This window comes from Streptomyces sp. Xyl84 (assembly GCF_059731885.1).
On record NZ_AP029182.1, the window covers coordinates 1,770,893 to 1,885,404 of the forward strand.

A 114,512-nucleotide genomic window follows, 5' to 3' on the forward strand; every position below is an offset into this window, starting at 1 on the left:
CAGAAGGAGGCGGATGGCACGGGCGACCTCCTCCCGTTCGGCGGAGGCCAGTTGGTTGGCGAGGGTGCTCATCCTGCGGCCTCCTGCCCCGTGGCGGCGCGGACTGCCGGGAAGGAGATCGCCCCGCCCACGGCCGTGACGTGGATGACGTAGTCCGGTCCTGCCATCGTCCCCTGCACGGTACGCAGTACGGCGGTGCGCCCGTCGGAGGGCGGCAACAGCACCACCTCCACCCGGCCGTCGCCGGTCGTGGCCCGTCGCCGGCCACCCGCGTCCGGCCGGGCGGCCAGCGCCCGACCCAGCAGATCGAGGAGACGGTCGAAGGCCGCGGGGTCGAGGGTGCTGAAAGAGGAGAGCCGTACCGGGCCGTCCGTCTCCAGCGCCTGCCAGGCGCGTGCCAGCTCCGCTCGCTCCGCCCGGGCCCGCTCGGCGCGTTCCGCCCTGACCGCCGCAACGTCCCGCACCGTGGCCGTACGAGTGAAGCGTTCGGTCCGTCCGCTGGTCCTCAGCAGGGCCGACACCTGTACCGGCGGCGCCTCGGACCAGGAGTGGGACGAGGGGATCAGCTCCGGGTCCGGGTGGGCGAGGTGGGCATGGCGGGCCGGGCCGAGGCCGAAGGCGGCCGACCACAGCCGGTGCAGGTCCTCCTCGTCGGGAGCCGCAGCGAACCAGCGCGCGAGCTCGCGGAAGTCCTGTACGGCGCTGGAGGGGCGGCGCCGGGACTCGTTGATCCGCTCCAGCACCTGCAGGAGGGAGACGATGGCGCGCCGGGCGATGTCGTGCAGCTGCTCGATCCGGGGGCGCGCCCCGTCGCCCGGCAGGAACCAGGCCCTCAGCCCCGCCCAGCGCGCCCGCCGGCTCTCCAGCCAGCCGGCTGCCGGGTCCTCTCCCGGGGTCGGAGGCAGCTCGGCACCGCGCAGGGCCCGCTCACGCAGCACCGCGATGCCCCGCTCCTCCACGCGGGCCACGGCGGCGGCCACCGTCTCGCCGCGCCGGTCGAGATTGACCAGGAACTCCTGGAGATACGCGACGGTGGCGGCCTTCACCTCACGGAACACGTCCAGATCCACTCCTTCGGTGCGAAGGAGCCTCTGCAACTGGCCGTTGAAGGCCTTGGTGTTCTCCACCAGGCCCTCCAGATGACCCTCCAGCTCCCGCAGGGTGCTGAAGATCCGTCGGTCGGCCGCGGCAGGTTCGCCTGACAGGAGGGTCAGTTCGTCGAGCCGGTCGGCGATCGCCTCCAGCACCGCGGTCTGCAGCGCCCCCGTGGAGGCCAGCACCTCCAGGGCGTGTCGCACCCCGGCGAGCGCGGCCTCGCCCCGGCGGGTCAGCGAGTAGTGCAGGTTGCGCCGCTCGTACTCCTCGGCCGTGCGGTAGTTCTGGGCGTGGTTGTGGACCACGTCGAGGAGTTCCCACTTCACCAGCCGTTTCAGCGTCTCGTGCAGTTCCTCGTCCTCGAGGTCCGAGACCCAGCCGACCGCACGCAGCCGCTCCCGTACGCCGTCGAGCCCGAGCGCGGTCTCCAGGTGCTCGCCGGCCACCCCGAAAGCCTCGAGCACGGCCCCGTTCAAGTCGGCCGTCTCCCCCGTGGTGAACCGGAACATCTCCGGCGGAACCCTGCGCATGCTGGTACGTCCCCTCCGCCGCCACCCCTGCGGCACTTCGATCTCCACGGTAGGGGGCTGCCCCGGGTCCCGGCCTCGGTTTGCTGTCATCGTTGTGATAGCTGTCATGACGAGGCCTGCTCCGTGCTTTCGAACGGGTAGGCAAGGCTCTGCGCACTTCGGATGCCGGAGACCAGCACGTTGCCACTTGTCCGGTAGGACAGGTGCTTCAGTGGCTCCAGGATGATCCGCACGGTGCCCGGCACCGTTCTGGCAAGGAGATCCCTGTCCCTGGTGAGCAGGCGTACTCCGGAATCTCCGAGGTCCTCAGCGTTCTGCACGATCTCAGAGAGGCCTTGGAGCGGACCGCTGGATAGATTGCCGTCGTAGTCCCGGGTCCGGTCGAAGGCGTGACGGATCACCCCGGACAGGCCCTCGAACAGCCCGCCCAGATGTGCGACGGCCACTGCCGTCGCCGCGCCTCCCTTCGGTTCCGGTACGCTGACCGCTTCCCGCATCTCCTCCTGGGCGTGGAGGAGTTCGGCGGACTGAACGGCCTGTTCCACCGCCTCCGTACTACACGTCGCCATGTGCCTGGTCCTCACTGTCCTCGTCCGTGTCGAAGTCAAAGGTGAGCTGCCCGGACCCGTCTCCGGGGACGGGCGCCGCGATCGGCCCCGCCGTCGGGTCCACTGCCTCCTCCTCGTCCTGCGGCAGCGCGTACTCGTCCGCGAGCCGTGCGAGGTGGAGAGCGAGCGGCAGGCCGAGCACGTCCCGGTAGTCGTCCTTACAGATGCGCTGTTGGTGGACGAACGCAGCCCATGCCTCGGGGTCGTCGCCGGGCTGAAGGCAGGCCAGGGTGAGCTCCAGTAGCTCGGGGTTCCACGCGTTCACCGTCGGCCGGTGGGCGCTCCGACCGGTGGGGTTGACGTGAGGGGTCAGCTTCGCGTCGTCGTTCGTCAACTTCGTCTGCGTGCTCGCCTTGTCCGCCGTGCTGTAGAAGACGCGGCCGGGGGCTCCGGGCTCGTCGGGCACCCACAGTCCCATGCCGAAGCCGCCCCGCTGTTGCCCGGCCAGCTCTTCCTCGCGCTCCTCCCGTTCCGCCCACCACTGGGGCGTCTCGTCACGGCCGCTGTCAGCGACCCTGACGACCCGGAGGTGCTTGCCGTAGAGACCGATCCGCTGCGCGGGGCCCCCGTCGAGGCCGATCCGATCCACCTCGAGCCCGCCGTTGGTGAGCCACGGCCAGCGCTTGCGCACGTCTTGTGCGTGGGCCAGGACCAGGGTCGGCGTGCCGCGCAGACTCGCCAGGGTCCTCCTGATGAAGGCCGCCGTGACTGCCGACTGCTGCGCCGAGGTCCTCAGGTCATTCCCCCGCACTCGTCCGGTCAGGATCCGGAGCAGGTCCGGGTAGGGCATCCACTCGGAGGCGTCCGCGGTCCGTCCGAGAACACACGGTGCGTCCGGCCGGAGCAGCACGGCGATCGGGGTGAACTGTGCCCTGCCCGTGGGACCGTCGACCCGGCGCTCGACCAGATGGAAGGCCACCTGGTTCAGTCCGGAAGGGATGCGATCGCCGAGAGTGTGCTGGGGCACCAGGCGCATCCCGGTCTGACGAAGGCCGTCCGCCCAGGCCGCTTCGGCCCGCAGGGCGGCGTCCTTCTCGGCGTCAGCCGTGTCCATCGCGGTGTCCAGGGGGCGGATGAACTGGGTGACCAAACCTGCGTCCGCGCACCCGAGCCGGATCGCGTACTTGGGGTCGGTACGCCTCGCGGGACCTTGGAACGCTTCGCTTCCCTCCAGCTCGACAAGGGCGATCCGAGCCCCGGGGACCTGCTCCCTCAGGCGGGTCATCGCCTCGGCGACCCGTCCGCGCCGCTCACGGATGGCCTGGTCGTGTTCCTGTCCCGCGCGCGGCGGCCGGTCCTCCGCTCCGAGAGGGGATCCCAGCTCGCCCAGCGGGTGGGCGTGGAGCCGCACGGTGAGCTCCTCGGCCTCCCACACCCATGTCTCCGGTCCTTGTTCCCGCCGAAACCCAGTGAGCCCGAGCGCGCTCTCGGCGGTGGCGGCGAGCCGGTCTCGCTGATCGTCGGTCTGGTGAACCAGGAAGCCGACGAGGTCGGTACCGTCCAGCGTCGCGGCGAGCGCCGCACGCCGCACCCGTGCGTTGTCCGCCGCGGTCCGTTCCGTCCGTTCCAGGAGGGCGGCGAGCTCTTCGGTGGTGGCGTTCTTTGGCATGGAGGGCCGCTTCGTGAGCTGTCTGACAGGCGGGCGACCGTACCGGCTGCGCTGGAGCTTCGGGGCGGGGACGAACTCGGGGGCCAGCGCTTGCTCGGCCCACTCGATGAGACGGCGGCGTTCGCTGGGCATGAGTCCGGTCCCGATGGGGTGTCTGCCCATGGCGGCCTGGTGGCCGACCGCCAGCCTGATGCCGTCCTTCCCGTCCCCGATCCAGTGGTCGGCCTCCTTGACCAGTCGATCCACCGACGGGAGCCCGTCGAGCGCGGCGACGGCGGCGAGCATGCCACTGGGGCCGCCCTGCCTCCAATCCGTGGTCCCGTTGCGCCACTGCAGCATGGCAACCGAGAGTCGCCGGGACACCGGTGCGTCCGGCACGAGCGAGATCTCTGGCAGTAGGTAGACCGAGACCCCCTTGCGGAAGGGCATCCAGACCTTTCCGGTGACGAACCGGCGGATTCCCGCGCTGAGGTGAATCCGAGGAACCGGCGAGAACGGGACGGTGCGCACGCCGACGCGGAGGGTGGCCGCGTAGTACGACGGCTTGCGCTCGCTGCCCCTACCCGCGGGTCGGTATTCGATCGGCGGCCACGACATCAGTTCCGCGCTGCTGCTTCCGGCGTCGTACCCGCCGCCGGCGCCGGCGACCTGGTGGAAGGTGAGTTGCCGGCCTCCGTGCTCGTAGGCACCCTGACGTGCGATGCGTGCGGCCAGTTCGTCGGGGAGCAGTCGGTACACCAGACGGGTGGGCTTGGCGGTGCCACCGGGAGAAGGCTGTTGTTCGAGCAGGTCGATGGTGTCTGCGCGCCAGGTCAGGCTTCCGGTGTCCAGCTCGCGGAAGCACTCCGCGAGCAGACGCCGTGCGTCCGGATCATCGGGATGGCGGGGGAGGTTTCTGAGCCAGGTGGCGGCGTAGAGGTTGGTCACCGGGGTGGGAAACGGCTCGGTGCAGTAGAGCCAGGGGGAGTCCGTTCCGAAGGTGGCGTTGGACGCCACGGTGACGACGTCCGGGGCGGTGGTGCGGATCAGCTGGTTGATCTCCCGGGTGGGGATGCGGCGTGGGCCGTGCCACCGGCCTTCCGGCCAGCCATGGTCACGCAGCTGACCGAGCGGCTCCTCCCAGTGAGCGGGCAGCGAGAGGGTGTGCCGTAGGACGGGGAAAGGCCCCTGTGCCGGGTCAGGCATGTACGAGGCGGTCCGTACGTGCTGGTACGCCATCTTGTGAGTCTCCTGATCGGAGGAAGGTGCGTGAACAGGTTCGGGGTGCGGATGGGCAGCCGCGGTCTCAGCCCATGTCGACGAGGGCGCGGTAGAGCGGCTCGTACAGCTCGCGGACGAGCGACTTGTCGATTGGAGAGGGTTCCGGCGGAGCTTCGGCACCTTGAGCGACGATGCCGGGCTCGTCGAAGTAGGGGGCCAGCACGGCGCGCATGCTCGCCAGCAGGCTGGTGTCCGGGGTGTCGACAGCCTCGAATCCCGCCTCGCGGGGTGAGAAGGCGGCGTCCACGAAGGCCACCCTGGCAGGCACACCGCCACGTACGAGGCGGCCGATCACCTGCCACATCACGACCAGCTGGTCCCAGGTGAAGGCGACCTTCTCATCGTCCCGGAGGCTGGACCAGGCCATTCGGCGGGTGAGGTACCGGTTCCACTGGCGGCGGGCGCGACTACGGAACCCGATGGCGGCCTGGTGCGGCGTGGCAGCCGCGAGCGTCGCCTGTGTGAAGACTCTTCCGGTGTCCCGGAGCTGGCGTACCGCCCAATCGTTGATCGACTGGATGGCGAGGGCGATGTCGTCGGGCCGCGGGTGGGGCCGGGCGAGGAAGTAGACGCTGCCGATCGCCGCCTTGCCCGTGCTCAGCACGATGTTGTGCCCTCGTTCCACCGCAAGCAGCGGCGCGATCAGGAGTTCGCCGCCGATCTTCGCGAAGGAGTGCACGTCACCTCGGGTGAGGGTGCGCACCGCGGGGTCCTCCGGCAGCCGGGCCCAGGCGGTGTCGGCGTCCGCGTCGTCCGAGACGAGCTGGACGACACGGCCGTTCCACTCAGGGATCCCGTTGAGGTACTCGGCCGCGCGCCGCGCCTCGTCGTAGCTGCCGACGAGGAGCAGGATGCGGCGCCGATCCTGGTCGGGGATCTCGTCCAGCTCGGTGTCGAGCATGCTGGACGCGCCGGGCAGGCTGCGGTCAGGAACCGCGAGCTGCCGGAGCATCTCGACGAGCGCCTGGGGCCGCTCCTTCGGGGGGCAGCCCGACAGCCGCAGGGGCCGCGGCCCTTCGCTGCCCGGCCAGTGGAGGAACTCCTTGCGGAACTCGGTGCCGAGGACGGCCTCGACCTCCTCGTCCCGCGGGCGAAGCACGGCTCCCACATCGGCGTGCAGGTGGTACCGGCTGGAAGTGCCGGCCCAGCTGGTCGCGGACATGAGCAGAACGTGGGGGGCAGGTCGACTGTCCACCCGACACAGGTCGCCCATTCGCATGAGGAGTTCGCGCCCCACACCGTTGCAGTGGAAGAAGCGCAGCTCACCGCTGCGGTCACCGTCGCGCTCCGAGTCCGTGAGGCGAAACTGGAAGCCGAGGACGTTGCCCATCGGTGATTCGGGGATGACCGCCTCGTAGTCCTTCGGAGGTCTGCGGGAGAGGACGTTCGACGCGTTCTCCAGGTGGAGTGCGGCCTCGACGCGCGGCCACAGGATGGTCATGAAGTCGAGTCGGCTGTGGAGCGCGGCGAGGAGCAGGGTGAACTCGAAGCGTCGGGCCTGTACGTCGATCCGGTCGAGGACTCCGGAGTCGTGGCCCACGACAGCAGTGAGGGTGGAGCGGAGCCGTTCCCGGGTGCGGGCGCCCTGGGGGGCGTGGAGCAGTTCGAGGGCCAGGTGGACGAAGGTGTTGACCAGGGGGGTCACCTGGTCGCCGTCACCAGTGCTCTCGTGCTCGTGCAGGGGGTCGTCCCGGAACCGCAGCAACGCCTCGTCCAGCAGCCGTGCCGCGGGCGGTGGTTGGTCGCCCGCGTCCCGTCCGGGGAACCAGCTGTCGATCAGCAGGTTGTGCAGGGTGAACGCGCTGAAGTAGTCGACGCTGATCCACTGCCGCAGCTCCCCGTCCTTGACCAGGAGCGAATAGAGCCGGTCGGTGGCGGCGCTCACGGTGTTGACGGCGTTCGTCCAGTCGTCGACGTCGCGTTCGGACAGCTGGAGCCGCCCGTCTCGGGCCATCTGCTGGAACTTGTGGACGGCGACCTCGTCGAACCATGAGTTCGGGTAGGTGCCGACGAGGGTGCTGGCCGGGGCGAACACGGTGTCGAGCTGCATCTGCACGCGGTCCGCCTCGTCGACGATGATCAGGTCGCTGAGTCGGCAGGCGAGTTCCAGGTAACGGATCTGCTCGTCGTGCTGGTGCTGGGGCACGGAGCTGTGCACCAGCCCGGCGGGGGTCGCAACCCAGACGCGGGCATCGACGAGGTCCCGGGCGCCGCGATGTCTCGGACAGCGGTTCCACAGCGGGCACAGCTTCCGCTGGGGCTTGGGGCGCGACCTTCGGCCGGCCGGGTTCTCCGCTTCGACCAGTGGATCGTCCGGGGTCTCTTCCTGGTCCACAGCGGGGTACAGCCCGAGGCACGGGGCTTCCCTGATGCCGAGGGGCCTGCGTGCCTCCATGCCGCGCAGCACGTCCACGGGGCAGGCACTGCTCAGGTATGCGAAGCCGGGGTGGTCGTGTCCCAGCATGGTGTCGGCGCCCGCCACCGCGGTGCGGCGGTGCAGGCGTCCGATGTTCCGCTCTCGCGTGGAGTGGCCGAGGATGGGTGCCGCCGCTACCCCGAGTCGCTTGAACAGCTCCACGACGGCCAGGGTTTCGGCGACGTCGCCGACGACCAGGGTGACACGGCGCGACGTCCGAGTGACCAGGTGGTAGGTGAGGATGTCGCGGAGGGTCGACTTGCCCGCACCGACCATGCCGACCAGGTGGAGCAGCTGGTCGATCCTGAGGCGCTCGCCCCGCGTGAACCGACCGAGGGCCTCGTCCCGGACGAGTAACCGGACACGGCTCAGTCGACCGCGCCATCCGCTTCGGAAGCCGCCGATGACCTCCTCCTTCGCGTCCATGGCTGCGGCCGCCGACTCGAGTTCTTCCCAGGTCACGTCCACGGGTTCCCCGCGCCCGGCGGGTGCCGCGTCGAGGGCGTGCGACCTGGGAAGGGCGCCGAGCAGCAGGTCGTCGGTGATCTCGACCGAGTGGAGCCGGTCCTGGGCCCGGAAGGTGTGCTCGCCCGACCCAGCGAGCGGAACACGGCGGGTCGCGAACTCGGGTCCTGTGGTGAGCAACTCTTCGAACACCTCGAAACGACGCGCTGCCCGGGCGGGTACGCGTCGACGCGGGACCGCGTCGACGCTTTCGAGGTCGTATCCGCGCAGCTGCTGCGGCACGCGTAGGTACGACTCCAGCGCCTCAGACCAAGCGTGTCCGCGTCTGAGGACCCACAGGTGGTGGCGGGCGCGCAGGATGCGCAGCCGCTGTTCGTCGGAGCGGACGTCCCCGAGCGCTTCGCTGTGGGGGTATCCGCCGAGGAGGGGCCACACGTCGAGTGCGGCGCGCGTGGGCGCCACGCTCTGCAGCAGATAGAGGCCCAGTTCGACGTCGAGGAGATCGGCGACCCGGAACGCACCGAGGTCATCCGGCCATACATCGGTGAGCTGGCGGGAGCAACGACGGTGCCAGCTGCTGCGATCACGCATGGTGGTCTCCTTGGCGGCGAGGGGATCCGGCGGCTTCCGTCCGGTCGGCGATCTGCTCGGCCACGAGACGCAGGAAGGTCCGGTCGTCGAGCAGGGTGATGTTCCCTGCCAGATCTTCGGGAAGATTTCGGCGGAACTGTCGTCCGTACGCCTCGTTCTCGCGGAATCGATAGCGGGGCACGACCAGGAAGGCTCGGTCGAAGGGCGGGTCGGCCCGGAAGCGGGTGAGTGTGCGTGCGAGCAGAACCGGGTTCACCCGGTCCTTGACGTCCACGGCCCAGTACCGGCCTCCCGGCAGCGGGACGCGCAAGTCGTACGCGTCGAACTGGGGCCACATCTCGGCGTCGATGCCGAAGCGTCTCTTGAGGGTTGACCCGATGTCGTTCTCTGCCAGGCCCGGACTGGTGACGAACATCCGCAGGGGGCGGCTGAGCTGGTGGAGCCCGCTGCGGTCGGGACGTACCGGAACGGGGACAGCCGCGGTGGCGTCACGGCGGCAGCGGTCCAGCTCGCAGCGGTGACCTCCGCCGGGCAGTGGCACCATCAGGCAGCGGCAGCGTCCGCACTGCTGGTACCCGCCGTCGCGTCGATAGGTCGCAGGGACGGGTTCGTAGCACTGTCTGATGACGTGGTGGAGCAGGAGTCCGCACTCCGGGTCCCCGCCGAGCAGGGCGAGCTCCGCGCCGGTGAGTACGGGCCGGGTGGTCAGCAGGGACCGGAAGGCGGTGTACGCCGCAGGATCGCCTGCTGCCCGGCATACGGTGAGTGCCTCCAGCATGCGCTGGTTCTCGAAGATCTCTGCGGCGGGGTCCGCCGCATCCACCTCCCACTCGAGGCAGAGCTGGTGCGGCAGTCTCGTCTGGGGATCCACGAGCGTGCCGGCGGCCCCACGGGCTTCGGGAGGCAGGTCCAGCGGCCAGCCCGTCAGCGGTCGTTCGCAGGCCCAGCGCACCATCTCGGGAATGCTGCCCGGCGGTTCGACTCCGTGCCGCAGGCAGTGCAGGACGAGTCGGTTGTAGGCGTTCTGGACCTGGGCCGGATAGATCGGGTGGGGCACGCCGCGCTGCCGGGACAGACGGACCAGCGCACTGGCGATCTCCCGGAGCAGGGGTTCGTCCGAGCCCGCGGACGGTCGGGAGACCAGGCCGGATCGGGCTGCCCCGGAGTTCGGTGGGGTCTGGGTGATCATGCCTTCTCCTCCGCGTCGGCAGGGGCTTGGGCGCTCGGGCACCACCTCGAGACCGGGCACTGGTGGCAGTGCCCGCCCGGCCGTGCCTCCCACGCACGGTCCTCGCGCCAGGGGCCGGCGTACCGCCGGAGCACCGCTCGCGCCTTGGCCAGGCGCTCCGCGTCCATCGGGTCGATGACGTGGGGGTCGGATCCATCGGGACGGAGGACCTCCAGTTCCACCCTCGATCCGGAGGGGTCACCGCCCAGCTCCCCCTGGGCAAGCAGGACGACGGCCAGGGCGAGCTGCGGATACGCGTCCAACGGATCCTTGCCGATGCGGGCAGGAGTGCGGGTGGTCTTGAGCTCCCGCCATACCCAGGAACCGTCCTCCCTGTAGAGCAGGTCGGGTTTGGCCACGACCAGCGCCTGGGCCGCCGTGTCGTGAAACACCCGGGTCGGTTCGCATTCGACCCGCTCGATGGCCTCGGGGAGCTGGAAGGGGCACGAGTCCACATGCTGCAGGAGCATGGCGCGGCCTGTCTCCGCCTCCTCGTCCGGGACCCTCCACCGGTCGGCGGTCCAGTTCTCCCCCGGCGGGGGCATGTCGCCGCGCGTGCAGGGAATGGGGCCGGTGCGGCGGTGGAGCGCCTCGACCCAACCGTGCACGGCCTGGCCGAGCTTGGCCGCGTCGCTGTACTCGCCTGTTTTCGGCAGGTGCAGGGAGCGCAGCAGGGACTGCGCAGGGCAGGCGGCGTGGTACCTGAGGTCGCTGATGGACACCTTCCGCAGCGGTAACCGGCGGGAGGGCAGTGCCAGTACCCCCGGAGACCGGGGCACCGCCTCACACCCGGTGAACTGCTTGCAGTCGAAGCAGGCCGCCCCGGGGCGCTCCGGACCGCCCCTGACCACATTCCTCACGTGGGGGCCGCCGTGCGCCTCGTAGTACGCCTTGGCCTCCTCCGCAGTTCCGTCGAACTGAACGGTCCGCGATCCGTCGCCCAGGCCGATCTCGATGATCCTGACCCTCGCGACGGGCCCGGGAGAGCCGTGGATCACAAACTCCTGGTTCCAGCGGCGCGGCCACGCCGCGTCGGCTCCGAACGCCGCGGTGTACGCGGCGACCGCGATCTCACCCCGGCTCGACGCACGGGCGTCCCCGTGTCTCAGCCGCCGGTACTCGCGCACCGTGCCGTCGGCCGACTGGTAGCGGCGCCACCATGCGTAGAGCTCCCAGCGCCGACCATTGTCCTTGCGCACCGCCCAGTACGGCTGGACGGGCACGAAGGCGTCCGGCCCCTGGCTCGTGTACTGCCGCACCGCGTGCTCCACGTAGGTCCGGTGCCCCTCGTGCAGAGCAGGCCGGTGGCCGGACAGGGCTCCGAGCGCCTCGTCCACCGTGGCGCCGCCGAACTCGATCCGGTCCAGTGCCGCGCACACGGGACCGAGCGTGAAGGTCTCGTGCTCTTCCCGGGGAAGCTGCGACGGCACCCGCGCCCGAAGTCCTGGCCGGGCCTTCGCCGCGTCGCGGGCCGGGCAGACGTGCGGCTCGTCCGCTCCCCCTCCTGTGCCCGGCCCGATCCGGACCGGCCCCTCGTCCCCCGTCATCCACTGCGGCACACGCCACGGCACGTCGCACGTCATGTCGTTCCCCCTCCCGGCCGAAGCACGGAGTTAGGCCGGCCGTCGTGAACCCCGAGGCCGTGCCGCCGAGCGTAGCGCACAACTTTGGAACTCTTTGGAGAACCTTGGAAATCAAAGGGATCGGCGATACAGTGCGCCCATGACCGCATCGCTGGAGGAGCTCGAGGAACGCCTGTCGCGCCTGCGCGCCCTCCTGCGAGAGGCTCGACGCGCCCGCGACAACGCGGCCACCGCCCGCATCCGCGCCGAACTGCGCGAGGCGGAGGCCGCGTGGGAGCGAGCCCTCGACGCCGAGGAGGCGGAGGGGGCCGCGCCACCTGCCGCGGCTCCTTCCTCACCCGCCGGGTCCCCGGCACCTGCCACCACCGCCGGGACCGCATCCTCGTTCCGGCTCCAGGCCCACGGGAAGCAGTCCACCCACGGCGCCGTCCCGGTCCGCGAGCAGGTGCACCAGGCGCTCACCCTGCTCGGCGCTCCCGCGTCGCCCAAGCTGATCTCATCCGTATACCAGGCCTTCTTCACCGAGCCGCTGGTCGCGACGAAACTCGCCTCCCTCCGCCGGGACGAGGAAAGGTCCTTCACCGCACAGGGCTACGCCCGCCCCTACTACATCTGTGCCGCCCTCACCCACGACCGGCTCACACCCGCCCGCGGTCTCCTCGCCGTATCCGTCTGGCCCCTGGAGCAGCGCATCGTCGGCCCACTGAGCCCGCGTGCCGACTTCCTTGTCCACGCCATCGGCACCGCCGAGCAGATCCTGCGGCTCGACGTCGCCGGACACGCGCCCTCCGGCGCAGCCCGCCAACTGCTGCGCCGTTTCGCGCTCAACATCCCCGGCGCGTACGACGACGAGGAAACCGACCCCGAACGCGTGATCTCCGCAGCACGCACGGAGGCCGCAGTGCACCAGGAGGCGGACTACTCCCTGCGTCGCACGACCGCCGACCGCGCACGCGGCCAACTCACAGAAGTACAGCAGCTCTTCGGGGCCCCGCCCCTGCACGATGCCCTGCGCGGTTCAGCCGGCTTCACCATCTGACCGACTACCGGATTCCTCCGGTGCCGCCACAGAATTCCGCGTAAGAAGAGAAGATGCCTCCGCAGCACCCTTCTGCCCCCTCTCCGGGAAGACTCGCCGTCCTGCGCGGACCGCGACCTCCGCAGGAGTACACGGCACGCAAGATCACCGCCCTCACGGCCAACCCGGCCTGCTCCCGCCGCGCCGTACTCGACGCAGCGGGCGTGGACAAGGCGTTGCTCGCCCAACGCCTGGGCCATGAGCCGCGTTTCGGCCAGTCCCCCTTCGCGATCCGGCGCGAGCAGAGCTTCGAGGCCCTGGTCAAATGGGGCGGCTACGCGGAGCTCATTCGCCTGCTCCGGGAGCAACTCGACGTCCCCGTCGAGGAAGCCGCGGTAGCCGATCTGACCGAGGTGGGCGGCGACGCTTCGCTCGCGGTGCGGGCGGGCGAGAGTCGGCGGCTTCTGAACCGCCTGGCGGCCGGCGCCGACGAGCGGCTGATCCTGGACCGCCCCGTCCTGACCCTGGAGGTCGCCGGTCAGACCGCCCACGTGATACCGCAAGCCCTCAGCCACCGCACCGGCGGACAGTTCTACGTGGTGGAGATCCGCTCCTTCCCGGCCATCGACGGCCAGGCGAACCCCTCGGCGGTCGCCCAGACCACGAAACAGGCGGCGGTCAGCGTCCTCGCCCTGCGGCAGACCTTCACCGAACTCGGCCTCGATCCCAAGGCGATCGCCCACAGGTTCCTTCTCATCTGCCCGAAGGACTTCTCCAACCGGCCCTACGGGAAGCTGATCGACCTCCGCCAGGAACTCGACGCCCTGCGGTTCCAGTTATCGCGCCTGCGCCGGGCCGAAGACCTGGCCCACGCCCTCTCTCCCGATGCGACGCTCGACACCGAACGGCCGAAGGCCGAGATCGACGCCACGATGCGGGAGCTGGACGCCAGCTTCACCCCCGACTGCCTCTCGTTCTGCGAGATGTCCCGCTACTGCCGGGACGAGGCCACTGACTGCGCCTCCCCGGCCCGACTGGGTGGAGTGGTACGCAACAGTCTTCCCGGCATCGACTCCACCCGGACCGCCCTCCGCCTCCTCGACGGCACCAGCACCCCGGGCCCCGCCGAGGAGGCGGTCATCATCCGGCTGCGGGCCGCCGAACGACTCCGTCGACTGCGTGGAGGTTCGACCGCGTGAGCATCATCGCCACGGTGGCCGCCCTGCGGGCATCCACGTCGGAATACGCCGAGCGGCTGACGACCGTGCGCCACGAGCATGTGGACGACACCCCGTTCGTCCTCATCCCGCTCACCCTCGCCGGCGAGGCCTGCGCGCCACTCGCAGCTCTCGCCGGGACGGATCCCGACCACCCGGTGCTTCTGACGGTTCGCCGCCCCCACGACCGAACCGAGCGCTTCGGCTTCGTCGAGAGCCTCGCGGACCTCCTCCTGCCCTACTTCGAGGAATGCCGCGCCGCGCCGAAAGAGCCGTACACGGTCGGGCGCGGCAAGGACAAGGAGGAGCGGGAGCGGCCCCTGCGCGCACCCCAGCTCCTCGTCCCGAACGCTGGGGGGATCACGTACGTCCGGCTGCTGGGCCGTCTGACCCGGCTGCGCGCGACAGACGGTCCGCATGCCGTCTCCCCATCCGTACCCCTGCTCGGAAAGTGGCTGACCTGGTTCGCCGACCGGGCCGAGTTCCCGGATTCCGCCCTGCTCCAGGCCATGACGCGGTCCCTCTCTGCCCACTGGGCCACCGGGCAGAGCCCCACCGAGAACGCGAACCTGGCGTCCCTGCTCGGCTGGATCGATCCCCCCGCCGGACGCACCGGGGCCGAGACCGCCCGGGAGCGCGAAGACCCCGCGGCGTGGCCGCCCGCCGGGCCGGCGACCGACCCGGTCTTCGACCGCACGCTCGACGAACTGATCACGAAGTACGACGGCGCAACCGGAGAGCGGGGGCGGGACGCCGCCGCTCGCACCATCGACCGCGAGCTGCACGCCCAGATGCTGCCGACCTGGCAGCTGATGTGGCACGGCGTCCGCCTGTTGCGCGAGCTTCCCGCCGGGGGCCACGTCGCCGAACGGCGGGCATACGACCGGCGTCTGTTCGGTGAGTACGCGACCTATCTGGACGACGACGGGCGCCCACAGGCCCGCCGCGACCACGCGGTGGGGGCGGCCCGCCGCCTCGCCCGTATGGAGGAGGCCCAGGAGCGGTACGACGCCGAGCGCGCGTATGACGATCCGCTGGTGATGGCGGAGTACGAACTGACGGGCGAGGCGTTCACGGGCGTGGTCACGGCCCGGGAGGAAGAGCGCACCATCCCCGGGGCGCGGCCCGGATCCCCGCTGTGGCGCCCGACAATCACCGTGCACTGCGAAATTCCCGTATCCATGGCGGTGGGGACGGCGGTCAAGTCCCCGGCAAGACCGAGGCAGAGGGCCGAGATTCTAGACGTCCTTCCCGACGGAGCCGGGTCCGCCGTGCTGATCCAGCTGAACGGCGGCTTCGGCAACAAGCGCAAGCCGCCCGCGCCTGAGGGGACCATGGCCGACCTCGGCGAGACGATCACCTTCACGTCGATCGATCCCAAGAACATGCCGTCCTCGCTCCCGGCTGAGGAGGACACCCCCTGGACCCACGGCGGTCCGCCACAGCCGTACGAACCCACCGACGAGGACGCGGAAGAGGTCTGGGAATGACAGCCACTCCGGAACCCGACAGCGGCACGTCACCCGGCGCCCTCGCCGACCGGGCGGTCGCCGACGTGCTGTCCGGCCTGGACTCGACCACCGGACGCGGCATCGTGGTGGACTCTCCACCAGGCGCGGGAAAGTCCACGCTGGTCAAGCGCGCCACCGGCCACCTGACATCGGCCGGCCATCAGGTGATGATCGTCGCGCAGACCAACGAACAGGTCGACGACCTGGTCGACAACATCGCCCGGGAGTACCCTGCTCTTCCCCTCGGGCGCCTGCACGCGAACGGCTTCCGTCTTCCCGAGCGCGTGAGCCGACACGCGAATGTACGGGGCAGTAATGAGGCAGACGCCCTCCGCGAGCTGGCGGTCGTGGTCTCCACCGCCAAAAAATGGTCGTACGTCAAACCTGAGAAGTGTGCTCCATGGCGCTGGGCCATCGTGGACGAGGCCTACCAGATGCGGTCGGACGCGCTGCTGGCGACGGCACCGCTGTTCTCCGAAAAGGACTCACAAGTCCTCTTCGTCGGCGATCCCGGGCAGCTGGATCCCTTCGCCACAGTGGACACCGACCGCTGGCAGGGACTGACCTGGGACCCGCTGCGCAACGCCGTCGACGTGGCGCTGGCGCACAACTCGGACCTGCTGCGACACGAGCTCCCGGTCTCCTGGCGGCTGCCGGAGATGGCAGCCCCTCTCGTGCAGAAGGCGTTCTATCCCTTCTACTCCTTCATCTCCGGTACCAAGGCGGCTGACCGCGTCCTCACCTACGGCACCGCACCTCACCGTGCAACACCGTCGGACGCCGTCCTCGCCTGCGCGGCCGGGTCGGGCTGGGGTCTGCTGGAGCTTCCCGCTCGGCACACTCTCGACGATGACCCCGAGGTGGCCGAAGCACTGGCAGAAACGGCGGCCCGGTTGCTGGAGCGAGGGGCGCTGGTGAACGGAGAGCCGCTCATCGAGTCCCGCATCGCGATCGGAGCCGCCCGTACGATCCAGGCGGACTCGGTACGGTCGCGACTGGAGAAGCGGGGTCTCACGGGCATCACCGTGGACACCGCCAACCGTCTCCAGGGCCGCGAGTTCGACGTCACACTGGTCTGGCACCCGCTCTCCGGCCGTCAGGATGCCTCCGCCTTCCATCTGGAGACGGGTCGCCTGTGCGTCCTGCTCTCCCGCCACCGCTTCGCCTGCATCGTCGTGGCCCGCGCCGGCATCACCGACCTCCTGGACCGGCATCCCCGCAGCAGCCTGGTCTACCTCGACGTACCACCGAAGTTCCCGGACGGGTGGCGGGCGCACCAAGTGGTCATGGACTACCTGGAGAAACAAGCTCGTCCATAGCTGTAGGCCGCCCTTCAGCTCGCCCTGTACGTAGGCGCAGCGCGCATCCGACGCACGCCAGTGGACAGGACGAGTTGTCTACGCTGCAAAGGTCAGCGGGACGTCCAAACGCTCCCAAGCTGCCAGCACTGCCTTGTGCGCGTCCGGCTGCAGGTGGGCGTAGCGCTGGGTGGTCTGGAAGCTCTCGTGGCCGAGGAGGTGCTGGACCTCGTAGAGCGAGACTCCCTTCTGGACGAGCCACGAAGCGCAGGTGTGACGCATGGAGTGGGGCGGATAGTGCGGAACGGGGAGCTGCTCCCCGTCGGTGCCGAAGTAGTGGGCATTCTCAATGGCAGGCCACCAGGTCTGGCGGCGCCAGTTGCCGTCGTCGAGGCGACGGCCAGCGCGGCCCTTGGTGACGGTGGTGAAGACCAGGGCGTCACGGTCGAGCGGGTGGATGTGACGTTCGAGCACGTCCAGGACGTGCGGCGGGAGCGGGACCTCCCGGCGGCTCCTCGAACTCTTGGGGTACTCCTTGATGCCGCTCTTGGTGTTGACCTCCACCACGAACAAGCGGGAACGGCGCTGGTCGATCCGATGGCGATGCAGGCCGGCGAGTTCGCCCCAGCGCAGGCCCGTGTAGAAGCCGAGCAGGCACATGGTGCGCCATGGCGCCGGGAGCTCGTCGACGATGCTCTGCGCCTGGTCGAGGGTGAACCATTGCGGGGGCTTGATCGCGATCTGCGGCAGGTCGATGTTCCTGCAGGGGCTGACCGCGATGACATCGTCGTCGACGGCCGCACGCATGATGGACGACAGCAGGTTGTACGCCCTCTTGATCGCCGAGGCGCCGACCCCCTTCTCGACCAGTCCACGGATCCAGCTCTGGACCTCCATGCGGGTGACGGCCCGCATCTCCCGGTCGGCCCAATGGGGCAGCACGTGGTTCTTGATGCTGGAGGCGTCGCCGCGCAGCGTGTGGGGCTCGACGACACGGGCCTGCCACCAGCGGGCGTGCCACTCGTGAAACGCCATCTCGCCGGCTCGGGGGTCCCGCATGCTTCCGCGGGCGAACTGGGTCTCCATCTCGGCGCCCCAGGCACGGGCCTGTGCCTTGAGGGGAAACGACTCGCTGAACCGGTCTCCAGCCCGGTTGCGGACGGTCGCCTGCCATTTGCCGGAGTTCAGCTTCCGGAGGTACGTGGTTCCGTTCCTTCCTGTTTCGCGTACGGAGGGACTTGGTCCTGGTCAGCGGCGGCGCGCGGGCGAGGAGACCGCCCGGCTGTTGATGAAGTCGTCCAGGCTCGCGGCGGGGACGCGAACGCGAGAGCGAGCCGGTCCTGTGCGCAGGTCGACGACGGGCAGCTCGCCGACGGCGATGAAGCGGTAGACCGTGCGGCGGTCAACGTCCAGGGCGGCGGCGACAGCGGGTATGGACAGCAGGCGCGGGGCCATAGGCGGTTCCTTTGCGTGAGAAAGAGCGACGGGAATGGAGAGATCTAACTGGGACGGGAGGCAACAAGCCCAGCCGATTCCGCGAGATCGTCGAATAGGGCTTCTACGTACGGCCGGGATCTCCGAGCGGAGCAGAAGAGGAAGCGAGCGGGGCTACGTGTGCGCGGAGGGGAATATGAAATCGGCGCGTAGGCAAATCGAGCAAGGCATCCTCTGGGGAGGTGGGCAGACTTCTGGCAGGAACCGGCACGACGAGCGTTCCGGGACCTCCAATCATCCGGAGAATCCCCGGTTTCGCTAACCGGGGATCGTCGGCTATATTTCGCCCACCCCGGCCGCCCCTGGGGGCATGAGGGGGCCGGCGAGGAGGGTCTGCGGGGCGATTCCGAGGGCTGTGGCGATGGCGACGAGGTCGTCGATGTCGCAGCGGCGGACGGTGCGTTCGATGCGGGAGAGCGCGGTGAAGGTCATGGGCCGGCCCAGTGCGGTGACCCGGGCGGCGAGCTGACGCTGGGAGTAGCCGCAGGCGGTGCGGGTGCGTTCGATGGCGTGGGCGGCGGCGTGTCCGGCGGGTCCGATGACGAGAGGGCGTGGCGGCATGGGTGGTGTTGTAGCTTGCGCGCCGACCGGTCCGGAAGGGCATTCCTGTCTGCCGTGAGCGATGCAAATCACCCGGCGATTTCCCGCAGCGATTTCGGTGACCGGGAATTCGGCCCTACAGTTGCGGGACTCGCCGACGCGACATGCCGCCGGGCTGTACGGAATTCCAGTGCAAAGTCTGGACTTCTGCGCCCCAGGTGTGGCTGTGTTGGCCATGCACCCCGCACCGCCGGATTCCCCAGCCCTCTCCCTGAAAGGTGGTCGATCGCCATCGCCCGTATCCGCACCATCAAGCCCGAGGCGTTCTCGTCCGAGTCCCTCGCGGCGGTGTCGCTGTCCGCCGAGCGGACCTTCTTCGGGCTGCTCACCCAGGCCGACGACCAGGGCCGGTTTCGCGACCAGGCCGCCGTCATCGCCGGCCAGCTGTGGTCGCTGCGCCGCGAGCACGGCCCGGAGGCGGTCGAGGACGACTTGATCCAGCTCCACGGTGCCGGGCTGATCTGCCGGTACGAGGGCGGGGACGGCAAGCGGTACCTGCACATCGTCACCTTCGCCCAGCACCAGAAGATCAACCGGCCCAGCGGTGTCCGGACGCCCCCGTGCCCGCACCACGATCTCGGGATTCCGCGTGAGCCCTCACCGCAGGCGCAGGGAGCTCTCGTGGAGACTTCCGCGAGTCGTCAGGGAGGACTCACGGAGCCCTCCGTGAACAACGAATCCGCAGGTCAGAGGCAATTCCGTGAGCACTCACCGCAGCCGCAGGGAGGGCTCACCGAGCCCTCCGTGAGCCCTCACCGTCCGGATCTAGGACCTAGGAACAGGGATCTAGGATCTACCCCGTTGGGGGCGCAAGCGCCCCCCGCGCCCGACTCGGTCTCGACGAAGGACCTGATCGGCGAGTACGCCGCCGGATGCGCTTACCGCCCGCCGCAGGACGTGCTCAGCCACCTCGGCCAGGAGGTGAAGAAGCTCCTCAACGAGGGCATCGCCCCGGACCACATCCGCGCCGGCCTCAACCGCCACCGCGCCAAGGGCCTGCACCCCAGCACCCTGCCCAGCCTCGTCCACGAGGCCATGAACGCCACCCCCGCCGCCGCTGCCCACCAGCCGTGGACCAACCCCACCAACACCGCCGCTGCCTACGGAGGCGACCTCTGACCACCGCCGCCCTCACCCACGCTCCCCAGCAGCCCGCCCGTATCACCGGCCGACTCGGCGACATCCTGGCCCAGCGCGGCATCGCCCCCGACGCCGCCGCCCAGGAGCCGACGCCCGAACCCGTCACCGCACTGCAACAGGCGGAAGCCCGCATCCCCGCCCGCTTCCGCCACGCCCTCGCCGACCACCCCCAGGTCACCGCCTGGGCGGACGAGATCACCCGCGCCGGACGCCCCGGCCCCGCCGGCGCACCGGGCATCGCGGAGGGACCCTCGCTGCGAATCGTCGGACCGACCGGCACCGGCAAGACCCACCAGGCATACGGCGCCATCCGCACCCTGCTGGCCGCCGGGGTCCGCCTGCGCTGGGAAGCCGTCACCGCCGCCGACCTCTACGCCCGCCTGCGCCCGCGCCCCGGCTTCGACAGCGAGCGCGACCTGCAGAGCCTGATGCGCTGCCCGCTGCTGCTCCTGGACGACCTCGGCGCGGCGAAGACCAGCGAGTGGACCGAGGAACTCACCTACCGGCTGATCAACCACCGGTACGAGCACCTGCGCCCCACCCTGATCACCAGCAACCTCACAACCGACACCCTGCGGGCAGCCCTCGGCGACCGCGTCGCCTCCCGCCTGGCCCAGATGACCGAACGCGTCACCCTCGAAGGCGACGACCGCCGCCGTCAGAAGCCCGTCGCCTGACCCCGACAGCGCCCATCCCGCCCCCTTGCACCACACCGGAGATTCCTGCTCTTGCCCTCCCCTGCCCCGAGACGCCCCGCCTTCGAACGGCGAGGCCGTCCCCTCCTCATGGGGATCACCCTGATCGCCGCCGTCGGCTTCGTCCTCTCCTACGACGCCCTGCGGCAAATGGCCGTCGCCGCCCACATCAGTGGACCGCTGACCTACCTCTTCCCCCTCGTCATCGACGGCTTCATCGCGCTGGACGTCACCGCCCTGCTCATCCTGCGCACCGCCCCTCTCCGCTCCCGCCTGTACGTGTGGACGCTCGTCACCCTGGCGACCGGCGCCAGCATCTGGGCCAACGCCCTGCACGCCATCCGCCTGAACGAACAGGCCCGCCTCCACCTCAACAACGCCACCGTCGGCGCCCTGTCCGCCATCGCCCCACTCGCCCTCGCCGGCGCCGTCCACCTCTACCTCGTCATCAACCGCCACCTCGCCGCCAACAAGGCGATGGCGGCCGAACCGCCAACCGCCAAGGCACCCAGTGGCGGACCGCCACCGCCCGCTGCCAAGTCCGCCGCCACCGCCATACCCGCTAAGCAGCGCCTGGTGCAGCCGACCGCCACGCCAGAGCCGAAGCCGCCCGCCGCACCGGCTTCCCCCGCCACGACCGCCACGGCGCCGCCTCCCGCCACCGCCACACCGCCGAGGAAAGCGACGCCAAAACCTGGCGGGCGCAAGGCCAGCGCCCCTGACGCCTACCTCCTGGAGCTCGCCCGCCAGATGCGCTACGAGACCGGCACCGTCCGCCGGACCGCCCTGGAGCGCACCGCCCGTGCCCAGGGCTACACCGTCGACAGGGCCCGGGCCCAGAAGGCCGCCGACACCGTCCTGGACGAAGCGGCCACCGCCAAGAATCTGGCGGCCACCGCCTGACGTCCCCGTCACCCCAGGCCCACACGGGCGCCCCTCCACCACTCGCTCCAAAGGAACACTCCGATGCACGACAGCCACACCGAGGCCCTCACCAACCAGCCGTTGGTGCCCACCGGCGCTGCCCCGGGCGGAGCAAGTTGGAGGTTCGGACACTCCCCCGTCGGGGGTGCGTCCGAACCGGTGCCCGCCCCGGGGGTGGCGGGCACCCTCCCGCGCCAGGGGGCGCGGGAGGGTGGGGCTGCGGCCGAGGGCGGACCGCAGCCGGTGCCGCGTCGCCGTGGCAAGTCCCGCGTACGCGCCCGTACGCAGCGCCGCGCGCACAGCGTCCGCCTCAGCGACGCCGAGCACGCGACCATCGCCGCCGGCGCCGAAGCGGTCGGCATGAGCATCGCCGGCTTCCTCGCCCACAGCGGACTCACCGCTGCCCGCGACCTCGACCGCACCGCATCCGCCATCGCCACCCGCCAGGACACCCTGACCACCCTCTTCACAATCCGGCGCCAGCTCGGGCACGCGAACAACAACCTCAACCAGGCCGCCCACGCGCTCAACAGCGGCACCTACCCCGACGGCCTGGAGGACACCATCGCCGCCGTCCGCCACGCCGTCGACGCCGTCCGCCACGTCACCGCCCGCCTCACCGACCCGAACTCCGAAGGCAACGCCGCTTGATCCCTCGCATCCACAAGCAGGGCCGCAACACCGTCCGCCTGCTCGCCTACCTCTACGGCCCCGGCCGCCGCGAGGAGCACACCGACCCCCACCTCGTCGCCTCCTTCGACGGCCTCGCCCCCGACCCCGGCCGCGACCCGAACACCACCCTCGCCGACCTCGCCCAGCTCCTGGACGAACCCCTACACCTCCTCGACGAAGACGCCCGCCCCACCACCCACGTGTGGCACGCCTCCGTCCGTGCCGCCCCCGGCGACCGCACCCTCACCGACGCCGAATGGGCGGACATCGCCCGCCGCGTCATCGCCGCCACGGGCATCGACCCCGGCGACGGCGCGGGCTGCCGCTGGGCAGCCGTCCGCCACGCCGACGACCACATCCACCTCATCGCCACGCTCGTCCGTGAAGACGGCCGCCGCCCCGACCACCACCGCTCCGCCAAGCGCGCCCAGACCGAATGCCGCCAGATCGAAGTCGACTACGGCCTCCACCGCGTGGCGGCGGGGGACGGGTCCGCCGCCACGCGGCCCACCAGCTCCGAACGCCACAAAGCCGACCGCCTCGGCCGACAGCGCACCCCACGCGAGGAGCTGCGCGAGGAAGTCCGCCGCTCGGTGGCCGGCGCAGCCAGTGAGGAGGAGTTCTTCGACCGTCTCGCCTCGGCCGGTCTGCTCGTCCGGCGGCGCATCGCACCCTCGGGCGACACCCTCGGCTACACCGTCGCCCTCCCTGATGACCGCAACGGCAAGGGCGAGCCGGTCTTCTACTCCGGTTCCAAGCTCGCCCCAGACCTCTCGCTGCCCCGGATCCGTGAACGCTGGACCACATCCGCGGAAGCCCTCTCCTCGGAGCCCTCCCAGCCGTGGGTGACCGGGCCCGCGTCCGCACGCCGACGCGCCGCCACAGCCACCTGGCAGGCCCTGCTCGTCATCGACCACGGCGACGATGGCGTCATCGCCGCACAGATATCCGCCACAGGGGAGGTCCTCGACGCCCTCGCCAAAACCTCCGCCGCCCACACCCGCCACGAACTCCAAGCCGCAGCAGCCGCCTTCGAACGTGCCTCCCGCTCCCACGTCCGCGCCGCACGCGGTCACGATCACGCCTTGCGCCGAGCCGCCCACGACCTCGTCCACAGCGGCCCGGCCCTCGGCCGGGGCGAGGACGGCGCCACCACCGCAATGGTCATCGACATGCTGTTCTTCCTGATCACCGCCGCCGCCCACTGGCACGCCAGGAAGCAGCACTTCCAGCAGGCCGAAGCCGCCCACCGGGCCGCCGCACACCTCCGCGCCGCCTATCCCGCCGCTGCCGCCCACCCCATGGCCTTCCTCCACCAGCGGGGCAGCCGCCTGGCCCCTGCCTGGCAACGCCATCACGCCGCCACCCTGCGCCAAGCCCTGCCCCAGCTGGCCGACCAGGTCCTCGCCGAACGCGGATGGCCCGCCCTCGCAGCCACCCTCGACGAAGCCCGGACCGCCGGCCACAACCCCACCGCTCTGCTGGTGCAGGCAGCCACCCAGAGGGATTTGGACACGGCGGAGCGCATGAGTGACGTGCTCGTGTGGCGGCTACGACGGATGGCCGACCTCCCCGCCGATCCCCAGAACTCCCGCAGCACGCATGGACGAGGCAGCGCTGCCGCCTCCTCGCAGCAACGTGCGGCACACCTCGACGCCAGGACCTCGAACGACACCCGAAGGCAGCGCTGACCCGCGAAACGAGGCGGAAAGATAGCCCAGAATCGCCGGTTAGCCTAACCGGCGATTCTCCCAACAATTGACCTTCCGACCAACCCCCGGAAGGAATCCCGCATGCCCCCGTCCGAAGCCCGCCCCGAGATCGTCGCCCTGCTCTGCGACGCGAACTTCCAGCACTTCCGCGAAACCGGCTCCTGGTCCCATCGAGACGGCCGCTCCTTCACCCAGGAGGAACGCACGCTGATCTTCCAGGCCACGCGCGCCGACCTCGAAGAGCTGAAGATCCAGCATTCGCGCTACATGGAGTACCTCCAGACGCACGAGGAAGCACCCGAAGCCATCCAGCTTTTTCTCGCCCCGTTCATGGAACAGCTCGACGAGAAGAACCTCGGCAACGCCCACGCCCTCATGGCGGAGGACGAGCGAGCCGAGTTCGACCGGCTGCTCAAGCTCATGATCGAACCCGCTCTCCCCTTCACCCCGTACACCTTCTGAACAGGCACAAGGAAACCTCCATGCCCACCCCTTCCCCCGCACCCCGCCCCCACGTCATGGCCCTGCTGTTCGACACGGACTTCGACCGGCCATGGGGCACCCGCACCTTCCGCCACCTCGACGGCCGCCCCTTCGCCGACGAAGAACGGGCACTCGCCGATGACGCCACTCTCGAAGAATTCCAGGCCGCCGGCGTCCACATCCACAACCCCGAAGCAGAAACCGAAGCCAAAGCAGCCGTCACCGAACTCGCCAAGCTGATCTATTCCTACGCCCTGGACCATCACATGACCCTCGTCCAATTCATGACCCACGATGACATGCTCGAATACGACCGCCTGTGCGGAATCGTCGCCGCAGGCGCTGATTCATGACCCGAGAGAAATAGCAGGAACGGGCCAGATCCTCCATGCAAACAACCAGCCGGTGGCGGGGGTCTTCCCTGCCACCGGCTGCACACTGTCCGCCGCCGTGCCGAAGTCCAGACCACGCGCCCTGCGCACTTGCGTGCGCCGCTCCTCCCTTCCGTACGGTCCAGCTGATGGCGAACCGCCCTCGCACACCGTGAAGGAGAGCTGTTGAAGCCGACCGAGGAAGTGCTCCAGGACCTGACCCAGCCGTCGAACATCTCCATCCACTCCGACGACGCACTCGTCGGCAAGGTGGAAGCCGCCATCACGGCGGACGACAAGAAGCGGAAGGAGAACGAGGACGAGCCGCTTCGCCGAAAGCCCGCCCTCGTCCCGATCCCGTCGACGGAGCTGCCCCGGCAGTTCGAAGTGACCCTCTGGGACGTCCTCCACACCCTCGCCCGGGCCACCGCCCTCTCGTGGCGTGGTGCGGGCCGGGGGCTGGCGGAGCACTGGGGCGCGCTGAAGTACACCCAGGCGCTGGCCGGCGGCAGGGACTCCTTCCTCGGTCTCACCGACGAGGGCCACCGCATCGCGGACCACTACAAGTCGCTGCAGTCCGGCGAGCTCGGCATCGGCTTCGCGCTGACCCTCGCGGAGCACGTGCTGCGCAGCCGCTTCCCCGACCATTCGGTGACGATCGTCCCCGCCGACACGGTGTTACGCGCGGGCTGGGCCCTCACGAGCAGGGACAAGGGCGAGAAGGTGAAGTACCGCTACCGCCCGCAGTACTTCGCCGAGGTCTGGCGTCCTGGCGAGCCGTCTCTCGTCATCCCCCTCGCCTGCAAGGGCAACCACGGCGACGCCGTCACCTCCGCCGACCAGCTGGCCTCCGCCTCCGTCCACGCCGAGGCGGTCCACGTCGGCGCGTGGAACGAGACCCCCGGCCTGCTGTTCAGCACGCAGCTCCCGACGGACGGCGGCACGATGACCGTCCACACCCTCCAGGCACCCGGCAGCGGCGGACAGCTGTCCCCCGCGGAAGGTCGTGAGCCGAACCTGAACGCACCGCCGTTCCAGGCGAACGTGATGCCGGACATCCACCCGCCGACCGAGGGCCTGGTGACGCCGGAGCCCGTACGGGGCTGCCACGTACAGCCGAAGGACTACGCCTGGTTCCAGGAGTCCCTGGCCCACACCACCGCAGCGGGTCTCATGACGTTTACCGGCTCCGGCCACGCCACCGCCCGCCACCTGACCGACCGGCAGGGCCGCAAACGCTTCACCGGCCTCGAACACGCAGCCGGCATGAGCGTCCAGGACGCCGCCCACGTCCTCTTCGGCACCGCGTACGTCGGCACCGACCACGTCTTCCGCCTCAACGGCCCCCGCGTCGAGGCGTTCTCCGGTGTGGACGAGGAAATCTTCCGACTCCTCGCCAGGGGCGATGTCGAGGAGTACCGGGCCCTCGTCCACGCCGGCCGCCACGCCCGCCCCCACCTCAGCTACGACAAGGACTGGGGAGGCCCGGTCTCCGTCCACGCCGACGGCTCGGTCCTCGCCCTGCGACTACTGCCAGGGCAGGACGAGGAGCCGCGTCCAGGCTCCGCCCACTGACGAAAGATTCGCCCGGTCCTCTCCGACCGACGACAGGCGCGCGGGCCTCGATCCGGATCACCGTCCGAAGAGACCTGCGCCTCTGCCGTCCAGGAGCTCCAGCGCCTCCTCCCACCGAAAGCGGTCCGCTCCCCCACCCGCCTTCGGCCGGTGCGGCTCGTACGACCCGACTAGGGCACGTATCGAGTCGTGATCAATCTGCGGGATGTGCCTTCGTGGCACGGTCTGGTCCGGTAGACCGTCGTACGTGACACGAGTGCAACTGACTGACCCGGAGTGGGAGTTCATCGAGCCGTACCTGCCGATTGGCGAGTACGGCCCGTACCCCGAGCGGCTGCGGCAGCAGTTCGAGGGAGTGATCTGGCGGTTCAAGACGGGCGGCCAGTGGCGGGAGATGCCGACAGAATTCGGTGCATGGTCGACCGTCCACAACCGCTTCCAGCAGTGGCGTGACGCCGGGGTCTTCGAGGCACTGCTGGAGGGCCTGATCGCGGAAGCCGCGAAGCGCGGTGAGGTGGACCTGTCCTTGGTCAGCATCGACTCCACCACCACCCGTGCCCACCACGACGCGGCCGGGATGCACCTCGGTGAGGACGTTGTCACTGCCCTGGAGAAAGCCGCCGCCGAGGAGGAGAAGGCCAGGTCAAAGGGGGCGGCCTCGAAGAACAAACAGGGCAGGAGACCGAAAGCGATCCCGCGCGGGAAGAACGACGACGCGTCCGGCGTCGGCACAAACTCCGGCTGAAGGCCGCCCTCCTCGGACGCTCCAGGGGCGGACAGACCAGCAAGGTCCACCTCGCCGCCGACCGCAAGTGCCGCCCGCTGGCGTTCATCCTGACCGCGGGCCAGGCAGCCGACAGCCCACAGTTCATCCCCGTCCTGAAGAAGGTGCGGGTGCGCGGGCCCGTCGGCCGCCCCCGCACCCGGCCGGACGCAGTCGCCGGAGACAAGGCTTACTCGTCTCGCGGCAACCGCGCCTACCTGCGCAAACGCCGTATCAAGGCAGTCATCCCGGAAAAGAAGGACCAGGCCGCCAACCGGAAGAAGAAGGGCAGTGGAGGCGGTAGGCCCGTCAGTCACGACACCGGGCTCTACAAGGAACGGAACACCGTCGAGCGGGCGATCAACAGGATGAAAGCATGGCGAGGCATCGCCACCCGCTACGACAAGACCCCGGCGAGCTACCTCGCCGGACTCCACCTCCGGGCCTCCGTGATCTGGATCAAGGACCTCACACGAGCAGCCCCTTGATCACAACCGAATACGCTCCCTAGCACGCCCATCTCCCGCAGCTGGTCCAAGCTCCGGCCGTACGCCGGGTGGGCAGCCATGGCCGCGTTCAAGTACGGCAGGACGACCGTCGGAACGCCCACCCCGTACGCCTCGCACAGGATGCCCAGCGCGAGGGTGTCGGCGATGCCAGCGGCCCACTTGTTGATCGTGTTGAACGTGGCGGGCGCGACGGCGATGGCGTCAGCGGGAGGGAGGGGGCGCGGGTCGCCGGGACTGCGCCACGCCGAGCGGATCGGGTAGCCCGTCTGGGCCTCGACCGCCTCGGTATCAAGGAAGCCGAGGCCCTGGGGTGTAGCTACGACGCCGACGCCCCAGCCCTGCTCATTCGCGGCGGTGATCAGCCGGTGCGCGTCGCCCGCGATGCCGGCGGCGCAGACGACGACGTACAGGAACGGCTTCTCCGACCGATCGTTCATGGCTTTGCCCCCTCGTTGACGCGCTCCCCCGCGGTCACGATTCAGACCCTAGCCGTCGGCATCCGCGGACGGGGCTGGGTAGGAGAAGCCGCCTGCCACCTGCACGAAGGGCACGGTGTCTGAGTACAAGCGTCGGTCGGACCACGGATGCCCGGTGCCGCGCGGTGATCCTTGTGCGCCCGGGTGCCCGGCTCACGTATCGTCGCCAAGGTGACCAACGCGCATGTGGCGAGCAGGCACCGCATTCCCTCCGATGATCTTGCGGAACTGATCAAGGAGTTCGGCCTCGGGGACGTCGTCGACTGGCGTCATCTGGCTGACGGCCTCATGAACGTGAACTGGCAGTTGGCCACGCCGCGAGGGACCTTCGCTCTCAAGCGGGTCACGGATGTGCCACTCGACAAATTGCGCCGCAATCTTGCCGTGTTGCCGGCCCTGGCTGAGGCCAGCATTCCGGTGATCGTCCCTGTGGTGGGCTCGTCGGGTGGGGTCGTAGTCGAGGTCGGTGGGAGCGGGTACTGCCTGTTCCCCTGGGCACGAGGAGCGCACGTTCGTGGCGTGGACCTCCTCCACGCGCAGGTGCGGCGGCTCGGCGCCGTCCTCGCCAAGCTCCACCTGGCGCTCGGGCACGCCGCCGAATCCGGGGTCCTCTCCGCTGTTCCCGTCAGCCTTACCGCGGACGTCGTCACTCCGGAACAGGCGTCGGAGAAGGCCGATCGGCTCGCCGCTGCTGCGCGGGCCCACGGTTCGGGCGACGCCTTCGACGCGGCGGCTCTCGACGCCCTCGCCAAGCGTCGGGTGTTGCTCGCCGAGTCCGCGGCCCTGCGCCCTGCGGGGAACGTTCCCGCAGGGCCGTACGGCTGGACGCACGGCGACTTCCAGTACCGGAACCTCCTCTGGGCCGACGGCGAGCTGACGGCCGTCCTGGACTGGGACCGGCTGGGCGTCCGCCCGTACGCCGAGGAGGTCGTCCGTACGGCACAGGTGCAGTTCGGGGTGGAGGGCGTCTTCGACCTGGAGCGGGTGGCGGCCTTCGTGAGCGGCTACCGGTCGGTGGTCCTGTTGGAGCCGGCCGCGCTGCTCGACGGCGCACGCCGTCTGTGGTGGAAGCGGATGACGGACTTCTGGCAGCTCGAATTCCATTACGACCGGGGCGACCACTCCTGCGACGACCTGTTCATCGCCGACGAGGCGCTCCTCCGCTGGTGGACGGAGCGGCTCGACGAGGTGGAGCGGGCGTTCGGCGGCGCTTTCTAGATCCCCAGTTCCCGGAGCTCTGGGAGGCACGGGCGGGTGAAACGTGCCGCTCTGGTCCGTGCCCGCTCCCCCAGCGCTTCGCGGTCCACGTCGCGGATCGCTCGCGCCCACGCCTCGGGGCCGGCGGTGGCGTGCAGGACAATCCCGGTGTCGCCGATGGCTTCAGGGATCCCGCCCCGGTTGGTACCGATGGTCGGGATGCCGTGGAGGGCGGCCTCGACGATCACGCGGGGGAAGGCGTCTTCCACGGTGGACGGGGCCAGCAGAAGGCGGTGGCTACGGTACAGCGGCTCCATGTCGTAGACACGGGGCACATACGTGACGTTCGGATAGGCCGCGAAGTCGGCAGACGTGTCCCACCAGCCCTCGACCAGGGTGAAGAGCTGCTCCGGCATGAGGCGGATGAGCTGGTGCAGCAGCTCGGCGCCTTTGGCGGGGATGGGGTTGACCATCAGTACGGCTGGGGTGCGCTCCGTGTCCGTAGCCGGTCGTGGGTGGGCGAACGGCGGGTACACCACGTCGATGCGGGTGCCGGGCGTGTGGGGTGCCCGGTCTCGGACGAACTTCGACACAGCAAGCCCATAGTGGGGACGGCCGGCGAGGACGCCCAGTCCGGTGGCGGAGACGGAGTGGAGCAGGCCGGCGACGAGGGTGGTCGGCTTCGCCAGTTCGGCCAGCCTCGCTGATCCTTCCTGGGCAGTGAACACGACGTCGGGGCGGAGTTCCCCCAGGAGGCTGCCCAGGGCGTGCTCCACGTTGTTCTGCGTCAGCGCCACGCACTCGACCCCGTTCCACCGGTAGCGCAGGGTGCCGTTCGCTTCGTCGTACGGGACGCGATGCCTGTGGAGATGGGCGCGCATGTCTGGGATTTGGGTGACTCCGTCCCACGGCGCCTCGTGTGAGCCGAGGTAGGTGACGCGCCAGCCGGCGGCGGCGAGTTCTTCGGCGAGGAGTTGCTGGGTGACCTCGGCGCCGCCGATGAGGAAGGGGGGCGGGGTGCGGCGCCAGGCGAAGAGGGCGGTGGGCACCGGCGGTCACCTCGTCCAGAAACCGACGAGAGCTTCCACGGCCCGGGCGACTTCGTCCGGGTCGGCGTCGGCGGCGAGGACCGTGATCTCTCGCGTCATGGACCGGCGGGCCGTGTGGACGAAGTAGTCGCGTGCGTGGTGAAGGAAGCCCGGCTCGTGGAGGAAGTACTCGGACTCGGCGGCGGTGTGGCCGGCGGTCTTCCGGCGGAGGTGGAGCGTCTCGGCCGGTACGTCGAGGTAGAGGGTGTGGTCGGGGCGAAGGAACGGGAGCGTCTTGAGCCGGTGGTGGAGCTGGTGGTGGACGCCGTACCCGAACAGGGCGTCCAGGGCGTACGCGTGGGCGAGGAGGGTGTCCACGGAGCGGTCGAGGACGACGAGCTGCTTGCCGCTCGCGGCGGCCTCGGCCACTCGGGTCGCCTCGATCTCCATGAACCGCTCGAAGGCTGCCAACTGGACGGCCGCGGAGTCGGTTCGGGCCGGAGGGATGTCATCGCGGTGGGCGATGTGCTTGACGTAGCAGTCGGAGACGAACGCGCGCGAGCCGAGGGCGGTGTGGCGGAGGTGGCGTATCGCCGTGGACTTGCCGGCGTAGGAGGGCCCCTCCAGGGCGATGATCAGCACGTCGGCGACTCCGTCCGGTAGAAGCGTTCGGCGTACGGGCCGGGCCCGTCGGCGAGGTCGGCCGCCGTGGTGAAGGCGTGCCGGATCGGCCGGTACATCTTCCGGGCCGGGTGCATCTGCGAGCCGTGCATCCGCAGGACGGTGACCTTGTCCAGGACGACGTCGGTGATGTCGACCAGCTCGGGCCGCATGGCCGCCCCCGTACGCGTACGGAACAGGTGCTGGTCGCAGCCGACGAGCGCGTACGTCGCCCAGAAGGCGAGGTCCTCCCAGAACCAGGTACAGCCGAGACGGACGGCCGCTTCGTGGACGAGGAGGTGGTCGGGGTGACGGGTGACGGCGGCGGGGGCGAGGAGCTCGGCGTCGGGGTGGAGCGCGGCGATCCGGCGCAGCTCCTCGGTGACCCGGTCGAGCCGTTCGGGGTCGTAGGGCCTGTACGGCGGCTCGGCGTCCTTGTATCCCAGAAGGAGTCGGCGGGCAGCGAACGGTGCGAGCGCGGCGGCGCCCTCGCGGTCGCGCAGCTCGGACACCGTGTCGACGTCGGCGTACGTGGCCTCGAGGGTGGGGTGCACGCTCCTGGACCGGGTGAAGACGGTGACCACGGTCAGCGGTCGGGGGCGGGCGAGGAAGGCGCCCGAGGCGGAGAGGGCGAAGTCGTCGTGGTGGGGTTCGATGACGAGGACCGGGCGGCCGGCAGGGGTGCGGGCCTCGACGTAGTAGGGGACGCGGGTGTGGGGCGCCGTCACCTCCAGGACGCGGTGGTCCGTGGCCCGGTAGCGGGTGGCGAGCTGCTGGGTGTGCGTCCGGTGGGCGCGGTGGAGGTCGTTGGGGAAGGTGTAGATGCCGCTGCCGTCCGGAACCGGCAGGCCGACGGCGGGCAGGGTCTTGGGCTGGGGCCGCACGGGGGTCTCCTTCGTCATCGCACGGTGGTCTCGTACCAGTGGCGCCACATGCGGGGCGACCGGAGCCGCAGGCGGGCGGTGACGGGGTTCTGCCACCAGAGCATCCGCAGGCTCGACCACTGGTCGTAGCGGCGGGTCGACGGGCGTACGCGCAGGTCGTCGAGGATCGCCACGGGCCGTCCGGTGGCCTGGCCGTGGGCGCTGAGCCGGGCGAAGAACTCCACGTCTTCGCTCATGAACAGGTCGTCCCGGTACCCGCCGACGTGGTGGAAGGCGTCGGCGGTGCAGAACTGGTTGACGCCCTGGGCTCCGCCGCGCCGGGTGCGGTAGTGGTCCCAGTAGGCGCACAGCAGGCGGGCTCCGAGCCGCTCGGGTGTGTAGAGCGGCGGGATGGCGCCGCCGACGGCGCCGGCGTCCATGGCGGCAGCGGCGGCCGTGACCGCTTCCAGGGGTAGGGCCACGTCGGCGTCGGTGAAGAAGAGACGGCCGCTGCGGGCGGCGCTCGCGCCGGTGTTGCGTACCCGGCCGATGTTGCGGACGGACTCGGTGACGACGCGGGCGCCGAAGGAGGCGGCCATGTCGGCGGGGGCGTCGGTGCTGGCGTTGTCGACGACGATCACCTCCCCTGTGCGGCCGGTGACCTCCTCCCAGCGGGCGAGGGAGGCGAGGACGGAGGGCAGGTAGCGGGGCAGGTAGGCGACCTCGTTGAAGGCCGGGATCACCACCGACAAGGCAGGGGTGGTCATCGGTACGTCCTTTCGGGACGGGGTACGCGGAAGAGGTGCGGGGTCCGGCGGCTCAGCTCGTCCAGGCGGCCGGCCCACCGGGCGCGGTCGTCGCCGGGTTCGGAGTGGGCCCAGCAGCGCAGCGTATGGAAGACGGCCCAGGCCGTCAGCTGGTGGTGGTCCAAGGCGAGCGGATAGGCGTCGGTGACCGTGCGGGCCCGGTCGGAGGCGATGGCGCCGGACATGACCAGGGTCTGGGCCACGTCGGACTCGCGGGGGCCGGCTGCGGCGTCGGTGAAGTCGACGAGGTGGCGGACGGCTCGGGGCCCGGCGAGCACGACGTTGTCGCCGTGCAGGTCGCCGTGGCACCACACCGGGGCAGCCGCGGGGGCGTCGGCGATCGCGGCCAGGGCGGGCGCGATGCGATCCAGAGCGCTCGGCGGACAGCGCCGACCGATCGAGGTGACCTGCTCATGGAGCGGCCGGCGCGGGGCCCACGGCTGGACCGGGGCCCGGTGCAGGCGGCCGAGCAGACCGCCGAGGTCCCTCAGGGCTCGCTCGTCGCCCACCCGGCCGGACCGCACGGCGCTTCCCAGGGTGAGCGGGCCAAGGTCCGCAGTGATCAGAGCGGTCACCTCGTGGCCGGGCACGTGTCCGTGCGCGAGGACGGCGGGCACGGAGACGTGCTTCGCGACGGCCCGGACCGCCACCGCCTCAGTCTCCGCGTTACGACGGGCGGTGACCGCGTACAGCTTGATGACCACGCTCCGGCCGTCGGTCAGAAAGGCCCGGTACACAACCGTCCTCGACCGCGCCGACAGGCGGTGTGCGGCACGAACCGGAACCCCCACGAGACCGAAGGCGGCCCGCGCGACGGCCGCGGGTACGTTCGTCGTGCTCACCACGCACCCGCCGGTTCTGCCCCGAAGGCACCCAGGCGGCGGACGTGCCGAAGGGCGACCGCCAGGTGCCGCCGGTACTCGGCCACGTCCTCGGTGACGGGACAGTCGGCCTGCCAGGGCTTCTCGGGGCCGACGAAGTGCACGAGGGCCGCGGCCGGGTCCGGCCTGAGCGACCGGGTGACGACCCGCCGCACCCAGTTGCCCCGCTCCAGGAACCGACCGGTCTCGAACCTGTTGAGCCCGGCGGCGGCCGGCCGCACACGGCCGGAGTGCAGGAGCCACAGGTTCAGGGCGTCCTGGTCGTTGTGGAGGATGTGACGGCGGCCGTGGATGAGCGCGTGCTCGACGCCCTTGCGGACGTCGGGCATGTGGCCGGTGCGGGTCCAGAGAACGCCAGCGTTGAAGTAGGGACGGCCGCGCAGGTGGGGCCAGCGTTCGGCGGCCCCAGGCAGCGCCGGGCACTCCCCTACGGCCGGGTTGAACTCGTCGCGTACAGCACCGACCTCGTCCTCCACGAGGGAGTCGAGCGGATTGGTGATGTCTCCGCGTACGAGCACGTCCGCGTCCACGTAGATCAGGTAGGGCCGGCGGACGAAGTCCGGCGTGAACTCGAACCGCAGGTAGGTGGTGACGGTGATGTACAAGGCGTCCGCCATGCGCGAGGCGCGCAGCGGGGCGCAGCGGCGGAGGTCGAAGGAGCCGAAGCCGGTCCGCTTGGCGAAGTCGGAGAGGAGCAGGGCCTGCGCCGGGGTGAGGTCGAGGGTGAGCACCCGTACCGCTGCGTTGCGGCGGGCGACGGGGGTGAGGCCGTCGGCCAGGCCCGCGATCGCGGCGAGGCCGGGTACGAGGTACTGCTGGTCGATGCAGAGACCGAACGCGTACACAGGGCGTCGCCTTTCAGGCGTGGTGCACGGAAGGGAGTGAGGGACGGGACGGTGAGCGCGGAAACTCACCGGTTGTCCTCGCCGCCGGAGGGAGCGAGGACCTTGAGGCTGTCGGGGTCGTCGGTCTCCCAGTAGGGCCCGCCCCCGGTCGGCGGCCGCAGCACCCACACGGTGCCGCCGGCACGGACGTCGGTGACGATCGCCCGCCGTCCGTTTCCGTCCCTGACGAGGTCGCCGACCCATGCGCGCCGGGCGGTCACGAGGTGCCCTCCTCGGGTGCTTCGGTCTGGGTGAACCAGCCCGACGCCGCGTCCGCGAGGCCGCGGCGTCGGGCCTGAGCCGGCGTACGGCGGGCCGGGGTGCCGCTCGACGCGTCCGCGAGGAACCCTCCCCGATCGCGGAGAAGCACGCTGAGGGCCGCGAACTGAGCCGCGTCGGAGGCGACATGGGCCGCCGCGCTGACGACGACGCCCCGGATCATCCCGGCGGACAGGGCGGCCGTGACCGCCTGCCATCCCGGCCGCTCAGCGAGCGGCAGCGCCGGGTCGGAGTCGGACCAGGCCCCGGCGACGTGCCAGTGCCGGGCGTCGGCGTAGTAGCGGCCACGCTCCTCGCTCTCGCTGAGAGCGGTGGAGGACGGGGCGCAGGAGTAGACGGCAACGGGCACGTGCCCGAGACCGCCGGGCGGGTTGTTCGGCATGCCTCCAGGCTGCTGGCCTGCGATGCTCGGGCCCAGGCATGGCCCGTCGCAGCGGAGGAACCTCGTACCGGGCTCGGCTGCCACGTCCCGTGGCAGCGGATGCGGACTCCGCCGTGGGGCTGGCACGGCCCGTAGCAATCACGCTGGTGGAACCCGCGGAGCTACTACGGACCGTGGTACTGCGACCCGTCCCTCAGCGCACCCCGAGCGGGACGCCTGCGGAGTTGGCGAGCCCGCGCAGCCGGTTGACGGACACGCCGGCGAGCCTGCTGATGATGACGCCGGGAAGCATCTGGTGGCGCACCCAGCCGGGAGCCATCTCACACACCGTTTGGAGGGTGTCGGCGGCGGTCTCCCACCGTCGGCATTCCACCTGGGTGAGAGCGACGTCCAGGCCGAAGCGGGCTCGGGTGGCCAGCGGCACGCTGGCGTCCAGGCGGACGGTGTCCATGAGGCGTAGAGCGCCACCTGTGTCGCCGAGGGCCACCGCGATGCTCATCGCCTGCGTGGCGGCGTACATCGGCCCGTACGGCTGGGCGTGCGAGCCACGGGCGTGTTCGTCTCCGATGCGGGCAGCGACGGCGTGTGCCTGGGAGAGGTACTCGCGGGCGTGGTCCGCGCTGGCCCCGCGCCGGGAGGCGGCGACGGCGGCGTTCGTGACGAGCTGGCCATAGACGCTGAGCCGGTCCGGGTCGTGCTCGCTCATCTTGGGCTCGATCCGGTCGGCCTGGGCCGCTGCGAGGAGGAAGCCCTGCTTGGTACGGCCATCGCGGAGGTTGACCCATGCGGTCGTGGCAGCGAGATGGGCGTCGCGCAGTTCGTCCCCGCCCTGGACGGCGATCTGCCGTCCGTACGTCAACGCCGCGTACGCCAGGTCTCGCGAGCCGAGCACGTTGGCGGCCATGCCCGCGGTCTGGAAGGTGTCGATCAGGACGCCGGCAGCGGCCTCCCGTTCATCGAGACCGGCGGCGTCGAACCTGGCGCGGGCTTCTGGAAGGAGCCGCCCGAGGAGGGTGCCGAGCTCGGTGTACCGCCCCTCCCAGTAGGCGGCGTCCGCCCGACGCACGACCGCTCGAAGTTCCTCGACGCTGCCCGGCTCGACATCGGCGGGGATACCGATGGCAGCGTCGTGGGTCGCTGCGGAGACCAGGCGCAGCGCGGCCCTCTCGTCGCGGTCCATGGAGCGGCGCGGCGCCTGCTGCCCGAGGAGCACGGCGATGTCCGTACCGAGCGCGTCGGCGATCGACAGCAGCGACGGCAGGGAAGCCGACCCGCCACGTTCGAGCTTGCGGACGACGCCGACGGACACACCGGCCGCCTCCGCTAACTGCTCCTGCGTCATGGCACCGCGCAGCGCCTTCAAGCGCTCAGAAGTGGTGTACTCCGACCACTGCATGCTCCAGAACCTCCGCGTGATGGGCCCCACACGGACAGTACTCACAGAAATGGGGCGGCGGACAGCCTTCGGCCAGGCGGCAGTTGACGCTCAGACCGTGAGCACAGCTGTGACGCCGAGAAGAGCCTCCAGCTCCGCCACGGCCCTGTCCTCGTCGGTGACGTGAACGGTCGTGATGCCCAGCTCGGCAGCCGGCGGCAGGTTCACCTCGTGATCGTCCACGAACACGCACCGCTCGGCAGGCAACCCGATCCTCTCCAGCGCGAGCCGGTAGATAGCCGGGTCCGGCTTCGCCAGCCCCTCCAGCTCGGACACGACGTGCACGTCGAAGAGGTCCCAGATACCCACGTGCTCGTACGGGTTGAACGGATCGAGCCCGAAGCTGTTCGACAACAGCGCGAGCCGGTGGCCGGCGGCCCGCGCGGCACGGCCGAGCGCGATCATCCGACGCGCCGGAGGAACATTGGCCCAAGCCCGTCCCATCAGGTTCACGGGGTCCACGTGCTCTCCCAGCAGCGCCGCTGTGCCCTCGTTCCACTCGGCCTGCCCGATCTCCCCGATCTCCAGCGCCGCGTACAGCCGCCGGCCTTCGGGATGATCGTTGAGGGTGGCACGCCACGCCCCCGGCTCCAGTCCCTCGGACACGCACCAGGCCCGGTGGACCTCGATCGGGCTAGCGGTGAGCACCCCAGCGAAGTCCAGGATCAATCCCATCTGCTTATCCCCACCAACGCTGTTCCCGCGCACCATCTGGTGTTCGCCCCTTCCGAGATCGGTCTCGCACGGGGACGCTACCGCGCAACCACCGGCCCGAAGTACACGAGGAGAAGTCCGCCAAGAGGCGCAACCCGATTCTCGGTGTGCGGGCGGCGGTCAGGTCGTGCGTGGAGGCAGGCGGCGCGAGTGGAGCCTATAGCAGGCGGCCAAACGAGTCGGCGACGAGCTGGATGTCCATGTCGTGACGCTATGCGCCTGACCGAGCAGTGCGTGGTGTCAGCAGCGATCCGGCCGATCGGCAGCAAAGTGGCGTCCAGGATCGCGAACGCACTGCTACGCACCCAGTGCCCACGCATGACCCTGGTAGAGCAGGTCGTCGGCCTGACAACTCCGATACGGTCGCCGAAGCAATCGACTCGCAGGAGGGTGCTCCATGCTCAGCATGTTAGGGGCCTTGGTGCTCTGGCTGATTCAGATCGTGGGCACGTGGGTGCTCGTGGGCCTCACCGTCGTGGCCCTGTTTCTCCGGACATCCTTTTCTCTGTTCACGCTCGCGCGCACGATCGTCACCGCCGCCGTCGTGCTGACCCTGGCGTATCGCTACGGGCTCGCCACTGACGGGTTCTTCGGGTGGGTAGACGCCGTCATCGTCAAGTACGGGCTGATGGCGATCGTCACGAGCATCGTCCTCGTTGTCCTGGCAGGCGTGTACGTCCTTGCCGTCCCGCCTGACAGACGCCGCCCCCGACTGGTTCGCCTCTTCCTCATCAACGGCCACGAGTTCACGACTCCTGGCCCGCTCTCCGTCCTAGCGCTGGCGAGCGCGACAACCGGTGTGGTGGCCTGGTCGATGAACTCGATCGGGGAATACGGCAACGCATTCGTAAGCCTCGTCACCGGGATCCTTGTCCTGCTTCCCGCAGCGGTCTTCCTCCTCTTCGCTCCTCTCAGCGTCGCGGGCACGATCTTCAACGCAGCAAACGCCCACCCCACCCTTCCCGCCCTCGCAGCACCGTTCGTGACAGTGGGTGCAATCGTCATGGACCGGTTCTCCGGCAAGATCATCGCCACGCCCGACAACCTCAAGGACCCGTTCGCGCTCGCGGGTCTCCTTATCACCGTGACCCTCAGTGCCGTCGAGCTCGTCCGGCTCAGAGCACGCGGTCAGGGCCTTACGCAGGACGCGGGAGCAGGCGGGGAGCCAAGCCCGGTCCCCATCGGCGAGACGGGGTCGGCAGCACCGACCCCACGGTAGTCTCTCGCCGTGGACATGCCCGAAGGAGGGGGACCGCGTCGGTGAGCATCAGCAGCGACGAAGCGAACGTCAGGACCACCACCAGCGGCACTCCGTTGAGCGCCGACCGGATCAAACACCTGGAATTCATCCAGGCCATCGTCACCAGGTTGGGTAACAACTCGTTTCTGCTCAAGGGTTGGGTGATGACTCTCACCGCCGCCACCCTGGCACTCTCGGCAGGCCGGCTCAGTTGGCAGATCGCACTGAGCGGAATTGTCCCCCTGTTGGGCTTCTGGTTCCTCGACTCGTACTTCCTGCGCCAAGAACGGCTATTCCGGGCCCTGTACGAAGCCGCCCGGACCCCCGACAGCACCGTGGAGATGCTGTCGATGAACGTCGGACCGTACCTGTCGAGGGTGACGCTGGCAAAGGCCGCCTTCTCCCAGACACTGGTGCTGTTCTACGGCGCCCTGCTGATCGCCCATTTTGTGGTCGTCCTTGTGGCCCGCTGAATCAGGTCCTCGGAGGCCCGGGCGGGCGCAGCAAGGCGGCCATCTCATCGGCCAGTCCGTCGAGCACGGCCGCGTGCCGCACACCTTCTCCGTCTCCCGGCCAGAGAGGCCCCATGGCGTCACCCCGCCACCGTGGAACGAGATGGACATGGGCATGGAACACGGTCTGAGTGGCGGCGGATCCGGCGGAATGGATGACGTTCATGCCCTCGGGGGCGAGATGGTCGCGCAAGGCGGCTCCGACGCAGAGTGCGGTCGCGAGCAGTCGTTCTGCCTCCGTCGACGCCATGGCCCAGAGATCCGGCGCATGAGTCCGGGGTACCACAAGTGTGTGGCCGAGGGTCGCCGGGACCATCGGGAAGAACGCCACGGCATGGTTGTCCTCAAAGATCATTCGTGCCGGTCCACGGCCGACCGCGATGGAACAGAACGGGCACGGTTGCATGGACGTTCTCCTTCGAGGTCCGGAGTTCTTCGGAGCAATCCCCCATTACCACCCTGGCAGTAGGAACGAACGAGAAGGGGCGACACCGCCGTGGGAGGCGTCTTCATCAACTACCGCAGAAGCCCACGCGCCACACCTGCGGTGCACCGACTGCGTGAACGGCTCGGCCGCCACTTCGGCGACGCTCAGGTCTTCCTCGACACGTCGTCGATGCTGCCGGGCAACCGCTACCCGGACGACCTCAGACGCCGCGTGCACGAATGCGAGGTTCTGCTCGTCACCATCCCAGAGGACTGGCTGGAAGCACGGGACCCGTCCGGCCAGCGATGCCTCGACCGCGCGGGCGACTGGGTGCGGCACGAGATCGAGCTGGCGCTCGCCGCCGGGAAGACCGTGATCCCCCTGCTCCTCGACGCCGCGGAGCCGCCGTCACCCGAGCTACTTCCCGCGTCGATCCGCGATCTATCCCTGCGACAGGCACATCGCATCACTGCGGACGGCTGGGACGAAGCCGTAGAGGAGTTGGTCGCCACGCTGGAGACCCTGGTAGCACCGGAGTGGGTGCCGATCCCCTCCGAAGAACGACCGCCACGACGGCCCGGCCGGCTGCTCGGCTGGGCCACCGGCCTCCTCGCCGCCGCGCTCTGCGTCCTCGTACCGTGGGCCGCGACGGCCGGAGGGCCGACCCCGGAACCGGGCGACGATCCGGCCGCCCTGCTGCTGGCCCTCGCGTCCCTCGGGCTGATGGGCCTCGTCCTGGGCGCCGTGCTGCTGTCCTGCGGCCCCGTGCGCCGCCCCGTCCAGGCGTGGGAACGTGACCTGCAGGACGCCACACAGGAGAACTACCTCCGGGCGACCTATCCGGTGCCGGTCTTCCTCCTGTTGTTCGCGGCGGTCGTCGTGATCCAAGCGTGGGGGCGGAGTCCCGGCTTCGCCGTCGTACTGATGCTGGGCACGTGCATCGCTGTCGGCCCGATGGCAGCCCGCTTCGTGCGCTCCCTCAAAAAGGACCGCGAACGGTGGGTGCGGTGGCCGGAGGCGATGCCCGCGGCGGCTCCGGTGGCGGTGGTACGGCGGGAGATCACCCGCCTCGACGTGCGTACGCAAGGGTGGAACGCGCCGATCCGGCGAGAGCAGCGGGACCAGGCACGGTTCGCGCTCGGAGAACTTGCGGAAGCGGTGGCGGCTCAGGGACGGGCGGCGGAACGCGGACGGTTGCTGTGGCTGCGCGAGGCGCAGCCCTGGGTATTCAGCGGGTACGTCCTCTGGCTGGCGCTCACCGTCGCCCTCACGCTCGCCTGGACCCTCCCCCTCGGAGGCGGACTCGAAGGCTGGGACTGGGCGCGGCTGCACGCAGCCCCCGTGGCCGCCGGAGCCGTGGGCTTCGGGCTGTCCTGGACGACCATGGAGTGCGCGTACCGCTACCAGCGGCGACAGCGCCGGATGTTCCACACGGAGGCGGCGCGCCGGCTCGCGGTGGTGGAGGCACGGGTCGACACGCTGAGCTCCCCGTCCCGTACGCGGCTGGTGACGGGGACGAAACGCTAGTGCTGTTTCCGGGAACGCGCAGCCGACTCCCGGTGGCGATGGCACCCTTCGGAGGCGGGCGACAGCAGCTGGTCGCCCGTCCTACAGCTCGTCAGGAACAAGATCCGCAGGCCCTTGGACACCCTGCCAGCCAAGGGCGTCAAACATGAGACCCTCAGCTCAACCCACTCTGAAACAATCAGTTAGGTCGCCGGCATCTGGTCGTCCTCAACGGCCACCAACTCTGCGATCTTCATGGCAACTACTGCCATAGAATCCTCAGCCGTGTCCAACCCGTTTCGGGATGCAAGTAGAGGGCTGACGTTCCGGAGTTCGCCGTAGGTCGTCTCATGCATGACAGGGAGCAGTACGTTACGCGCAAGAAGCTCCGATAGTTCCTTGTCGGAGACGCCACCACGCTGCAGTCGCGTCAGTAGCGCAGGGGTCACAAGGACGAGACCCGTACGCGACCTCGCCAACCCTTTGTCGATTTCTCGCATAAAGGGTAGGCCGAGCGCGATGTCCTTCTCACTGAACCAGACTGACACACCCTCCGCTTCCAGCAGGTTGCACAGATCCGTGGCAGCACCACGCCGATCATCCCACGCGTGGCAGAGGAAAACATCGCGAAGGTCAGGCTGTTGATGCGCGCGCAACACGGCGGCATCGCGTACAGGGGCCAGATCCTTTACCTCGCCAGGCGTGTAAATCACGGAGGAGGTGCTTGGTGACCACGGAGCCCGCGTTTTCCTGCTACCGGAGCTGCTGCTACTGATCGCACCACCCCCGCCACCGCTCCGCGGAGTGTAGGCCGGCGGCGAGTAGTAGGACCGCGGCGACGAGTACCCGTAGCCGCCACTGCTACACGCAGGGCACGCCGCACGTCCGCTAGCGGTCTGATGACCCCGAACTGGGGCTGTACAGCGACTCATAAGAACATGATACTCGCGCGACTACCGATTCAACCGTGTCCCGTCTGATCTACAAATTTTCCGAGTACGCAGCCATCCGCCAAGTTGCATTCGATTCTGACGCGTCTATTGGAGACTTCACGGCGGCCCTCCGCTGGCACTGCGGGACCGGCACAACAAGATGCCGAGCAACACCCAGATAGCCCCGCACAATCCCCGAGCATCCCAGCACAGCGGGCAGCTGAGGCCGGACGCGATCGCCTCTAGGGCCCCCTTGCCGTCGTCCCGAAAACAGTCGAAATTTTCGTCGCCCTTGGGCCACACGGAGCGTCCGTGCAGGTCAGAGCCATCCCACTCCCTCACCCATCAAGTGCCTTCTAAGCACTCGGCAGCGAAGCTGCGCGACACGCCAAAGGCGTTTAGACCGTGTCCTATGTGGTGAGGCGGTCGTTGAGGTCGTCATGGGGCGGGGTACGTGGAGTTGGATTGTTCCGGACGGGCTGTGGGAGATCGCGAAGCCGCTGATCCCGCCCTCTCGGGTGCGGCCGCAGGGCGGCGGAACGCCGGACACACCTGATGAGACTCTGTTCGCCGCGATCATCTACGTCCTGGTCAGCGGTTGTGCCTGGCGGGCCCTGCCGCCCTGCTTCGGGGTCTCGAAGTCCACCGCTCATCGCCGATTCCTGATCTGGTCGCGGGCCGGGGTGTGGGGCCGACTGCACGAGGAGATCCTGCACCGCCTCGACGACGCCGGCCTGCTGGACCTGTCCTGTGCCGTTCTCGACTCCGCCCACGTCCGGGCGAAAAAGGGGGCGAACTCACAGGTCCGAGCCCCGTGGACCGCGGCAAAGCGGGTTCCAAGATGCACGTCCTGTCGGACGCGAACGGACTGCCCCTCCTCGTCGGCCTCTCGGCCGCCAACACCCACGACAGCCAGGCACTGAAGCCCATGGTGCTCGGTCACCAAACGAGACACGACCCCCATCGCGGACGTCACTTCAAACCCCAGCGTCTGCATGCCGACAAGGCCTACGACATACCTGAGCTGCGGAGATGGCTCCGCGGAAGGCGTATAGGAGTCCGCATCGCACGCAAGGGCGTGGAGTCCAGTGAACGGCTCGGGCGACGCAGGTGGGTGATCGAGCGCACGATGTCCTGGCTGACGGGCTACCGCCGGCTCAACCACCGCTACGAACGCTACCCCCGCAACTACCTGGCCTTTCTCGGCCTCGCCTCAGCCATCTGCTGCTACAAGCGACTCGTCCGCCTCACCACATAGGACACGGTCTAAGGCCCCAGTTGGAACCTCACCAAACCTCAATGCCAGCCCAGCGGGGTGCACTCGCTGGGCTGGCAGGCCCAAGGTCCTGCGTTCGGCTGGCCTCGACCGGACGCAACCATGGAGGGCCGAGGGGAGGTCAGCTTGTGCAGCTGCCGGCCGTGCCCCAGCGAAGGAACTCGGTATCTCCAGCGCCGTCAAGGACCGCCACAGCGTACTGTGCGTAGCCCCATCCCTGCCCCGCGCGAGATTCCGCGAGAACTGTCTGGCAGGCCACGCCCGCGGCGGCCTCTGCCCACTCCTCTCGCGTGCTCTGGTCCCACTCAGGCTTCGTGGCCCACACGTACATCACGCCTTCATGCGGAGCGAAGCCGATGCTGGTGTTCTCGTCGCTGAGGTAGCGGGGGTCCTCGAATAGCCGGGAGTTGGCGTTCCAGTCGACAAAGAGCTGATGGACCGCCTCGGTGGCCACCCTGATTTCACGCTTGTCGATGCTGGGGATCTGGGCCGCGGCCAGTCCTTCTTCGGTGGGGTGCCAGCTCGGCTCCTGCCCGGGGTCGGCGGCAGTGCGGTCGATGGTCTGCGTGATGCAGCCGGTGTTGGCGCGGAAGTCGTCCTCCCACACGATCGCCGGCGCCGTGGACGTGGTGTTGTCGACCAGGACGTACTCGTCGTACGGAAGGGACTTGTAGATGCCCGCCATCATGCGCAAGGTGAGGCAGGCGTTCTTGGCCACTCCCTGCACGACGCGTGACTCCATGGCCGGACCGCTGATGGATATGTAGAGCTCTCTCCGGGCCGGGGCGTAGCCCACGTCGTACTGACCGCTGTAGTTGTACTCCTCGCCCATGCCGTAGCTGAGGTCGTGTCCGAGTGCGGCCTCGGTCTCGATCTCCGCCTCCCCCTTGGCTCGACGAGTCGCACGCCACGTGGCGATCGTCGCCTCGTCCGCGTTCGCAGGAGTAGGGGATGACGCGGCTTCCACCACAGCCTGGGAGCTTGCTGCGGGTGAAGCGGAAGCCGGCATGGTGGCGGTCTTGCTGGGGGATGCGCTGGCGGGAGGGCGGGAACTCGTCGAAGCCGTCTCCGTCTTGTCGGGCTGCAGGGCCAGCGCTCCACCCGCCAGGCTGCCTATGACAGTGCCCACCACCGCCGCGATGCCGACGAGTCGTCTGCTGGAACGGGCAGGACGTCTCCAGTTCGGGTCGTCCAGAGTGGGGACGGCCCACTGGGCAGCGACGAGATCGCCCACCAGTGTCGGTTCCACACCGGGCGGCGCGACCTGTGTGGCCTGTGCTGCGAGGAGGGCGACGCATGTCTCGGCGGCGTCCCACGCAGTGACTCGGTCCCCCGGCTCCTTGGCGAGAGCGCTGCTCACGACGGCGTGGAGTTCGCCGGGAAGGCCACGCAGATCAGGATTCTCGGACATGACCCGGTAGGCGACCGCGTCGGGGGCTCCCCCGCCGAAGGGCACGCGACCGGTGGCTGCGAAGGCTATGAGGGCGCCCCAGACAAACATGTCGCCCTCGGGACCCGTCGTACCGGTGCGGTAGTGCTCAGGGCTGATCCATCCTGGGGTTCCGGTCAGAATGCCGGTGCGCGTCACGGATGTGCCGTCGGCGGCATGGGCGATGCCGAAGTCCAGGACTCGGGGACCGACCGGGGTCAGGATGACGTTCTGCGGCTTGACGTCCCGGTGGACGACACCCGCCGCGTGAATGGCCGCGAGGGCCTGGGCTGTGCCCGCAGCAAAGGCGTAGAGGGTTCCACTGGCCAGCGGCCCGTGCGCGGCGATGTACCGATCGAGAGTGAGCCCCGGGGCATAGGCAGTGGCCAGCCACGGTGACGGTGCTTCGGCGTCAGCAGCGATCAGGGGTATGAGGCACGGGCCCTGGACACGAGCGGAGAGCTGCACTTCTCGGCGGAAGCGCGCCCGGAACTCCGCGTCGTCCGCCTGAGCAGGGTGAACCACCTTGACCGCGACCCGTAGCCCGGCGGCGTCGAGGCCGGCGAACACCGTGCCCATGCCCCCTGAGCCGAGGCGTCCGATGATCCGATAGGGGCCGACGCGCTTGGGGTCACCGGGGTGGGCAGCCAGCACCCGCCCACCAGAACGAGCACTGCTCACCGGGCTTCCGATCTCCTTCAGACGTGTAGCAGGCCAGAGGCCGGACGCATGCCGGTACCTGAGAGCTGGATATTAGCCGCGCGTCGAGGCGATAGGCACTGCCTTCTCAGGCAATGGTCGGCAACGCTTCCTCATCAAGCGCACAAGAGCGAAACGGAGCCGACGAGCCTCGCTCGCCGTGCTCCGTCACCTTCACCACAGCGCGTCTGTTCATCGGTGCGCGCCGCGGACCGGCCCTCCCCGACAATCGACTGACGCCTCATCAGAACGAGCGTCACGAGCGTCATCTCAGCGTCAAGATATCGCCCGTAACGCCCACACGGCACATACCGCGCACCCGCAAAACCCCAGGTCAGGCGTCCTTCTTCACCGGCTCCAGAATCGCCACGCACTCCACATGATGCGTCATCGGAAACAGATCGAACACCCGAAGCGTCCGCACCCGGTAGCCGCCCTCCCGGAAGTACCCCAGGTCGCGGGCGAGTGCGGCCGGGTCGCAGGCGACGTAGGCGATGCGGCGGGCGCCCAGGGAGGAGAGGTGGGCGACCGTCTTGCGGCCGGCGCCCGCGCGGGGCGGGTCGAGGACGATGAGGTCGACCTCGGTGATGCCGGTGCGCGGGAGGACGGCTTCGACCTTGCCCTGTTCGATGCGGACGCGGGGGAAGCCGGCGAGGTTGTGGCGGGCGTCCTCGACGGCGCGCTTGCCGGACTCGATGCCGAGCACGGCGCCCTGGTCGCCGAGGCGGTCGGCGAGGGCTCCGGCGAAGAGGCCGACGCCGCAGTACAGGTCGAGGGCCATCTCGCCCTTGCGCGGGAGCAGGCCCTGCATGACGGCGGTGACCAGGGTGTCGGCCGCCTTGGGGTGGACCTGCCAGAAGCCGGAGCCGCCGACCCGGTGGGTGCGGCCGTCGGCGCGTTCGCGGACGAAGGGGCGGCCGTGGACGCGGTGGACGCCGCCGGTCTTCTCGTCGACCCGCAGGACGGAGACCGGCTTGTCCAGTTCGACCAGCGGGAGGCGGGCGCCCGGGCGCGGGGTCAGGACGACCTGGCGGTCCTGGGAGCCGGTCGCCGCGATCGCCTCGACCGACTCCATGCCCGTCCAGTCGCGCCGCTCGATGCCCAGTTCGCTGACGCCCTGTGCCGCGATCATGCAGTGGTCGATGCGCTCGACCTCGTGCGAGCGGTGCCGGCGCAGACCCGCGTGGCCCTCGGCGTCGACGGCGTACTGGACGCGGGTGCGCCACTGCGGCACCTCGCCCGCGGGCAGCTTGTCGCCCTCGGCGGGCATCACTGTGCCGTCCCAGCCGGCCTCCTCGGGCGTGAGGCCCGCGAGCCGCTCCAGCTGCTCGGCGACGACCTCGCCCTTGAGGCGGCGCTGGGCGCCGGGCTTGGCGTGCTGCCAGTCGCAGCCGCCGCAGCGGCCGGGGCCGGCGTAGGGGCAGGGGGCCTCGATGCGGTCCTTGGACGCCTCCAGGATCCGTACCGCGTCCGCGCGCAGGAAGCGGGCGCCCTCCTCGCCCTCCGTCACCCGGGCGACGACCCGCTCGCCGGGCAGCGCATGGCGCACGAAGAGGACCTGGCCCTCGGCGGTGCGGGCGATGCAGTGTCCGCCGTGGGCGACCGGGCCGATCTCGACCTCGTACTCCTCGCCCACCAGCGACTTCGGCCGGTCCGCCGGTTCCGGTCCCACCTGGGCGTTCTTGGGTTCTGCCTGCATGGTGGGTGACTCCAGATCGGGAAAGCGGGAACGGCCGGACAACAGCCCACCAGTCTACGTGGGTGTCGTCCGGCCGTTCACCACCAGGCCACGGAGCCGGGGCTCAGGCCTGGGGCGCCGACGGCTCCTTCGGCTCCTTGCGCACCTGCGCCGGTCCGCGCCGCACCGCGCCGGGCGCGCTCCACTCCTGGCGCCTGCGGGCCCGCAGCTTCGCCGCCTCGGAGGAGGCGAGCTGGTAGGGCACCGAGGTGACCATGACGCCCGGCGTGAACAGCAGCCGGCCCTTCAGGCGCAGCGCGCTCTGGTTGTGCAGCAGGTGCTCGTACCAGTGGCCGACGACGTACTCGGGGATGATCACCGAGACCGCGTCGCGCGGGGACTCCTTGCGCAGGCTCTTGACGTACTCGATGACCGGGCGGGTCACCTCGCGGTACGGCGAGTCCAGCACCTTCAGCGGTACGTCGATGCCGCGCCGCTCCCACTCCTCCCGCAGCACCTTCGTCTCCGCCGGGTCGACGTTGACGGTGAGTGCCTCCAGGCTGTCCGAGCGCATCAGCTTGGCGTAGGCCAGGGCGCGCAGGGTGGGCCGGTGGATCTTGGAGATGAGGACCACGGAGTGGATCCGGGAGGGGCGGACGAGGTCGTCGGCCGGTTCCTCGGGTGCGGCGATCTCCTCGGCGACCCGGTCGTAGTGCTTGCGGATCGCCGTCATCGTCGCGAAGAAGATGCACATGCCGAGCAGGGCGACCCACGCGCCGTGCGTGAACTTGGTGAGCAGGACGACGACCAGCACCAGGCCGGTGAGGAACGCGCCGAAGGCGTTGATGGCGCGCGAGCGGATCATGTGGCGCCGCTTGGCCGCGTCCCGTTCGGTGGCCAGGTGGCGGTTCCAGTGCCGCACCATGCCGATCTGGCTGAGCGTGAAGGAGACGAACACACCGACGATGTACAGCTGGATCAGCCGGGTGGAGTCGGCGCCGTAGACGACGACCAGCAGGGTCGCCGCGCCCGCGAGCAGGACGATGCCGTTGGAGAAGGCGAGGCGGTCGCCGCGGGTGTGCAGCTGGCGGGGCAGGTAGCGGTCCTGGGCGAGGATCGAGCCGAGGAGCGGGAAGCCGTTGTACGCCGTGTTGGCCGCGAGGAAGAGGACCAGGGCGGTGGCGGCGGCCAGGACCACGAACAGGAAGCTGCCCTTGCCGAAGACGGCCTCGGCGACCTGGGAGATCACCGGGTTCTGCACGTAGCCGGAGCCGAGCGGGCTGCCGTTGTGCAGGAGGTCGGTGGCCGGGTTCTCGGCCATGTGGACCTTGGTCGTCATGGCGAGGCCGATGATGCCGCAGAACATGGTCACGGCCAGCAGGCCCATCGCCGCCAGGGTGGTGGCCGCGTTCTTCGACTTGGGCTTGCGGAAGGCCGGGACGCCGTTGGAGATCGCCTCGACGCCGGTGAGGGCGGCACAGCCGGAGGAGAAGGCGCGCAGCAGCAGGAAGACGAGCGCGAAGCCCGCGAGGCCCTGGTGCTCGGCCTTGATGTGGTAGTCGGCCGTGGGTGCCCGCATGGTGTCCCCGAGGGCCAGCCCGCGGAACGCCCCCCAGAGGATCATGATGAAGACGCCGGCGACGAAGACGTACGTCGGGATCGCGAACAGCGTGCCCGACTCCTTCACGCCGCGCAGGTTCATCAGGGTCAGGAGCACGATCACCACGACCGCGCAGAGCACCTTGTGCTCGACGACGAACGGGATCGCGGAGCCGAGGTTCTCGATGCCGGAGGAGATCGAGACGGCGACGGTCATGACGTAGTCGACGAGCAGTGCGCTGGCCACCGTCAGCCCCGCCTTGGCGCCGAGGTTGGTCGTGGCCACCTCGTAGTCGCCGCCGCCGCTCGGGTAGGCGTGCACGTTCTGCCGGTACGAGGCGACGACCGTGAACATCAGCACGACGACCGCGACCGCGATCCAGGGGCTGAAGTGGTAGGCCGACACGCCCGCGATGGACAGGACCAGCAGCACCTCGCCGGGTGCGTACGCCACGGAGGACAGCGGGTCGGAGGCGAAGACGGGGAGTGCGATGCGCTTCGGCAGAAGGGTCTCCCCCAGCCGGTCGCTGCGCAGTGCGCGCCCGATCAGAATGCGTTTGGGCACGTCGGTCAGTTTGGACACAACAGAGGATCGTAGGGCTTCGAACTGGGGCTCGCCCACCTGCCACCCGAGATCTGCCTCACGAGTGAAATCGGGGGCGGCCGGCGCCACGGATTCCGCAGGTGGGCGCGTGGCTGTGCCTAGATGTCTGGACTCGGCCGCTTCCCCGCCCGCTCCCCCGTCTGTTCCGCGCCCGTTCCCCGCCCGTCGCCGAACCCCGGAGGTCCCATGCCCCCGACCGCGGAGCTGATCGGCGCCGCCGTGACGCTGCTCGGCCTCGGATTCCTGACCGTGTGCAGCGTGCGCAGCATCACTCGGCGCGGGCCCTCGGAAGTGGAATAAGAGCCGCGAACGAAAGGGGCGCCAGGCGTCGCGAGCCGGGCGCGCAGTCTGTTCGCGGCTCCGAGGCGTTCGGTCCGGCCGTCCGTCCGGTATGCGGCAGGGGGGGTGCCCGCCTCCGGCCGCGCATGTGTAGCTTGTCCCTCTGTCTGAGACCCTGATGGGGCTGAGCAGTAGCTGTTGACACCGGAAGGACGGTCGTGCACATCGTCATCATGGGCTGCGGGAGAGTGGGCTCCGCTCTCGCCCAGACCCTGGAGCAACAGGGGCACACGGTCGCCGTGATCGACCAGGACCCCACCGCCTTCCGTCGGCTGGGGCCCGGGTTCGGCGGCCGCCGGGTCACCGGGATCGGCTTCGACCAGGACACCCTGCGCGAGGCGGGCATCGAGGAGGCCGGGGCCTTCGCGGCCGTCTCCAGCGGCGACAACTCGAACATCATCGCTGCGCGGGTGGCCCGTGAGATGTTCGGTGTGCAGAACGTCGCGGCCCGTATCTACGACCCGCGCCGCGCCGAGGTCTACCAGCGGCTGGGCATCCCGACGGTGGCCACGGTCCGCTGGACGGCCGACCAGATGCTGCGCCGGCTGCTGCCCTCCGGAGCGGAACCGCTGTGGCGCGACCCCACCGGCGGGGTCCAGCTCGCCGAGGTGCACGCGTCGCCGAAGTGGGTCGGCCACAAGATCAGCAGGCTCCAGGAGGAGACCGGCGTCCGGGTGGCGTTCCTGACCCGCCTCGGTGAGGCGATGCTGCCCACCTCGCAGACCGTGCTCCAGGAGGGCGACCTCGTGCACGTGATGATGCGGACGGACGACGTGGACAAGGTCGAGGCGGCGTTCGCCGAGGGCCCCGAAGAGGAGAGCGGTCACTGATGAGGGTCGCCATTGCCGGTGCCGGCGCGGTCGGTCGCTCGATCGCGGGCGAGCTGCTGGAGAACGGCCACGAGGTCCTTCTCGTCGACAAGGCGCCGACCGCCATCTCGGTCGAGCGCGTCCCGCAGGCCGAGTGGCTGCTCGCCGACGCCTGCGAGATCACGTCCCTGGACGAGGCGGCGCTGCAGCGCTGCAACGTGGTGATCGCCGCGACGGGTGACGACAAGGTGAACCTGGTCGTCTCGCTGCTGGCGAAGACGGAGTACGGCGTGCCGCGCGTCGTGGCCCGGGTGAACAACCCGAAGAACGAGTGGCTGTTCAACGAGGCGTGGGGCGTGGACGTCGCGGTGTCCACGCCGCGGCTGATGTCGGCGCTGGTCGAGGAGGCGGTGAGCGTCGGCGACCTGGTGCGCCTGCTGCGCTTCAGCCACGGCGACGCCAACCTGGTCGAGCTGACCCTGCCGGAGGAGTCGGCGCTGGCCGGCACGCAGGTCGGTGACGTGCAGTGGCCCGAGGACACGTCCCTGGTCACGATCATCCGCGGCGCCCGGGTGCTCACCCCGTCGCAGGAGGACTCGCTGGAGGCGGGCGACGAACTGCTGTTCGTGGCCGCGCAGGCCCGCGAGGAGCAGTTGGAGGACCTGCTGTCGGTGCGGCGGGAGGACGCGGAGGGCTGAGCCCGCCGCGGTCAGCCGCCCCGCACACGGCGACGAGGGGCGCCCGGAGATCTCCGGGTGCCCCTCGTCGCCGTGTGCGGGGGCCGGCTACGCCTCGCGGCGGTGACGGCCGGCCGCCGGGCCGGCCGAGGGGGTGCCGTCGGGGGCGTCGCCACGCTCGGCCGCCAGGGCGGCCTTCCGCTCCTCCTCGGCCTTCTCCTCCGCCTCCATCTCCGCGAACACGTCGATGGGCGCGGGCGCCTTGGCCAGGAACACCCAGGTGAGGTAGACCGCCAGCAGGAAGGGCGGGATCTTCAGGGCGACCAGGACCCAGCCGAGCTGCGCGGTGTTCGCCCACCAGTACAGGGGGAAGAGGATCGCGCACTTGGCGAGCAGGATCAGGCCCCAGGCCCAGCTGGCCTTGGTGTACGCCTTCTTGCGGCCCGGGTTGCGGGTGCGCCAGGAGAGATTCTCCTTGAAGACCGGGCCGAGGATGAGGCCGATCAGCGGGACCCCGGCGAGCGCCGTGACGATGTAGGCCAGGCTCAGGCCCAGGGTGTAGAGCATGCCCGGCAGGTAGAAGTCCTTGGCGTTGCCGGTCATCATCGCGAAGACCACGCCGAAGGCGACGCCGAAGACGCCGCTGAAGGCGTGCTTGACGGTGTCCCGCATCACCAGCCGGACCGCGACCAGCACCACGGAGACCGCCAGAGCGGCGATCGCCGACCAGTGCAGGTCCTTGTTGACCGTGAAGATGCTGACGAAGAGCAGGCCGGGGAGCACGGTCTCGACCATGCCCCGGACTCCGCCGAACGCCTCGAAAAGCGCGGCCTCCGTCACCGCCCTGGCCCCGTCGTCGGCGGTCGTCTCTTCGGTCGGCTTGTCGAGTGACGTCACGGGCTACTCCCGTCCGAGGGGTCGCAGTTCGTACTTGGGGTTGAACAGCACCCGGCGGCCCCGGCTCATGGAGATCCGGCCCGATGCGATCAGCTTGCGCCCCGGTTCTATACCCACGATGGAACGCCTGCCGAGCCACACCACGTCCAGGGCCGCGGAGCCGTCGAACAGCTCCGCCTCCAGGGCCGGGACCCCGGCGCGCGGACGCAGGGTGACCGTGCGCAAGGTACCAGTAACGGTGACGATCTGCCGGTCGTGGCAGTCACCGATCCGGGTGCACCCCGCGGTCTCGGTGTCCTCGCGCAGCTCCTCCGACTCCAGGTCCTCCTGCGAGGAGGAGAGCCGGTCGAGCATGCGCCGGAACCGGCCCGTCGGCTTCTCGGGGCGAGGAACAGCACTCATGTCTGAAGGGTACCGGGGTGGGGCGGCAGGACCGTAACCGCGCTCACCCCGGCCTTCCTCACCCCAGCCGTTCTCACTTCTCGAAGCGGTAGCCCATCCCCGGCTCGGTGACGAAGTGCTCGGGGTGCGACGGGTCGGCCTCCAGCTTGCGGCGCAGCTGTGCCATGTAGACGCGCAGGTAGTTCGTCTCCGTGCCGTACGAGGGCCCCCACACCTCCTGGAGCAGCTGCTTCTGGCTGACCAGGCGGCCGGTGTTGCGCACCAGCACCTCCAGCAGGTGCCACTCGGTCGGGGTCAGCCGTACGTCCTTGCCGCCCCGGTTGACCTTCCTCGCGGCGAGGTCGACGGTGAACTGCGCGGTCTCCACCGTCGTCAGGCCGTCCTCGCCGCCGCCGACGGGCTCGGCGCGGCGGACGGCGGCGCGCAGCCGGGCCAGCAGCTCGTCCATGCCGAAGGGCTTGGTGACGTAGTCGTCGGCGCCCGCGTCCAGGGCCTCGACCTTCTCGTCGGAGGAGTGCCGGGCGGACAGCACCAGGATCGGCACCCGCGTCCAGCCGCGCAGGCCCCTGATGACCTCGACACCGTCCATGTCGGGCAGGCCGAGATCGAGGACGACGACGTCGGGGTGGCGGGAGGCGGCGAGGTCGAGGGCGCTGCGGCCGTCGGACGCGGCGTCGACCTCGTACTTGCGTGCCTTGAGGTTGATCACGAGGGCGCGCACGATCTGCGGCTCGTCGTCGACCACCAGCACCCTGGTCATGAAACCTGCCTTTCTGGGGGTACGGGGCTCGGTCTGCGGGGCCCGGCCTGCTCCTCGGCCGCTCCGGCCGCCTTCCCGGCCGGCGCGGACCGCTCCTCGGCCGCTCCGGCCGTCTCCTCGGCCGCTCCGCCCGTCTCCCCGGCCGGCGCGGGCGGTTCCCCTGCCCGTGCGGCCGCGCGGAGGCTGAGCACCATCGTGAGGCCGCCGCCGGGCGTGTCCTCGGCACCGAGAGTGCCGCCCATCGCCTCCGCGAAGCCGCGAGCCACCGCGAGGCCGAGACCGACGCCCGCGCCGCGCGGGGCGTCGCCGTAGCGCTGGAAGGGTTCGAAGATGCGGCCCTTGGCCTCGTCCGGCACCCCGGGGCCGCGGTCGACGACGCGGACCTCGACGCGGTCGGCGATGGCGCTGGCCGACACCAGGACGACTTCGCGGGCCGGGCTGTACTTCACGGCGTTCTCGACGATGTTGGCCATCGCGCGCTCCAGCAGGCCGGCGTCCACGGCGACCATCGGCAGGCTCTCGGGCACGTCGAGGTGCACGCTGTCCTCGGGCACCCCGCCCAGCGCCATCGGCACGACCTCGTCGAGGTCGATCTCGCGGATCAGCGGCGTGACGGTGCCGGTCTGCAGGCGGGACATGTCCAGCAGGTTGCCGACGAGGTGGTCCAGCCGGTCGGAGCCCTCCTCGATGCCCTCCAGCAGTTCGGCGCGGTCCTCCTCGGACCACTCGACGTCCTCGGAGCGCAGCGAGGAGACGGCGGCCTTGATGCCGGCGAGGGGGGTGCGCAGGTCGTGGCTGACGGCGGCGAGCAGCGCGGTGCGGATGCGGTTGCCCTCGGCCAGGGCACGCGCCCGGTCGGCCTCCTCCTGGAGGCGGCGGCGGTCCAGGACGACGGCGGCCTGGGCGGCGAAGGCGGCCAGCACCCGGCGGTCGGAGGCGGGCAGGACGCGTCCGGTCAGCGCCAGCGCCATGTGGTCGCCGACGGGCATGTCCACGTCCGCGTCCTCCGGGCGCTGCGACGGACGCCCGGTGCCGACCCGGCCGGCGCAGGTCCACGGGTCCACGTCGCTCTGCCGTTCGAGGAGTGCCACCGATTCCATGCCGAAGGTCTCGCGGACGCGCTCCAGCAGGGCCTCCAGGCTGGTCTCGCCGCGCAGGACGCTGCCCGCGAGGAAGGACAGTATCTCCGCCTCGGCGCGCAGCCGGGCGGCCTGGTGGGTGCGGCGGGCCGCCAGGTCGACCACGGAGGCCACGGAGACGGCGACTCCGACGAAGATCGCGATGGCGACGATGTTCTTGGGGTCGGCGATGGTCAGCCGGTGCAGGGGCGGTGTGTAGTAGTAGTTCAGCAGGAACGATCCGACGGCCGCCGACGCGAGCGCCGGCAGGAGTCCGCCCAGCAGGGCCGCCGCCACGGTCAGGGTGAGGAACAGCAGCATGTCGTTGGCCAGGCCGAGGTCGACGCCGTTGAGCAGCACGGCGAGGACCACCGGACCGGCGAGCGCCACCACCCAGCCCCAGGCGATCCGGGCCCGCCCGAGCCGCGCGCCCCGGGCCACGGGCAGTCCGCGCCCCTTGGCGATCTGGCCGTGGGTGACGATGTGCACGTCGAGGTCGGGGCCGGACTCGCGGGCCACCGTGGCGCCGACGCCGGGCCCGAAGACGTACTGCCAGGTCTTGCGGCGCGAGGAGCCCAGCACGATCTGGGTGGCGTTGACGCCGCGCGCGAAGTCGAGCAGGGCGGCCGGTATGTCGTCGCCGACGACGTGGTGGAAGGTGCCGCCCAGGTCCTCCACGAGGGTGCGCTGGACGGTCAGCTCCTTCGGTGAGGCACCGGTGAGCCCGTCGCTGCGGGCGATGTAGACGGCCATGACCTCGCCGCCGGCGCCCTTCTCGGCCAGCCGGGCCGCGCGGCGGATGAGGGTGCGTCCCTCCGGTCCGCCGGTCAGGCCCACCACGATGCGCTCGCGCGAGCCCCAGATCTTCGACACCCGGTGTTCGCTGCGGTACTGCTGCAGGTACTCGTCGACCCGGTCGGCCACCCACAGCAGGGCCAGCTCACGCAGCGCGGTGAGGTTGCCGGGCCGGAAGTAGTTGGACAGGGCGGCGTCGACCTTGTCCGGCTGGTAGATGTTGCCGTGCGCCATGCGGCGGCGCAGTGCCTCCGGCGACATGTCGACCAGTTCGATCTGGTCGGCCCGGCGTACGACCTCGTCGGGCACCGTCTCCCGCTGCCGCACGCCGGTGATCGACTCGACGACGTCACCGAGTGACTCCAGGTGCTGGATGTTGACGGTGGAGACGACGTCGATGCCGGCGGCGAGCAGTTCCTCCACGTCCTGCCAGCGCTTGGCGTTGCGGGAGCCGGGGACGTTGGTGTGGGCGAGTTCGTCGACGAGGGCGACCGCGGGGGCACGGCGCAGCACCGCGTCGACGTCCATCTCGGTGAAGACGGCCCCCCGGTGTGCCAGCTCCCGGCGCGCCACCTGCTCCAGGCCGTGCAGCATCACCTCGGTGCGCGGACGGTCGTGGTGCTCGACGAATGCGACGACGCAGTCGGTGCCCCGCTCCACACGGCGGTGCGCCTCGGACAGCATCGCGTAGGTCTTGCCGACTCCCGGTGCCGCACCGAGATAGATCCGGAGCTTGCCGCGTCCCATGGCCTCATTGTCTTCCCGTCACACCTGTGCACGCAGCGTCGACCTTACGGCCAGGGATCCGGGCAAAAGGGGCCGGGTGGGACCCCGGACCGGTCTTTGACGCAACTCTGACGCGGAAGGAGGGGGCAGGTCAGGCGGCCGTGGCGAGGGCGAGGCGGGCCGGGGGCGCGGCCCGCCGGGGGCGGAGAGCGTCCCGCGGCGGGACGGGGGGTGTCCGGCAACGGGGAGCTTCCGGGGGCGGGCCGCCGTCCGTCAGTGCTCGACTATTGCGCCGTCGCGCAGTTCCAGGACGCGGTCGGCTAGGTCGAGGAGGGTCAGGTCGTGGGTGGCGACCAGGGCGGTGACCCGCTGGCTGTGGACGACGGCGCGCAGCAGTTCCATCACCGCGAGGCCGGTCTCCGCGTCGAGCTGGCCGGTCGGTTCGTCGGCGATGAGGAGCGCGGGGTCGTTGGCGAGGGCGCGGGCGATGGCGACGCGCTGCTGCTGGCCGCCGGAGAGTTCGCCGGGCCGCTGCCTGGCGTGGTCGGCGAGGCCGACCAGGGAGAGCAGCAGTTCCACGCGCTCCTCCCGCTCGCGGGGGTCGGCGCGGCGCATGCGCAGCGGCACCCCGACGTTCTCCGCGGCCGTGAGGATGGGGATCAGGCCGAAGGACTGGAAGACGAAGCCGACGCGGTCCCGGCGCAGGGCGAGCAGGCCCTCCTCGCCCAGCTCCGAGAGGGCGCGGCCGTCGACCTCGACCCGGCCCTCGTCGGGCTCGTCGAGGCCGCCCACGACGTTGAGCAGGGTGGTCTTGCCCGAGCCGGAACGGCCCTTGAGCGCGACGAGTTCACCGCGCGGCACCTCGAAGGAGACCCCGCGCAGGGCGTGCACCGCGCCGGCGCCCTGCCCGTAGGACTTGTGGACGTTCTCGACACGCACCATCGTGTCGGTGGCGACCTGGCTCATGTGCTGCCCTCCCCGTCGTGCTCCCCCGTGGACCGTGCGCCAGTATCACGAGCGGCGGCCCGTTCGATCAATCCCTCAACGGACGGCGTCCGGGATTGGTTTCCGTTCGTTGCACGGGGGGCGGACGGGGCAGACAGGGCGGTGGGCCAGGTGGTGTGCAAGGTGGCGCAGGGGCGGCGGGGACGCGCAGAAGGCACGGAGAGGGCGCGCGGAAAGGGCCGCCCCCTGGCGGGTGCGGCCCTCGGTGTCCTGCGGTGGTCCGGTCCGGCAGGACCGGCCTAGCGGACCTCGGTGATCTCCGGGCCGCGCTGGAGCTGGCCCATGCCGCCGGAGAAGCGGGACTGGCCCTCGTCCTGCTGGACGCCCTCGGGCACCATCTGCGCGTCGTTGGGCAGCTTCAGCACGATCGGGTCGCGGGGCGCCATCGGGCCCTCGCCGCGGACCACGACCGTGTCGCGGAAGATCTGCTCCAGCAGTCCGGCCGCCTGCGGCTGCACCGCTCCCTGGCCGGAGATGACCCCGCGCAGGAACCAGCGGGGGCCGTCCACACCGACGAACCGGACCACCTGGAAGCCGCCCGTGCCGTCCGGCAGCTGCACCGGCACCTGGGCACGCAGTTCCCAGCCGAGCGGTCCCTCGACCTCGTCGACGATGCCGCCCTGCTGGGTGATGCCGGTCGCGATCTCCTCGCGGACCTCGCCCCAGATGCCCTCGCGCTTGGGCGCGGCGAAGGCCTGCAGCTGGACCGCGCTGTCCCCCAGGACGACGGTCGCCGCGACGATCGCGTCGCCCGCGACCTCCACCCGCAGCTCCATGCCGTCCACGCCCGGCACGAACAGGCCGCCCAGGTCGACGCGGCCCTCGTTCGGGTCGCCGACCTCGGTGCTGTCCCAGGGCCCGTCGGGCCGGGGTTCGGGCTCGAGCCGCACCCGCGCGCGCTCGCCCTCTTCCTCTTCGTCCGCCTCGGTGTCGACGCTGTCGACGACCTGCTCGGCCTCGCCGGCCGCGTCCTCGGCGGCACCCTTCTTCTTGCGACGTCCGAACACGTCACTGTCCTTCCCGGTCGGATACGACCGAAGCGTATCGATTCCCACCCGCCGGTCCGCTCATGGCGGTCCGGCCGCTTGTGCCGCTCTCACCGTCCACCGCGGCATGGCCACCGGTGGACCCGAAGCCCCCCTCGGCCCGCGCCGAGCCGGGAAGTTCCGCGACCTCCTGGAAGCGGACCCTCTCGACCTGCTGGACGACCAGTTGGGCAATCCGGTCGAAGCGCTCGAACCGCACGGACTCGCGCGGGTCGAGATTCACCACGATCACCTTGATCTCCCCACGGTACCCGGCATCAACCGTCCCCGGGGCATTCACGAGGGCGACACCGCACCGGGCGGCCAGGCCGGACCGGGGGTGCACGAAGGCCGCGTACCCCTCGGGGAGCGCGATGGACACACCTGTGGGCAGAACGGCGCGTTCACCGGGGGCGAGCGTGCGGGCGACGGTGGTGCGCAGGTCCGCGCCCGCGTCTCCCGGGAGCGCGTACCCGGGGAGCGGTACGTCGGGATCGACGCGGCGGATCATCACGTCCAGGGGCGGACGGCCTGCGGAACTCACGGGTTCACCTCGAAGGCGCGGGTCCGCCGGATCTGGTCCGGGTCGCTCATGGCGGCCCGGATCTCCTCGTCGCGGCCGTGCTGCACGAAGTGGTCGACCTTGACCTCGACGAACAGCGCGTCGGCGCGCACGGCGACCGGGCCGTCGGGGCCGCCGACGCGGCCGGTGGCCGTGGAGTAGATCTTCCGGCCGGCCACGGCCGTGACCTCGGCCTCCAGGTGGAGCGTCGTACCGACCGGGACGGGCCGCACGAAGTCGGTCTCCAGGCGCCCGGTGACCGCGATCGTCCGCAGCAGCCAGTTCAGCGAGCCGAGGGTCTCGTCCAGGGCGGTCGCGAGGACGCCGCCGTGCGCGAGGCCCGGCGCGCCCTGGTGGGCGGGCTGCACGGTGAACTCGGCGGTGATGCGGACGCCCTCCCCGGCCCGCGCCTGCAGATGCAGTCCGTGCGGCTGGTCGCCGCCGCACCCGAAACACCCGCCGTAGTGCGCGCCGAGGAGTTCACCGGGCGCGGGGGCGTCGGGGTGCCGTACGGGCCGCTGGGCGTCGGCGGGAGGCTGAAGGGCTGCGGAACTACCACTCACAGGCGCAGACCTTACCCGCGCGTCGGCGTTGTCCGGACACCGTGCCAAGCTGGATTCATGCAGCTTCCCGCCCAGCCGTACGAAGAACGTCTCACCGCGCCCCGCTCCTGGTGGCTGATCAGCTTCCTGATCGGTGTCTCGTGCGCCCTGATCCTGTTCCCCTTCGGCACCCTGCCGATGCTCGGCGGCCTGGTCGGCGGCACGGCGGTCGCGGCCGTCGTGGCCAGCTCCTACGGTTCGGTCCGCATCCGGGTCGTGGGCGGCTCGCTGATCGCGGGCGAGGCGAACGTGCCCGTCGCGGCCCTGGGCGACGCGGAGATCCTGGACGCGGAGGAGGCGCGCGCCTGGCGCACCTACAAGGCCGACACCCGGGCGTTCCTGCTGCTGCGCGCCTACATCCCCACCGCGCTGCGCGTGCTGGTCACCGACCCGGAGGACCCGACGCCCTACCTGTACCTGTCCACGCGCGAGCCCGAGCGGCTGGCTGAGGCCCTGCGGGCGGCCCGGGCGGCGACCTCCCCGGGCACGGCCGCGTAGGCCTCCTGCGGACCCCGCCGGGGCCCGGCCGCGGGACCCCGGGGCCGGCATCGCCGGGCGGGGCCGCGCGATCCCCGTGCGGGCTTCGCCGGGAACGAACGCGTGACGTCCGTGCGTGCCGCACCGGGCCGGCCGCCTCGGAACCCTCCGGGGTGGGGGACGGGGCGCTCCGGGGGCCTGAGAGGGGCCGTCGTCAGGACCGGGGCCGTCCGGGATCGTCGTCGCCGGAAGCGGGCTTCCCGGGGCCGTCGTCCATGGGGAGCGGCGCCTCGGGGGTCTCCAGGGGCGGCAGGACGGGCAGTTCGTCCCAGGGGACCTGGATCTTGCGCAGATCGGCGCGGACGCGGGCCGCGAGTCTCCTGGTGTCGCGCCGGTTGATGACGGCTCCGACGGCCGCGCCCACCAGGAAGGGCATGAGGTTCGGCAGGTCCCGGACCATGCGTTTCATGATCTGCTGGCGCAGCCGGCGCTTCATCTGGCCGCCGAGGGCCGCGTCGACGGTCGACGGCTTGGTCACGTCGATCCCGCGCTCCCCCGACCAGGAGGACAGGTACACGGCGCTGCGCGTTCTGAGGTGGCCCGGGGGCCGCACTCCGTAGACCTCGTGGAGTTCGGCGATCAGTTTCAGTTCGACCGCCGCGACGCCGGTGATCTCCGCGGCCAGTTCGGTGGGCATCGCGGGCGGTACGGGCAGCATGGCCGCCGCGCCGATCCCGGCGCCGATGGTGGACGTCCCGTGAGCGGCGCCCGCGACGAGTCTGTCCGCCAGCTCCTCGGGGCCCAGGCCCGGGAACTGCCGGCGCAGCGTGGCGAGGTCGCGCACCGGGATCCGGGGGGCGATGTCGATGATCCGGTCGGCCAGGTGGGAGAGTGCCGCCCTGGCCCGGCTGCCGCTCCTGCGGACGCCGTTCCTGGCGGCCTCGCCCGCCCGGTCGCGGATCACCGCGACGCGGCGCCTGGCGAGGGGCGCGGGCCGTGCCCCCGAGGCGGCAGGGTCACCACGCCCTGACACCTGCGCGAGCGAGGCCGATCCCGTGGATGCTGTCGCATCTGTCCGGTCGGACGGACGGGATGGGCCTCGCTCGTGGTCACGCGCGCCGTGAGAGCCGTCGGACGGCTCCGGGTCCGCTTCCCCGCGGGAGAAGCGGCGCTTCCAAGGAGGGGTCGAGCCGGTCACGGCCGACCCTGCCTCAGTCGCAGTCGCGGCAGATCGGCTGACCGTTCTTCTCGCGGGCCAGCTGACTGCGGTGGTGCACCAGGAAGCAGCTCATGCAGGTGAACTCGTCCTGCTGCTTGGGCAGCACCCGGACGGCCAGCTCCTCATTGGAGAGGTCCGCGCCGGGAAGCTCCAGGCCTTCGGCGGCCTCGAACTCGTCGACGTCCACAGCGGAGGTCGACTTGTCGTTCCGCCTGGCCTTCAGCTCTTCAAGGCTGTCCGAGTCGACGTCGTCGTCGGTCTTGCGTGGAGTGTCGTAATCGGTTGCCATGTCGCTCTCCCCCTCTGGGTGTCTGCGGGTGTCTCCAGCGCACGTAACGCGTGAGAGGCCGGACTTGTGCCCGACCCGAGGCGGAGATTTTGCCTCACATCAAGGTCTGTTACTCAATCGACACCCAACCGCACTCCTCAAGAGTGATCGGCTTGGATGGCGATGGGGACCGTACACGGTTCGAATGGTGCACTTCAAAGCGGTCTCACCGTGTACTTCCCGTGATCAGGACCCCTGAAAACCCGGATTTTTCCGACTTTTCGCCGCCCTCCATGATCACAGACCGTAGACGGCCGGAAATCAGTCCATGTGATCGATCACACAGGAAGAGGTTGGTAAGGGGCCCCGAAAATTCCGCGTAGAGCGAACACCCTCATGGTGTTGCCGCCATGGTCTCAGACGGGCATGGTGACTCGCATCACGAGCCCTCCCCCCTCACGGGGCTGGGCCGCGATGTGCCCGCCGTGCGCCCGCGCCACGGACCGCACGATGGACAGCCCGAGGCCGACACCCTTGTCGCTGCCGGTGCGCTCGGTACGCAGCCGCCGGAAGGGCTCGAAGAGGTTGTCGATCTCGTACGCCGGGACGACGGGTCCCGTGTTCGTGACGACCAGGACCGCCTGCCCGTGCCCGACGTCCGTCGTGACCTCCACCCAGCCATCCTCCGGGATGTTGTAACGCACCGCGTTCTGCACCAGGTTCAGGGCGATCCGCTCCAGCAGCACGCCGTTGCCCTGGACGACGGCGGGCTTGCGCTCGCCGCTGATCCGCACGCCCTTGGCCTCCGCCTCCGCGTGCACCTGGTCGATCGCCTGGGAGGCGACCTCGGCCAGGTCCACCGGCTTGCGCTCGACGATCTGGTTGTCGCTGCGGGCGAGCAGCAGCAGGCCCTCCACCAGTTGCTCGCTGCGCTCGTTGGTGGCCAGCAGGGTCTTGCCGAGCTGCTGCAGCTCCACGGGCGCGTGCGGGTCGGACAGGTGCACCTCCAGCAGCGTGCGGTTGATCGCCAGCGGGGTGCGCAGCTCGTGCGAGGCGTTGCCCACGAAGCGCTGCTGGGCGGTGAAGGCCCGCTGCAGCCGCTCCAGCATGTCGTCGAAGGTGTCCGCCAGTTCCTTCAGCTCGTCGTCCGGGCCGTCCAGCTCGATCCGCCGGGACAGGTCGGAGCCGGCCACCGCGCGGGCGGTGCGGGTGATCCGGCCCAGCGGCGCCAGGACCCGGCCGGCCATCGCGTAGCCGAAGGCGAAGGCGATGACGGCCAGGCCGAGCAGGGCGAGCAGCGAGCGGCTGAGCAGGTCGTCCAGAGCGTGCTGGCGCTGCTGGTTCGCACACTCGTTCATGGCGTGGTTCAGCTCGTCCGCCGTCGTCGGGTTCGGGAAGTTGCAGGTCTGACTGGAGACCTGGCCCGAGACGATCTTGAACGGCAGTTCACTGCCGACGTTCAACGCGTTGGCCGCGAGCAGGTAGATGATCGACAGCAGCAGGATGCCGGCGATCAGGAACATGCCGCCGTACAGCAGGGTGAGCCGTATCCGGATGGTCGGGCGCAGCCACGGGAAGGGCGGTTCCGGCCTGCGCGGGTCCCAGGTGGGCTTCGGGGGCGCCTCGGGCGGCGCGGGTGACGCTGCCACGGCCGATCAGATCCGGTAGCCGGAGCCGGGCACGGTGACGATCACCGGGGGCTCGCCCAGCTTGCGGCGCAAGGTCATCACGGTGACGCGCACCACGTTGGTGAACGGGTCGGTGTTCTCGTCCCAGGCCTTCTCCAGGAGCTGCTCGGCCGAGACCACCGCGCCCTCGCTGCGCATGAGGACCTCCAGGACGGCGAACTCCTTGGGTGCCAGCTGGACCTCCCGGCCGTCACGGAAGACCTCGCGGCGGTTGGGGTCGAGCTTGATCCCGGCGCGCTCCAGGACGGGCGGCAGGGGCACGCTGGTGCGCCGGCCGAGGGCACGCACGCGTGCCGTCAGCTCGCTGAACGCGAAGGGCTTGGGCAGATAGTCGTCGGCGCCGATCTCCAGGCCCTCCACCCGGTCGCTGACGTCACCGGAGGCGGTGAGCATCAGCACGCGGGTGGGCATGCCCAGCTCGACGATCTTGCGGCAGACGTCGTCGCCGTGCACGAGCGGGAGGTCGCGGTCGAGGACGACCACGTCGTAGTCGTTGACGCCGATGCGTTCCAGGGCGGCCGCACCGTCGTACACGACGTCGACGGCCATGGCCTCCCGGCGCAGTCCGGTGGCCACCGCATCGGCGAGCAGCTGCTCGTCCTCGACGACGAGTACGCGCACGTCGCTTGTCCTTCCTGTGCCGCCCGCGCGGCGCCGCTCGGGCGCACGCGGGCAGGGATCTTCATGGGTGTGTTGCCTCCATCCTGCCCTTTTCGGCCGTAAGTCGGCTGTAAGCCGGGGAAGCGGGGGCCGTGAGGGGCGTGTGGGAAGCGGGTGCGCGGGGCAGGCGGCGGACGGGAATGCGGAACTTTCTCGGGCGGTTGAGGTTTCCGGCAGGGGGAGCTGGGGGAGGACGGCTTTACACCCCGCGATCACGCTCTGCATGTACCGCACCACCATGCGGTACGTCGCGATCCGCTTCCGCAGAGTGGGCGTGGGTGTCCGGCACCGTCGCCGCCCGGCAGGGCAGCGCTGGGCACCTGATGGAGACGTGATCGCCCCTTCCCAACGGCACACCCCCGTGCCACCGACCCACGACCCAGGACGAGGGGGCGCAGCATGGACGCATTCACCGCAGGACTTCTGCAGCGCATAAAGGCGACCGAGTCCGACCTGACGCGGGCTCGTGACGAGGGCGACGACTTCCTCGTCGAGGTGGAGCTGGCCGAACTCGACGACCTGCGCCGCCTCGCCGCCGAACACGGTGTGGAGGTCGCCGTGTCCGGCGTCTGATGAGCCTGCACGCGTGACGGGACCCCGGCGAATCCAGCGCCGGGGTCCCGTTCGCGTCGTCTTCGCTCGTCCGCCTTCGGGGCGCCCGCGCCGGTGCCGGGACGGGCACCCGCAGGCGGCCGAGGCGTCACACCCCGTCGTGCCAGGCGCCGAAGTCCTCCAGGAGGCGCTGGAGGGGCTCGAAGACGCCGGGGGTGGCGGCGATCGTCAGCTCGCGGGAGACGCGCTCCTGGGGGCGGCCACCGGTCAGCGCGCCCGCCTCCCGGGCGATCAGGTCACCGGCCGCGTAGTCCCAGGGGTTCAGACCCCGCTCGTAGAAGCCGTCGAGGCGGCCCGCGGCCACGTCGCACAGGTCGATCGCGGCCGAGCCGCCGCGCCGGATGTCGCGGACGAGCGGGATCAGCCGCCCGGCGACCTCGGCCTGGTGGGCGCGGACGTCGGCGACGTAGTTGAAGCCGGTGGAGACCAGGGCCTGGTCGAGCGGGGCGTCGGCGCGGCAGGCCAGCTTGCGCTCACCGGCCCAGGCACCGGAGGCCCAGGCGCCCCGGCCGCGCACCGCGCGGAAGGTCTCCCCGCGCATCGGGGCGGCCACGACCCCCACCACGGTCTCGCCGTCCTGCTCGGCCGCGATGGAGACGGCCCAGCTGGGCAGCCCGTAGAGGTAGTTCACGGTGCCGTCGAGCGGGTCGATGACCCAGCGGATGCCGCTGGTGCCCTCCGTGGCGGCGCCCTCCTCGCCGAGGAAGCCGTCGTCGGGGCGCCGGTCGGCGATCAGGCCGGTGATCAGTTTCTCGGCCGCGATGTCCATCTCGGTGACGACGTCGACCGGGCTCGACTTGGTGGCGGCCACCCCGAGGTCGGCGGGGCGGCCGTCCCGGAGCAGGTCACAGGCGCGGGCGGCGGCCTGGAGGGCGAGCTGGAGCAGTTCCGTGTACAGGGCGTCGGTCACGGTGGTCCTCACGCGTAGGGGCTGTCGGCGCCCGCGGCGGCGGGACGCGGGGCGCGGGCCGGGCAGCAGCCCACCGGGCAGAGGTCGTGGCTCGCGCCGAGCGCGCCGAGGGCGCAGGGCGTGACCTGCCGCCCGCTCTCGGTGGCGGCACGCTCCAGGACCAGGTCGCGCACGGCGGCGGCGAAACGGGGGTCGGCGCCGACGGTGGCCGAGCGGCGCACCGGCAGGCCCAGTTCCTCGGCCTTGGCCGTGGCCTCCGTGTCGAGGTCGTAGAGGACCTCCATGTGGTCGGAGACGAAGCCGATGGGCGCCATGACGACGGCGGGGGCCCCGGCCGCGTGCCGCTCCTCCAGGTGGTCGCAGATGTCGGGCTCCAGCCACGGGATGTGCGGGGCGCCGGAGCGCGACTGGTAGACGAGCTGCCAGGGGTGGTCGACGCCGGTGCGTTCGCGGACCGCGTCGGCGATCAGCCGCGCCACGTCCAGGTGCTCGCGGACGTACGCCCCGCCGTCGCCGTGCTCCCCGGCCGGGCCGGAGGTGTCGGCGGCCGAGGTGGGGATGGAGTGGGTGGTGAAGGCGATGTGGGCGCCGTCGCGGACGTCGTCGGGGAGGCCGGCCAGGGACTCGATCACGCCGTCGATCATGGGTTCGACGAAGCCGGGGTGGTTGAAGTAGTGCCGCAGCTTGTCGACCCTCGGCGGTTCCAGGCCCTCGGCCTCCAGCGCGGCCAGGGAGTCGGCGAGGTTCTCCCGGTACTGGCGGCAGCCCGAGTAGGAGGCGTACGCGCTGGTGGCGAGGACGAGGATGCGGCGGCGGCCGTCGCGGACCATCTCCCGCAGGGTGTCGGTCAGGTAGGGCGCCCAGTTGCGGTTGCCCCAGTAGACCGGCAGGTCCAGGCCGTGCTCGGCGAAGTCCTTGCGCAGGGCGTCCAGCAGGGCGCGGTTCTGGGCGTTGATGGGGCTGACCCCGCCGAAGAGGAAGTAGTGCTGCCCGACTTCCTTCAGGCGTTCGGTGGGGATGCCGCGCCCGCGCGTCACGTTCTCCAGGAACGGGACCACGTCGTCCGGCCCCTCCGGGCCGCCGAAGGAGAGCAGGAGCAGGGCGTCGTACGGAGTGGCATCGAGCGCGTCTGACATGTCTCGATCCTGCCACCCTGCACCGACGGCCGGACCGCCGACCCGCACGGTCGTGCACCCCCGGCCCACGGGACCGTGCACCCCCGGACCGCACGGTCATGCACGCCCGACGCGCACGACCGTGCACCCCCTGCCCGCCGGACCGGCGCACCCCTGCCCGCCGGACCGGTGCGTCGCGGACCGCATATCCGGATGCGGCGGGGACCGGCCGGGCCGTAAGCTGTATCAGCTTCTTTCACGCCTTACCGGATCCCCGGAGACCCTGTGCCCAGCCCGTACCGCGCCCTGTTCGCCGCTCCCGGCTCCAAGGGCTTCTCCGCCGCGGGTTTCCTCGGCCGGATGCCGCTGTCGATGATGGGCATCGGCGTGGTCACGATGATCTCCCAGCTCACCGGCCGCTACGGGCTCGCGGGCGCGCTGTCGGCCACCATCGCCCTGGCCGCCGCGGCGATCGGACCGCAGATATCCCGCCTGGTCGACCGGCACGGGCAGAGCCGGGTGCTGCGCCCGGCGACCCTCGTCTCACTGGCGGCGGCGGCCGGGCTGCTGCTGGCCGCGTACTTCCGCTGGCCGGACTGGGTGCTGTTCGTGTGCGCGGCCGGGATCGGCTCGGTGCCGTCGCTGGGGGCGATGGTCCGCGCGCGCTGGGCGGCGCTGTACCGGGGCACTCCGCAACTGCACACCGCCTACTCGTTCGAGTCGGTGGTGGACGAGGTCTGCTTCATCTTCGGGCCGATCGTCTCCATCGGGCTCTCGACGGCCTGGTTCCCCGAGGCGGGGCCGCTGCTGGCCGCCTGTTTCCTGGCGGTGGGCGTCTTCTGGCTCACCTCCCAGCGGGCCACCGAGCCCGAGCCGCACCCGCGCGAGCAGCACGGCGGCGGCTCGGCGCTGCGGGCCCGCGGGCTCCAGGTGCTGGTGGCCACGTTCGTGGCGACCGGGTCGATCTTCGGGGCGGTGGACGTGGTCACCGTGGCCTTCGCCGACGAGCGGGGGCACAAGGGCGCCGCCAGTGTCGTGCTCGCGCTGTACGCGGCGGGTTCGTGCACGGCGGGCGTGCTGTTCGGCCTGCTGCGGCCGTCGGGAGCGCCCGCCCGCCGCTGGCTCCTGGGCGTCTGCACGATGGCCGTGAGTATGATCCCCCTCCTACTGGTCGGAAACCTGCCGTCTCTGGCCGTGGCGCTGTTCGTTGCGGGCCTGTCGGTCGCTCCCACGATGATCACGACGATGGCCCTCGTCGAAGAGCACGTACCGCGCGCGCACCTGACCGAGGGCATGACCTGGGTGAGTACCGGGCTGGCGGTGGGAGTGGCGCTGGGGTCGTCGGTGGCCGGCTGGGTGATCGACGCGGCCGGCGCGCGCTCCGGGTACGGGGTCCCGGCGGTGTCCGGGGCCGTCGCGGTCGCGGTCGGTTTCCTCGGGTACCGCCGGCTCAGCAGGCCGGCTCCGGGTCGGGGAGGCTCCGTTGGGCAGCACGGCGAGCGCGAAGAACGGCATATGGCGTAACTGGGGCGGGACCGTCCGCTCCCGTCCCGCGCGGGAGGTGACACCCGCGTCGGTGGACGAACTGGCCGCGGCCGTGCGGCGGGCCGCCGAGGACGGCCTGCCGGTCAAGGCGGTGGGCACCGGCCACTCCTTCACGTCCATCGCCGCCACCGACGGGGTCCTGGTCCGCCCCCGGTTGCTGGCCGGCATCCGCGGCATCGACCGCGAGGCCATGACCGTCACGGTGGAGGCGGGCACCCCGCTCAAGCGGCTGAACGTGGCCCTCGCGCGCGAGGGGCTGTCCCTCACGAACATGGGCGACATCATGGAGCAGACGGTGTCCGGGGCGACCAGCACCGGCACCCACGGCACCGGCCGCGAGTCGGCCTCCCTCTCCGCCCAGATCAAGGGCCTGGAGCTGGTCACGGCCGACGGTTCGGTGCTCACCTGCTCCGAGAAGGAGAACCCGGAGGTCTTCGCGGCCGCCCGGATGGGCCTGGGCGCGTTCGGCATCGTCACGGCGATCACCTTCGCCGTCGAGCCGGTCTTCCTGCTCACCGCCCGCGAGGAACCGATGCCCCTGGACCGGGTGCTGGCGGAGTTCGACCAGCTCTGGGCGGAGAACGAGCACTTCGAGTTCTACTGGTTCCCGCACACCGGCAGCACCAACACCAAGCGCAACAACCGCAGCGCCGGCCCCGAGGCGCCGGTGGCGCCGCTGGCCGGCTGGATCGAGGACGAGTTCCTCTCCAACGGCGTCTTCCAGGCGGCCAACTGGGTCGGCCGCGCGGTGCCCGCCACCATCCCCACGATCGCCCGTCTCTCCAGCCGGGCGCTGTCGGCCCGGACGTACACCGACATCCCGTACAAGGTCTTCACCTCGCCGCGGCGGGTGCGGTTCGTGGAGATGGAGTACGCCGTTCCACGGGCGGCGCTGACGGACACACTGCGCGAGCTGAAGGCGATGGTGGACCGCTCCGGGCTGCGCGTGAGCTTCCCGGTGGAGGTGCGCACCGCCCCCGCCGACGACATCACCCTGTCCACGGCGTCGGGGCGGGACAGCGCCTACGTCGCGGTCCACATGTTCCGCGGCACGCCCTACCAGCGGTACTTCACCGCGGCCGAGCGGATCTTCACCGCGCACGAGGGCCGGCCGCACTGGGGGAAGATCCACACCAGGGACGCGGAGTACTTCGCGCGGGTTTATCCGCGTTTCGGCGAGTTCACCGCGCTGCGGGACCGACTGGATCCGGAACGCCGTTTCCGGAACGACTACTTGCGGAGGGTGCTGGGGCAGTAGCCGAGGCGCCGGGCCCGGGGGCCGTCGCGCCGGTGCCCGGCGTGCCGTCCGAGCCGGAGCCCGGGTCAGGGCCCGAACCGGAGTCCGTTCCCGGGTCGGTGCCCGATCCGGAGGGCGTCCCGCCCCCGGAACCCGTGCCCGTGCCGTCCGTGCTCCCCGTGCCGCTGTGCGTTCCGCTGTCCGGGGTCGGCGTCGGGGTCCCGGTCGCCCCCTGCCCGGGTCCGCCGGAGACGCCCGCACCCGGCGACGCCCCGTCATCCGTTCCGGTGGTTGCGGCCGGCGAGCCGGACGGCTCTGGGGTGTCGCCGCCGGACGGCGCCGCCTTCCCCCGGTGGCCCGTCACGGCGTCGCCGACCGTGGTGCCGCCGTGGCCGCTGAAGCTGCTGCCCGACACTAGTTCGTACGCGGTGATCCCGGCCATGGTGACGCCGAACACCAGGGCCGCCGCGATCACCGGCCGCTTCCAGCTCTTGACGCGGGCCCGGTAGACCGTGCCCTCGGAGAACTCGCCGGGGGCCGGTGCCGCTCCCCCGGGAGCCGGTGCCGCGCCGGTGCCGGGCGTCCCGGCCGCGACCGGCCGGACGGAGACGGTCGCGGTGCGGATCTGCTCGCCGGTGCGCCGGAAGAAGTGCTGGAAGACCGAACCGCCGCAGGTGGCGACCACGCTGACGACGCCTGCCCCCAGGATCGTGCCGTAGACACCGAAGTACGAGGCGAGTTTCGCGGCCACCACGGCGGCCACCGCGCTGCCCGCGACCTGGGCCACGCTCAGGTCGATCCGCCGCCGCCTCACCTCCTGCCCCGTACTCGGCTCGTCACCGCTCTCGGGCCTTTCACGCATACCCGGACCTTGCCTGCCTCTCCCGTACATGACCGACCTTCGGGATCTGATCGGCCGACTGCACGAGAAAGGGACGTACGGACGAAACCGTTAGTTCCGTTTCTGGTGATTACGTGAAGTACGCCACGTTCATGATCGATAAAACGGGTCAGGGGCGGCCAAGTCCCTCCCCTTGCCAGAAGTTGGGCGGCGCGCCGATCCACGCACGTGGTCCGAATGGAGTACTGTTGCGAGCCCTGGGTCCGGCCTCCCGCCGGGGTGTCCGAGACCTGCTGGACCGCCGGGAGGGGGCTGGTTGCACAGGGTGACGCAGTTGGTCACTGAGCGTTGTGAACAGGTAACCGTGCCATAACGGCGTTCCAGGGCCCGCGCCCGACACGCCGGGCAACTCGGCAAGGTTGTGGCAGGCTGCACCCGGGCAGGCCACACTCGACTAGCGGAAGCAGCGACGCACGTGACGTCGGCAGGCACCACCCGGGAGGTCCCCATGCCCGAACTGCGTGTCGTGGCCGTCTCCAATGACGGCACACGGCTGGTGCTGAAGGCTGCGGACAGCACGGAGTACACGCTTCCCATCGACGAACGGCTCCGCGCCGCCGTGCGCGGCGACCGTCCCCGCCTCGGCCAGATCGAGATCGAGGTGGAGAGCCATCTCCGCCCCCGTGACATCCAGGCGCGGATAAGAGCAGGTGCGACCGCGGAAGAGGTCGCCCAGCTCGCCGGCATCCCCGTGGACCGCGTGCGCCGCTTCGAGGGCCCCGTGCTGGCCGAGCGCGCCTTCATGGCCGAGCGGGCCCGCAAGACCCCGGTCCGCCGCCCCGGCGAGAACTCCGGCCCGCTGCTCGGTGAGGCCGTCCAGGAGCGGCTGCTGCTGCGCGGCGCCGAGAAGGACACCGTGCAGTGGGACTCCTGGCGCCGCGACGACGGCACCTGGGAGGTCCTGCTGGTCTACCTGGTCGCGGGCGAACCGCACTCGGCGAGCTGGACGTACGACCCGCCGCGGCGGCTCGTGCAGGCCGTCGACGCGGAGGCGCGCGCCCTGATCGGCGAGTCGGACGACCTCGGCGCACCGGAGCCCAGCTTCCCGTTCGTGCCCCGCATCGCCCGGCTGCCCCGCGACCGTCCCCTGGACCGGGAGCGTGACCGGGACCGCGACCGTCCCGCGCTGCCGGCGCAGTCGCTCGAACCGGCCGCGGAGAGCACGGGCGAGCGCGACTCCCTGACCAGCCTGCTGGAGGCGGTGCCGAGCTTCCGCGGTGACCTGGTGGTGCCCGAGCGCACCCCGGAGTCCGTGGACGAGCCCGACGAGGAGGCCGCGGTGGAGGAACCGCCCGCTCCCGCGGCGTCCGCCGGCGCCGGTTCCGCCTACGCGGACGTGCTCATGCCCCGCTCGGTCGGCAGCCACCGCGACCGTCTCGTCGGCGCGACCGACCGGCAGGCCGAGGCGGACGGTGTCCGGCCCGGCCGCCGGGCCGCCGTCCCCAGCTGGGACGAGATCGTCTTCGGCACCCGCCGCAAGAAGCAGGAGTAGCGGGCGCCCGCGCACGGGACCCAGGGCCCCGGCGTACGGCGCTCCGGGCCGCGCGACCGGCGCGGCCCTCGTCGCCGTACGCCCCGCGCGCCTACTGCGGGTCGGATCCCACCGCCACCGGCCGGGACGGGTCCGAGGACCACTCCGACCACGAACCCACGTACAGGGCCGCCGGGATGCCCGCCACGGCCAGGGCCAGCACCTCGTGCGCGCCGGAGACGCCCGAGCCGCAGTAGACACCCACGTGCGTGCCCTCGGACGCGCCCAGCGCCCGGAACCGCTCCCGCAGCTCGGCCGCGGGCAGGAAACGCCCGTCGGGGCCCACGTTCTCCGTCGTGGGGGCGGACACCGCGCCCGGGATGTGGCCGCCGACGCGGTCGACGGGCTCCACCTCACCGCGGTAGCGCTCCCCCGCTCGCGCGTCGAACAGGACGCCCGAGCGGGCCAACTCCCCCGCGGCGTCGGCGTCCAGCAGCTCCAGGGCGCCGGGCGACGGCGTGAAGTCGCCCTCGGCCGGTTCGGGAACCGCCGTCTCCAGCGGACCGTCCCAGGCCGCCAGGCCGCCGTCCAGGACCCGTACGTCGGGGTGCCCGGTCCAGCGCAGCAGCCACCAGGCGCGCGCCGCCGCCCAGCCCTGCCCGCCGTCGTACACGACGACCGGCCGGCCGGCGCTGACCCCGGCGCGGCGCATCGCCGCACCGAACTCCGCGGTGGCGGGCAGCGGGTGGCGGCCGTGCGCGCCCGGCGCCGAGGCCAGTTCACGGTCCAGATCCACGAAGACGGCGCCGGGGACATGCCCGGCCGCGTGGGCCGCGCGCCCGTCGAAGGGCGGCTCCCCGGCGGCCCTGGCGAGACTGAGCTGCCAGCGGACGTCGAGCAGGACCGGCGGGTTCGGCCCCGCGAGGGCCGCCGCCAGATCGGGTGCGGAGATGATGGCGTTCATGGTCACCATCCTCGCGCACGGGGTGGCCGTCGCGTCCCGGTCCCGCTACTCTGCTCGGCCGGACAGGTCCGATCACCACGCGTACGGGATCGGCCACATGCTGTGCGCTCGATCGACATCCGCCGGCAAGCGCGCCGAAACGGTCAGGACACCGCACAGGGGGCATCCTCCGGTCGACGACCGGGGTCCGGGGAAGAGCGGAAGCGACACGGCCACCGCGAGGGGCCGGAGAAGAGAGTGACGATGACTCAGGCACCGGAGCCGGCCGGACGGGACGTCCGGACACCCGCCCGGCACACGCCCGGCGCACCCTGCTGGGTGAGCCTGATGGTGCACGACATGACGGCGACGCAGGCCTTCTACGGGGAGCTGTTCGGCTGGGAGTTCGAACCGGGGCCGCCCCAGCTCGGTCCCTACGTGCGGGCGCTGCGGGACGGGCGGTACGTGGCGGGCATCGGTCTGCTGCCGGCGGACCAGCACCTGCCCGTCGCCTGGACGCCGTACCTCGCCTCGGACGACGTGGACCTGACGGCCGAAACGGTACGGCTGTGCGGCGGCACGGTCGGGGTGGGGCCGATCGACGCGGGCGAGGTCGGCCGGCTCGCGCTGGGCTGCGACCCCTCGGGGGCGGTCTTCGGCGTCTGGCAGATGCCGCCCGAGCGCGGCCCCGACGCGGGCGGGGTGCCCGGCACGCCCGTCTGGAACGAACTGCGGACCTACGAGACGGCCGACGTCGCCAAGTTCTACGGGACGCTGTTCGGGTACGAGGAGCGGCGGACGGGGGCCGGCGGCGAGGGGATCGCAGGGGGCGCCGCCGACCACGTGACCCTCTGTCTCGACGGCCGCCCGGTCGCCGGGATCCTCGGCATCGGCCCCGCCCTGCGGCAGGACGGGGGGTCGCACTGGACGACGTACTTCGAGGTGGACGACGTGGACGCGGCGCTGGAGCGCGTGACCGCGCTCGGCGGGCGGGTCCTCACCGCGCCCGAGGAGACCGCCCACGGCCGGACGGCCGCGGTCGCGGATGCCGAGGGGGCCCGGTTCGCTCTGGTGCACAGCGGGCACTGACAGGACGTGCCTGTACGCGCCGCGTCCCCGCCTGTCGGAGCCGTGCGCCGTGACGCCGTGTCCGTCGGCGTCGGGGCGGAGGAGGCGGTGATGCGCATGACCGAGCGCGAGGGCGCGGAGGCAGGGGCGCAGGCGGGGCAGCGGTCCGGGGACGAGGCGGGGCGCGGTGTCGTCACCGCGTTCGGGCAGACCCTGAAGACGCTGAGGCCGCGGGTGGGGCTGGAACGCGAGGAGTCCGGGCGGCAGTTCGGGTACTCGGCGTCCACGATCGCGTCGTTCGAGCAGGGACGGCGGATTCCGTCGCCCCGGACGATCGAGCGGGCCGACGAGGTTCTGAAGGCGCAGGACTTGCTGTGTCTGTGGAAGGAGCAGGTGGAGCGGGTTCAGTATCCGGTCGGCGGCAGTTGCCGGGAGAGCTGTGAACACCCCCGAGTCCGAACTCACCTGGTTCAGGAGCAGCTACGGCGACACCGAGGGCGGCCGATGCGTCCAAGTCGCAGCCGGCGCGGCCGTTGTCCACGTCCGGGACTCCAAAGCTGCCGGCAGTCCCCTGCTCACCGTCTCGCGTGAGGCATGGGCCGGGTTCGCCGGGGCGGCGCGGCTGACGCGGTCGGTCAGCGGCGGGCGCCGGGTTCCACCGGGAGGACGTCCGGTGACAGCGCGCCCGCCCGGGCAGAGGCCGCCGTCATGCGCCTGCGGTGGTGGCGGCGGCACAGGACCTCGTAGCCGACCTCGTCCTCGGACTGGTTGACGTCGCCGACGACCACCTGGGCGCCCTCGACGACCATGACGCCGCCCACCGTGCGGGCGTTGTGCGTGGCGCGGGCGCCGCACCAGCACAGGGCCTCGACCTGGAGCACCTCGACCCGGTCGGCCAGCTCGACCAAGCGCTGGGAGCCGGGGAACAGCTTGGAGCGGAAGTCGGTCGTGATGCCGAAGGCGTAGACGTCGATCTCCAGGTCGTCGACGACGCGGGCGAGCTGGTCGATCTGCTCCGGGGCGAGGAACTGCGCCTCATCGGCGATCACGTAGTCGGCCCGGCCGCCCCGGGAGAGGTGGTCGACGAGGTAGGCGTACAGGTCGACGCCGTCCTCGACCTCCACCGCGTCCGTGACCAGGCCGAGCCGTGAGGACAGTTTGCCCTCGCCCGCCCGGTCGTCGCGGGTGAAGATCATGCCGGCGAGGCCGCGCGCCGAGCGGTTGTGCTCGATCTGGAGAGCCAGTGTCGACTTCCCGCAGTCCATGGTTCCGGAGAAGAACACCAGCTCGGGCATGAGGGGGCGGGCACCTTTCGGCGAGGTCGGTGAGGGAGAGGGTGCGGGCGGAGGAGGCTTCAGGAGCGTACTTCGAGGAGGGGGACCAACTGCTCGGCAGGGGTCATCGAGCCGTGGTTGCCGACCATCGAGGACTCCTTGGGTTCCCGCTCGGAGGCGATGAGCAGGACGTCGTCCCGGGCCGCCGCGACGACGTCGCCGATCCGCGCGTACACCCGCTCGTCGATGCGCGGACCGAACCAGCCGGCCTCGATCGCCTCGTCGCGCGAGGCCACCCAGAACTGCTCGCCGAGCACCTCGCGCCAGCAGGTCAGCACGTCGTCCGCGGCGCCGGGCACCGCGTAGACGTGGCGGGCGCGGCCCTCGCCGCCGAGCAGGGCGACGCCGGCCCGCAGCTCCCAGTCCTCGTCGAAGTCGAGGCGGTGCTCCTCGTCGAACGGGATGTCGACCATGCCGTGGTCGGCGGTGACGTAGAGGGCGCTGCGCGGCGGAAGCTGCTCGGCCAGGCGCTGGACCAGCCGGTCGACGCACATCAGCTGGCCGCGCCAGGCGTCGGAGTCCACGCCGTAGCGGTGGCCGGCGCCGTCGAGTTCGGAGTAGTACGTGTAGACGAGGGCGCGGTCGGCGGCGGCGAGCTGCCCGGCCGCCGCGTCCATGCGGTCCTCGCCGGTCAGCCGTCCCAGGAAGGTGCCGCCGCTGAGCGCGACCTTGGTCAGCGGGGTGTTCTGGAAGGTCGGGGAGGACACCTGCGCGGCGTGCACCCCCGCGCGGTGGGCCAGCTCGAAGACCGTGGGGTACGGCTGCCAGGCGCGCGGATCGGTGTACGGCTGCCAGCGCAGCTGGTTCATCAGGCCGCCGGTGGCCGGGTCGCGCACGGTGTAGCCGGGCAGGCCGTGCGCGCCCGGGGGCAGGCCGGTGCCGACGGAGGCGAGGGAGGTCGCGGTGGTGGCCGGGTAGCCGGCGGTGAGCGGGCGGCCGGTGCCGCCGCGCGAGCTGCCCAGCAGGGAGGTCAGGAAGGGCGCCTCGTCGGGGTGCGCCCTCAGCTGCTCCCAGCCGAGTCCGTCGATCAGGAAGACGCAGGCGCGGTCGGTGGGGGTCAGCTCGCCGATCGCGGCCGTCGTCTCCGGTACGCCCATGCCCGCGGCCAGCGTGGGCAGCAGGTCGGCGAGCGAGCCCGAGCCGTACTCGGGGACGGGCGCGGAGGCGACGGCCAGGGGTTCGGGGTGGTCCCAGGCGGTGGGCTGTGCCGACATCAGCGGGTGACGTCCGCGGTGGCCTCGGAGATGGCCTGGGCGAAGTCGAGGGCCTGGCGCACGGTCTCCGGGCCGTCCCCGGCCTCGCTGACGCGCAGGCTCAGGTCGTCGGCGGTCGAGCTCCCGGTGTAGCCGTGGTCGGCCTCGCAGTTCGGGTCGCCGCAGGCGGCGGGCTCCAGGTCGATGCGGGAGACGGCGCCCCAGCCGATGGTGAGGACGACCTCGCGCGGCGGGGTGCCCGGCTTGTACTGCTCCGGGTTGGCGACGACCCGGCTGACCACGACCGACGAGATCCGGCCGAGCTTGACCGACTCGGTGGACGTGGTGGCGTACGGCGTCGGGGAGGTGCTGTCGGCGGCCTGCTCGTCGGTGTGGCTGACGATGAAGCGGTTGCCGGTGAGGACGAGCACCGTGACGTGCCGCCGTACTTCGTTCTGGTCGAAGGTGGTCTCCTGGTGGACCAGGTACGACCGGATGGGCTCGCCGCCCACGGCGGCCTCCACCGCCTCGGCCACGAGAGCCGGGTAGTAGCCGCTGCGTTCGATCGCCGCCCGCAGCCCCTGGGTCGTCGTACTGGTCTTGGCCATGCCGTCCATCCTACGGGGAGGCACTGACTGCGAGGCACCGTCGGTGCGAGGGATCCGGTCAGTAGGCCGGGAGGGTGCGCGGGCCGAGGTCGTCGCGGACGGGCGGGGGCGCGAGGCGCACGCTCGCGCCGAGCACGCTCAGCCCGCGCGGGGCGACGACGACCGGCTCCAGGGTGACCGCGACGACTTCGGGGTGGTCGTCGACCAGGCGGGACACCCGCAGCAGCAGTTCCTTCAGGGCAGGCGTGTCGACCGGCGCCGAGCCGCGCCAGCCGAACAGGAGGGGGGCAGTCCGGATCGAGCGGATCATGGAGGTGGCCTCCGGTTCGGTGACCGGGACCAGGCGGTGCGCCGTGTCGTCGAGCAACTGGGAGGCGGCTCCGGCGAGCCCGAAGGAGAGCACCGCGCCGGCCGCCGGGTCGATGACGGCCCGGACGACGGTGTCGACGCCGCGGGGTGCCATCGTCTGCACCACCGGCCGCACTGCCTGCGGGCTGCCGAACAGGTCCGTCAATTCCGCGTAGGCCCGCCGCAGTTGTTCCTCGTCGGCGAGGTCGAGGCGTACGCCGCCCAGGTCGGCGCGGTGGCGCAGGTGCGGGGCGGTGGCCTTCAGGGCGACCGGGTAGCCGAGGGTGCGGGCGGCTTCGGCGGCGGCGTCCGGGGTGGGCGCGGGGACGGCCCGGCGGACGTGGATCCCGTAGCTGCCGAGCAGCTCGCAGGTCTCCTCGGTGCCGAGGGTGAGGCCCTGCCCGCGCGCGAGGAGCCCGCCGATGAGGGCGGCGGCGCCCTTCTCGTCGATGTCGTCGTACTCGGGCACCTTGCCCGGTTCGGCCGCCTCGCGCCGCCACTGGCCGTACCGCACGGCCTCGGCGAGGGCCCGCACCGCACGCTCGGCGGCGGGGTAGGCGGGGATGAGCCGCGGACCGCCGCCCGACGGGGCGGGGGCGGGGGGCGCGGGGAGCGGGGCCGGGCGGAAGCCGGGCGCGGCGGGCGGGGCCGCCCAGGGGCCGGGGGCCGGGGCCGCCGGGAGGCCGGGGGCCGGTGGGACGGGCTGGGGCGGGGTGCCGTTGGGATGCGGGCCCGTGCTGGCCGCGGCCGAGAGGGCCTCCGCGAGGCCGCCCAGTTCGACGTGGACCACGAGCACCGGTTTGCCGGGGGTCGCCTCGGCGGCCGAGCGCAGCGCCTCGGCCAGGGCCGCGTCCTCGGTGGCCCCCTCCCCCAGGGCCGGGATCGCGGTGACCACCACCGCGTCGCTCGTCTCGTCGGCCAGCGCCCGGGACAGCGCCGCCCGGAAGTCCTCCGCGGAGGCGGCCGTCGTGAGGTCCTGCGGCGGCTGGGGGCGCAGGCCCTCGGCCAGGCAGCGGTCGTAGGTGAGGACGCCCAGCGACTCGGAGTTGCCGAGGATCGCCACCCGGGGCCCGGCGGGCAGCGGCTGCCGGGCCAGCAGCAGCCCGGTGTCGACCAGCTCCGTGATGGTGTCGACCCGGATCACGCCGGCCTGCCGCAGCAGCGCGGACACCGTGGCGTGCGGCAGCCGCGTCGCCCGGACGGCGTGCCCCTGGGGCGCCGAGCCGGCCCCCTGCACGACGACGAGCGGCTTCACCGCCGCCGTGCGCCGGGCGAGCCGGGTGAACTTGCGCGGGTTGCCGATGGACTCCAGGTACATGAGGGCGACGTCGGTGTCGGGGTCGTCGTACCAGTACTGGAGGACGTCGTTGCCGGAGACGTCCGCGCGGTTGCCGGAGGAGACGAAGGTCGACACGCCCGTCACCCCGGTCACCCCGCCGCCGCGCCGGTGCAGCCGGGAGAGCAGGGCGATGCCGATGGCGCCGGACTGGGCGAACATGCCGATCCGGCCGGGCCGGGGCATCTCGGGCGCGAGGGAGGCGTTCAGCCGGACCTGCGGCGAGGTGTTGACGATCCCGAACGCGTTCGGCCCGACGATCCGCATGCCGTACGTGCGCGCCTGCCGCACCAGGGCGCGCTGGCGCTCCCGCCCCTCCGGGCCGCTCTCCGCGTACCCGGCGGAGACCACGACGAGTCCCTGCACGCCGTGCTCGCCGCACTCGGTGACCACCTCGGGCACCTGCCCGGCCGGTACGGCGACCACGGCGAGGTCGACCGGTCCGTCGATCTCCCGCACCGAGCGGCGGGCGGGCACCCCGTCGATCTCCTCGCACTCCTGGCCGAAGGCCCGGTTGACGGCGTACAGCCGGCCCGTGAAACCGGCCTCGCGCAGATGGCCGAGGAGGGTGCGGCCCACGCCCCCGGGCGCGCGGCCCGCTCCGATGACGGCGACCGAGCCGGGTACCAGCAGCCGCCGCACCGAGCGCGCCTCCGCGCGCTGCTCGCGCGCGTGCTGCACGGCCAGCGAGCGGTCGGTCGGCTCGATGTCGAACTCCAGGCGTACGACGCCGTCCTCGAAGCTGCGCTTCTGGGTGTACCCGGCGTCGGTGAACACCTTGATCATCTTGTTGTTGGCGGGCAGCACCTCCGCGGCGAAACGGCGGATGCCGCGCTCGCGGGCGACCGCCGCGATGTGCTCCAGGAGCGCGGAGGCGACGCCGCGGCCCTGGTGGGCGTCCTGCACCAGGAAGGCGACCTCGGCCTCGTCGGCGGGCTCGGACAGGGCGGGCGCGGCGGCGGACGGGGCGGCGGGGGCGGAGGCCGGTGCGTCGGCGGACACGGCGGTGGGCGCTCCGGCGGCGCCGAGGCGGTCGTAGCGTACGGTGGCGATGAACTCGCCGCCGATGGTGGCCGCGAGTCCCACCCGGTCCACGAAGTCGTGGTGCGTGAAGCGGTGGACGTCCTTCGCGGACAGTCGCGGGTAGGGCGCGAAGAAGCGGTAGTACTTGGACTCGTCCGACACCTGTTCGTAGAAGCTGACCAGCCGGTCGGCGTCCTCGGCGGTGATGGGGCGGATCCGCGCGGTGCCGCCGTCGCGCAGCACCACGTCCGCCTCCCAGTGGGCGGGATACTCGTGCCGGTCCGACGAGGTGCGCATGGGCCCCAGAGTACGGCTCGCGTCCGGCGACGGCGCGAGGCAGTCTGTGGAGCACACGCGCGAGGACACGCCCGGGGCGGGCACCTGCCGGACCGAGGCCGCGGTCCGGCACCGCCGGGACACCGGTTGCGGTGCCGTCCGGGACGTGCTTCACGTATGGGAAACTGGTCTAGACAACCTGAAACACTGAAGGGCAGCATCACATGGCTGAGCGCCGCGTCAACGTCGGCTGGGCCGAGGGCCTCCACGCCCGCCCCGCTTCCATCTTCGTCCGGGCCGCCACGGCCGCAGGGGTCCCCGTGACGATCGCCAAGGCCGACGGCAACCCCGTCAACGCGGCCTCCATGCTGGCCGTCCTCGGCCTCGGCGCGCAGGGCGGCGAGGAGATCGTCCTCGCCTCCGACGCCGAGGGTGCGGACGCCGCCCTGGACCGGCTGGCCAAGCTGGTCGCCGAGGGGCTCGAGGAGCTTCCCGAGACCGTCTGACCGCTCACCGCTCACCGAGTGCCGGGCGCGGCCACGGCCCCGCCCGGCCGCCGCTCACCGGCCGCGGTGCAGCACAGCGCGGACGAAAGCCGCGTCGCCCTTTTCTTCACGGGCGGCGCGGTTTTCGCGTGTTCAGTGCGCTCCGGAAAAGTGCGCGCGCACGCCGGAATCACGATCGTGCCGCCCGGCGATAACGCGCGCGGGCGCATACCGAGAACGCGATCGGGCGCACACCGGAAACGTGATCGCGCACACCGGAGACGCGCGCGAATTCGAGGCGGCGCGAATAACCGCCCGGCGCTTCCTCCGGTCGATTTCCTCTTTGTATACGGCAGCCTTGTTAATGCCGGACGCCCGATGTGTTGACGGGACGTTTCGGGGCGCTCACACGCTGCGCGGCGGTCACCCGCTCCGTGTGCAGGGCGGTGAGCGCCCGCGCGCGCTCGGCGTCGCCGCGTGCCACGGCGTCCACGATCGCCCTGTGCTCGTCCCAGGCCTCCACCGGGTCGGCCGGGTCCGGCACCCCGTACATCCAGGCGATCTTGTACCGGAGCTGGGTCAGGGCGGCGGTCAGCGCGGGACTGCCGCAGGCCTGCGCCAGGGTCTCGTGGAACCAGGCCGCCAGCGACCGCAGTTCCTCGCCGCCGCTGCCCGCCCGCTCCCGCCCCAGCCTGACCAGGCCGCGCAGCACCTTCAGATGGGCCTCGGTGCGCCGCTGGGCGGCCCGCGCCGCGCCCAGCGGCTCCAGCAGGAGGCGCATCTCCAGCAGGTCGGCGGCCTCCTGCCCGGTGGGCTCGGCGACACACGCGCCGGCGTGCCGGCGGGTCACGACGAAACCCTCGGCCTCCAGCGTGCGCAGGGCCTCGCGCACGGGCACGCGCGAGACGCCGTAGCGTCGGGCGAGGACCTCCTCGGCGAGCCGGGCGCCGCGCTCGTGGACGCCGGCGACGATGTCGTCCCGGATCGCCGTGCACACCGAGTGCGCCGGAACGCGCATGACCGACCTCCGCATTGATCCCGTGCGACTCCGCGACGAACGCGTGTTCCGCGACTCTATGACAATGCGCGGGAATTTCCGACCGCACGACGGAATCCGGGGTTATTTTTTGGTCAACGCGGAGCCTGGGAATACCGAAAACCCCGGCCGGGCGGCCGGGGCTTTCGGTGTCGTTCAGATGTCCGCGTGATCAGCGTCCACGTGTTCGGAGGTACGGGCCGTCGGACGGGCACGCCCTCGCAGGTGCCGCCGTCAGACGTTCACGCCGTGCTTGCGCAGGTAGGCGATCGGGTCGACGTCCGAGCCGTAGTCGGGGGTGGTGCGCGCCTCGAAGTGCAGGTGCGGGCCGGTGACGTTCCCGGTGGCGCCGGACAGGCCGATCTGCTGCCCCGGCGTGACCTGCTGGCCCACCGAGACGTCGATGGACGACAGGTGCCCGTACTGGGTGTACATGCCGTCGGCCATCCTGATCACGACCTGGTTGCCGTACGCCCCGCCCCAGCCGGTCTGCACGACGGTGCCGACGCCGACCGCGTGCACCGCGGTGCCGCTCGCGGCGTGGAAGTCGATGCCGGTGTGCGAGCCGGAGGACCACAGGGAGCCGCCGGTCTTGTAGCCGGTGGAGACGTACGAGCCGGTGATCGGCGGCACGAAGGTGTTGAGGCGCTTGCGCTCGGCCTCGCGGGCGGCCCGCTCCTTGGCCTCGCGCGCCTTCTTCGCCTGCTCGGCGGCCCGCTTGCGCGCGGCCTCCTCGGCCTGCTTGTGCCGGGCCGCCTCCAGCTGGGCGGCGGCCTGGGCGTCGACCCGCTCGGCGACGGTGTCGCCGAGGCTGACGACCGGGGTGAGGCCGGTGTCCGCGGGGGCCGGGGTCTCGGCGGCCAGGGCCGGGGAGGCGGCGAGGGTGCCGATGACGCCGGTGGTGGTGAGGGCCGCGACACCCGCCGCGCGGGCGGTGGTGCGCTGCACCCGGCCGGGACGGCGGTGCTTCCCGGTGGCGCGCGTGAACGCCATGTGGTGGCTGGTCCTTTCCTTCCCTCTCGCCTACCGGGTTAGCTGACGGGTTCGGAGCAGGAAGGTCTCCTACGGGCCCCGCGCGTGCGCGGCGCCCGATTCACCCCAGGGACTGAGTGGGTCCCCGGCTCCCCTGGCTCGCGCCGTACGGGGACTCGGCGATGGCTGTCCGGTGCCGCGGGTGCGGCGCACTGCCCGACGAACAGCCGGACCGACGCTAGACGGGCCCGCTTTCCGATCCCAAACGGATCCGGGTTTTTGTAGCGCAGGCCACAGGGCAGAAGGGCAGCCACTCCCCCAATCCGGACATCCCAGAGCCCTGGTGACGCGTCCGTCACCAGGGCCCCACGCGCGCGTGCCGGGCGGCGCGTTACTCGGCGGCGACGACGGTCACCGGGCCGATGCCGAGCGCCTCGACGGGCTCCTTGATCTGCGCCGCGTCCCCGACGAGCACCGTCACCAGCCGGTCCACCGGGAAGGCGCTGACGACCGCCGCGGTGGCCTCCACCGTGCCGGTCTGGGCGAGCTGCTGATAGAGCGTCGCCTGGTAGTCGTCGGGCAGGTGCTGCTCGACCTGGTCGGCCAGCGTGCTCGCCACGGCGGCGGCCGTCTCGTACTTGAGCGGCGCCACACCGACGAGGTTCTGCACGGCGACGTCCCGCTCGGCCTCGGTGAGGCCCTCGGCGGCCAGCTTGCGCAGCACGGTGAACAGGTCGTCCAGCGCGGGCCCGGTGTTCGGCGTGTCGACCGAGCCGCTGATGGCGAGCATCGCCGCGCCGGTGCCGTCGGGCGCGGAGCGCAGCACCTGGCCGAACGACCGCACCCCGTAGGTGTAGCCCTTCTCCTCGCGCAGGACGCGGTCCAGGCGGGAGGTGAGGGTGCCGCCCAGGCAGTAGGTGCCGAGCACCTGGGCGGGCCACACGCGGTCGTGCCGGTCGGGGCCGGTGCGGCCGATGAGCAGCTGCGTCTGGACGGCACCGGGCCGGTCCACGATCACGACGCGGCCGGTGTCGTCGGCGGTGACCGGCGGCACGGGCCGCGGCTCGGCCCGCGAACCGGTCCAGGAGCCCAGGGTCTCGCCCAGCAGCTCGTCGAGGTCGATGCCGGTGAGGTCGCCGACGACCACGGCGGTGGCCGTCGCGGGGCGTACGTGCCGGTCGTAGAAGGCGCGGACGGCGGACGCGTCGACGGCGCCGACGGTGTCCTCCGTGCCCTGGCGGGGACGCGACATGCGCGCGGTGGCCGGGAACAGCTCCTTGGAGAGTTCCTTGGCGGCCCGGCGGGAGGGGTTGGCCAGCTCGTGCGGGATCTCGTCGAGCCGGTTGCGCACCAGCCGTTCGACCTCGGACTCGGCGAACGCCGGTGCCCGCAGGGCGTCCGACAGCAGCCCGAGCCCCTTGGCCAGCCGGGAGGCCGGGACCTCCAGGCTGAGCCGTACGCCGGGGTGGTCGGCGTGCGCGTCCAGGGTGGCGCCCGCGCGCTCCAGTTCGGCGGCGAACTCCTCGGCGGAGTACTTGTCGGTGCCCTCGGAGAAGGCCCGCGCCATGATCGTGGCGACGCCGTCCAGGCCGGCCGGCTCCGCGTCCAGGGGTGCGTCGAGGAGCACCTCCACGGCGACGACCTGCTGGCCGGGGCGGTGGCAGCGCAGCACCGTCAGGCCGTTGTCCAGCGTGCCGCGCTCGGGGGCCGGGAACGCCCACGGCCGGGCCTCGCCCGCCTGGGGACGGGGGTGGAACTCCATGGTGGCCAGCTCGGTCACTTCGCCGTCTCCTCGGTGTCGTCGCCGGCCGCGGCGTCCGCGTCCGGTGCCTGCTCCTGTGCGTCGGGGGCGGTCGGCTCGTAGACGAGGACCGCGCGGTTGTCGGGGCGCAGGCGGGCCTTGGCGACCTCCTGGACCTCCTCCGGCGTCACCTCCAGGACGCGCTGGACGGCGGTCAGGGCGAGCTGCGGGTCACCGAACAGGACGGCGTAGCGGCACAGTTCGTCGGCGCGGCCCGCGACCGTGCCGAGCCGATCCAGCCACTCGCGTTCGAGCTGGGCCTGGGCGCGCTCCATCTCCTCGGCGGTCGGGCCCTCCTCGGCGAACCGGGCCAGTTCCTCGTCGATGGCGGCCTCGATGACCGGCACCTCGACGTCGCCGGAGGTCTTCACGTCGAGCCAGCCCAGGGAAGGCGCGCCGGCCAGCCGCAGCAGGCCGAACCCGGCGGCGACGGCGGTGCGGTCGCGGCGCACCAGCCGGTTGTACAGCCGGGAGGACTCGCCGCCGCCGAGGACGGTCAGCGCGAGGTCGGCCGCGTCGCACGCGCGCGTGCCGTCGTGCGGGAGCCGGTAGGCGGCCATCAGGGCGCGGGCCGGGACCTCCTCCTCGACGACCTCGCGCAGTTGTTCGCCGATGATCTCGGGCAGTGCGCCGTCGCGGGGCTGCGGCTTGCCGTCGTGGGCGGCGATGGAGCCGAAGTACTTCTCGATCCAGGCGAGGGTCTGCTGCGGGTCGATGTCGCCGACGACCGAGAGGACGGCGTTGTTCGGCGCGTAGTACGTCCGGAAGAACGCGCGCGCGTCCTCCAGGGTGGCCGCGTCCAGGTCGGCCATGGATCCGATGGGCGTGTGGTGGTACGGGTGGCCCTCCGGGTAGGCGAGGGCGGTCAGCTTCTCGAACGCCGTGCCGTAGGGCACGTTGTCGTAGCGCTGGCGGCGCTCGTTCTTGACGACGTCGCGCTGGTTCTCCATCGACTCGTCGTCCAGCGCGGCGAGCAGCGAGCCCATGCGGTCGGCCTCCAGCCAGAGGGCCAGTTCCAGCTGGTGGGCGGGCATGGTCTCGAAGTAGTTGGTGCGCTCGAAGCTGGTGGTGCCGTTGAGGGAGCCGCCTGCGCCCTGCACCAGTTCGAAGTGACCGTTGCCCTTGACCTGGGCGGAGCCCTGGAACATCAGGTGCTCGAAAAGGTGAGCCAGGCCGGTGCGCCCCTTGACCTCGTGGCGGGAGCCGACGTCGTACCAGAGGCACACCGCCGCGACCGGGGTCAGGTGGTCCTCGGAGAGCACCACGCGCAGGCCGTTGGCCAGGCGGTGCTCGGTCGCTGTCAGGCCGCCGGAGCCTGCCTCGGCTGTGGCCGTGTGACCCATGGGCATGTACGTCCCTTCGATCGCGGTGGCGGTCCGGGAACCGCCCTGTTCCTGCCGGTCCTGCCACTGTATGCAAGCGTGCGGACCGCTGGCGAAGTTCCCGCTCGCCGTACGCCGGGAGCGGAAGCGGATCGGGGCGGACAGGGGGCGCGCGGGACCCTCCGGGGCGGGGTCCGGTCCACGTTGTCAGTCCGGCGGTCCACAATGGTCGGCGTCAGATCCCGTCACACGCTTCAGCAAGGAGCCGGCAGCGATGGCCCGCCGCAGCACGAAGACCCCGCCGCCCGACGACCCCTACGAGGAGAAGATCCTCGACATCGACGTCGTCGACGAGATGCAGGGCTCCTTCCTCGAGTACGCGTACTCGGTCATCTACTCGCGCGCCCTGCCGGACGCCCGGGACGGCCTGAAGCCGGTGCACCGCCGCATCGTCTACCAGATGAACGAGATGGGCCTGCGCCCCGAGCGCGGCTACGTGAAGTGCGCCCGTGTCGTCGGCGAGGTCATGGGCAAGCTCCACCCGCACGGCGACGCGTCGATCTACGACGCGCTGGTGCGGCTGGCCCAGTCCTTCTCGATGCGTGTCCCGCTGGTCGACGGCCACGGCAACTTCGGCTCCCTGGGCAACGACGATCCGCCCGCCGCGATGCGGTACACCGAGTGCCGCATGGCCGAGGCGACGAGCCTGATGACCGAGTCGATCGACGAGGACACGGTCGACTTCGCGCCGAACTACGACGGCCAGGAGCAGGAGCCGGTGGCGCTGCCCGCCGCCTTCCCGAACCTGCTGGTGAACGGCGCGTCGGGCATCGCCGTCGGCATGGCCACGAACATGCCGCCGCACAACCTGGGCGAGGTCATCGCGGCGGCCCGGCACCTGATCCGCCATCCGAACGCGGACCTGGACGCGCTGATGCGGCACGTGCCGGGACCCGACCTGCCCACCGGCGGACGGATCGTCGGCCTGTCCGGCATCCGGGACGCCTACGAGTCGGGCCGCGGCACCTTCAAGATCCGCGCCACGGTCTCGGTGGAGACGGTGACCGCCCGCCGCAAGGGCCTCGTCGTCACCGAGCTGCCCTTCACGGTCGGTCCGGAGAAGGTCATCGCCAAGATCAAGGACCTGGTCGGCGCGAAGAAGATCCAGGGCATCGCCGACGTCAAGGACCTCACCGACCGCGAGCACGGGCTGCGCCTGGTCATCGAGATCAAGAACGGTTTCGTGCCGGAGGCGGTCCTGGAGCAGCTCTACAAGCTGACGCCGATGGAGGAGTCCTTCGGCATCAACAACGTCGCCCTGGTCGACGGCCAGCCCCTCACGCTCGGGCTGAAGGAGCTGCTGGAGGTCTACCTCGACCACCGCTTCGAGGTCGTACGGCGCCGCAGCGAGTACCGGCGCGGCAAGCGGCGCGACCGGCTGCACCTGGTCGAGGGCCTGCTCACGGCGCTGGTGGACATCGACGAGGTCATCCGGCTGATCCGCTCCAGCGAGAACTCCGCGCAGGCCAAGCAGCGCCTGATGGAGCGGTTCTCGCTCAGCGAGGTCCAGACGCAGTACATCCTCGACACGCCGCTGCGCCGGCTGACCAAGTACGACCGTATCGAGCTGGAGGCGGAGAAGGACCGGCTCACCGCGGAGATCGAGGAGCTGACGCGGATCCTGGAGTCCGACGCGGAGCTGCGCAAACTGGTCTCGAACGAACTCGCCGTGGTCGCCAAGAAGTTCGGCACCCCGCGGCGCACGGTCCTGCTGGAGGCGGGCGCCGTCCAGGTCGCGGCGGTGCCGCTGCAGGTGGCGGACGATCCGTGCCGGGTCCTGCTGTCCTCGACCGGTCTGCTGGCCCGCACGACTGACGACGGGCCCTTCCCGCAGGACACGGACGCCAGGCGGCACAAGCACGACGTGATCGTCTCGGCGGTCCCGGCCACGGCGCGCGGCGAGGTCGGCGTGGTCACGTCGGCCGGCCGCCTGCTGCGGGTGAACGTCGTGGACCTGCCCCAGCTGCCCCCGACGGCGGCGGCGCCGAACCTGTCCGGCGGCGCGCCGATCGCGGAGTTCATCTCCCTGGACGACGACGAGACGGTGATCTGCCTGACCACGCTGGACGAGTCCTCGCCCGGTCTCGCGCTCGGCACGGAGCAGGGTGTCGTCAAGCGGGTGGTCCCCGACTACCCCGCCAACAAGGAGGAGCTGGAGGTCATCACCCTCAAGGAGGGCGACCGGATCGTCGGCGCGGCCGAGCTGCGCACCGGTGAGGAGGACCTGGTCTTCGTCACGGACGACGCGCAGTTGCTGCGCTACCAGGCGTCCCAGGTCAGGCCGCAGGGCCGCCCGGCCGGCGGCATGGCGGGCATCAAGCTCGCCGACGGCGCCAAGGTCATCTCCTTCACGACGGTGGACCCGGCCGCGGAGGCGGTGGTGTTCACGGTCGCGGGCTCGCGCGGCACGCTGGACGACTCGGTGCAGACGACGGCCAAGGTGACACCGTTCGACCAGTACCCGCGCAAGGGCCGGGCCACCGGCGGTGTGCGCTGCCAGCGGTTCCTGAAGGGCGAGGACTGCCTGTCGTTCGCCTGGGCGGGCCCCACCCCGGCGCTGGCCGCGCAGAAGAACGGCAACCCGGCCGAACTCCCGGAGATCGACCCGCGCCGCGACGGCTCGGGCGTGTCGCTGCCGAAGACGGTGGCGGTGGTGGCCGGTCCCGCCTGGGCGTGAGGCCGTTCGGGGCCGGGCGGGGAGCCGTCCGGCCCCCGGGGGGGGAGCCCGAGCGGGTCCCGACGGGGGACGCTCGGGGCCCCTCCGGACCGGGTCGAATCGTCCCGGTCGAATCCGTCCGCAGGCGGGTCCCCTCCGTCCCGGCGCGGGGTGAGTCCGTCCGGGCGCGGGGTGAGTTGGTCCCGGCGCGGGCCGGATCCGTCCCGGCCTGGGCCGAGTCTGTCCCGGACCGGTCCTAGACGGGCGGGTCCTCGGTGGGTACGTCCTCCTGGCCAGGGCCCTGGACGTAACGCAGGACGCCCCACATGCCGTGCTCGTCGGCGTGCGGGGTGTCCGCCTCGCACGCCTGGAGTTCCTTGACGAGGCCGGGGACGTCGGTGCCGGACCCGATGAGCACGAGCTGGGTGCGGTGCGGTTCGCCGGCCGGCCAGGGTTCGGGGTAGAAGCGCAGGAACCGGCCCACGGCGTGCACGGCGTAGCGGTTGCGCGGGTCGTACGGGCCGAAGCCGACGTACCCCTTGATGCGGTAGAGCCCGTCGGGCCGGCTGTCCAGGAACCGCATCAGGCGGCGGGGGTCGAGCGGCACGTCGGAGACGAAGGAGAGGCTGTCGTAGCCGGCGTGCAGATGGCCGGCGTGGTGGTCGTGGGCGTCGTCGGGGCCGTCCTCCCCGAAGGCGCCCAGATCGTCGAAGGACAGCTGCCCGACACGTTCCTCACCGGGCCGGCAGTCGAACAGGAACTCGGGGTCCACACGGCCGTAGGAGGCCGGGACGACGGCGGCCCGGTCGACGAGGGACCGTACGGTGGCGAGCACCTGTTCGCCGCCGGTGGCGCGGTCGGTCTTGTTGACGACGACGAGGTCCGCGAGCGCGAGGTGCCGGTCGATCTCGGGGTGCCGGGCCCTGGTGCCGTCGAACTCGGCGGCGTCGACCACCTCGACGAGGCCGCCGTAGACGACCCGGGGGTTCTCGCTGGCCAGCACCATCCGGACCAGTTCCTGCGGCTCGGCCAGCCCGCTCGCCTCGACGACGATCACGTCGATGCCGGCGCCGGGGCGGGTCAGCCGGTCCAGGTACTGGTCCAGCTCCCCCGCGTCCACGGCACAGCACAGGCACCCGTTGCCCAGGGAGACGGTGGAGTCGCCGAGCGCGCCCGCGACCGCCATCGCGTCGATCTCGATGGCCCCGAAGTCGTTGACGATCGCGCCGATCCGGCTGCCGCCGCTGTGGTGGAGGAGGTGGTTGAGCAGCGTGGTCTTCCCGGCGCCGAGGAATCCGGCGAGCACGACGACGGGGATCTGGGCGCTGCCCGGGCGTGCGGCGGGCGGGGCGGTGACCGGGGCCGCGACGGGACGCGGGTCCGGGTCGCGGTCCGGGTCCGGGTACGGGTTCCGGAGCGGCTGGCTCACCGTGCGACCTCTCTCCCAGCGGTGCGGTGCGCGCCCGGGGCGACGGGACCCGGTGCGGGCGCGCGGACTGACTGCCGCACCAGGATACGAGCCGCTCACCGGCCCGGAGACGGCGAGCGGCTCCCCCCGCGCGGGGCACCGTCACGGCCCCTGCGGGTCACGCCCTCACGCGCGGGCGCGCAACATCTGCCCGGAGATCCGCGCTGGTGCCCGGCAGCGCGGATCTTTCGCCGCGTCGGCGCCGGCCTGCCGGCCGATGGGGCGCTTGGCGTCCTTCCAGTCGATCGGAAGGTGCGGCCGCGACTGCGGCTGCGGCTGCGGCTGCGCGAGTGCCCGCACAGAAGCTGGCACGTCGGCGCCGGGGTGCCGGGCGGGCCCGGACGGTCCGCAGGGGTCCGGCCGCAGTAGGCTCGCCCCTGTGAGTACGTGCGCGACCGCCTCCCGGCAGCTCGGCGAACCGTTGTCCGCCACCGCGCCCACGGCGACGACGTGGCTGCTGCTGGAACAGCCCGGCCCCTGGGGCGCCAAGGCGCTCACGTCCAGCCACCTGGACCCGGCCCTGGGACGCGCACTGGAGCGGGCGGCACAGGGCACCGGCGTCCGGATCGCCCTCATCCGCCGCCCCGGACGGCACGCCGACTGCCACACCCCTTCGATGCGGCATGTGTACGCGGCCCACACCCTGCCCGGCGCCACCTGGCTGCACGGCGCGGTGACCGCCGCCCCCGAACAGTTGCTGGACCTCGACTTCGCCGCCCTCGGCAGGGGTGACCACCACACCTTCGACACGGTCCTGACGGGCGGGCCGCACACAGCGAGCCCGCTCGCCCTCGTGTGCACCAACGGCAGACGCGACCGGTGCTGCGCCCTGCTGGGCCGGCCCCTCGCCGCGGAACTCTCCTCCCGCGGGGTCGGGGGCACCTGGGAGGTCTCGCACCTGGGCGGCCACCGCTTCTCCCCCACCCTGCTCGTCCTCCCCCACGGGTACGCGTACGGACGCGCCGAGGCCCACGCGGTCGAGGAGGTTCTGCACGGCGTGGGGGAGGGCCGGGTCGTCCTCGAAGGCTGCCGGGGCCGCAGCGCCTGGGACCGGCCCGCGCAGGCCGCCGAACTGGCCGTGCGCGAGGCGGCCGGCGAATACCGCGCCGACGCGCTGACCGTCGTACCCACCGCTCCTCCGGCCGGCCCCGGTGTACCGGACCCGGCCCGTGCGCCGCGCCCGGAGGGCGCCGCATCGTGCTGGGAAGTGACCGTCGCCCATGTCGACGGACGCCGCTGGCACGTCACCGTGGCGCGGGGCACCTCCGGTCCGCCGCGCCCGGAGAGCTGCGGCGCGTCGGTGCTCGGCACGCCGGCCCGCATGGACGTGCGGGCCGTGCGCGAACTGGCGGTGCCCCGGCCGCACCACTGAGCCCACCGGAACCGCCGGGAGAACCGGCCGGGAGAGAGCGGCGCGCGGAGTCGGCTCGGCCGGGAGAGAGCGCGCAAAGTCGCCACGGCCGGGAGACCCGCGCGCGGGATCGGCTCGGCCCGGAGAGCCGCCCGCGGGAATCGGCTGCGCCGGGAGATCCGCGCCACACCACCTGGGGCGGCCGCCGTCCCGCACCGTACCGTCATCCGCATGAGCACGACTGCCCCCGCACGCCGCCGACGCCTGGGCCTGCCCCGGCGGGCGTTCTCCCAGGTGCTGCTGACGCAGCTGGCGATCGCCGCGGGAGTCGCCGTCCTGGCGACCGGGCTGTTCCTCGCGCCGCTCAGCCACCAGCTGGACGACCAGGCGATGCGGCGCGCCCTCTCGATCGCCGAGACCACCGCCGAGAACCCGCAGATCGCCCGCGACCTCCAGCGCACCCCGCCCAGTGCGGACGGACCGGTGCAGCGGGAGGCGGAACGGATCCGCAGCGCGACAGGGGCCGAGTACGTCGTGGTGATGGACCTGCGGGGCACACGCTGGTCGCACGCCGATCCCGAGCAGATCGGCAGGATCGTCTCGACGAGTCCCGAAGCCCCTCTGGCCGGCCAGAAGGTCATGCAGATCGACACCGGCACCCTGGGCCGCTCCGCCCGCGGCAAGGTGCCGCTCTACGACGACCGCCACCACATCGTCGGGGCCGTCTCGGTCGGCATCGCCTACACCAGCGTCCGCGCCCGCCTGATCGACGCCATCCCCGGACTGCTCGCGTACGCGGGCGGAGCCCTGGCCGTCGGCGCGCTGGCCGCCTGGCTGGTCTCCCGGCGGGTGCAGCGGCAGACCAGGGACCTGGCCTTCTCCGACATCGCGGCCCTGCTCGCCGAACGGGAGGCCATGCTGCACAGCATCCGCGAGGGCGTCGTGGCCCTGGACCGGGACGGCCGGGTGCGGCTGCTCAACGACGAGGCGCGACGGCTGCTCGGCATCGGTGACGAGGCCGTGGGCCGCTCCCTGGACGAGGCCCTCGGCGAGGGCCGTACGACCGACGTCCTGGCCGGGCGGGTGACCGGCACCGACCTGCTCACCGTACGCGGACAGCGGGTGCTGGTCGCCAACCGGATGCCGACCGACGACGGCGGCGCCGTCGCCACCCTGCGCGACCGCACCGAACTGGAGCAGCTCGGCCGGGAACTGGACTCCACCCGGGGCCTGATCGACGCGCTGCGCGCCCAGGACCACGAGCACGCCAACCGCATGCACACCCTGCTCGGGCTGCTGGAACTGGAGATGTACGACGACGCGGTGGAGTTCGTCGGGGAGGTGGTGGGCGATCACCGGGCCACCGCGGAGCAGGTCACCGAGAAGATCCAGGACCCGCTGCTCGCCGCCCTGCTCGTCGGCAAGGCCACCGTCGCGGCCGAGCGCGGTGTGGCGCTGTGGATCTCCGACCGGACGTGGCTGCCGGACCGGCTGGTCGACCCTCGGGGCCTGGTCACCGTCGTCGGCAACCTCGTGGACAACGCACTCGACGCGGTGGCGGCGACGCCGCACGCGCGCGTGGAGGTCGAGCTGCGCACCCAGGGGCGCAGCGCCGTCCTGAGAGTCCGCGACACGGGTCCGGGGATCCCGGCCGAGCTGCGCGAACTGGTCTTCACGGAAGGCTGGTCCACCAAGCGGCCACCGGCGCACGGGAAGCGCGGCATAGGGCTCTCCCTCGTGCGCAGGCTGGCCGAGCGGCAGGGCGGGAGCGCGACGGTGGGCGCGGCGCACGGCGGCGGCGCGGAGTTCACGGTGGTGCTGCCGGAGGCGCTGGAGGAGGGCGCGGCCCCGGCCCCCGCCGCCGCTCCCGCCGGGGCCCTCGCGTCCGTCGGGCCCGTCACCACAGGCGGGTCCGTCACCGCCGCCGGGCCCGTCGCGTCCGACCCAGCCACCGTCGCGTCCGGCGGCACCACCGCCGCGTCCGGCCCCGCCGCCGCTTCCCCCGCTTCCGCCGACGTCCCCGCTTCCCCCGATGAGGAGGCACGGTGATCGAGGTTCTGGTCGTGGACGACGACGCCCGGGTCGCGCGGGTCAATGCCGCGTACGTCGCCAAGGTGCCCGGCTTCCGCGTCGCGGGCCTGGCGCACAGCGCGGCCGAGGCGCTGCACCGGCTGGAGGCACTGCCGCGCCCGGACCTGGTGCTCCTGGACCACCATCTGCCGGACCGGACAGGGCTCGAGGTGGTGCGGGAGATGCGCCGCCGCGGCCACCAGAGCGACGTGATCATGGTGACGGCGGCCCGGGACGTGGCGACCGTCCAGGCGGCGATGCGGCACGGCGCGCTGCAGTACCTGGTCAAACCGTTCACGTTCGCGGGCCTGCGGCCCCGGCTGGAGGCGTACGCCGCGCTGCGCCGCACCCTGGACGGCGGCGGGGAGGCCGAACAGGCGGAGGTGGACCGCATCTTCGGGGCGCTGTCCGCGTCCACGGCGCCGGGCCCGCCCCGGGCGCACTCCCCCACCACCGCCGGCCTCGTACGCCAGACCCTGATCCGCGCGGACGCGCCGTTGTCGGCGCAGGACGTCGCCGACCGGACGGGGCTGAGCCGGCAGACCGCCCAGCGCTATCTGAAGCTGCTGGAGCGCGCGGGGCGGGCCCGGCTGACCCTCCGGTACGGCGACGCGGGCCGCCCCGAACACCGTTACGTGTGGGCGGCCCGCGTCTGAGGACACGGCTCACGGGGTGCAGGGGACGGAGTCCGTTCCCCTCCCGCGGCCGGCACGGAGGTCAGCCGGTGGCCTTCTTGACGAACTCCGTCGTGAAGGTCTTGCTCAGGTCCACCTTGGCGTTCTTGATGGTGGGGTTGAACGCCTTGAGGACCTTCTCGACGGTCTCGGGACCGTTCGCCGGCATGACGCCGTCCGTGGTGAACATCGGCAGCGTGCTCTTGATGGCCGCCGCGTACAGGAGCTTGTTGCCCTGCGAGTAGTCGGCGGGCATCTTGTCGGCGATCTCGGTCGCGCTGTGGGTGGACATCCACTTGAGCGTCTTGACGAACGCGTTGGCCAGCTTCTGGACGGTGTCCTTGTGGCTGTTGACCCACTCCGTCTGCATGTACAGGCTCGACGACGGGTACGGGCCGCCGAGCGCCTCCTGCGAGCCCTCCGGGGTGCGCATGTCGAGCAGGATCTTGCCGGCCTTCTTGTCCAGGATGGTCGCGACGGTCGGGTCGGTGGTCATACCGCCGTCGATGGAGCCCTTCTGCAGCGCGGAGATGAACGTCGGTCCGGCACCGACGGCGACCGGGGTGAAGTCGCTGACGTTCACGCCGTTCTTCACCGCGAGGTACTTGGTGAGGAAGTCGGTCGAGGAGCCGAGGCCGGTGACGCCGAGTTTCTTGCCCTTGAAGTCCTTAGGAGAGGTGATCTTCCCCTCGGCCTTGGCGGAGACCACCTCCACCTCGCCCGGCGCGTGCGAGAACTGCACCACGGACTCGATGTCCTTGCCCTTGACCTGGAGGTCGAGGGTGTGGTCGTAGAAGCCGACGGCGCCCTGGACCTGGCCCGACACGAGCGCGGTCTCGGCCTGGACGCCGGCGGGCTCGCTGAGCAGTTCCACGTTCAGTCCCTCGGCGGAGAAGAAGCCGAGGCGCTGGGTGAGCATGGCGGGCATGTAGATGACCTTGTCCAGGCCGCCGACCATGATCTTGACGTGCTCGCCCTTGCCGCCGCCGCTGCCGCTGCCGGCCGCCGAGCCGGCCGCGTCGTTGGCGCAGGCGGTGAGGGAGGACAGGGCGAGCAGGCCGGTGGCGGCCGACGCCGCGAGTCTGGTGGTCTTGCGCATGACGATTCACGTCCTAGGGGTGAGCGGTACGGGGCGGGGTGCGGGGAAGAGGATGGCGCCGGGCGGGCCCGAGGGGCCGGCGGCTCGGTGCGCGGACCGCGGGCCTGCGGACCCGGCGGACTTGCGGGCCTGCAGACCCGCGCACCGGCGCACCGGCGGACCGGTGGCACAGTGGCGAGGCCGCGGCTCAGCGGCCGAAACGGCAGCTCGGTGACCGGAGTCGGCGACTCAGTGGCCGGAGTCGGCGGGCTTCCAGCGGAAGATACGGCGCTCGGCGAAGGTGAGCAGCCCCTCGGCGACGAGGGCGACCGCGGCGAGGATGACCATCGCGGCGTACACACCGGCCGCGTTGAAGGTGCCCTGGGACTGCGCCACGAGCAGGCCGATGCCGTTGGTGGCGCCGATGTACTCGCCGACGATGGCGCCGATGAGGGCGAAGCCGAAGCTGACGTGGAGGCTGGTGAAGATCCAGGTGGTGGCGGACGGGATGACCACCTGGAAGGTGACCCTGCGGTCGCTGGCGCCGAGGATCCGCGCGTTGGCCACCAGGTTGCGGTCTACCTCGCGGGCGCCCTGGAAGGCGTTGAAGAACACCGGGAAGAAGACGAGGACGACGGCCGAGGCGATCTTGGACATCGGGCCGAGCCCGAACCAGATCACGAAGATCGGGGCGAGCACGATCCTGGGGAGCGAGTTGAGCACCTTGATGTAGGGGCCCAGGACGTCGGCCAGGAAGGGGATGCGGCCCAGCGCGATGCCGAGGACGACACCGGCCACCACACCGAACACCCAGCCGATCAGAGCCTCGTAGAGGGTGTACCAGATCTGCTCGCCCAGCGAGCCGAGCGCGGTGCCGTGGGTGATCCACGTCCACATCTGGTCCCAGATCTTGGACGGCATCGAGAAGTTGAAGGGATCGATGACCTCCGCGCGGGAGAGGGCCTCCCACAGGCCGAGCACGGCCACCAGGAGCAGGACGCGGGCGGCGGTGACGATCACCTTCCGCTTGCGCGCGGCGCGCGCCCGGGAATGCGCCCTGTCGGGCGTCTTGGCCACCTCGGCGACCGGCGTGCTGAGTGTCTCAGGCGACATGGGCGGCACCTCTTTCACGGGTGATGCGGACCTCTTCGCCCAGGGACTGCCAGATCTCGCGGTAGATGTCGATGAACTCGCTCTGCAGGCGCACCTGTTCGACCTTGCGCGGCCGGGGCAGGCGGATGTCGAAGACCTGCTTCACGGTGGCCGGGCCGGCCGTCATCACGACCACCTTGTCGGCCAGCGCGATGGCCTCCTCCAGGTCGTGGGTGACGAAGACGACCGAGGAGCCCGTCCCCTCCCACAGCTCCAGCAGCTCGTCCGACATCAGCGCCCGGGTCTGGACGTCGAGCGCCGAGAACGGCTCGTCCATGAGCAGGATCTCGGGGTCGTTGACGAAGGTCGCGGCGAGCGCGACCCGCTTGCGCTGACCGCCGGAGAGCTGGTGCGGGTAACGGTCCTCGAAGGCGGCGAGCCCGACCCGGGCCAGCCACGCCCGTGCCTTCTCCTTCGCCTCCGCCTTGGGCACACCGCGGAAACGCGGCCCGGCCATCACGTTGGACAGCACCGTCCGCCAGGGGAAGGTGGCGTCCTGCTGGAAGACGAAGCCGACCTTGCCGCCGACACCGGTCACCGGCTCGCCGGCCACCAGCACCTCACCCTCGGTGGGCTCCTCCAGCCCGCTGACCAGCGTCAGCGTGGTCGACTTGCCGCAGCCGGTGGGTCCCACCACGGCCACGAACTCGCCGCGCCGCACGGTGAGGTCGAGATCCCTCACCGCGGTGTGCAGGCCCCCCGACGGGGTCCTGAACGTCTTGCTCGCGCCCCGTAGCTCGATGGCGGGGCTGGTGTCTGCGCTCATGACCCGGGACGGTAGGTGTGGCCCCCGCCACAGCAGCAGTCTTCTGTTCGCAAGCCGTTCTTTTGCTCGCAAGCACCTGTTGTGCTCGTTTTGCTCGCGCTACAACAACGGAGCCGAAACACGGGCTTAACGCTCGCCAGGCCTTGAGGGAGAGAGGCCCGATGATTGACGTCCTGGTGGTCGACGACGACTTCCGTGTCGCCGAGATCAACGCGAAGTACGTGGGAAAGGTTCCCGGTTTCCGGGTGACCTCCCGCGCGCACAGTGCTGCCCAGGCACTGGCCGCCGTACAACGCGGAGGCATCGACCTGGTCCTGCTCGACCACTACCTGCCCGACCGCACCGGTCTGGAACTCGTCCACCGCATGCGCGAACAGGGCCTGGGAACCGACGTCATCATGATCACGGCGGCCGGCGACGTGGCGACCGTGCAGCAGGCGATGCGGCTGGGTGCGCTGCACTACCTGGTCAAGCCCTTCACCTTCACCGCGCTGCGCACCCGCCTTGACTCCTACGCCGCCCTGCGCCGCACCGTCGACCGCGTCGGCGGCCGCGGAGTGGCCGGGCAGGAGCAGGTCGACCGGATCTTCGGTGCCCTGCGCACCACACCGGCACCGTCCTCCCCCGGCCTGCCCAGCGGCCACTCGGAGCCGACGACGGACCTCATCTGCGGTGTCCTGCACGGCGCCGGCCGGCCGCTGTCGGCCCACGAGGTGGCCGAGCGCACCGGCCTGAGCCGGTCCACCGCCCAGCGCTACCTGCGCCACCTGGAACAGGCCGGCCGGCTGCGCCTGTCACTCAAGTACGGCGACACCGGGCGCCCGGAGCACCGCTACGCGTGGTTGGCGCCGTGACGCGGGGCGGCCGGTGCCGGTGGCCACCGGTGACCGGCCGGTCCGGTGCCGCAGGTGCCGTGGGACGCCTCCCCCGGCCAGGGCGAGGGCGCCCGCCCGGCGACCGGTCGCCGGGGAGCCCGCCAGGCCGGCCCTCGGTGTGACGACGGCCGGGGCCGGCGCCGCTCACACGGCCCCCGCCCCGGTCAGCGACCGCACCTCCGTCTCCGCGTACTTGGCCTCGTCGGGCGGTTCCGCGGAGGTGACGGTGCCCAGCCAGCCGGCCAGGAAGCCCAGCGGGATGGAGACGATGCCCGGGTTCTCCAGCGGGAAGTACTGGAAGTCGACGCCGGGGAAGAGGGACTCCGGGCTGCCCGAGACGACCGGGGAGAGCACGACGAGCCCCAGGGCCGGGATCAGGCCCCCGTACACCGCCCACACCGCGCCACGGGTGGTGAACCCCCGCCAGAACAGGGAGTAGAGGAGCACCGGCAGGTTCGCCGAGGCGGCGACGGCGAAGGCGAGCCCGACCAGGAAGGCGACGTTGAGGTCGCGGGCGAGCAGACCGAGGCCGATGGCGACCACCCCGACGCCGACGGCCGCGATCCGTGCCACGGCCACCTCGCCGCGCTGCCGCCCGCCACGCCGCCTCAGCGAGGCGTACAGGTCGTGGGCGACGGACGCGGAGGAGGCGAGCGTGATCCCGGCGACCACGGCGAGGATGGTGGCGAACGCGACCGCGGCCACCACCGCGAACAGCACCGTGCCGCCCGTGGAGTCCGCACCACCGCCGAGGTCGAGGGCGAGCAGCGGGACCGCCGTGTTCCCGGCCGCGTTCGACCCGCGCACGGCCTGGGGCCCGACGATCGCGGCGGCCCCGAACCCGAGCACGATCGTCATCAGGTAGAAGCCGCCGATGAGTCCGATGGACCAGAGCGCCGACCTGCGCGCCGCCCGTGCGGTCGGCACCGTGTAGAAGCGGGACAGGATGTGCGGCAGACCGCCCGTGCCGAGTACCAGCGCGAGCCCGAGGCTGATGAAGTCCAGGCGCGCGGTCCAGTCACCGCCGTACTTCAGGCCGGGCGCCAGGAAGGCCGCCCCGTGGCCGCTGTGCTCGGCCGCGGCACGCAGCAGCCGGGCGGGATCGCCGTGGAAGCGGACCATGACGAGTACGGTCAGCACGACGGTCCCGGCGAGCAGCAGGACGGCCTTGACGATCTGGATCCAGGTGGTGGCCCGCATCCCGCCCAGCGACACATACACCACCATCAGCGCACCGACGACGATCACGGCCCACGCCTGCGCCGCGCCGCCCGCACCCGTCCGCCCCAGCAGCAGGGCCACCAGACTGCCCGCGCCCACCATCTGCGCCACCAGGTACAGGACGGACACGGTGACCGAGGACGTGCCCGCCGCGATCCGCACCGGCCGCTCGCTCATCCGGGCCGCCACCACGTCGGCGAGGGTGAAGCGGCCGCAGTTGCGCACCAGTTCGGCGACGAGGAACAGCACCACCAGCCAGCCGACGAGGAAGCCCACCACGTACAGCACCCCGTCGTAACCGAAGAGCGCGATCAGCCCGGGCACACCGAGGAAGGAGGCGGCGGAGGCGTAGTCCCCGGCGATGGCAAAACCATTCTCCATCGGGGAGAAGAGCCGCCCGCCCGCATAGAACTCCTCCGCCGAACCGTGTCTTCTGCGGCTCACCCAGGTCGTGATGGCCAGCGTGACCGCCACGAACCCGCTGAACAGCACCAGCGCCGGCACCTGGTGGCCACCGGTCATGACGCGCCCTCCCGCATGGTCCCCCGTGTCAGCACCTGCGTGTCCCAGCGCAGTTCGAGCGCGGCCCGGTCCCGCCGCAGCCGGGCGTGCCGGGCGTAGGCCCACGCGAAGAGGAAGGTGGTGAGGAACTGCCCGAGCCCCGCGAGGATCGCCACGTTCACCGCGCCCGCCACCGGCCGCGCCATCAGCCCGGGCGCGGTCGTCGCGGTCACGACGTAGGCGACGTACCAGACCAGGAAGACCATCACCGCCGGCACCACGAACCTCCGGTAGCGACCGCGCACCTCCTGGAACGCGGCACTGCGCTGCACCTCCAGGTACACCTCGGCCGCCGTCCCCGCACCCGGCCGGCCCGCTTCCTCCCGCCGGGCCGCCGGCACCCCTGCGGCGGGGGCTCCCGCCCCCTCCCCCTCACCCCAGCCGGACGCCAGCGCGTCGTACCACGGATCGCGATACCGCAGGTCCTCGGGCGGCTGCTCCCGGCCCTCGTGGCTCCCGGACGGGCCCTCGGCGCCGCCCCCGTCCCCGTGGGGACCGCCGTTGCTTGACTGCATGCCCAAGGATGGGCGCAACGGGAAGACTCCCGGCTTCCCTTCCCCTCGCTCTTCACTCCATCAGGTGACCCGACCCCAGCCGACTCACCCCCGGGTGACTCCGCCCGTGCGACTCGACTCGGAAAGGCTCGGTCCCGGCTGGCTCAGCTCGCCGGCGGCCGCGCCAGCCCCTTCGCGTACGCGTACCGCACCGCCTGCGCCCGGTCCTTGAGGCCCGTCTTGGCGAAGAGGTTGTTGATGTGCGTCTTCACGGTGGCGGTGGAGACATGCAGCCGGCGCGCGATCTCCTGGTTGCTCAGCCCCTCGGCGATCAGCACCAGCACCTCGCACTCCCGGCCGGTGAGCCCGTCCGGCGGCTCGGAGGGATGCGCCTGCCGGTGGTCGGACTCGGACAGCCGCTCCAGCAGCCGCCGCTGGATACCGGGCGACAGCCCCGCGTCCCCCGACAGCACGCTCTCCACGGCCCGGACGATCTCGTCGCCCCCCGCGTCCTTGGTCAGATAGCCCCGCGCTCCCGCCCTGAGAGCGGGAAACAGCGACTCGTCGTCCGCGTACGTCGTGAGGATCACCACCTGGGTCCCCGGGTACTGCGACCTGATCCGCCGGGTGGCCTCGACGCCGTCGCAGCGGGGCATCCGCAGGTCCATCAGCACCACGTCCGGAGCCACCTCCGCGACGAGCTTCACCGCCTCGTCCCCGTCGCCCGCGGACCCCACCACCTCGATGCCCGGGAGCAGCCCCAGCAGCATCACGATGCCTTCGCGCACCACCGTCTGGTCGTCGGCCACCACCACCCGCGCCGGTTTCCTCCCGGCCTCGTCGCTCATACCGGCACCTTCAGCGTCACCACGAACCCCTCCTCGCGCGGGCCGGCCTCCAGCGAGCCGCCCAGCAGCTCGGCCCGCTCCCGCATGCCCAGCAGACCGTACCCGCCGCCGGCCCCGCTCAGGTCGCCCGGCGGGCCGCCCGAGTCCCGCACGTCCAGCATCACCTGGTGCTCTCCGTAGTCCAGCCGGAGCCGGACCTTGGCCCCCGGAGCATGCTTGCGGACGTTGGTCAGGGCCTCCTGCGCGACCCGGCGCACCGCCTGCGACGCCTCGGCGGGCAGCTGTCTGCGATCACCCGAGACGGTGACCTCCGCACCGTCGGTCGCCGCCACGAGCTGGTTGAGGAAGTCCTCCAGCGGCGTCAGCTCCCCGCGCAGCGCGGACAGGGCCTGCCGGGTCTCCTCGAGACCGTCGCGGGCCATTCCCCGGGCGGCGACCACCCGCTCCAGGATCTGGTCGCGCTCCGCTCCCCGCTCGATGAGGAGCCGGGCCGCCTCCAGGTGCACGAGCTGCGCCGAGAGGCTGTGCGCCAGCACGTCGTGGATCTCCCGGGCGATCCTCGCCCGCTCCCCCAGCGCCGCAGACTCCGCCTCCGCCACCCGCGCGGCCCGCTCCTGGGCGAGCAGCCGCTGGGCGTTGCCACGGGCTTCGGCGTCGAGACGCAGGACGTAGCCCGCGAGCGCCAGGCCCGCCGCCGTGACGGCGGTGGTGAGCCACCGGTCGTCGTCGGCGAGAGCGAACGCGGTGAGAGCGACACCGGTCAGGGGCGTGGCCACCGCGAGCGGCAGCCTCTCCAGCGCGGCGATCGCGCAGGCGCACCAGATGACGAGGGCGGGCACATGGAAGCCCGCCGCCTGAGCGGCGGCCGCCATGCCGAGGAGAACGGCGAAGAGCCCCAGCGACGGCGCGAGCCGGTGCGCGAACGTGGTCCGGAAGAAACCCCAGCCCGCGGCCGCCACCACGACGACACCGACGGCCCCGCCCAACGCACCCCAGAGATGGACGTGACTGCTGCGGAAGGTGCTCCACAGCAGGACGGCGGCCATCAGGATCCGCGCGCCCCACCCCAGGAGGCGCCGGGGCCGGGAGATTCCGACGCGTCCCAGCGCCTCCGGAGAGGGCCAGCGCGTCCAGACGTTCTCCGTCACACGCGCTCCTTCCACGCGGGTCGGGGGCTGCCGCCACCGTACGCCGGGAGCCGGCCGTCCGCCGGGGCGAGGGCCCGCGTCCTCTGGACGAGGACACCCGAGCGAACCAGCAGCGTGGCGGCCAGGGCGAGCATGAGGGCCGGGCTCCCCTGGTGCAGGCCGAGCAGCGCGCCCCACCCGAACAGGCCGGCACGCAGGATGATGCCCCCGGCCCAGACGGCCATGCTCGCCCTGGTGCTCTTGGTCCACACCGTGCCGTCCGGCTCCGCCCATATACGGGTGGTCCAGGCCCATCCGGCCCCGATCCCGAGCCCGATGACCAGTTCGGCCGCGAGCAGCAATGAGGCCGCGGTGCGGTGGTGGGCGTCGATCAGACCGGGGTCGCGCAGCGCGACCACCGCCAGGATCGCGGGCAGGAGCCACCAGCGCCGGTCGGCATCGAGCCGGCGTGCGCCGAACTGCCTCGTGATCACGACGGCGGCGACGGCGACGATCACCAGCACATTGACGAGCCCGGACATCAGAGCCTCCATGAGCGGGAAGGGGAGCCCGACGGCGAGAACCGTCGACGCCTTCGACGCTACGGAAATCCGCGGGCGGAGTGATCGGAGCACGGGTGGATCACGGGTGGATCCCACACCGCCGCCGACTCCACCCACGGGTGGAGAGACGGCGGGTGGCAGAGCCCTGCGCACCCGCGCCGTACCGGCGCCCCGGCAGCCGGCGCGGCTCGACCCCGCGGACGGAGACCGGAGCCGGTCCGCCGCACATCAAGTGAACCGGCCCATGCCCGCCCGCCCGCCGCACATCGGCCCGGCTGACGCTCTTCCGTCCCCGGCCCCGCCCACGGCCGGGCCGGTCGGCACCTGCCCGTCCGCCACGCATCGCCCGGCTGTCGCCTGCCCGCCCACCCACGACCAGGCCGGCCGACGCCTCTCCGTCCGCCACCGACCGGGCCGGCCGGTGGCGGAGCAGGTCGGTGGTGAGCGGGTTCCTCCGCCGCGCACCGGTCCAGACCGGCTCTCGCGACAGAGTTCCGGCCCTCCGGAGTCAGGCGCTCCACGAGGACCGGCCCGGGCAGGCCCGGTGTCCCTGCCCGGGCCGGCCCCGCGGCCGCCCGGTCCGCCGGCCGCTACGCGTCGATGCGCGAGCGGTCGAGTGTCGCCGCCGAGCTGGCGATGAACTCCTTGCGAGGTGCCACGTCGTTGCCCATCAGGAGGTCGAACACCCCTTCCGCGGCCTCCAGATCGGAGAGGTTGATCCGGCGCAGGGTGCGATGGCGCGGGTCCATGGTGGTCTCGGCCAACTGGTCGGCGTCCATCTCACCGAGGCCCTTGTACCGCTGGATCGAGTCCTTGTACCGGATGTTCTTGCTTTGGAACTCCAGGAGCTTGTCGCGCAGTTCGCGGTCCGAGTACGTGTAGACGTACTTGTCCTGGCCCTTCTTCGGCTGGATCAGCTCGATGCGGTGCAGCGGCGGCACCGCCGCGAACACCCGGCCGGCCTCGACCATGGGCCGCATGTAGCGGTGGAACAGGGTCAGGAGCAGGGTGCGGATGTGGGAGCCGTCCACGTCCGCGTCGGTCATCATGATGATCTTGCCGTAGCGTGCCGCGTCCAGGTCGAAGGTGCGGCCCGAGCCTGCCCCTATCACCTGGATGATCGCGCCGCACTCGGCGTTCTTCAGCATGTCCGTGACGGACGACTTCTGGACGTTGAGGATCTTGCCGCGGATCGGCAGCAGCGCCTGGAACTCGGAGTTCCGGGCGAGCTTGGCGGTACCGAGCGCAGAGTCGCCCTCGACGATGAACAGTTCGCTGCGGTCCACGTCGTCGCTGCGGCAGTCGGCGAGCTTGGCCGGCAGGGAGGATGACTCCAGGGCCGTCTTGCGGCGCTGGGCGTCCTTGTGCTGGCGGGCCGCGATCCGGGTCCGGGCGGCGGCGACGGCCTTCTCCATGATCACACGGGCCTGCTGGGCGGCGTCCCGCTTGGTGGAGGTCAGGAACGCCTTGAGCTCCCTGGTGATCACGTTGTTCACGATGCGGCGGGCCGCCGAGGTGCCGAGGACCTCCTTGGTCTGGCCCTCGAACTGCGGCTCCGCGAGCCGGACCGTGACGACCGCGGTGAGGCCCTCCAGGGCGTCGTCCTTGACGATGTCGTCCTCGGCGACGCGCAGCATCTTCTTGGCCCGCAGCACCTCGTTCATCGTCTTGGTGACGGCCTGCTCGAAACCGGCGACGTGGGTGCCGCCCTTGGGCGTGGCGATGATGTTGACGAACGAGCGCAGGGTGGTGTCGTAGCCGGTTCCCCAGCGCAGGGCGACGTCCACGCCGAGATCACGGGTGACCTCCGTGGGTGTCATCTGGCCGTGGTCGTCGAGGACGGGAACCGTTTCCTTGAAGGAGCCCTGCCCGCTGAAGCGGAGCACGTCGCACACCGGCCTGTCGCTCGCCAGGTACTCGCAGAACTCGCTGATGCCGCCGTCGAAGCGGAAGGACTCCTCGCCCTTGCTGCCGCCCTCGCCGAGGCCGTACTCGTCACGGACCACGATGGTCAGGCCGGGCACCAGGAAAGCCGTCTGCCGGGCGCGCTGGTGCAGATTCTCCAGGGAGAGCTTCGCGTCCTTGAGGAAGATCTGGCGGTCGGCCCAGTAGCGCACGCGCGTGCCGGTCCGCGCCTTGGGGATTTTCTTGGCCTTGCGCAGACCGCTGCCGGCCTCGAACTTGGCCTCGGGACCGTTGCCCGTGAACGCGCCGGGCACGCCGCGCCGGAAGCTGATGGCGTGCGTGTGGCCACCGCGGTCGACCTCGACGTCCAGCCGGGCGGAGAGCGCGTTGACGACGGAGGCGCCGACGCCGTGCAGACCGCCGGAGGCGGCGTAGGAGCCACCGCCGAACTTGCCGCCGGCGTGCAGCTTGGTCATGACGACCTCGACGCCGGACAGGCCGGTCCTGGGCTCGACGTCGACCGGGATGCCGCGGCCGTTGTCCCGGACCTCCACGGAGCCGTCGTCGTGCAGGACGACCTCGATGTGGTCGCAGACGCCGGCGAGGGCCTCGTCCACGGAGTTGTCGATGATCTCCCACAGGCAGTGCATCAGACCGCGGCTGTCGGTCGATCCGATGTACATGCCGGGGCGCTTGCGCACGGCCTCGAGCCCCTCGAGGACGAGCAGGTGCCGCGCGGTGTAGTTGGAGCCGTCACGGTCTGCTCCTGCCAGCAGAGCTGTGGACGGCACGGACGTATCGGCGGTCACGCGGTTCGCTCCTCGCTGAATTTCAGGTGAGGCCCTCGTGGGTAAGGGCGCGGCTTCGGTTGCCGCTCAGAGGGTACCGAGGCCTGGTAGAGCCCTTGTAACGCAACCCTCGGCAGCGACCCAGACTAGTCGACGATCGCATGTACGTTCGATCCCTCGATGGAGTGAAGCACATATCACGTTCCCTTCGAGGCATGAACCATTTAGGCTCCGGGCACGTCCTCATGAACAACCGGCAAGCCGGCCGGGAGGACCGACCATGACCGACAGCGCGAACCCGTAAGACACACAGAAACGTAATACGGCACATTCGCCGCCAAACCGGCAACGGACAGCCGCCTCGGAAAGATTTTTCGAGGAAAAGCCGCGAGCGGGAACGTTTGGGGCTGGTTGGATGTTGACCCTGGTACGACAGCTCGTCGAGCTAGAGAAGAGGCGACGTGACTACTGTTCTGACCCCCGCGAGCCCGCTGACGGCCGCTGATCGCTGCGACCGCTGCGGCGCCCAGGCTTACCTGCGCGTCGTCCTGCTGAGCGGCGGAGAACTGCTCTTCTGCGCCCACCACGGTCGCAAGTTCGAGCCGGAACTCAAGAAGATCGCCGCTGAGATACAGGACGAGACGGAGCGCCTCACCTCCGTGCCCTCCAACGCGTCCGAGGAAGAGCGCTGACCGAGCGCTGACCATCTCGCACGACGAGCCAGCACCGGCACAGGCCGGCGAACGGGCGGCCGCTCCTGACCCACAGGAGCGGCCGCCCGTCATTGTCCCCGTCGAGCCCCATCAGCCCTCTCCGGCCGCCCCGGGCAGCGCCCTGGACCCGCGGGCCTCGCGCAGCGCCCGCACCACGGCCGACACCCGCGTGTAGACGCCGGGGCTCCCCGCCCGGCCGCAGCCGTTCCCCCACGACACGAGCCCGATGAGGCGCCCCTCGGCCACCAGCGGACCGCCGCTGTCGCCCTGGCAGGCGTCGCGGCCGCCCGTGCTCTCCCCCGCGCACAGCATCGTCTCCGGCGCGTACGTCCCCTCGGCATTGCCGGGATACGCCCGCCGGCACTGGGCGTCGGGCAGGACGTGCACCCGCGCGGCATGCAGGCCGTGCGGGTACGCGGCGCCTCCGGTCGTGTCCCCCCAGCCGTAGACGAGAGCGCTCGTGCCCGGCGTGTACGCCGGGTCGCCCACGCCCGCCATGGGAATGACCGCCCGCTGCGGCAGCGGCTCGGCCAGGGTGAGCACCGCGAAGTCCCCCGAGTTCGTCATGACGTCGTAGCGCGGATTGACCCAGGTCTCTCGTACACGGATCTCCCTGCCCTCGGCGGAGAGCAGGTCCGTACGCCCCTCGATGACTTTCAGATCGCGTGTCGGTGGTGCGCCGACCACCTCACCGGCCAGACAGTGGGCGGCGGTCAGCACGGTGGTGCGGGCGACGGCCACGGCTCCGCAGAACTGCCCCGCCCGGGTACCTCCGAACCGGTCACGGCTGGCCAGGGCCACGGTCCACGGGCTCTGCGACACGTCGACGGGAAAACCCCCCACGACAACGCCGTCGGCGGCCGCGGGGGCCGCGTCCACCAGCGGTATCGCGGCCCCCGCGGCCGCCAGGACCAGCGGCCCGGCCAGTGCCCGGGCAATACGGCATCGCATGCGCACTCCTCACTCTGGGATGATCGTCGGACACCCAGAGTCGGGCAGAGCGGGACACACCGCAGCACGAAGGCCCGGCCCCCTCGGGGAACCGGGCCTTCGCCGGCGTACGGCTGTGCCTAGTCGAGGTAGTCGCGCAGCACCTGCGAACGGGACGGGTGACGCAGCTTCGACATGGTCTTGGACTCGATCTGACGGATCCGCTCACGCGTGACGCCGTAGACCTTGCCGATCTCGTCGAGGGTCTTGGGCTGGCCGTCGGTGAGACCGAAGCGCATGGAGACGACGCCCGCCTCACGCTCGGACAGGGTGTCGAGCACCGAGTGCAACTGCTCCTGCAGGAGCGTGAAGCTGACCGCGTCGGCCGGGACGACCGCTTCGGAGTCCTCGATGAGGTCACCGAACTCGCTGTCGCCGTCCTCGCCCAGCGGGGTGTGCAGGGAGATGGGCTCGCGGCCGTACTTCTGGACCTCGATGACCTTCTCCGGGGTCATGTCGAGTTCCTTGGCCAGCTCCTCCGGGGTGGGCTCGCGACCCAGGTCCTGGAGCATCTGGCGCTGCACACGCGCGAGCTTGTTGATGACCTCGACCATGTGCACCGGGATACGGATGGTGCGGGCCTGGTCGGCCATCGCGCGGGTGATCGCCTGACGGATCCACCAGGTGGCGTACGTGGAGAACTTGTAGCCCTTGGTGTAGTCGAACTTCTCGACCGCGCGGATCAGACCGAGGTTGCCCTCCTGGATGAGGTCCAGGAAGAGCATGCCGCGACCGGTGTAGCGCTTGGCCAGCGAGACCACCAGACGGAGGTTGGCCTCCAGGAGGTGGTTCTTGGCCCGGCGGCCGTCCTCGGCGATGATCTCCAGCTCGCGCTTGAGCTTCGGCGCCAGTTTGTCGGCGTTGGCCAGCTTGTCCTCGGCGAACAGGCCCGCCTCGATGCGCTTGGCCAGCTCGACCTCCTGCTCGGCGTTGAGCAGGGGGACCTTGCCGATCTGCTTGAGGTAGTCCTTGACCGGGTCGGCGGTGGCACCGGCCGCCGCCACCTGCTGGGCGGGGGCGTCGTCCTCGTCCTCGTCGGAGAGCACGAAACCGGCGCTCTCGGTGCCCTCCGGCTCCTCGGCGCCCTTCGGGTCCTCGAGCACCTCGTCCTCGAGAAGCTCGGCGTCGTCCTTCTTGGCACCGGTCTTCTTCGCCGCCGTCTTCTTCGCGGCGGCGGTGGTCTTCTTGGCCGCCGTCTTCTTCGCGGCGGCGGTCGTCTTCTTGGCGGCGGCCTTCTTGGCGGGCGCGTCGTCCTCGCCCGGCGTGTCGACGGCAGGCGCCGCCGCCGGGGTGGCGGTGGCGGTGGCCTTCCTGGTGGTCACCGTCTTGGCCGCGACCGTCTTGGTGGCGGTGCGCTTGACCGGGCTCTTCGCTGCGACGCTCTTCCGGGTGCGCTTGTTGGGCTCCGCGGCACTGACCATCAGCGTCACACCCTCTTCCTCGAGGATCTGGTTGAGGCTGCGCAGTACGTTCTTCCACTGAGTGGCCGGGATCTGGTCAGCTTCGAAGGCCCGACGCACATCGTCGCCGGCGATCTGCCCCTCAGCCTTTCCCCGCTCAATGAGCGCCATGACAGAGACGGACTCGGCGATCTCCGGCGGGAGCGTACGGGATGTGCTGGCCGACACGAACAACCTCTCGGAACGTTGGAAAACGGCTTCCGGCCCCGTCCACGAGTGGACAGGAGCCGACCACCGGCCTGGGGATGGGCCGACGGCGCGGGCGGGGGCCGGGAAGATGCACAGCGCCATGAACGGCGTCCGTATTCCCTCCGCGGCTGTCACCTCTTAGGTCATCGCGTTGTTTCCACGAGCGTTACGCCCAATCCGCGTGGCCCGAGTCACACCCCGTAAGCGCTCAAAAACGGTCAGAAGCGGATAGAAGAGTGTGGCGCTGTCTCGCCCGCCACCGGGGGGAGACCCCGGTCTTCACCGCGGACCCCGCCGAGTGCGCGGAGGATCCGGCAGGGTCCGCCGAGGAGCCGCTCACCGGCCGGGCGGCGCCGCACGCGAACGGCGGGGCGACGGGCGGCGGGGTGAGCGGGCCGCGGACCGGGCGGCCCCGTGGGAGGGCGGCACGGCTCCGGCCGTCCGCCCGCGCCCGGAGCGGCACCCACGGCTCAGTGCTCGCGCGGCGCCGGCACCACGCGCTCGATCTCGGGGTGCACCGTCAGCAGCTGGCGCATGGCCGCCTCCGCCGCCGCACCGTCGGCGGCCGCGAGCGCGTCGACGATCCGGGCGTGCTGGGCGACGGACGCCTCGTTCGGGCGCTCACAGCCCGTGACCGGGCCGCCGGACACCTGGAGGGCGGCCGAGACGATTCCGGCGAGATGCTCCAGCATCCGGTTGCCCGCGACCTGGATGAGCAGCGAGTGGAACTCCGCGTCCGCGCGGGAGAAGGTCAGCGCGTCCCCCTGCGCCAGCGCGTGCCCCATGATCTCGACCATGTCGGACAGGCGCTGCTGGACGTCTTCGCGACCGTGACCCGCGGCGAGCCGCGCCGCGAGCGGCTCGATCGTCCAGCGCAGTTCGCTCAGCTCACGGCGCTGGTCGTCGCGCTGCGGCCCGAAGGCCCGCCACTCGATGATGTCCGGGTCAAGGAGGTTCCAGTCGCTGACCGGACGCACGCGGGTGCCGACGTTCGGTCGCGCACTGACCAGGCCCTTGGCCTCCAGCACACGGAGCGACTCACGGACGACGGTGCGGGAGACCTCGAAGCGCTGGCCGATCTCCTCGGGGACCAGCGGGCGGTCGGCGCCCAGGTCCCCGGAGACGATCATCTGACCGAGCTGCTGGACGAGTTGGCCGTGCAGGCCGCGCCCGCGGCTGCCCGCGGCCCGTCGGCCGACGCGTCCCAGCTCGGGGTCCGCGGTCTCCCAGGCAGGGCTCGCGACGCGGTCGGGGACAGGCGCCTCGGCGTAGGGGTAGCGGTCGAGTTCGCCCGGGCCGGCAAGACCGGAGTCTGAGGAGCGGGCGGCGGTCATCATGGTGTGCGCAAGGGTACTCACGGATCCTTTGTCGGCGCTGCCTCCAACTCCCTTGAGGTCTTTGGTGAAAAGCACACGAAAGGGTGATCGCTCACTCCGTCGCAATTGACGCCTTATCGGAAAGAATTGTGCTTTCCGCGAGGAATTGCGCACGGTGCGCGATCGAAAGAGTACGAACGGTGGTCACCTCATCCTGCTCCGCAGAGTCGTCATCAGGTACCCGCCCACCAGCGTGGCCAGCGACAACGTGAGGGCGCCACCCACAGGTTGGGCGATCACGCGGGCCGCGGCGGCGACGTAGCGGTCGCCCCCGAAGGGCCACGACAACAGGAGCGTTTCGCGCAACCGTGCGGGCAGACCGGCCGCGTCCCCGTTCGTTCCTCCCAGGGCCTGGCGCACGAGGGGTGCGACGGCGACCGGTACGGCGAGGACCGCGGCGAGACCGGCGGTGGTGGACCGGAACAGCCCCGCGGCGAGCACCCCGGCCCAGCCGCAGCCGACCACGAGGCCGGCCCAACTCGCGGTCGGTGCAAGCCAGTCGCCGGGTACCTGGGTGAGTTCCCGTCCGTACACGGCATAGAGCACCTCGGCGTCGCAGCCGACCGTGAGGAAGGCCAGCAGCAGGGCGGCGGCCGTGGTGACGAGGAGCTTCGCGGCGAGCAGTCCCAGGCGGCGGGGGACGGTGCCCCGGTCCGCCGCCAGCGCGGGATGGCGGAACTCGTCGCCGAAGGCGAGCGCGCCGATCAGCCCCGCGCCGAGCGCGGCCGGCGGCAGCGGGAACTGCTGCGGCCATGCCGCCAGCAGCCGGGGCTGGGGCGTGTGCCCGATCCGCCCCACGACCAGTGCGGTCAGCGCGGAGACGACGAGCACGGCGGCACAGATGGCGAACCCGGTGCCGATGCCGAGGGCACGGCGCAGTTCGTAGCGCACGGGACGCAGGGGGCCGGCGCCCGCACGGACGGAGATGGGAGGGGGCAGGGGCGCCGAGGCGTCCGGTCTGACGCCCTCCGCCGGACGCGGTGTGGGGATCGAGGGCTGCGCCGTCGCGGTGGCGGCACCGGTCGGCTGGGCTGCGGCACGGCCCGGGGACGCCGTGGTGTCCGAGGGGCCGGTCCCCGTTTCTCCCGGCCGGGGGCGCCGTGCCCCTTCCTGGTGCGGGGCGGGGCGTCGCCGCACGGAAGGCCGTGCGGCGGCCGGGGGGAGGTGGTCCCGGGCCTCCCTGCCGCCGGGCTCGTGCGGGGCGCCTTCCGGCGCGGGGACGCCGCCCGGGCGGTGGGGACGGGATTCGCTGCCGTGACGGACCCCTGCGGGCGGGGCTTCGCCGGGGCGGGCGGTCCCGGGGGCGTTGTCGCAGCCGTCGGCAGGCGCCGGGTCCGCGCCCTCGCGGCCGAGGACTGGACTTCCTGCCCCTGAGCGGGTCCGTGTCCGCACCGCCGGGCCGCTGTGCGCGTGCGCCGTCGGGGGCGCGCCGTCGGCGGGTACGGCCTGCGTCGCACTGTCGGCACGCCCGGCCACGGAGACGGCCCCGGACGGTGCGGACGCGGCGTCCGCCGTGTCCGCACCCGCCGTGCCCGCCGTGCCCGCCGTGTCTCTCACCACCATCGTCGCGGCGCCGGATGCCGCTGCGCGCGTCGCGGTCACGGCTCGTTCCCCGTATCCGTCCGGGAGTCCGTTGTCGCGGGCACCGGCGGCGGGCTTTCCCTCGGCTGTCGCGGAGCCGGGCCCCTCCGCCGGCGCGGCAGCGGCGAACACGCCGCCGGCGTCCGTCGTGCCCCGCGCGCTCCCGCTCGCCGCGCCGGCCGCTTCGCCGGGGGCGCGTCCGGCACGGGCGGCGGCAGGCGCCGGCCGCCGGTCCGCCGCCGCGTCGGTCGCCGGACTCCGGCGCTCCTCACCCACCGTCCGCCCGGCGGCCTGCTGTTCCGCCCCCGCCCCGCCCCCGGCCCCGGCTCCCATGTCGCCGATCTCGTCGGCGAGTTGGTGGACGAGGATGCCGTGACGGAACGCGGTCTCACCGACATCGGCACACGTACTGCCGTAGACGGAGAGGCGATTGCCGTTCTCCCGTACGACCTCGACGGAGCGGTGCGCGGTGCGGGCTTCCTTGGCCAGCAGTGCCGCGAGACGGGCCGCGTGCGGGGTGCGGACGGCGACCCGCGGACGCAGTCGGTGGCGTCCGAAGTCCTCGGCCTCCTGGTCGGCCACGACGGTGCCGCGTTCCAGCGTGACGACACGGTCGGCCGTGCGCGCGGCCTCCTTGGGGTCGTCCGTGGCGAACAGAACCGTGCCGCCCCGGTCCGCGTGGGCCCTCAGCATCCCGTGCAGCCAACGGCCCTCCCGCGCGGCGAGTCCGCGGGTGGGGCTGTCGAGCACCAGCGTGTGCGGATCGGTCAGCAGGACGCAGGCCAGACCCAGCCTCCGGTCCATGCCCCGGGACAGCGTGCCCAGGTGTTCCTCCCGGAAACTGACGAGTCCGACGGCCTCGAGAACCTCGTCGGCCCGCCGGGCGGGAAGTCCCGCCGCCGCGCACAGCATGCGCAGGTGGCCCCGGACGGTGCGGGAGGGGTGACCGGGTACATCGCCCAGAAGGACACCGACCTCACGCGCCGGGTGGGCGATGCGGTGCAGAGGACGGCCCTTGAAGTAGGTGATGCCTCGGCCCTGTTGGAGTTCGAGCATGAGTCTGAGCGTCGTCGTCTTGCCCGCGCCCGCAGTCCCCAGGAGCGCGGTGACGCGCCCCGCGCGCGCTTCGAAGGACACGTCGTCGACGGCGGGCGGAATGCCCTTGCGGGAGTCGCTGGTCAGTCCGAAGGCCTGGATCACCCGCAGCAAGATAGCGCGTTATGTCCCTTTTTTCGGGGTTCTCGGGTTCGCGAGGCGCGTTCCGCACCCACCGTCGCCCCGCCCGCTCCCTCGTTTTTCCCGGACCGCGGGAAACGGCGCCTTCGCACTGCGCGCACGAGGACGGGGAATCAGACCTCGGGCCGCAGCATGGGCGGGTTGAGCAAAGTGGCGCCACCGGCCCGGAAGAGCTGCGCCGGCCGGCCGCCCTGCCGCGTGGTCGTGCCTCCCGTCGGAACGAGAAAGCCCACTGTGCCCGTCACCTTGCGGTGGAAGTTGCGTGGGTCGAGCGCCACGCCCCACACCGCCTCGTAGACGCGGCGCAGTTCGCCGACGGTGAATTCGGGCGGGCAGAAAGCGGTCGCCAGCGATGAGTACTCGATCTTGGAGCGCGCCCGCTCCACCCCGTCGGCCAGGATCTGGGCGTGGTCGAAGGCGAGCGGGGCCACCGGTTCGCCGTCGCGGCCGTAACCGCCCTGCTGCAGCAGTTCCTCCACGGGTGCCCACCGCGCGTCCCCGGCGTCGCCGCCCGCCCGGGGCGCGGGCAGATCCGGCGCGAGGGCGAGGTGGGCCACACTCACGACGCGCATCCTCGGGTCACGCTCCGGGTCCCCGTAGGTCGCGAGCTGCTCAAGGTGGGCGCCGTTGTCCTGGACGGGCGCGGCGGGGTCGTGGGCGCGCAGGCCGGCTTCCTCCTCCAGTTCGCGTGCCGCGGCCTGCGCCAGGTCCTCGTCCTCCCGTACGAAGCCCCCGGGAAGCGCCCACCGCCCCTGGAACGGCGGCTCCGCCCTGCGCACCGCCAGCGCGCACAGGGAGTGATGGCGCACGGTCAGCACGACCAGGTCCACGGTGACGGCGAAGGGCGGAAAGGCTGACGGGTCGTAGGGCATGCGGTGATCATAGTCGTCTGCCTGACGATAAACACTCCCTTCGTCGGTCGCAGCGTCGACCGCTGCGCGGGCTTCCACCCCGGGCCCCACGGCTGCCCCCGCCAGGTCGCAGCCCCGTGTCGCACGAGGTCAAGCCCCTCGTCGCAGTCCGTGGCGTGCGAGGCCGAGCGCCCCGTCGCACGCGTGACTCGTACGAGGTCAAGCCTGTCGTCGCCCCTCTGGCCCGTACGAGGTCAAGCACCCAGTTGCAGCCCTTCGGCCGCCTCCTCCACCAGAGCCATGCCGAGCCTGCTGACGCGCACCGAGAAGGGCGCTCCGGCCACCCGCAGCCCCGTGAAGCCGATCTCCCCGAGCGGCGCGGCCCGCACCGGCCGCAGGGTGACCGACCTGGCAGGGGCGTCGGGCCGGATGCCCGCGAGCGAGGTCAGCAGCAGGACCGCGGCGGCGGCCGCCGTGGCCGAGGGCCGGCAGGCCGCCGGATGCGGCACGGGCGCACTGCCGTCCGTACGCTGCTCTCCGGCGAACATCTCGGGCAGTCGGTGCCCGAAGGCCTGGGCCGCCGCCAGGACGCCCCGCAGGAGCGCCCCCGCCTCCGTCTCGTGTCCGGCGGCCGCCAGACCCGCCACGGCGACCGCCGTCTCCGCCACCCGTACCGCGCCCGCACGATGCCCGAAAGGGTTGAAGCCCGCCTCCTTGGCGGCCAGCCCCCGCACCCCCCAGCCCGAGTCCATCGCCGGTCCGCCGAGCAACCGGGCGAGCTGGCCGGTCTGCGCCTTGTCGAGCAGTCCGGGCGCCTGCTCGCCACCGCCCGCCAGCCCCGTGTCGAGGAGATGCACGGCGGAAGCGTCGAGGTGGGTCAGAAGCCGCCCGTCGGCAGTCTTGCCCGCGGCGGGTCTGCCGCCGCCGCGGTCCTCGACCCAGAAACCGGTGCGGAACGCCGTGCGCAGCTGCCCTGCCCACTGCCGCAGCTCGGCGGCGCCCGGCCGGTCGAACGCATCGAGCAGGTCGGCGCCGAGCACTGCCGCTCGGTGGGCGTACGCCTGGATCTCGCAGCGCACGGGCCGTCCGGGCAGCGGATCGCACAGGTACGTGCCCTCACCCACGGCGGTGCGCAACCAGGTCAGGCAGTCCACGGCCGCCGGCAGCAGCTCCTCCGTCTCCTGTTCCGGAAGGCCCCATCGGCGGGCTTCCGCGAGGACCACGGGGAAGAGCAGGGTCGCCTCCGTGCCCGTGCACCCGGGCGGAAGGTGCGGGCCGGCGTCCCTCCGCGGACCGGGGATCATGCCGGACTGCGGCCCCGGGCCCGCCCGCTGGGTGCGGGCCAGCGTGCGCAGGGTGCTCGCGGCGAGCCGGGTGCCCAGCGGCAGCACCATCCGGGCGGCGACGAGCGCCTCGGCCGGGGCCAGACCGGAACGCCAGGGCGTACCTGCCGCGAGGTGGAGGTCCGCGGGGTGCATGGGATCGCGCAGCAGGAGAGCGTGCAGGTCGTCGATGCCGGCGCGCATCAGTTCCGCGACACCCGGGGTGTCTCCCATGGCCCGCGCCGGTGCCAGTGGGCTCGTCGCCGCGCGGCCCGCTGCCCGCAGCGGGCCCGCACCGTCCTGACGTACCCGCAGTTCCACGCTCGTCGTGCCGCCCGGGGGCAGCTCGAACTCCCAGCGCAGCAGGCCGGCGGAGGCCAGCGCTTCGGCGGGTGGCGGGTCCGCGGTGACCGACGCGCTCGTGGCCCCGCTGGACCAGCGCAGACCTGAGCCACGCACGCTCGCGGGCCGCTCGCCGCCCGCGCGGCCCCGGGCGATCTGGCCCAGGTCGGCGAGGTCCGTCCCGAGGGCCACCTCCACGGGGAGTCTCAGTGGGCGGAGCGATGTGCTGCGCAAGGTGATCCGTTCCGTGCCGTCCGCGTCGCGCACGCGTTCCACGAGTACGTCGGGGTCGGGCCCGGTGCCCGGCGAAGCACGCAGGACGCCCACGAAGCGGGCCCGGTCCGCGGCGGTCATCA

At 71.6% G+C, this 114,512-nt stretch carries 98 protein-coding genes, 4 pseudogenes and 1 riboswitch (2 of these 103 running past the window's edge); of the genes and pseudogenes, 35 read left to right on the plus strand and 67 right to left on the minus strand.

The features are described from left to right. From AC6I72_RS07515 to AC6I72_RS07545, 7 genes are all read right to left on the minus strand, one after another. A protein-coding gene (locus tag AC6I72_RS07515; RefSeq protein ID WP_498000092.1) for a TIGR02678 family protein crosses the window boundary here: on the minus strand, positions 1–72 show its beginning. It extends 1,230 nt beyond the left edge of the window; 72 of the gene's 1,302 nt are visible here — the first part of the coding sequence; its start codon is at positions 70–72; its stop codon lies off the left edge, out of view. Then, positions 69–1,625, minus strand: coding sequence for a TIGR02677 family protein (locus AC6I72_RS07520; protein ID WP_498000093.1), 1,557 nt, complete (start codon positions 1,623–1,625; stop codon positions 69–71). The genes AC6I72_RS07515 and AC6I72_RS07520 overlap by 4 nt, the downstream gene beginning before the upstream one ends. A gap of 104 nt (positions 1,626–1,729) precedes the next feature. Then, complete coding sequence (locus AC6I72_RS07525) at positions 1,730–2,194, minus strand: hypothetical protein (RefSeq protein WP_498000094.1); 465 nt, start codon at positions 2,192–2,194, stop codon at positions 1,730–1,732. Beyond that, positions 2,181–5,060: a pPIWI_RE module domain-containing protein gene (locus tag AC6I72_RS07530; protein ID WP_498000095.1), complete on the minus strand. Its 2,880-nt coding sequence runs from the start codon at positions 5,058–5,060 to the stop codon at positions 2,181–2,183. The genes AC6I72_RS07525 and AC6I72_RS07530 overlap by 14 nt, the downstream gene beginning before the upstream one ends. 67 nt (positions 5,061–5,127) lie before the next feature. Further along, positions 5,128–8,574, minus strand: a complete 3,447-nt coding sequence (locus AC6I72_RS07535) for a pPIWI_RE_Z domain-containing protein (RefSeq protein ID WP_498000096.1) — start codon at positions 8,572–8,574, stop codon at positions 5,128–5,130. Next, on the minus strand, positions 8,567–9,763 hold the full coding sequence (locus tag AC6I72_RS07540) for a pPIWI_RE_Y domain-containing protein (protein WP_498000097.1): 1,197 nt from the start codon (positions 9,761–9,763) through the stop codon (positions 8,567–8,569). Before AC6I72_RS07540 ends, AC6I72_RS07535 begins: the two co-directional genes overlap by 8 nt. Then, positions 9,760–11,385 (minus strand): PD-(D/E)XK nuclease family protein, encoded by a 1,626-nt coding sequence (locus AC6I72_RS07545; protein ID WP_498000098.1) that lies wholly within the window; start codon positions 11,383–11,385, stop codon positions 9,760–9,762. Before AC6I72_RS07545 ends, AC6I72_RS07540 begins: the two co-directional genes overlap by 4 nt. A gap of 139 nt (positions 11,386–11,524) precedes the next feature. On the opposite strand from AC6I72_RS07545, the gene AC6I72_RS07550 reads away from it, so the two are divergent. The 4 genes from AC6I72_RS07550 to AC6I72_RS07565 are packed head-to-tail and all read left to right on the plus strand — an operon-like array spanning position 11,525 to position 16,450. Continuing rightward, positions 11,525–12,424, plus strand: a complete 900-nt coding sequence (locus tag AC6I72_RS07550) for a hypothetical protein (RefSeq protein ID WP_498000099.1) — start codon at positions 11,525–11,527, stop codon at positions 12,422–12,424. Between the two features lie 53 nt (positions 12,425–12,477). After that, positions 12,478–13,602 (plus strand): hypothetical protein, encoded by a 1,125-nt coding sequence (locus AC6I72_RS07555; protein ID WP_498000100.1) that lies wholly within the window; start codon positions 12,478–12,480, stop codon positions 13,600–13,602. Further along, complete coding sequence (locus AC6I72_RS07560) at positions 13,599–15,110, plus strand: hypothetical protein (protein ID WP_498000101.1); 1,512 nt, start codon at positions 13,599–13,601, stop codon at positions 15,108–15,110. Before AC6I72_RS07555 ends, AC6I72_RS07560 begins: the two co-directional genes overlap by 4 nt. Then, positions 15,107–16,450 (plus strand): AAA family ATPase, encoded by a 1,344-nt coding sequence (locus AC6I72_RS07565; RefSeq protein ID WP_498000102.1) that lies wholly within the window; start codon positions 15,107–15,109, stop codon positions 16,448–16,450. Before AC6I72_RS07560 ends, AC6I72_RS07565 begins: the two co-directional genes overlap by 4 nt. 78 nt (positions 16,451–16,528) lie before the next feature. On the opposite strand, the gene AC6I72_RS07570 is transcribed toward AC6I72_RS07565, so the two are convergent. From AC6I72_RS07570 to AC6I72_RS07580, 3 genes are all read right to left on the minus strand, one after another. After that, positions 16,529–17,488 (minus strand): tyrosine-type recombinase/integrase, encoded by a 960-nt coding sequence (locus AC6I72_RS07570; RefSeq protein ID WP_498000103.1) that lies wholly within the window; start codon positions 17,486–17,488, stop codon positions 16,529–16,531. 189 nt (positions 17,489–17,677) lie between these two features. After that, entirely contained in the window at positions 17,678–17,884 is a 207-nt protein-coding gene (locus AC6I72_RS07575; protein WP_498000104.1) for a helix-turn-helix domain-containing protein, read from the minus strand. A 315-nt stretch (positions 17,885–18,199) separates the two neighbouring features. Continuing rightward, the gene (locus AC6I72_RS07580; protein WP_498000105.1) at positions 18,200–18,484 is read right to left on the minus strand and encodes a helix-turn-helix domain-containing protein; all 285 of its coding nucleotides are present in this window, start codon (positions 18,482–18,484) and stop codon (positions 18,200–18,202) included. Positions 18,485–18,754: 270 nt separating this feature from the next. On the opposite strand from AC6I72_RS07580, the gene AC6I72_RS07585 reads away from it, so the two are divergent. The 8 genes from AC6I72_RS07585 to AC6I72_RS07620 all read left to right on the plus strand — a co-directional run bounded on the left by AC6I72_RS07585 (position 18,755) and on the right by AC6I72_RS07620 (position 26,095). Continuing rightward, positions 18,755–19,642 carry a hypothetical protein gene (locus AC6I72_RS07585; protein WP_223779237.1) on the plus strand — a complete coding sequence of 296 codons (888 nt, stop codon included), beginning with the start codon at positions 18,755–18,757 and terminating at the stop codon, positions 19,640–19,642. After that, the gene (locus AC6I72_RS07590; protein WP_498004620.1) at positions 19,639–20,340 is read left to right on the plus strand and encodes an ATP-binding protein; all 702 of its coding nucleotides are present in this window, start codon (positions 19,639–19,641) and stop codon (positions 20,338–20,340) included. The genes AC6I72_RS07585 and AC6I72_RS07590 overlap by 4 nt, the downstream gene beginning before the upstream one ends. 108 nt (positions 20,341–20,448) lie before the next feature. Beyond that, on the plus strand, positions 20,449–21,261 hold the full coding sequence (locus AC6I72_RS07595; RefSeq protein WP_498000106.1) for a DUF2637 domain-containing protein: 813 nt from the start codon (positions 20,449–20,451) through the stop codon (positions 21,259–21,261). Between the two features lie 264 nt (positions 21,262–21,525). Beyond that, positions 21,526–21,933, plus strand: coding sequence for a plasmid mobilization protein (locus AC6I72_RS07600; protein WP_498000107.1), 408 nt, complete (start codon positions 21,526–21,528; stop codon positions 21,931–21,933). Beyond that, positions 21,930–23,645 carry a relaxase/mobilization nuclease domain-containing protein gene (locus tag AC6I72_RS07605; RefSeq protein ID WP_498000108.1) on the plus strand — a complete coding sequence of 572 codons (1,716 nt, stop codon included), beginning with the start codon at positions 21,930–21,932 and terminating at the stop codon, positions 23,643–23,645. Before AC6I72_RS07600 ends, AC6I72_RS07605 begins: the two co-directional genes overlap by 4 nt. 102 nt (positions 23,646–23,747) lie before the next feature. Beyond that, the gene (locus AC6I72_RS07610; RefSeq protein WP_498000109.1) at positions 23,748–24,128 is read left to right on the plus strand and encodes a hypothetical protein; all 381 of its coding nucleotides are present in this window, start codon (positions 23,748–23,750) and stop codon (positions 24,126–24,128) included. A gap of 20 nt (positions 24,129–24,148) precedes the next feature. After that, positions 24,149–24,502: a hypothetical protein gene (locus AC6I72_RS07615; RefSeq protein ID WP_498000110.1), complete on the plus strand. Its 354-nt coding sequence runs from the start codon at positions 24,149–24,151 to the stop codon at positions 24,500–24,502. A gap of 204 nt (positions 24,503–24,706) precedes the next feature. After that, positions 24,707–26,095 (plus strand): hypothetical protein, encoded by a 1,389-nt coding sequence (locus AC6I72_RS07620; protein WP_498000111.1) that lies wholly within the window; start codon positions 24,707–24,709, stop codon positions 26,093–26,095. A gap of 57 nt (positions 26,096–26,152) precedes the next feature. On the opposite strand, the pseudogene AC6I72_RS07625 reads toward AC6I72_RS07620, so the two are convergent. Then, positions 26,153–26,269 (minus strand): annotated as a pseudogene (locus tag AC6I72_RS07625) (flavoprotein); the annotation flags it as partial. Positions 26,270–26,342: 73 nt separating this feature from the next. Between AC6I72_RS07625 and AC6I72_RS07630 the strand changes: the two are divergent. Then, positions 26,343–27,346: pseudogene (locus AC6I72_RS07630) on the plus strand (IS5 family transposase). Here AC6I72_RS07630 and AC6I72_RS07635 read toward each other — a convergent pair. Continuing rightward, complete coding sequence (locus AC6I72_RS07635) at positions 27,277–27,804, minus strand: flavoprotein (protein ID WP_498000112.1); 528 nt, start codon at positions 27,802–27,804, stop codon at positions 27,277–27,279. The pseudogene AC6I72_RS07630 and the gene AC6I72_RS07635 overlap by 70 nt on opposite strands. Before the next feature lie 210 nt (positions 27,805–28,014). Between AC6I72_RS07635 and AC6I72_RS07640 the strand changes: the two genes are divergently transcribed. Then, the gene (locus AC6I72_RS07640; RefSeq protein ID WP_498000113.1) at positions 28,015–29,061 is read left to right on the plus strand and encodes a phosphotransferase; all 1,047 of its coding nucleotides are present in this window, start codon (positions 28,015–28,017) and stop codon (positions 29,059–29,061) included. Here AC6I72_RS07640 and AC6I72_RS07645 read toward each other — a convergent pair. The 10 genes from AC6I72_RS07645 to AC6I72_RS07690 form a co-directional block, all read right to left on the minus strand. Further along, a complete protein-coding gene (locus tag AC6I72_RS07645) occupies positions 29,058–30,089 on the minus strand; it encodes a glycosyltransferase (RefSeq protein WP_498000114.1) in 1,032 nt (343 codons plus the stop codon). The two genes, AC6I72_RS07640 and AC6I72_RS07645, sit on opposite strands and share 4 nt — an antisense overlap. A 6-nt stretch (positions 30,090–30,095) precedes the next feature. Beyond that, positions 30,096–30,710 (minus strand): hypothetical protein, encoded by a 615-nt coding sequence (locus tag AC6I72_RS07650; RefSeq protein WP_498000115.1) that lies wholly within the window; start codon positions 30,708–30,710, stop codon positions 30,096–30,098. Continuing rightward, positions 30,704–31,630, minus strand: a complete 927-nt coding sequence (locus AC6I72_RS07655; RefSeq protein WP_498000116.1) for a PIG-L deacetylase family protein — start codon at positions 31,628–31,630, stop codon at positions 30,704–30,706. Before AC6I72_RS07655 ends, AC6I72_RS07650 begins: the two co-directional genes overlap by 7 nt. Beyond that, entirely contained in the window at positions 31,627–32,358 is a 732-nt protein-coding gene (locus tag AC6I72_RS07660; protein ID WP_498000117.1) for a glycosyltransferase, read from the minus strand. The genes AC6I72_RS07655 and AC6I72_RS07660 overlap by 4 nt, the downstream gene beginning before the upstream one ends. Further along, the gene (locus AC6I72_RS07665; protein WP_498000118.1) at positions 32,355–33,134 is read right to left on the minus strand and encodes an aminoglycoside phosphotransferase family protein; all 780 of its coding nucleotides are present in this window, start codon (positions 33,132–33,134) and stop codon (positions 32,355–32,357) included. Before AC6I72_RS07665 ends, AC6I72_RS07660 begins: the two co-directional genes overlap by 4 nt. Positions 33,135–33,235: 101 nt before the next feature. Then, complete coding sequence (locus tag AC6I72_RS07670; RefSeq protein WP_498000119.1) at positions 33,236–34,123, minus strand: glycosyltransferase family 8 protein; 888 nt, start codon at positions 34,121–34,123, stop codon at positions 33,236–33,238. A gap of 65 nt (positions 34,124–34,188) precedes the next feature. Next, complete coding sequence (locus AC6I72_RS07675) at positions 34,189–34,383, minus strand: hypothetical protein (RefSeq protein ID WP_365326935.1); 195 nt, start codon at positions 34,381–34,383, stop codon at positions 34,189–34,191. Next, positions 34,380–34,823, minus strand: coding sequence for a hypothetical protein (locus AC6I72_RS07680; RefSeq protein WP_498000120.1), 444 nt, complete (start codon positions 34,821–34,823; stop codon positions 34,380–34,382). Before AC6I72_RS07680 ends, AC6I72_RS07675 begins: the two co-directional genes overlap by 4 nt. A 193-nt stretch (positions 34,824–35,016) precedes the next feature. Beyond that, positions 35,017–36,219 carry a helix-turn-helix domain-containing protein gene (locus AC6I72_RS07685; protein WP_498000121.1) on the minus strand — a complete coding sequence of 401 codons (1,203 nt, stop codon included), beginning with the start codon at positions 36,217–36,219 and terminating at the stop codon, positions 35,017–35,019. Positions 36,220–36,309: 90 nt separating this feature from the next. Continuing rightward, complete coding sequence (locus AC6I72_RS07690) at positions 36,310–36,933, minus strand: HAD-IA family hydrolase (RefSeq protein ID WP_365326929.1); 624 nt, start codon at positions 36,931–36,933, stop codon at positions 36,310–36,312. A 436-nt stretch (positions 36,934–37,369) separates the two neighbouring features. Here AC6I72_RS07690 and AC6I72_RS07695 point away from each other — a divergent pair, with 436 nt between their 5' ends. Together AC6I72_RS07695 and AC6I72_RS07700 are read left to right on the plus strand one after the other, a co-directional pair. Continuing rightward, positions 37,370–38,191 (plus strand): hypothetical protein, encoded by an 822-nt coding sequence (locus AC6I72_RS07695; RefSeq protein WP_498000122.1) that lies wholly within the window; start codon positions 37,370–37,372, stop codon positions 38,189–38,191. 41 nt (positions 38,192–38,232) lie between these two features. Next, on the plus strand, positions 38,233–38,685 hold the full coding sequence (locus tag AC6I72_RS07700) for a hypothetical protein (protein ID WP_365326926.1): 453 nt from the start codon (positions 38,233–38,235) through the stop codon (positions 38,683–38,685). A 1-nt stretch (position 38,686) separates the two neighbouring features. On the opposite strand, the gene AC6I72_RS07705 is transcribed toward AC6I72_RS07700, so the two are convergent. Continuing rightward, on the minus strand, positions 38,687–39,079 hold the full coding sequence (locus AC6I72_RS07705; RefSeq protein WP_498000123.1) for an HIT family protein: 393 nt from the start codon (positions 39,077–39,079) through the stop codon (positions 38,687–38,689). A 141-nt stretch (positions 39,080–39,220) separates the two neighbouring features. On the opposite strand from AC6I72_RS07705, the gene AC6I72_RS07710 reads away from it, so the two are divergent. Then, positions 39,221–40,678 carry a toll/interleukin-1 receptor domain-containing protein gene (locus tag AC6I72_RS07710; protein WP_498000124.1) on the plus strand — a complete coding sequence of 486 codons (1,458 nt, stop codon included), beginning with the start codon at positions 39,221–39,223 and terminating at the stop codon, positions 40,676–40,678. Between the two features lie 182 nt (positions 40,679–40,860). On the opposite strand, the gene AC6I72_RS07715 is transcribed toward AC6I72_RS07710, so the two are convergent. Then, positions 40,861–41,370, minus strand: a complete 510-nt coding sequence (locus AC6I72_RS07715; protein ID WP_498000125.1) for a toll/interleukin-1 receptor domain-containing protein — start codon at positions 41,368–41,370, stop codon at positions 40,861–40,863. Positions 41,371–42,029: 659 nt separating this feature from the next. Between AC6I72_RS07715 and AC6I72_RS07720 the strand changes: the two genes are divergently transcribed. Then, positions 42,030–42,847, plus strand: a protein-coding gene (locus AC6I72_RS07720; protein ID WP_498000126.1) for an IS5 family transposase whose coding sequence is annotated in 2 segments (ribosomal slippage) — positions 42,030–42,372 and positions 42,372–42,847 — 819 coding nt in all. Because the reading frame shifts where the segments join, the coding sequence is not laid out codon by codon here. A 139-nt stretch (positions 42,848–42,986) separates the two neighbouring features. Here AC6I72_RS07720 and AC6I72_RS07725 read toward each other — a convergent pair. From AC6I72_RS07725 to AC6I72_RS07735, 3 genes are all read right to left on the minus strand, one after another. Further along, entirely contained in the window at positions 42,987–44,975 is a 1,989-nt protein-coding gene (locus AC6I72_RS07725) for a serine/threonine-protein kinase (protein WP_498000127.1), read from the minus strand. Between the two features lie 352 nt (positions 44,976–45,327). Continuing rightward, positions 45,328–46,692 carry a class I SAM-dependent RNA methyltransferase gene (locus AC6I72_RS07730; protein ID WP_498000128.1) on the minus strand — a complete coding sequence of 455 codons (1,365 nt, stop codon included), beginning with the start codon at positions 46,690–46,692 and terminating at the stop codon, positions 45,328–45,330. Positions 46,693–46,795: 103 nt separating this feature from the next. Next, a complete protein-coding gene (locus AC6I72_RS07735) occupies positions 46,796–48,853 on the minus strand; it encodes an APC family permease (protein WP_498000129.1) in 2,058 nt (685 codons plus the stop codon). A 518-nt stretch (positions 48,854–49,371) separates the two neighbouring features. Between AC6I72_RS07735 and AC6I72_RS07740 the strand changes: the two genes are divergently transcribed. Together AC6I72_RS07740 and AC6I72_RS07745 are read left to right on the plus strand one after the other, a co-directional pair. After that, the gene (locus AC6I72_RS07740; protein ID WP_037857436.1) at positions 49,372–50,043 is read left to right on the plus strand and encodes a potassium channel family protein; all 672 of its coding nucleotides are present in this window, start codon (positions 49,372–49,374) and stop codon (positions 50,041–50,043) included. Continuing rightward, the gene (locus AC6I72_RS07745) at positions 50,043–50,720 is read left to right on the plus strand and encodes a potassium channel family protein (protein ID WP_037857437.1); all 678 of its coding nucleotides are present in this window, start codon (positions 50,043–50,045) and stop codon (positions 50,718–50,720) included. Before AC6I72_RS07740 ends, AC6I72_RS07745 begins: the two co-directional genes overlap by 1 nt. An 87-nt stretch (positions 50,721–50,807) precedes the next feature. Here AC6I72_RS07745 and AC6I72_RS07750 read toward each other — a convergent pair whose 3' ends face one another. The 8 genes from AC6I72_RS07750 to AC6I72_RS07785 all read right to left on the minus strand — a co-directional run bounded on the left by AC6I72_RS07750 (position 50,808) and on the right by AC6I72_RS07785 (position 58,552). Further along, positions 50,808–51,596: a DUF3159 domain-containing protein gene (locus AC6I72_RS07750; RefSeq protein WP_498000130.1), complete on the minus strand. Its 789-nt coding sequence runs from the start codon at positions 51,594–51,596 to the stop codon at positions 50,808–50,810. A gap of 3 nt (positions 51,597–51,599) precedes the next feature. After that, positions 51,600–51,998, minus strand: a complete 399-nt coding sequence (locus AC6I72_RS07755) for an OB-fold nucleic acid binding domain-containing protein (protein ID WP_078884073.1) — start codon at positions 51,996–51,998, stop codon at positions 51,600–51,602. Between the two features lie 73 nt (positions 51,999–52,071). Further along, the gene (locus AC6I72_RS07760; RefSeq protein WP_498000131.1) at positions 52,072–52,758 is read right to left on the minus strand and encodes a response regulator; all 687 of its coding nucleotides are present in this window, start codon (positions 52,756–52,758) and stop codon (positions 52,072–52,074) included. Then, the gene (locus AC6I72_RS07765) at positions 52,755–55,418 is read right to left on the minus strand and encodes a DUF4118 domain-containing protein (protein ID WP_498000132.1); all 2,664 of its coding nucleotides are present in this window, start codon (positions 55,416–55,418) and stop codon (positions 52,755–52,757) included. The genes AC6I72_RS07760 and AC6I72_RS07765 overlap by 4 nt, the downstream gene beginning before the upstream one ends. Positions 55,419–55,670: 252 nt before the next feature. After that, entirely contained in the window at positions 55,671–56,363 is a 693-nt protein-coding gene (locus AC6I72_RS07770) for an ABC transporter ATP-binding protein (RefSeq protein ID WP_498000133.1), read from the minus strand. Between the two features lie 278 nt (positions 56,364–56,641). Further along, positions 56,642–57,409: a DUF3710 domain-containing protein gene (locus AC6I72_RS07775; RefSeq protein WP_498000134.1), complete on the minus strand. Its 768-nt coding sequence runs from the start codon at positions 57,407–57,409 to the stop codon at positions 56,642–56,644. A 1-nt stretch (position 57,410) separates the two neighbouring features. Further along, positions 57,411–57,938 carry a dUTP diphosphatase gene (gene dut / locus AC6I72_RS07780; RefSeq protein WP_037857519.1) on the minus strand — a complete coding sequence of 176 codons (528 nt, stop codon included), beginning with the start codon at positions 57,936–57,938 and terminating at the stop codon, positions 57,411–57,413. Positions 57,939–57,967: 29 nt separating this feature from the next. Further along, entirely contained in the window at positions 57,968–58,552 is a 585-nt protein-coding gene (locus tag AC6I72_RS07785) for a PaaI family thioesterase (protein ID WP_498000135.1), read from the minus strand. 57 nt (positions 58,553–58,609) lie between these two features. Here AC6I72_RS07785 and AC6I72_RS07790 point away from each other — a divergent pair, with 57 nt between their 5' ends. Beyond that, entirely contained in the window at positions 58,610–59,089 is a 480-nt protein-coding gene (locus AC6I72_RS07790; protein ID WP_498000136.1) for a DUF3093 domain-containing protein, read from the plus strand. Between the two features lie 193 nt (positions 59,090–59,282). Here the strand turns inward: AC6I72_RS07790 and AC6I72_RS07795 are convergent, their stop codons facing one another. The 4 genes from AC6I72_RS07795 to AC6I72_RS07810 all read right to left on the minus strand — a co-directional run bounded on the left by AC6I72_RS07795 (position 59,283) and on the right by AC6I72_RS07810 (position 62,864). After that, positions 59,283–60,266, minus strand: coding sequence for a hypothetical protein (locus tag AC6I72_RS07795; RefSeq protein ID WP_498000137.1), 984 nt, complete (start codon positions 60,264–60,266; stop codon positions 59,283–59,285). A 13-nt stretch (positions 60,267–60,279) separates the two neighbouring features. Continuing rightward, complete coding sequence (locus AC6I72_RS07800; protein WP_005481602.1) at positions 60,280–60,576, minus strand: DUF4193 domain-containing protein; 297 nt, start codon at positions 60,574–60,576, stop codon at positions 60,280–60,282. A 395-nt stretch (positions 60,577–60,971) separates the two neighbouring features. After that, positions 60,972–62,204, minus strand: a complete 1,233-nt coding sequence (locus tag AC6I72_RS07805; RefSeq protein WP_498000138.1) for a sensor histidine kinase — start codon at positions 62,202–62,204, stop codon at positions 60,972–60,974. A 6-nt stretch (positions 62,205–62,210) separates the two neighbouring features. Continuing rightward, positions 62,211–62,864, minus strand: coding sequence for a response regulator transcription factor (locus tag AC6I72_RS07810; protein WP_028424348.1), 654 nt, complete (start codon positions 62,862–62,864; stop codon positions 62,211–62,213). A 438-nt stretch (positions 62,865–63,302) separates the two neighbouring features. Here AC6I72_RS07810 and AC6I72_RS07815 point away from each other — a divergent pair, with 438 nt between their 5' ends. Further along, complete coding sequence (locus tag AC6I72_RS07815; RefSeq protein WP_199811615.1) at positions 63,303–63,476, plus strand: hypothetical protein; 174 nt, start codon at positions 63,303–63,305, stop codon at positions 63,474–63,476. Positions 63,477–63,603: 127 nt separating this feature from the next. Here the strand turns inward: AC6I72_RS07815 and AC6I72_RS07820 are convergent, their stop codons facing one another. Both AC6I72_RS07820 and AC6I72_RS07825 read right to left on the minus strand, forming a co-directional pair. After that, a complete protein-coding gene (locus tag AC6I72_RS07820; protein ID WP_498000139.1) occupies positions 63,604–64,425 on the minus strand; it encodes an inositol monophosphatase family protein in 822 nt (273 codons plus the stop codon). A gap of 8 nt (positions 64,426–64,433) precedes the next feature. After that, the gene (locus tag AC6I72_RS07825; protein ID WP_498000140.1) at positions 64,434–65,561 is read right to left on the minus strand and encodes a ferrochelatase; all 1,128 of its coding nucleotides are present in this window, start codon (positions 65,559–65,561) and stop codon (positions 64,434–64,436) included. Between the two features lie 264 nt (positions 65,562–65,825). Here AC6I72_RS07825 and AC6I72_RS07830 point away from each other — a divergent pair, with 264 nt between their 5' ends. Together AC6I72_RS07830 and AC6I72_RS07835 are read left to right on the plus strand one after the other, a co-directional pair. Next, the gene (locus AC6I72_RS07830; RefSeq protein WP_498000141.1) at positions 65,826–67,064 is read left to right on the plus strand and encodes an MFS transporter; all 1,239 of its coding nucleotides are present in this window, start codon (positions 65,826–65,828) and stop codon (positions 67,062–67,064) included. After that, positions 67,024–68,343 (plus strand): D-arabinono-1,4-lactone oxidase, encoded by a 1,320-nt coding sequence (locus tag AC6I72_RS07835; protein WP_498000142.1) that lies wholly within the window; start codon positions 67,024–67,026, stop codon positions 68,341–68,343. The genes AC6I72_RS07830 and AC6I72_RS07835 overlap by 41 nt, the downstream gene beginning before the upstream one ends. Here AC6I72_RS07835 and AC6I72_RS07840 read toward each other — a convergent pair. Beyond that, the gene (locus AC6I72_RS07840; RefSeq protein ID WP_498000143.1) at positions 68,267–69,184 is read right to left on the minus strand and encodes a hypothetical protein; all 918 of its coding nucleotides are present in this window, start codon (positions 69,182–69,184) and stop codon (positions 68,267–68,269) included. The genes AC6I72_RS07835 and AC6I72_RS07840 overlap by 77 nt on opposite strands. Before the next feature lie 487 nt (positions 69,185–69,671). Here AC6I72_RS07840 and sepH point away from each other — a divergent pair, with 487 nt between their 5' ends. Beyond that, positions 69,672–70,715 (plus strand): septation protein SepH, encoded by a 1,044-nt coding sequence (gene sepH / locus AC6I72_RS07845; protein ID WP_498000144.1) that lies wholly within the window; start codon positions 69,672–69,674, stop codon positions 70,713–70,715. A gap of 91 nt (positions 70,716–70,806) precedes the next feature. On the opposite strand, the gene AC6I72_RS07850 is transcribed toward sepH, so the two are convergent. Continuing rightward, positions 70,807–71,658 carry a sulfurtransferase gene (locus tag AC6I72_RS07850; RefSeq protein WP_498000145.1) on the minus strand — a complete coding sequence of 284 codons (852 nt, stop codon included), beginning with the start codon at positions 71,656–71,658 and terminating at the stop codon, positions 70,807–70,809. A gap of 243 nt (positions 71,659–71,901) precedes the next feature. Here AC6I72_RS07850 and AC6I72_RS07855 point away from each other — a divergent pair, with 243 nt between their 5' ends. From AC6I72_RS07855 to AC6I72_RS07865, 3 genes and pseudogenes are all read left to right on the plus strand, one after another. Beyond that, complete coding sequence (locus AC6I72_RS07855; protein WP_498000146.1) at positions 71,902–72,726, plus strand: VOC family protein; 825 nt, start codon at positions 71,902–71,904, stop codon at positions 72,724–72,726. Between the two features lie 96 nt (positions 72,727–72,822). After that, positions 72,823–73,122, plus strand: a pseudogene (locus AC6I72_RS07860) (helix-turn-helix domain-containing protein); the annotation flags it as partial. A 22-nt stretch (positions 73,123–73,144) separates the two neighbouring features. Further along, positions 73,145–73,315, plus strand: a pseudogene (locus tag AC6I72_RS07865) (DUF397 domain-containing protein); the annotation flags it as partial. A gap of 25 nt (positions 73,316–73,340) precedes the next feature. Here the strand turns inward: AC6I72_RS07865 and AC6I72_RS07870 are convergent. The 4 genes from AC6I72_RS07870 to AC6I72_RS07885 are packed head-to-tail and all read right to left on the minus strand — an operon-like array spanning position 73,341 to position 78,844. Continuing rightward, a complete protein-coding gene (locus AC6I72_RS07870; protein WP_498000147.1) occupies positions 73,341–74,000 on the minus strand; it encodes a thymidine kinase in 660 nt (219 codons plus the stop codon). A gap of 59 nt (positions 74,001–74,059) precedes the next feature. Next, positions 74,060–75,253: an alkaline phosphatase family protein gene (locus AC6I72_RS07875; protein WP_498000148.1), complete on the minus strand. Its 1,194-nt coding sequence runs from the start codon at positions 75,251–75,253 to the stop codon at positions 74,060–74,062. Next, complete coding sequence (locus AC6I72_RS07880) at positions 75,253–75,849, minus strand: DUF5998 family protein (RefSeq protein WP_498004621.1); 597 nt, start codon at positions 75,847–75,849, stop codon at positions 75,253–75,255. The genes AC6I72_RS07875 and AC6I72_RS07880 overlap by 1 nt, the downstream gene beginning before the upstream one ends. Positions 75,850–75,898: 49 nt before the next feature. Then, complete coding sequence (locus AC6I72_RS07885; protein ID WP_498000149.1) at positions 75,899–78,844, minus strand: bifunctional acetate--CoA ligase family protein/GNAT family N-acetyltransferase; 2,946 nt, start codon at positions 78,842–78,844, stop codon at positions 75,899–75,901. Between the two features lie 203 nt (positions 78,845–79,047). Here AC6I72_RS07885 and AC6I72_RS07890 point away from each other — a divergent pair, with 203 nt between their 5' ends. After that, positions 79,048–79,329, plus strand: a complete 282-nt coding sequence (locus tag AC6I72_RS07890; RefSeq protein ID WP_030021209.1) for an HPr family phosphocarrier protein — start codon at positions 79,048–79,050, stop codon at positions 79,327–79,329. Positions 79,330–79,669: 340 nt separating this feature from the next. Here AC6I72_RS07890 and AC6I72_RS07895 read toward each other — a convergent pair whose 3' ends face one another. The 4 genes from AC6I72_RS07895 to AC6I72_RS07910 all read right to left on the minus strand — a co-directional run bounded on the left by AC6I72_RS07895 (position 79,670) and on the right by AC6I72_RS07910 (position 84,466). Then, positions 79,670–80,326, minus strand: coding sequence for a GntR family transcriptional regulator (locus tag AC6I72_RS07895; RefSeq protein WP_498000150.1), 657 nt, complete (start codon positions 80,324–80,326; stop codon positions 79,670–79,672). A 252-nt stretch (positions 80,327–80,578) separates the two neighbouring features. Further along, on the minus strand, positions 80,579–81,337 hold the full coding sequence (locus AC6I72_RS07900) for a M23 family metallopeptidase (RefSeq protein ID WP_498000151.1): 759 nt from the start codon (positions 81,335–81,337) through the stop codon (positions 80,579–80,581). A 12-nt stretch (positions 81,338–81,349) separates the two neighbouring features. After that, positions 81,350–81,508, minus strand: a riboswitch (cyclic di-AMP (ydaO/yuaA leader). 199 nt (positions 81,509–81,707) lie between these two features. Continuing rightward, on the minus strand, positions 81,708–83,096 hold the full coding sequence (locus tag AC6I72_RS07905; protein WP_498000152.1) for a M16 family metallopeptidase: 1,389 nt from the start codon (positions 83,094–83,096) through the stop codon (positions 81,708–81,710). Further along, positions 83,093–84,466: a M16 family metallopeptidase gene (locus AC6I72_RS07910; RefSeq protein ID WP_498000153.1), complete on the minus strand. Its 1,374-nt coding sequence runs from the start codon at positions 84,464–84,466 to the stop codon at positions 83,093–83,095. The genes AC6I72_RS07905 and AC6I72_RS07910 overlap by 4 nt, the downstream gene beginning before the upstream one ends. 247 nt (positions 84,467–84,713) lie before the next feature. On the opposite strand from AC6I72_RS07910, the gene AC6I72_RS07915 reads away from it, so the two are divergent. Further along, on the plus strand, positions 84,714–87,176 hold the full coding sequence (locus tag AC6I72_RS07915; RefSeq protein WP_498000154.1) for a DNA gyrase/topoisomerase IV subunit A: 2,463 nt from the start codon (positions 84,714–84,716) through the stop codon (positions 87,174–87,176). 235 nt (positions 87,177–87,411) lie between these two features. Here AC6I72_RS07915 and AC6I72_RS07920 read toward each other — a convergent pair whose 3' ends face one another. After that, entirely contained in the window at positions 87,412–88,473 is a 1,062-nt protein-coding gene (locus tag AC6I72_RS07920; protein WP_498004622.1) for a CobW family GTP-binding protein, read from the minus strand. 529 nt (positions 88,474–89,002) lie between these two features. Here AC6I72_RS07920 and AC6I72_RS07925 point away from each other — a divergent pair. The 3 genes from AC6I72_RS07925 to AC6I72_RS07935 all read left to right on the plus strand — a co-directional run bounded on the left by AC6I72_RS07925 (position 89,003) and on the right by AC6I72_RS07935 (position 92,700). Continuing rightward, on the plus strand, positions 89,003–89,995 hold the full coding sequence (locus tag AC6I72_RS07925; RefSeq protein WP_498000155.1) for a ferredoxin family protein: 993 nt from the start codon (positions 89,003–89,005) through the stop codon (positions 89,993–89,995). Between the two features lie 210 nt (positions 89,996–90,205). After that, positions 90,206–92,023 carry an ATP-binding protein gene (locus AC6I72_RS07930; RefSeq protein WP_498000156.1) on the plus strand — a complete coding sequence of 606 codons (1,818 nt, stop codon included), beginning with the start codon at positions 90,206–90,208 and terminating at the stop codon, positions 92,021–92,023. After that, a complete protein-coding gene (locus tag AC6I72_RS07935; protein WP_498000157.1) occupies positions 92,020–92,700 on the plus strand; it encodes a response regulator in 681 nt (226 codons plus the stop codon). Before AC6I72_RS07930 ends, AC6I72_RS07935 begins: the two co-directional genes overlap by 4 nt. A gap of 61 nt (positions 92,701–92,761) precedes the next feature. Here the strand turns inward: AC6I72_RS07935 and AC6I72_RS07940 are convergent, their stop codons facing one another. The 3 genes from AC6I72_RS07940 to AC6I72_RS07950 all read right to left on the minus strand — a co-directional run bounded on the left by AC6I72_RS07940 (position 92,762) and on the right by AC6I72_RS07950 (position 95,714). Beyond that, the gene (locus AC6I72_RS07940) at positions 92,762–93,817 is read right to left on the minus strand and encodes an ABC transporter substrate-binding protein (RefSeq protein ID WP_498000158.1); all 1,056 of its coding nucleotides are present in this window, start codon (positions 93,815–93,817) and stop codon (positions 92,762–92,764) included. A 228-nt stretch (positions 93,818–94,045) separates the two neighbouring features. Beyond that, positions 94,046–94,909, minus strand: a complete 864-nt coding sequence (locus AC6I72_RS07945) for an ABC transporter permease (protein ID WP_498000159.1) — start codon at positions 94,907–94,909, stop codon at positions 94,046–94,048. Then, positions 94,899–95,714, minus strand: coding sequence for an ABC transporter ATP-binding protein (locus AC6I72_RS07950; protein ID WP_498000160.1), 816 nt, complete (start codon positions 95,712–95,714; stop codon positions 94,899–94,901). Before AC6I72_RS07950 ends, AC6I72_RS07945 begins: the two co-directional genes overlap by 11 nt. 161 nt (positions 95,715–95,875) lie before the next feature. Between AC6I72_RS07950 and AC6I72_RS07955 the strand changes: the two genes are divergently transcribed. Continuing rightward, positions 95,876–96,568 (plus strand): response regulator, encoded by a 693-nt coding sequence (locus AC6I72_RS07955; RefSeq protein WP_498000161.1) that lies wholly within the window; start codon positions 95,876–95,878, stop codon positions 96,566–96,568. Positions 96,569–96,733: 165 nt separating this feature from the next. Here AC6I72_RS07955 and AC6I72_RS07960 read toward each other — a convergent pair whose 3' ends face one another. From AC6I72_RS07960 to AC6I72_RS07985, 6 genes are all read right to left on the minus strand, one after another. Next, on the minus strand, positions 96,734–98,332 hold the full coding sequence (locus AC6I72_RS07960) for a monocarboxylic acid transporter (protein ID WP_498000162.1): 1,599 nt from the start codon (positions 98,330–98,332) through the stop codon (positions 96,734–96,736). Further along, positions 98,329–98,886, minus strand: coding sequence for a DUF485 domain-containing protein (locus AC6I72_RS07965; protein WP_498000163.1), 558 nt, complete (start codon positions 98,884–98,886; stop codon positions 98,329–98,331). Before AC6I72_RS07965 ends, AC6I72_RS07960 begins: the two co-directional genes overlap by 4 nt. 143 nt (positions 98,887–99,029) lie before the next feature. Then, a complete protein-coding gene (locus AC6I72_RS07970) occupies positions 99,030–99,713 on the minus strand; it encodes a response regulator transcription factor (RefSeq protein ID WP_498000164.1) in 684 nt (227 codons plus the stop codon). After that, a complete protein-coding gene (locus AC6I72_RS07975) occupies positions 99,710–100,861 on the minus strand; it encodes a sensor histidine kinase (protein ID WP_498000165.1) in 1,152 nt (383 codons plus the stop codon). The genes AC6I72_RS07970 and AC6I72_RS07975 overlap by 4 nt, the downstream gene beginning before the upstream one ends. Further along, on the minus strand, positions 100,858–101,382 hold the full coding sequence (locus AC6I72_RS07980; RefSeq protein WP_498000166.1) for a DUF1453 domain-containing protein: 525 nt from the start codon (positions 101,380–101,382) through the stop codon (positions 100,858–100,860). The genes AC6I72_RS07975 and AC6I72_RS07980 overlap by 4 nt, the downstream gene beginning before the upstream one ends. A 611-nt stretch (positions 101,383–101,993) precedes the next feature. Further along, entirely contained in the window at positions 101,994–104,117 is a 2,124-nt protein-coding gene (locus AC6I72_RS07985; protein ID WP_498000167.1) for a DNA gyrase/topoisomerase IV subunit B, read from the minus strand. Between the two features lie 440 nt (positions 104,118–104,557). Between AC6I72_RS07985 and AC6I72_RS07990 the strand changes: the two genes are divergently transcribed. Further along, a complete protein-coding gene (locus tag AC6I72_RS07990) occupies positions 104,558–104,788 on the plus strand; it encodes a DUF7455 domain-containing protein (protein ID WP_366728339.1) in 231 nt (76 codons plus the stop codon). Between the two features lie 111 nt (positions 104,789–104,899). Here AC6I72_RS07990 and AC6I72_RS07995 read toward each other — a convergent pair whose 3' ends face one another. The 6 genes from AC6I72_RS07995 to AC6I72_RS08020 form a co-directional block, all read right to left on the minus strand. After that, complete coding sequence (locus AC6I72_RS07995) at positions 104,900–105,760, minus strand: S1 family peptidase (RefSeq protein WP_498000168.1); 861 nt, start codon at positions 105,758–105,760, stop codon at positions 104,900–104,902. 119 nt (positions 105,761–105,879) lie between these two features. After that, positions 105,880–107,427: an RNA polymerase sigma factor gene (locus AC6I72_RS08000; protein WP_498000169.1), complete on the minus strand. Its 1,548-nt coding sequence runs from the start codon at positions 107,425–107,427 to the stop codon at positions 105,880–105,882. Between the two features lie 491 nt (positions 107,428–107,918). Beyond that, entirely contained in the window at positions 107,919–108,806 is an 888-nt protein-coding gene (locus AC6I72_RS08005; RefSeq protein WP_498000170.1) for a FadR/GntR family transcriptional regulator, read from the minus strand. 162 nt (positions 108,807–108,968) lie between these two features. Next, positions 108,969–111,605: an ABC transporter ATP-binding protein gene (locus AC6I72_RS08010; RefSeq protein ID WP_498000171.1), complete on the minus strand. Its 2,637-nt coding sequence runs from the start codon at positions 111,603–111,605 to the stop codon at positions 108,969–108,971. A 149-nt stretch (positions 111,606–111,754) separates the two neighbouring features. Then, complete coding sequence (locus AC6I72_RS08015; RefSeq protein WP_498000172.1) at positions 111,755–112,513, minus strand: NUDIX hydrolase; 759 nt, start codon at positions 112,511–112,513, stop codon at positions 111,755–111,757. 233 nt (positions 112,514–112,746) lie between these two features. Next, positions 112,747–114,512 carry the 3' portion of an amylo-alpha-1,6-glucosidase gene (locus AC6I72_RS08020; RefSeq protein ID WP_498000173.1) on the minus strand. 397 nt of this gene lie beyond the right edge of the window, so only the last 1,766 of its 2,163 coding nucleotides appear in the window; its start codon lies beyond the right edge, outside the window; it ends in the stop codon at positions 112,747–112,749.

What these genes read in the sequence shown, in the direction of transcription:
- AC6I72_RS07520 (WP_498000093.1), bottom strand. Translation starts at nt 1,625, where the DNA reads ATGCGCAGGGTTCCGCCGGAGATGTTCCGGTTCACCACGGGGGAGACG.
- AC6I72_RS07525 (WP_498000094.1), bottom strand. Translation starts at nt 2,194, where the DNA reads ATGGCGACGTGTAGTACGGAGGCGGTGGAACAGGCCGTTCAGTCCGCC.
- AC6I72_RS07530 (WP_498000095.1), bottom strand. Translation starts at nt 5,060, where the DNA reads ATGGCGTACCAGCACGTACGGACCGCCTCGTACATGCCTGACCCGGCA.
- AC6I72_RS07535 (WP_498000096.1), bottom strand. Translation starts at nt 8,574, where the DNA reads ATGCGTGATCGCAGCAGCTGGCACCGTCGTTGCTCCCGCCAGCTCACC.
- AC6I72_RS07540 (WP_498000097.1), bottom strand. Translation starts at nt 9,763, where the DNA reads ATGATCACCCAGACCCCACCGAACTCCGGGGCAGCCCGATCCGGCCTG.
- AC6I72_RS07545 (WP_498000098.1), bottom strand. Translation starts at nt 11,385, where the DNA reads ATGACGTGCGACGTGCCGTGGCGTGTGCCGCAGTGGATGACGGGGGAC.
- AC6I72_RS07550 (WP_498000099.1), top strand. Translation starts at nt 11,525, where the DNA reads ATGACCGCATCGCTGGAGGAGCTCGAGGAACGCCTGTCGCGCCTGCGC.
- AC6I72_RS07555 (WP_498000100.1), top strand. Translation starts at nt 12,478, where the DNA reads ATGCCTCCGCAGCACCCTTCTGCCCCCTCTCCGGGAAGACTCGCCGTC.
- AC6I72_RS07565 (WP_498000102.1), top strand. Translation starts at nt 15,107, where the DNA reads ATGACAGCCACTCCGGAACCCGACAGCGGCACGTCACCCGGCGCCCTC.
- AC6I72_RS07570 (WP_498000103.1), bottom strand. Translation starts at nt 17,488, where the DNA reads ATGCGGGACCCCCGAGCCGGCGAGATGGCGTTTCACGAGTGGCACGCC.
- AC6I72_RS07575 (WP_498000104.1), bottom strand. Translation starts at nt 17,884, where the DNA reads ATGGCCCCGCGCCTGCTGTCCATACCCGCTGTCGCCGCCGCCCTGGAC.
- AC6I72_RS07580 (WP_498000105.1), bottom strand. Translation starts at nt 18,484, where the DNA reads ATGCCGCCACGCCCTCTCGTCATCGGACCCGCCGGACACGCCGCCGCC.
- AC6I72_RS07595 (WP_498000106.1), top strand. Translation starts at nt 20,449, where the DNA reads ATGGGGATCACCCTGATCGCCGCCGTCGGCTTCGTCCTCTCCTACGAC.
- AC6I72_RS07610 (WP_498000109.1), top strand. Translation starts at nt 23,748, where the DNA reads ATGCCCCCGTCCGAAGCCCGCCCCGAGATCGTCGCCCTGCTCTGCGAC.
- AC6I72_RS07615 (WP_498000110.1), top strand. Translation starts at nt 24,149, where the DNA reads ATGCCCACCCCTTCCCCCGCACCCCGCCCCCACGTCATGGCCCTGCTG.
- AC6I72_RS07635 (WP_498000112.1), bottom strand. Translation starts at nt 27,804, where the DNA reads ATGAACGATCGGTCGGAGAAGCCGTTCCTGTACGTCGTCGTCTGCGCC.
- AC6I72_RS07655 (WP_498000116.1), bottom strand. Translation starts at nt 31,630, where the DNA reads ATGACGAAGGAGACCCCCGTGCGGCCCCAGCCCAAGACCCTGCCCGCC.
- AC6I72_RS07660 (WP_498000117.1), bottom strand. Translation starts at nt 32,358, where the DNA reads ATGACCACCCCTGCCTTGTCGGTGGTGATCCCGGCCTTCAACGAGGTC.
- AC6I72_RS07680 (WP_498000120.1), bottom strand. Translation starts at nt 34,823, where the DNA reads ATGCCGAACAACCCGCCCGGCGGTCTCGGGCACGTGCCCGTTGCCGTC.
- AC6I72_RS07685 (WP_498000121.1), bottom strand. Translation starts at nt 36,219, where the DNA reads ATGCAGTGGTCGGAGTACACCACTTCTGAGCGCTTGAAGGCGCTGCGC.
- AC6I72_RS07690 (WP_365326929.1), bottom strand. Translation starts at nt 36,933, where the DNA reads ATGGGATTGATCCTGGACTTCGCTGGGGTGCTCACCGCTAGCCCGATC.
- AC6I72_RS07695 (WP_498000122.1), top strand. Translation starts at nt 37,370, where the DNA reads ATGCTCAGCATGTTAGGGGCCTTGGTGCTCTGGCTGATTCAGATCGTG.
- AC6I72_RS07705 (WP_498000123.1), bottom strand. Translation starts at nt 39,079, where the DNA reads ATGATCTTTGAGGACAACCATGCCGTGGCGTTCTTCCCGATGGTCCCG.
- AC6I72_RS07730 (WP_498000128.1), bottom strand. Translation starts at nt 46,692, where the DNA reads ATGCAGGCAGAACCCAAGAACGCCCAGGTGGGACCGGAACCGGCGGAC.
- AC6I72_RS07745 (WP_037857437.1), top strand. Translation starts at nt 50,043, where the DNA reads ATGAGGGTCGCCATTGCCGGTGCCGGCGCGGTCGGTCGCTCGATCGCG.
- AC6I72_RS07755 (WP_078884073.1), bottom strand. Translation starts at nt 51,998, where the DNA reads ATGAGTGCTGTTCCTCGCCCCGAGAAGCCGACGGGCCGGTTCCGGCGC.
- AC6I72_RS07760 (WP_498000131.1), bottom strand. Translation starts at nt 52,758, where the DNA reads ATGACCAGGGTGCTGGTGGTCGACGACGAGCCGCAGATCGTGCGCGCC.
- AC6I72_RS07765 (WP_498000132.1), bottom strand. Translation starts at nt 55,418, where the DNA reads ATGGGACGCGGCAAGCTCCGGATCTATCTCGGTGCGGCACCGGGAGTC.
- AC6I72_RS07770 (WP_498000133.1), bottom strand. Translation starts at nt 56,363, where the DNA reads ATGAGCCAGGTCGCCACCGACACGATGGTGCGTGTCGAGAACGTCCAC.
- dut (WP_037857519.1), bottom strand. Translation starts at nt 57,938, where the DNA reads ATGATCCGCCGCGTCGATCCCGACGTACCGCTCCCCGGGTACGCGCTC.
- AC6I72_RS07790 (WP_498000136.1), top strand. Translation starts at nt 58,610, where the DNA reads ATGCAGCTTCCCGCCCAGCCGTACGAAGAACGTCTCACCGCGCCCCGC.
- AC6I72_RS07800 (WP_005481602.1), bottom strand. Translation starts at nt 60,576, where the DNA reads ATGGCAACCGATTACGACACTCCACGCAAGACCGACGACGACGTCGAC.
- AC6I72_RS07815 (WP_199811615.1), top strand. Translation starts at nt 63,303, where the DNA reads ATGGACGCATTCACCGCAGGACTTCTGCAGCGCATAAAGGCGACCGAG.
- AC6I72_RS07825 (WP_498000140.1), bottom strand. Translation starts at nt 65,561, where the DNA reads ATGTCAGACGCGCTCGATGCCACTCCGTACGACGCCCTGCTCCTGCTC.
- AC6I72_RS07840 (WP_498000143.1), bottom strand. Translation starts at nt 69,184, where the DNA reads ATGCGTGAAAGGCCCGAGAGCGGTGACGAGCCGAGTACGGGGCAGGAG.
- sepH (WP_498000144.1), top strand. Translation starts at nt 69,672, where the DNA reads ATGCCCGAACTGCGTGTCGTGGCCGTCTCCAATGACGGCACACGGCTG.
- AC6I72_RS07850 (WP_498000145.1), bottom strand. Translation starts at nt 71,658, where the DNA reads ATGAACGCCATCATCTCCGCACCCGATCTGGCGGCGGCCCTCGCGGGG.
- AC6I72_RS07855 (WP_498000146.1), top strand. Translation starts at nt 71,902, where the DNA reads ATGACTCAGGCACCGGAGCCGGCCGGACGGGACGTCCGGACACCCGCC.
- AC6I72_RS07870 (WP_498000147.1), bottom strand. Translation starts at nt 74,000, where the DNA reads ATGCCCGAGCTGGTGTTCTTCTCCGGAACCATGGACTGCGGGAAGTCG.
- AC6I72_RS07875 (WP_498000148.1), bottom strand. Translation starts at nt 75,253, where the DNA reads ATGTCGGCACAGCCCACCGCCTGGGACCACCCCGAACCCCTGGCCGTC.
- AC6I72_RS07880 (WP_498004621.1), bottom strand. Translation starts at nt 75,849, where the DNA reads ATGGACGGCATGGCCAAGACCAGTACGACGACCCAGGGGCTGCGGGCG.
- AC6I72_RS07885 (WP_498000149.1), bottom strand. Translation starts at nt 78,844, where the DNA reads ATGCGCACCTCGTCGGACCGGCACGAGTATCCCGCCCACTGGGAGGCG.
- AC6I72_RS07890 (WP_030021209.1), top strand. Translation starts at nt 79,048, where the DNA reads ATGGCTGAGCGCCGCGTCAACGTCGGCTGGGCCGAGGGCCTCCACGCC.
- AC6I72_RS07895 (WP_498000150.1), bottom strand. Translation starts at nt 80,326, where the DNA reads ATGCGCGTTCCGGCGCACTCGGTGTGCACGGCGATCCGGGACGACATC.
- AC6I72_RS07900 (WP_498000151.1), bottom strand. Translation starts at nt 81,337, where the DNA reads ATGGCGTTCACGCGCGCCACCGGGAAGCACCGCCGTCCCGGCCGGGTG.
- AC6I72_RS07910 (WP_498000153.1), bottom strand. Translation starts at nt 84,466, where the DNA reads ATGCCCATGGGTCACACGGCCACAGCCGAGGCAGGCTCCGGCGGCCTG.
- AC6I72_RS07915 (WP_498000154.1), top strand. Translation starts at nt 84,714, where the DNA reads ATGGCCCGCCGCAGCACGAAGACCCCGCCGCCCGACGACCCCTACGAG.
- AC6I72_RS07930 (WP_498000156.1), top strand. Translation starts at nt 90,206, where the DNA reads ATGAGCACGACTGCCCCCGCACGCCGCCGACGCCTGGGCCTGCCCCGG.
- AC6I72_RS07940 (WP_498000158.1), bottom strand. Translation starts at nt 93,817, where the DNA reads ATGCGCAAGACCACCAGACTCGCGGCGTCGGCCGCCACCGGCCTGCTC.
- AC6I72_RS07945 (WP_498000159.1), bottom strand. Translation starts at nt 94,909, where the DNA reads ATGTCGCCTGAGACACTCAGCACGCCGGTCGCCGAGGTGGCCAAGACG.
- AC6I72_RS07950 (WP_498000160.1), bottom strand. Translation starts at nt 95,714, where the DNA reads ATGAGCGCAGACACCAGCCCCGCCATCGAGCTACGGGGCGCGAGCAAG.
- AC6I72_RS07955 (WP_498000161.1), top strand. Translation starts at nt 95,876, where the DNA reads ATGATTGACGTCCTGGTGGTCGACGACGACTTCCGTGTCGCCGAGATC.
- AC6I72_RS07960 (WP_498000162.1), bottom strand. Translation starts at nt 98,332, where the DNA reads ATGACCGGTGGCCACCAGGTGCCGGCGCTGGTGCTGTTCAGCGGGTTC.
- AC6I72_RS07965 (WP_498000163.1), bottom strand. Translation starts at nt 98,886, where the DNA reads ATGCAGTCAAGCAACGGCGGTCCCCACGGGGACGGGGGCGGCGCCGAG.
- AC6I72_RS07970 (WP_498000164.1), bottom strand. Translation starts at nt 99,713, where the DNA reads ATGAGCGACGAGGCCGGGAGGAAACCGGCGCGGGTGGTGGTGGCCGAC.
- AC6I72_RS07980 (WP_498000166.1), bottom strand. Translation starts at nt 101,382, where the DNA reads ATGTCCGGGCTCGTCAATGTGCTGGTGATCGTCGCCGTCGCCGCCGTC.
- AC6I72_RS07995 (WP_498000168.1), bottom strand. Translation starts at nt 105,760, where the DNA reads ATGCGATGCCGTATTGCCCGGGCACTGGCCGGGCCGCTGGTCCTGGCG.
- AC6I72_RS08015 (WP_498000172.1), bottom strand. Translation starts at nt 112,513, where the DNA reads ATGCCCTACGACCCGTCAGCCTTTCCGCCCTTCGCCGTCACCGTGGAC.